This is a genomic window from Micromonospora sp. H33 (assembly GCF_052068455.1).
GTDB lineage: Bacteria > Actinomycetota > Actinomycetes > Mycobacteriales > Micromonosporaceae > Micromonospora.
Map to the genome: position 1 here is coordinate 1 of NZ_JBQHDE010000017.1, position 94,684 is coordinate 94,684.

Annotated in this window: 84 protein-coding genes, 1 tRNA gene, 1 other RNA gene and 1 pseudogene; 53 read left to right on the plus strand and 34 right to left on the minus strand. The window is 72.6% G+C overall.

The genetic code is table 11. The features are described 5' to 3' along the window. A partial coding sequence (locus ACTMS0_RS26215; RefSeq protein WP_441158006.1) for an adenosylhomocysteinase occupies positions 1 to 77 on the plus strand: 77 nt, incomplete at its 5' end. Between the two features lie 78 nt (positions 78 to 155). On the opposite strand, the gene ACTMS0_RS26220 is transcribed toward ACTMS0_RS26215, so the two are convergent. From ACTMS0_RS26220 to ACTMS0_RS26230, 3 genes are all read right to left on the minus strand, one after another. Beyond that, positions 156 to 314, minus strand: coding sequence for a hypothetical protein (locus ACTMS0_RS26220; RefSeq protein ID WP_441157930.1), 159 nt, complete (start codon positions 312 to 314; stop codon positions 156 to 158). Further along, positions 311 to 1,183: a tetratricopeptide repeat protein gene (locus ACTMS0_RS26225; RefSeq protein ID WP_441157931.1), complete on the minus strand. Its 873-nt coding sequence runs from the start codon at positions 1,181 to 1,183 to the stop codon at positions 311 to 313. Before ACTMS0_RS26225 ends, ACTMS0_RS26220 begins: the two co-directional genes overlap by 4 nt. 61 nt (positions 1,184 to 1,244) lie before the next feature. Beyond that, a complete protein-coding gene (locus ACTMS0_RS26230; protein WP_441157932.1) occupies positions 1,245 to 1,688 on the minus strand; it encodes a hypothetical protein in 444 nt (147 codons plus the stop codon). Between the two features lie 245 nt (positions 1,689 to 1,933). Between ACTMS0_RS26230 and mtrA the strand changes: the two genes are divergently transcribed. The 5 genes from mtrA to hpf all read left to right on the plus strand — a co-directional run bounded on the left by mtrA (position 1,934) and on the right by hpf (position 7,941). Next, complete coding sequence (gene mtrA / locus ACTMS0_RS26235) at positions 1,934 to 2,623, plus strand: MtrAB system response regulator MtrA (protein WP_441157933.1); 690 nt, start codon at positions 1,934 to 1,936, stop codon at positions 2,621 to 2,623. Between the two features lie 90 nt (positions 2,624 to 2,713). Then, a complete protein-coding gene (gene mtrB, locus ACTMS0_RS26240) occupies positions 2,714 to 4,390 on the plus strand; it encodes an MtrAB system histidine kinase MtrB (protein ID WP_441158007.1) in 1,677 nt (558 codons plus the stop codon). A gap of 167 nt (positions 4,391 to 4,557) precedes the next feature. Then, positions 4,558 to 6,342, plus strand: a complete 1,785-nt coding sequence (locus tag ACTMS0_RS26245; protein ID WP_441157934.1) for an LpqB family beta-propeller domain-containing protein — start codon at positions 4,558 to 4,560, stop codon at positions 6,340 to 6,342. 47 nt (positions 6,343 to 6,389) lie between these two features. After that, positions 6,390 to 7,052, plus strand: coding sequence for a ComF family protein (locus ACTMS0_RS26250; protein ID WP_441158008.1), 663 nt, complete (start codon positions 6,390 to 6,392; stop codon positions 7,050 to 7,052). A gap of 247 nt (positions 7,053 to 7,299) precedes the next feature. Then, entirely contained in the window at positions 7,300 to 7,941 is a 642-nt protein-coding gene (gene hpf, locus ACTMS0_RS26255; RefSeq protein WP_441157935.1) for a ribosome hibernation-promoting factor, HPF/YfiA family, read from the plus strand. Between the two features lie 55 nt (positions 7,942 to 7,996). Here the strand turns inward: hpf and ACTMS0_RS26260 are convergent, their stop codons facing one another. Both ACTMS0_RS26260 and ACTMS0_RS26265 read right to left on the minus strand, forming a co-directional pair. After that, positions 7,997 to 9,109: a GNAT family N-acetyltransferase gene (locus tag ACTMS0_RS26260; RefSeq protein ID WP_441157936.1), complete on the minus strand. Its 1,113-nt coding sequence runs from the start codon at positions 9,107 to 9,109 to the stop codon at positions 7,997 to 7,999. Beyond that, positions 9,106 to 10,269, minus strand: a complete 1,164-nt coding sequence (locus ACTMS0_RS26265) for a GNAT family N-acetyltransferase (RefSeq protein ID WP_441158009.1) — start codon at positions 10,267 to 10,269, stop codon at positions 9,106 to 9,108. The genes ACTMS0_RS26260 and ACTMS0_RS26265 overlap by 4 nt, the downstream gene beginning before the upstream one ends. A gap of 160 nt (positions 10,270 to 10,429) precedes the next feature. Between ACTMS0_RS26265 and secA the strand changes: the two genes are divergently transcribed. Beyond that, entirely contained in the window at positions 10,430 to 13,342 is a 2,913-nt protein-coding gene (gene secA / locus ACTMS0_RS26270; RefSeq protein WP_441157937.1) for a preprotein translocase subunit SecA, read from the plus strand. A gap of 106 nt (positions 13,343 to 13,448) precedes the next feature. Here the strand turns inward: secA and ACTMS0_RS26275 are convergent, their stop codons facing one another. Together ACTMS0_RS26275 and ACTMS0_RS26280 are read right to left on the minus strand one after the other, a co-directional pair. Continuing rightward, on the minus strand, positions 13,449 to 14,033 hold the full coding sequence (locus ACTMS0_RS26275; protein ID WP_441157938.1) for an Rv3235 family protein: 585 nt from the start codon (positions 14,031 to 14,033) through the stop codon (positions 13,449 to 13,451). 103 nt (positions 14,034 to 14,136) lie between these two features. Continuing rightward, the gene (locus ACTMS0_RS26280; protein ID WP_441157939.1) at positions 14,137 to 14,367 is read right to left on the minus strand and encodes a helix-turn-helix transcriptional regulator; all 231 of its coding nucleotides are present in this window, start codon (positions 14,365 to 14,367) and stop codon (positions 14,137 to 14,139) included. Positions 14,368 to 14,586: 219 nt separating this feature from the next. Between ACTMS0_RS26280 and ACTMS0_RS26285 the strand changes: the two genes are divergently transcribed. Continuing rightward, a complete protein-coding gene (locus ACTMS0_RS26285) occupies positions 14,587 to 15,093 on the plus strand; it encodes a DUF6912 family protein (RefSeq protein WP_441157940.1) in 507 nt (168 codons plus the stop codon). Positions 15,094 to 15,102: 9 nt separating this feature from the next. On the opposite strand, the gene ACTMS0_RS26290 is transcribed toward ACTMS0_RS26285, so the two are convergent. Further along, positions 15,103 to 16,137 (minus strand): hypothetical protein, encoded by a 1,035-nt coding sequence (locus ACTMS0_RS26290; RefSeq protein WP_441158010.1) that lies wholly within the window; start codon positions 16,135 to 16,137, stop codon positions 15,103 to 15,105. 271 nt (positions 16,138 to 16,408) lie between these two features. On the opposite strand from ACTMS0_RS26290, the gene pruA reads away from it, so the two are divergent. From pruA to ACTMS0_RS26335, 9 genes are all read left to right on the plus strand, one after another. Further along, the gene (gene pruA, locus ACTMS0_RS26295; protein ID WP_441157941.1) at positions 16,409 to 18,037 is read left to right on the plus strand and encodes an L-glutamate gamma-semialdehyde dehydrogenase; all 1,629 of its coding nucleotides are present in this window, start codon (positions 16,409 to 16,411) and stop codon (positions 18,035 to 18,037) included. 209 nt (positions 18,038 to 18,246) lie between these two features. Next, positions 18,247 to 18,762 carry a PadR family transcriptional regulator gene (locus ACTMS0_RS26300; RefSeq protein ID WP_441157942.1) on the plus strand — a complete coding sequence of 172 codons (516 nt, stop codon included), beginning with the start codon at positions 18,247 to 18,249 and terminating at the stop codon, positions 18,760 to 18,762. 76 nt (positions 18,763 to 18,838) lie between these two features. Next, positions 18,839 to 19,960, plus strand: coding sequence for a peptide chain release factor 2 (gene prfB / locus ACTMS0_RS26305; protein ID WP_441157943.1), 1,122 nt, complete (start codon positions 18,839 to 18,841; stop codon positions 19,958 to 19,960). 118 nt (positions 19,961 to 20,078) lie between these two features. Then, entirely contained in the window at positions 20,079 to 20,759 is a 681-nt protein-coding gene (ftsE, locus tag ACTMS0_RS26310; protein WP_088977559.1) for a cell division ATP-binding protein FtsE, read from the plus strand. Between the two features lie 61 nt (positions 20,760 to 20,820). Next, positions 20,821 to 21,696, plus strand: coding sequence for a permease-like cell division protein FtsX (ftsX, locus tag ACTMS0_RS26315; RefSeq protein ID WP_441157944.1), 876 nt, complete (start codon positions 20,821 to 20,823; stop codon positions 21,694 to 21,696). 131 nt (positions 21,697 to 21,827) lie between these two features. Beyond that, entirely contained in the window at positions 21,828 to 22,307 is a 480-nt protein-coding gene (smpB, locus tag ACTMS0_RS26320) for an SsrA-binding protein SmpB (RefSeq protein WP_441157945.1), read from the plus strand. Between the two features lie 107 nt (positions 22,308 to 22,414). Further along, positions 22,415 to 22,790, plus strand: a transfer-messenger RNA (tmRNA) gene (gene ssrA, locus ACTMS0_RS26325). A 188-nt stretch (positions 22,791 to 22,978) separates the two neighbouring features. Next, a complete protein-coding gene (locus ACTMS0_RS26330; protein ID WP_441157946.1) occupies positions 22,979 to 23,440 on the plus strand; it encodes a hypothetical protein in 462 nt (153 codons plus the stop codon). A gap of 554 nt (positions 23,441 to 23,994) precedes the next feature. Further along, positions 23,995 to 24,939 (plus strand): hypothetical protein, encoded by a 945-nt coding sequence (locus ACTMS0_RS26335; protein WP_441157947.1) that lies wholly within the window; start codon positions 23,995 to 23,997, stop codon positions 24,937 to 24,939. Positions 24,940 to 25,010: 71 nt separating this feature from the next. On the opposite strand, the gene mdlC is transcribed toward ACTMS0_RS26335, so the two are convergent. Together mdlC and ACTMS0_RS26345 are read right to left on the minus strand one after the other, a co-directional pair. After that, a complete protein-coding gene (gene mdlC, locus ACTMS0_RS26340) occupies positions 25,011 to 26,606 on the minus strand; it encodes a benzoylformate decarboxylase (RefSeq protein ID WP_441157948.1) in 1,596 nt (531 codons plus the stop codon). Between the two features lie 53 nt (positions 26,607 to 26,659). After that, on the minus strand, positions 26,660 to 27,463 hold the full coding sequence (locus ACTMS0_RS26345; RefSeq protein WP_441157949.1) for an S-methyl-5'-thioadenosine phosphorylase: 804 nt from the start codon (positions 27,461 to 27,463) through the stop codon (positions 26,660 to 26,662). A gap of 183 nt (positions 27,464 to 27,646) precedes the next feature. Here ACTMS0_RS26345 and ACTMS0_RS26350 point away from each other — a divergent pair, with 183 nt between their 5' ends. Continuing rightward, on the plus strand, positions 27,647 to 28,237 hold the full coding sequence (locus tag ACTMS0_RS26350; RefSeq protein ID WP_441157950.1) for a YqgE/AlgH family protein: 591 nt from the start codon (positions 27,647 to 27,649) through the stop codon (positions 28,235 to 28,237). An 87-nt stretch (positions 28,238 to 28,324) separates the two neighbouring features. Further along, a tRNA-Ala gene (locus ACTMS0_RS26355) sits at positions 28,325 to 28,397 on the plus strand. A gap of 97 nt (positions 28,398 to 28,494) precedes the next feature. Here the strand turns inward: ACTMS0_RS26355 and ACTMS0_RS26360 are convergent. The 4 genes from ACTMS0_RS26360 to ACTMS0_RS26375 form a co-directional block, all read right to left on the minus strand. Further along, positions 28,495 to 28,590: an integrase gene (locus tag ACTMS0_RS26360; RefSeq protein ID WP_441157951.1), complete on the minus strand. Its 96-nt coding sequence runs from the start codon at positions 28,588 to 28,590 to the stop codon at positions 28,495 to 28,497. Between the two features lie 106 nt (positions 28,591 to 28,696). Then, positions 28,697 to 29,131 (minus strand): VOC family protein, encoded by a 435-nt coding sequence (locus ACTMS0_RS26365; RefSeq protein ID WP_441157952.1) that lies wholly within the window; start codon positions 29,129 to 29,131, stop codon positions 28,697 to 28,699. Positions 29,132 to 29,229: 98 nt separating this feature from the next. Next, positions 29,230 to 30,441 carry a PP2C family protein-serine/threonine phosphatase gene (locus ACTMS0_RS26370; RefSeq protein WP_441157953.1) on the minus strand — a complete coding sequence of 404 codons (1,212 nt, stop codon included), beginning with the start codon at positions 30,439 to 30,441 and terminating at the stop codon, positions 29,230 to 29,232. Positions 30,442 to 30,534: 93 nt separating this feature from the next. Then, entirely contained in the window at positions 30,535 to 31,389 is an 855-nt protein-coding gene (locus tag ACTMS0_RS26375) for a helix-turn-helix transcriptional regulator (RefSeq protein WP_441157954.1), read from the minus strand. Positions 31,390 to 31,489: 100 nt separating this feature from the next. Here ACTMS0_RS26375 and ACTMS0_RS26380 point away from each other — a divergent pair, with 100 nt between their 5' ends. Both ACTMS0_RS26380 and ACTMS0_RS26385 read left to right on the plus strand, forming a co-directional pair. Further along, the gene (locus ACTMS0_RS26380) at positions 31,490 to 32,254 is read left to right on the plus strand and encodes an SDR family oxidoreductase (RefSeq protein ID WP_441157955.1); all 765 of its coding nucleotides are present in this window, start codon (positions 31,490 to 31,492) and stop codon (positions 32,252 to 32,254) included. Positions 32,255 to 32,335: 81 nt separating this feature from the next. Beyond that, positions 32,336 to 33,292: a lytic polysaccharide monooxygenase auxiliary activity family 9 protein gene (locus ACTMS0_RS26385; RefSeq protein ID WP_441157956.1), complete on the plus strand. Its 957-nt coding sequence runs from the start codon at positions 32,336 to 32,338 to the stop codon at positions 33,290 to 33,292. A gap of 6 nt (positions 33,293 to 33,298) precedes the next feature. On the opposite strand, the gene mgrA is transcribed toward ACTMS0_RS26385, so the two are convergent. Continuing rightward, positions 33,299 to 34,294, minus strand: a complete 996-nt coding sequence (gene mgrA, locus ACTMS0_RS26390) for an L-glyceraldehyde 3-phosphate reductase (protein WP_441157957.1) — start codon at positions 34,292 to 34,294, stop codon at positions 33,299 to 33,301. Positions 34,295 to 34,396: 102 nt separating this feature from the next. Here mgrA and ACTMS0_RS26395 point away from each other — a divergent pair, with 102 nt between their 5' ends. The 3 genes from ACTMS0_RS26395 (at position 34,397) to ACTMS0_RS26405 (ending at position 37,458) form a co-directional block, all read left to right on the plus strand. Next, entirely contained in the window at positions 34,397 to 35,641 is a 1,245-nt protein-coding gene (locus ACTMS0_RS26395; protein ID WP_441157958.1) for a sensor histidine kinase, read from the plus strand. After that, entirely contained in the window at positions 35,638 to 36,303 is a 666-nt protein-coding gene (locus ACTMS0_RS26400; protein ID WP_441157959.1) for a response regulator transcription factor, read from the plus strand. The genes ACTMS0_RS26395 and ACTMS0_RS26400 overlap by 4 nt, the downstream gene beginning before the upstream one ends. A gap of 78 nt (positions 36,304 to 36,381) precedes the next feature. Further along, positions 36,382 to 37,458, plus strand: coding sequence for a hypothetical protein (locus ACTMS0_RS26405; RefSeq protein ID WP_441157960.1), 1,077 nt, complete (start codon positions 36,382 to 36,384; stop codon positions 37,456 to 37,458). A gap of 67 nt (positions 37,459 to 37,525) precedes the next feature. Here ACTMS0_RS26405 and ACTMS0_RS26410 read toward each other — a convergent pair whose 3' ends face one another. Beyond that, complete coding sequence (locus ACTMS0_RS26410; protein WP_441157961.1) at positions 37,526 to 37,990, minus strand: GNAT family N-acetyltransferase; 465 nt, start codon at positions 37,988 to 37,990, stop codon at positions 37,526 to 37,528. 76 nt (positions 37,991 to 38,066) lie between these two features. Between ACTMS0_RS26410 and ACTMS0_RS26415 the strand changes: the two genes are divergently transcribed. From ACTMS0_RS26415 to ACTMS0_RS26430, 4 genes are all read left to right on the plus strand, one after another. Then, positions 38,067 to 38,660 (plus strand): TetR/AcrR family transcriptional regulator, encoded by a 594-nt coding sequence (locus ACTMS0_RS26415; RefSeq protein WP_441157962.1) that lies wholly within the window; start codon positions 38,067 to 38,069, stop codon positions 38,658 to 38,660. 54 nt (positions 38,661 to 38,714) lie between these two features. Next, a complete protein-coding gene (locus ACTMS0_RS26420; protein WP_441158011.1) occupies positions 38,715 to 40,178 on the plus strand; it encodes a magnesium chelatase in 1,464 nt (487 codons plus the stop codon). Positions 40,179 to 40,180: 2 nt separating this feature from the next. Next, positions 40,181 to 42,133: a VWA domain-containing protein gene (locus tag ACTMS0_RS26425; RefSeq protein ID WP_441157963.1), complete on the plus strand. Its 1,953-nt coding sequence runs from the start codon at positions 40,181 to 40,183 to the stop codon at positions 42,131 to 42,133. A gap of 317 nt (positions 42,134 to 42,450) precedes the next feature. Continuing rightward, the gene (locus tag ACTMS0_RS26430) at positions 42,451 to 42,918 is read left to right on the plus strand and encodes a hypothetical protein (protein ID WP_441157964.1); all 468 of its coding nucleotides are present in this window, start codon (positions 42,451 to 42,453) and stop codon (positions 42,916 to 42,918) included. Between the two features lie 13 nt (positions 42,919 to 42,931). Here the strand turns inward: ACTMS0_RS26430 and ACTMS0_RS26435 are convergent, their stop codons facing one another. Continuing rightward, entirely contained in the window at positions 42,932 to 43,903 is a 972-nt protein-coding gene (locus ACTMS0_RS26435; protein ID WP_441157965.1) for a GlxA family transcriptional regulator, read from the minus strand. Between the two features lie 143 nt (positions 43,904 to 44,046). Here ACTMS0_RS26435 and ACTMS0_RS26440 point away from each other — a divergent pair, with 143 nt between their 5' ends. Beyond that, positions 44,047 to 45,321 carry an MFS transporter gene (locus ACTMS0_RS26440; protein WP_441158012.1) on the plus strand — a complete coding sequence of 425 codons (1,275 nt, stop codon included), beginning with the start codon at positions 44,047 to 44,049 and terminating at the stop codon, positions 45,319 to 45,321. Positions 45,322 to 45,328: 7 nt separating this feature from the next. On the opposite strand, the gene ACTMS0_RS26445 is transcribed toward ACTMS0_RS26440, so the two are convergent. The 4 genes and pseudogenes from ACTMS0_RS26445 to ACTMS0_RS26460 form a co-directional block, all read right to left on the minus strand. After that, positions 45,329 to 46,051, minus strand: coding sequence for an RICIN domain-containing protein (locus ACTMS0_RS26445; RefSeq protein ID WP_441157966.1), 723 nt, complete (start codon positions 46,049 to 46,051; stop codon positions 45,329 to 45,331). 58 nt (positions 46,052 to 46,109) lie between these two features. Then, positions 46,110 to 46,226: pseudogene (locus ACTMS0_RS26450) on the minus strand (DUF427 domain-containing protein); the annotation flags it as partial. Next, on the minus strand, positions 46,225 to 47,622 hold the full coding sequence (gene tnpB / locus ACTMS0_RS26455; protein WP_441157967.1) for an IS607 family element RNA-guided endonuclease TnpB: 1,398 nt from the start codon (positions 47,620 to 47,622) through the stop codon (positions 46,225 to 46,227). The pseudogene ACTMS0_RS26450 and the gene tnpB, both read right to left, overlap by 2 nt. A gap of 101 nt (positions 47,623 to 47,723) precedes the next feature. Continuing rightward, positions 47,724 to 48,194, minus strand: a complete 471-nt coding sequence (locus ACTMS0_RS26460) for an aminoacyl-tRNA deacylase (protein ID WP_441157968.1) — start codon at positions 48,192 to 48,194, stop codon at positions 47,724 to 47,726. A 94-nt stretch (positions 48,195 to 48,288) separates the two neighbouring features. Here ACTMS0_RS26460 and ACTMS0_RS26465 point away from each other — a divergent pair, with 94 nt between their 5' ends. The 8 genes from ACTMS0_RS26465 (at position 48,289) to ACTMS0_RS26500 (ending at position 56,668) form a co-directional block, all read left to right on the plus strand. Continuing rightward, the gene (locus ACTMS0_RS26465; RefSeq protein ID WP_441157969.1) at positions 48,289 to 49,671 is read left to right on the plus strand and encodes an FAD-binding oxidoreductase; all 1,383 of its coding nucleotides are present in this window, start codon (positions 48,289 to 48,291) and stop codon (positions 49,669 to 49,671) included. Then, a complete protein-coding gene (locus ACTMS0_RS26470; RefSeq protein WP_441157970.1) occupies positions 49,668 to 51,011 on the plus strand; it encodes a class I SAM-dependent methyltransferase in 1,344 nt (447 codons plus the stop codon). The genes ACTMS0_RS26465 and ACTMS0_RS26470 overlap by 4 nt, the downstream gene beginning before the upstream one ends. A gap of 90 nt (positions 51,012 to 51,101) precedes the next feature. Then, on the plus strand, positions 51,102 to 51,659 hold the full coding sequence (locus tag ACTMS0_RS26475) for a helix-turn-helix domain-containing protein (RefSeq protein ID WP_441157971.1): 558 nt from the start codon (positions 51,102 to 51,104) through the stop codon (positions 51,657 to 51,659). Then, positions 51,652 to 52,524, plus strand: coding sequence for an SRPBCC family protein (locus tag ACTMS0_RS26480; protein ID WP_441157972.1), 873 nt, complete (start codon positions 51,652 to 51,654; stop codon positions 52,522 to 52,524). Before ACTMS0_RS26475 ends, ACTMS0_RS26480 begins: the two co-directional genes overlap by 8 nt. 296 nt (positions 52,525 to 52,820) lie before the next feature. After that, positions 52,821 to 53,717: a CHRD domain-containing protein gene (locus ACTMS0_RS26485; protein ID WP_441157973.1), complete on the plus strand. Its 897-nt coding sequence runs from the start codon at positions 52,821 to 52,823 to the stop codon at positions 53,715 to 53,717. Between the two features lie 185 nt (positions 53,718 to 53,902). Continuing rightward, positions 53,903 to 54,136, plus strand: coding sequence for a zinc-ribbon domain-containing protein (locus tag ACTMS0_RS26490; RefSeq protein ID WP_441157974.1), 234 nt, complete (start codon positions 53,903 to 53,905; stop codon positions 54,134 to 54,136). A 281-nt stretch (positions 54,137 to 54,417) separates the two neighbouring features. Beyond that, a complete protein-coding gene (locus tag ACTMS0_RS26495; RefSeq protein WP_441157975.1) occupies positions 54,418 to 55,812 on the plus strand; it encodes an MFS transporter in 1,395 nt (464 codons plus the stop codon). A 97-nt stretch (positions 55,813 to 55,909) separates the two neighbouring features. Beyond that, a complete protein-coding gene (locus ACTMS0_RS26500) occupies positions 55,910 to 56,668 on the plus strand; it encodes a MerR family transcriptional regulator (RefSeq protein ID WP_441157976.1) in 759 nt (252 codons plus the stop codon). 48 nt (positions 56,669 to 56,716) lie between these two features. On the opposite strand, the gene ACTMS0_RS26505 is transcribed toward ACTMS0_RS26500, so the two are convergent. Continuing rightward, entirely contained in the window at positions 56,717 to 58,990 is a 2,274-nt protein-coding gene (locus tag ACTMS0_RS26505; RefSeq protein ID WP_441157977.1) for a WD40/YVTN/BNR-like repeat-containing protein, read from the minus strand. Between the two features lie 180 nt (positions 58,991 to 59,170). Between ACTMS0_RS26505 and ACTMS0_RS26510 the strand changes: the two genes are divergently transcribed. Then, positions 59,171 to 59,455, plus strand: a complete 285-nt coding sequence (locus ACTMS0_RS26510; RefSeq protein WP_441157978.1) for a putative quinol monooxygenase — start codon at positions 59,171 to 59,173, stop codon at positions 59,453 to 59,455. A gap of 4 nt (positions 59,456 to 59,459) precedes the next feature. On the opposite strand, the gene ACTMS0_RS26515 is transcribed toward ACTMS0_RS26510, so the two are convergent. Both ACTMS0_RS26515 and ACTMS0_RS26520 read right to left on the minus strand, forming a co-directional pair. Beyond that, positions 59,460 to 60,725: a serine hydrolase gene (locus ACTMS0_RS26515; RefSeq protein WP_441157979.1), complete on the minus strand. Its 1,266-nt coding sequence runs from the start codon at positions 60,723 to 60,725 to the stop codon at positions 59,460 to 59,462. Positions 60,726 to 60,801: 76 nt separating this feature from the next. Next, positions 60,802 to 62,349: a gluconokinase gene (locus tag ACTMS0_RS26520; protein WP_441157980.1), complete on the minus strand. Its 1,548-nt coding sequence runs from the start codon at positions 62,347 to 62,349 to the stop codon at positions 60,802 to 60,804. A 349-nt stretch (positions 62,350 to 62,698) separates the two neighbouring features. Here ACTMS0_RS26520 and ACTMS0_RS26525 point away from each other — a divergent pair, with 349 nt between their 5' ends. Further along, a complete protein-coding gene (locus ACTMS0_RS26525; RefSeq protein ID WP_441158013.1) occupies positions 62,699 to 63,853 on the plus strand; it encodes a hypothetical protein in 1,155 nt (384 codons plus the stop codon). A gap of 97 nt (positions 63,854 to 63,950) precedes the next feature. Then, positions 63,951 to 65,366, plus strand: coding sequence for a hypothetical protein (locus ACTMS0_RS26530; protein ID WP_441157981.1), 1,416 nt, complete (start codon positions 63,951 to 63,953; stop codon positions 65,364 to 65,366). Positions 65,367 to 65,482: 116 nt separating this feature from the next. Here the strand turns inward: ACTMS0_RS26530 and ACTMS0_RS26535 are convergent, their stop codons facing one another. Together ACTMS0_RS26535 and ACTMS0_RS26540 are read right to left on the minus strand one after the other, a co-directional pair. Further along, positions 65,483 to 65,851, minus strand: a complete 369-nt coding sequence (locus ACTMS0_RS26535) for a VOC family protein (protein WP_441157982.1) — start codon at positions 65,849 to 65,851, stop codon at positions 65,483 to 65,485. A gap of 40 nt (positions 65,852 to 65,891) precedes the next feature. Beyond that, positions 65,892 to 67,418, minus strand: coding sequence for a diguanylate cyclase domain-containing protein (locus tag ACTMS0_RS26540; protein ID WP_441157983.1), 1,527 nt, complete (start codon positions 67,416 to 67,418; stop codon positions 65,892 to 65,894). A 215-nt stretch (positions 67,419 to 67,633) separates the two neighbouring features. On the opposite strand from ACTMS0_RS26540, the gene ACTMS0_RS26545 reads away from it, so the two are divergent. From ACTMS0_RS26545 to ACTMS0_RS26560, 4 genes are all read left to right on the plus strand, one after another. After that, a complete protein-coding gene (locus ACTMS0_RS26545; protein WP_441157984.1) occupies positions 67,634 to 68,152 on the plus strand; it encodes a hypothetical protein in 519 nt (172 codons plus the stop codon). Between the two features lie 122 nt (positions 68,153 to 68,274). Continuing rightward, complete coding sequence (locus tag ACTMS0_RS26550) at positions 68,275 to 68,688, plus strand: GntR family transcriptional regulator (protein ID WP_441157985.1); 414 nt, start codon at positions 68,275 to 68,277, stop codon at positions 68,686 to 68,688. An 11-nt stretch (positions 68,689 to 68,699) separates the two neighbouring features. Next, positions 68,700 to 69,590 (plus strand): ABC transporter ATP-binding protein, encoded by an 891-nt coding sequence (locus ACTMS0_RS26555; protein WP_441157986.1) that lies wholly within the window; start codon positions 68,700 to 68,702, stop codon positions 69,588 to 69,590. Further along, positions 69,587 to 70,576, plus strand: a complete 990-nt coding sequence (locus ACTMS0_RS26560; RefSeq protein ID WP_441157987.1) for an ABC transporter permease — start codon at positions 69,587 to 69,589, stop codon at positions 70,574 to 70,576. The genes ACTMS0_RS26555 and ACTMS0_RS26560 overlap by 4 nt, the downstream gene beginning before the upstream one ends. Before the next feature lie 74 nt (positions 70,577 to 70,650). Here ACTMS0_RS26560 and ACTMS0_RS26565 read toward each other — a convergent pair whose 3' ends face one another. Beyond that, on the minus strand, positions 70,651 to 71,322 hold the full coding sequence (locus tag ACTMS0_RS26565; RefSeq protein ID WP_441157988.1) for a hypothetical protein: 672 nt from the start codon (positions 71,320 to 71,322) through the stop codon (positions 70,651 to 70,653). 183 nt (positions 71,323 to 71,505) lie between these two features. Between ACTMS0_RS26565 and ACTMS0_RS26570 the strand changes: the two genes are divergently transcribed. Both ACTMS0_RS26570 and ACTMS0_RS26575 read left to right on the plus strand, forming a co-directional pair. Next, the gene (locus ACTMS0_RS26570) at positions 71,506 to 72,753 is read left to right on the plus strand and encodes an RNA polymerase sigma factor (protein ID WP_441157989.1); all 1,248 of its coding nucleotides are present in this window, start codon (positions 71,506 to 71,508) and stop codon (positions 72,751 to 72,753) included. Between the two features lie 95 nt (positions 72,754 to 72,848). After that, positions 72,849 to 73,214 (plus strand): YciI family protein, encoded by a 366-nt coding sequence (locus tag ACTMS0_RS26575; protein ID WP_441157990.1) that lies wholly within the window; start codon positions 72,849 to 72,851, stop codon positions 73,212 to 73,214. 85 nt (positions 73,215 to 73,299) lie between these two features. Here the strand turns inward: ACTMS0_RS26575 and ACTMS0_RS26580 are convergent, their stop codons facing one another. Both ACTMS0_RS26580 and ACTMS0_RS26585 read right to left on the minus strand, forming a co-directional pair. Further along, entirely contained in the window at positions 73,300 to 76,872 is a 3,573-nt protein-coding gene (locus ACTMS0_RS26580; protein WP_441157991.1) for a S8 family serine peptidase, read from the minus strand. Positions 76,873 to 77,069: 197 nt separating this feature from the next. Further along, positions 77,070 to 78,734, minus strand: coding sequence for a CocE/NonD family hydrolase (locus ACTMS0_RS26585; protein WP_441157992.1), 1,665 nt, complete (start codon positions 78,732 to 78,734; stop codon positions 77,070 to 77,072). 311 nt (positions 78,735 to 79,045) lie between these two features. Here ACTMS0_RS26585 and ACTMS0_RS26590 point away from each other — a divergent pair, with 311 nt between their 5' ends. Together ACTMS0_RS26590 and ACTMS0_RS26595 are read left to right on the plus strand one after the other, a co-directional pair. Continuing rightward, the gene (locus tag ACTMS0_RS26590) at positions 79,046 to 79,861 is read left to right on the plus strand and encodes a PPOX class F420-dependent oxidoreductase (RefSeq protein ID WP_441157993.1); all 816 of its coding nucleotides are present in this window, start codon (positions 79,046 to 79,048) and stop codon (positions 79,859 to 79,861) included. Positions 79,862 to 80,187: 326 nt separating this feature from the next. Next, on the plus strand, positions 80,188 to 80,487 hold the full coding sequence (locus tag ACTMS0_RS26595) for a helix-turn-helix domain-containing protein (RefSeq protein WP_441157994.1): 300 nt from the start codon (positions 80,188 to 80,190) through the stop codon (positions 80,485 to 80,487). A 103-nt stretch (positions 80,488 to 80,590) separates the two neighbouring features. On the opposite strand, the gene ACTMS0_RS26600 is transcribed toward ACTMS0_RS26595, so the two are convergent. Next, positions 80,591 to 82,720 carry an MMPL family transporter gene (locus tag ACTMS0_RS26600; RefSeq protein WP_441157995.1) on the minus strand — a complete coding sequence of 710 codons (2,130 nt, stop codon included), beginning with the start codon at positions 82,718 to 82,720 and terminating at the stop codon, positions 80,591 to 80,593. 101 nt (positions 82,721 to 82,821) lie between these two features. Between ACTMS0_RS26600 and ACTMS0_RS26605 the strand changes: the two genes are divergently transcribed. From ACTMS0_RS26605 to ACTMS0_RS26625, 5 genes are all read left to right on the plus strand, one after another. Continuing rightward, entirely contained in the window at positions 82,822 to 84,135 is a 1,314-nt protein-coding gene (locus ACTMS0_RS26605; protein WP_441157996.1) for a histidine kinase, read from the plus strand. Continuing rightward, positions 84,087 to 84,731: a LuxR C-terminal-related transcriptional regulator gene (locus ACTMS0_RS26610; RefSeq protein WP_441157997.1), complete on the plus strand. Its 645-nt coding sequence runs from the start codon at positions 84,087 to 84,089 to the stop codon at positions 84,729 to 84,731. Before ACTMS0_RS26605 ends, ACTMS0_RS26610 begins: the two co-directional genes overlap by 49 nt. A gap of 48 nt (positions 84,732 to 84,779) precedes the next feature. Then, complete coding sequence (locus tag ACTMS0_RS26615; protein ID WP_441157998.1) at positions 84,780 to 85,880, plus strand: hypothetical protein; 1,101 nt, start codon at positions 84,780 to 84,782, stop codon at positions 85,878 to 85,880. A gap of 108 nt (positions 85,881 to 85,988) precedes the next feature. Continuing rightward, positions 85,989 to 86,606: a hypothetical protein gene (locus ACTMS0_RS26620; protein ID WP_441158000.1), complete on the plus strand. Its 618-nt coding sequence runs from the start codon at positions 85,989 to 85,991 to the stop codon at positions 86,604 to 86,606. Positions 86,607 to 86,710: 104 nt separating this feature from the next. Beyond that, complete coding sequence (locus ACTMS0_RS26625; protein ID WP_441158001.1) at positions 86,711 to 87,949, plus strand: aromatic ring-hydroxylating oxygenase subunit alpha; 1,239 nt, start codon at positions 86,711 to 86,713, stop codon at positions 87,947 to 87,949. Here the strand turns inward: ACTMS0_RS26625 and ACTMS0_RS26630 are convergent. The 4 genes from ACTMS0_RS26630 to ACTMS0_RS26645 all read right to left on the minus strand — a co-directional run bounded on the left by ACTMS0_RS26630 (position 87,887) and on the right by ACTMS0_RS26645 (position 94,598). Continuing rightward, on the minus strand, positions 87,887 to 89,422 hold the full coding sequence (locus tag ACTMS0_RS26630) for a SagB family peptide dehydrogenase (protein WP_441158002.1): 1,536 nt from the start codon (positions 89,420 to 89,422) through the stop codon (positions 87,887 to 87,889). The two genes, ACTMS0_RS26625 and ACTMS0_RS26630, sit on opposite strands and share 63 nt — an antisense overlap. Before the next feature lie 95 nt (positions 89,423 to 89,517). Beyond that, a complete protein-coding gene (locus ACTMS0_RS26635) occupies positions 89,518 to 90,963 on the minus strand; it encodes a hypothetical protein (RefSeq protein ID WP_441158003.1) in 1,446 nt (481 codons plus the stop codon). Positions 90,964 to 91,082: 119 nt separating this feature from the next. Next, the gene (locus ACTMS0_RS26640; RefSeq protein ID WP_441158004.1) at positions 91,083 to 91,217 is read right to left on the minus strand and encodes a hypothetical protein; all 135 of its coding nucleotides are present in this window, start codon (positions 91,215 to 91,217) and stop codon (positions 91,083 to 91,085) included. Positions 91,218 to 91,523: 306 nt separating this feature from the next. Beyond that, the gene (locus ACTMS0_RS26645) at positions 91,524 to 94,598 is read right to left on the minus strand and encodes a DUF3427 domain-containing protein (RefSeq protein WP_441158005.1); all 3,075 of its coding nucleotides are present in this window, start codon (positions 94,596 to 94,598) and stop codon (positions 91,524 to 91,526) included. Positions 94,599 to 94,684 lie beyond the last annotated feature (86 nt).

Genomic DNA, 94,684 nt, shown 5'->3' on the forward strand with positions numbered 1-94,684 from the left:
CCCTGACCAAGGAACAAGCCGCCTACCTCGGTATCTCCCAGGAAGGCCCGTTCAAGCCCGACCACTACCGCTACTGAGCCACGAACGGCCGGGCCGTCGCTGACCACCAGCGGCGGCCCGGCCGTTCTGCGTCTCAGCGGCGCAGCGGGCGGTTCTCAGTCCGGCCGGCGGCGGCGCCGGGCGGGGCGGACCCACGTCCAGACGCACCAGACCAGCCAGCCGATCGAGACCGCCGCGGCGAGGGTCCGCAACCGCAGCGCGGTGAGCAGCAGCACCACCGCCAGCACGGCCAGCCAGGGCCCGAACCCCTTCACGGACGCCACCGACGGCGCACCAGCCGGCGTACGAGCGGCGGGGCGGCCCACGACCACACGCAGTAGAAGACCCAGAGCAGCGCGAACAGTGCGGCGAGCAGGTCGAGCCCCACGATGTTGAGCACCGCTATCACGCCCACCGCGATCAGCCACGTGCGGAGAATCCCGAGCCGGTAGAGCGGCCGCAGCGGGCGCAGCAGCGGGTGGGCGTACACCCGGGACTCCCAGGCGGCGTCGGCGAAGCCGGCGTCCGTCGGGTCGTGGGCCACCGCCTGGCCGAACGAGCGGTGCGCGGCGTCGACCCGGCCCCGGGCCGAGGCGGCGTGGCCGTGCAGGGCCAGCGCCGCCGGGTGGGCCGGCCAGGCGGCGAGGAACTCCTGCGCGACCCGCTCCGCAGCCCGGTCGTCACCCCGCGCGTACGCGAGTTGGAAGCGGGAGGCGAAGACCGTCGGGGCGGCCGGGGCGATCGCGGCGGCGCGGGCGACCAGGCGATCGGCCTTGTCGGTCTGCCCGACCGCCGAGCAGAGGTCGGCGTACTGGCAGAGCAGCCATGGACTCTCGGGCGCGATGGCGAGCCCGTCGAGCAGCGCCCGCTCGGCGGAGGTGAACTCCCGCTGGTGGCGCAGCGCGAGGCCGAGCCGGCCGAGCAGTTCCGCGTCCGGGCCGGTCTCGGCCAGACCTTGCCGGGCGACCGTGACGACCTCGTCCCAGCGGTCCAGGTCGGTGAGCGCGGCGGCCCGCAGCTGGAAGGCGGCGACGCCGGTGGCCGCGTCGGCCGGGAGTCGACCCAGCTCGTCGAGAGCCTGCTCGGCCCGGCCCACCTCGAGCAGGTGGGCGACCCGGGCGAGCTGGTCGTGCGACGTACTCATGCCACCGCCCTCCGGTGACCGGCGCGGGCCCGGAACGCGCGGCGCCTGTCGGGTCGCAGCCTCACGAGGCCACCGCCAGGATCAGCGCCGCCTCGGCGAAGCCGCACACCAGGACGGCAGCGAGGCCCGGCCCCCACAGCGACGCCGGTTCGCCACCGCGCAGCTCGTACGCCCGGAACCGGGGCTTCTGGACGGCGGCGACGGCGAGCCACGCCAGGGCCCCGGCGAGCGCGCCGATGAACCGCCCGGGCCGTTCCGTCCCCTCGGCGGACAACCAGAGGGTCACCGCGACCCGGGCGGCCAGGGCCGCCAGGCCGGCACCCGCGACCGCCATCGCGGCGCGCCGGGACACGCCCAGGCGGGCGCCGTTGATGAGACCGAGCACGGTGACGGCGGTCGGGCCGCCGAACACCGCCGGATAGAGCAGGGACTGGGGTCGCCACGGGGTGCCGCGTACCTCGTACGGCTCCGAGGCGACGGTGGGGGTGAAGAGGTCGTCGGCCACGTGCGTCCTGTCGTGCGGGGGAAGCCCGGATCCTGTCACACTCCTGCGGGCCGGTGTGATCGGTGTGGCGGGGGTGGTGGCGCTGGCCGGCGCACGCAGGGATCATGGTGAGCGGGATCCGATCGGACCCCGTGGGCCCGCCCGCGACGTCGCGGGCGGGGGTTGCTGGGCGACGGCGGCCGACGGCAGTACCGTGCCGGAGGACGCGGATCCCACCGAAGGAATGGGGATGGAAAATTAATCCCATGAGAGCCCGGGTACTGGTGGTCGACGACGACCCCGCGCTCGCGGAGATGCTCGGCATCGTTCTGCGCAGTGAGGGGTTCCTGCCCTCGTTCGTGGCCGACGGGGAACGCGCCCTGGCCGCGTTCCGGGACAACCGGCCGGACATCGTCCTGCTCGACCTCATGCTGCCCGGCATGAGCGGCATCGACGTGGCGCGGTCGATCCGGGCCGAGTCGGGCGTGCCGATCGTGATGCTGACCGCCAAGAGCGACACCGTGGACGTGGTGCTGGGGCTGGAGTCCGGGGCCGACGACTACGTGGTCAAGCCGTTCAAGCCGAAGGAGCTGGTGGCCCGGATGCGGGCCCGGCTGCGGCGCGGTGAGGACGTGGCCCCTGAGCTGCTCACCATCGGTCCGCCCGGTAACCAGATCACCATCGACGTGCCCGCGCACACCGTCAGCCGCAACGGCGAGGAGGTGAAGCTGACGCCGCTGGAGTTCGACCTGCTGGTCGCGCTCGCCCGCAAGCCGCGTCAGGTCTTCACCCGGGAGGTGCTGCTGGAGCAGGTCTGGGGTTACCGGCACGCCGCCGACACCCGGCTGGTCAACGTGCACGTGCAACGGCTGCGGGCCAAGATCGAGCCGGATCCCGAGCGGCCGGAAATCATCCTCACCGTGCGGGGCGTGGGCTACAAGGCGGGCACCGGATAACCTGGTCACACTGTGGCCACCTCCCCGATTCCCGACCTCGCGACGACAGGTTCCCAACGGCGTGGCGCCGCCTGGGAGCTGTGGCGTGCGCTGAACGGGCGGGGTGCGCGGCTGCTGGCGGGGCTGCACCAGACCTGGCGGCGCTCGTTGCAAGTGCGTGTGGTGACCATCACGCTCCTGGCGTCCAGCCTGCTGGTCGGGGGCTTCGCCTACCTGATCGCCGACAAGATCACCAACATCCTGCTGGAGAACGCCCAGTCCGACGTGCAGGCCCGCCTGAACAGCGGCGCGGCGTACGCGGGCAAGCAGTTCGGCCTCTACAACCAGCCGCAGGAGGCGCAGTTCCAGGAGACCGTCGACGGGACGGTGAACTACCTGGCCGGCGGTGACCCGCAGCAGACGACCGGCGTGGTGGTGGCCCTCACCGCCGACAACTTCAGCGGTGTCATCCAGCCGCGGACGTCCCCGGCGGTCGGCAACCTCAACTCGGTGGTCAGCCCCGAGCTGCGCGCCACCGTCGCCGGGGGCAACGTCGCCAGCCAGATCCGCACCGGTCGGCTGGGCGAGGAGCGCACGAAGTACCTGGTCTACGGCTCGCCGGTGCCCACCCGGTTCGGCCAGGTGGAGCTGTACTACCTCGTCCCGCTGACCCGGCAGGACACCGCGGCCGCCGCCGCCCGGGCCACCGTGGTCGCCACCGGCGCCGCCCTGGTGCTGCTGCTCGGTCTGCTGGCCGCGCTGGTCACGCGCCTGGTGGTGACACCGGTACGGGTGGCCGCCCGTACGGCCCAGCGCCTCTCCGCCGGCCTGCTCGACCAGCGGATGGTGGTCAACGGGGAGGACGATCTGGCGCTGCTCGCCGCCTCCTTCAACCAGATGGCGACGAACCTCCAACGGCAGATCCTCCGGCTGGAGGAGATGTCCCGCCTGCAACGACGATTCACCTCGGACGTCTCGCACGAGCTGCGGACGCCGCTGACCACGGTCCGGATGGCCGCCGACCTGATCTTCGCCGAGCGGGACGGGTTCGATCCGGCGGTCGCCCGCAGCGCCGAGCTGCTCCAGGCCGAGCTGGACCGGTTCGAGGAACTGCTGACCGACCTGCTGGAGATCAGCCGCTTCGACGCCGGCTTCGCCGCGCTCGACGCCGAGCCGACCGACCTGGTGCCGGTGGTGCACCGGGTCGCCGACCGGCTGACCTGTCTCGCCGAGCGGGTCGGGGTCACGATCGAACTGGATGTGCCGGGCGCGCCCGTCATCGCCGAGATCGACCCGCGACGCGTCGAACGGGTGCTGCGCAACCTGGTCGGCAACGCCGTGGAGCACGGCGAGGGCAAGCCGGTACGGATCACCCTCGGCGTCGACGACACCGCCGTGGCGGTCACCGTGCGCGACCACGGGGTCGGCCTCAAGCCGGGCGAGGAGAAGCTGGTCTTCAACCGGTTCTGGCGGGCCGACCCGTCCCGAGCCCGGCAGACCGGCGGCACCGGCCTGGGCTTGTCGATCAGCCTGGAGGACGCGAAGCTGCACGGCGGGTGGCTGGAGGCGTGGGGGGCACCGGGCCAGGGCGCGCAGTTCCGGCTCACCCTGCCGGCCCGCGCCGGCGACCGCCTGACCACCTCGCCGCTCCGGCTGGTCCCCGCCGACGCCACGCTGCCCTTCGGCGGCCCCCGCGCCGGCGGCCTGCTCGCGATCGGCCCGGGCACCGGGGGCGCGCTGGCGGTCGGCCCGGCGCCGACGGGGGACCACGCGGAGGCGCGGCCGTGAAGCGGCGGGCGGCCCTCGGGCCTGTGTCAAAGCCCCTGGCCGGCCTAGGGCGGGCCCAGGCGACGACCGGCGGCGTTGGAGCTTCGTCCGGATACAACACCGGTATCCGGCCGAAGCTCCGCCTTGCCGGACGCCGCCTGGACTCCGCCTCGGCTCGACCGAGGACTTTGGCACAGGCCCTGGGCGGTCTGCTCGCCGCGCTGCTGCTCGGCACGGCCGGTTGCGGCATCCCGGAGAACACCGAGGTCAGCGTCGAGGGGTCGGGCCCGGCGGCGGAAGCGGGCGCCACCAGCGGCGGCCGGGTCGAGCCGCCCACCCGGACCGCCAGCGACAGCCCGGAGGAGTTCGTCCTCAACTTCCTCTCCGCGGCGGCCGGCGAGCCGGACGGGGCGTACGGCCGGGTCCGCCAGTTCGTCGACACCGCCGACCGCCCCCGCCTCCAGGAGAAGCAGGGCAGCGCGGTCGCGCTGACCGTGGTCCGTCTGATCGGGCCCCCGCGGATCGTCACCTCGCCCGACCAGAGCCGGGTCACCCTGCGGGTGCAGCAGGTCGGGCAGTTGCGGGCCGACGGCGTCCTGGAGCCGCCGGAGGCGACCGCGCCGTCGTACGAGTTCGGGCTGCGCCCGACCGTGCAGGAGTCCGGCGTCGAGACCGACTGGTACGTGGTCGATCCACCGGCCGTGCTCCTGCTCAGCGTCGAGGCGCTGGCGCGCTTCTACACGCCCCGGCCGGTCTACTTCTGGAGCTCGGACCGCAGCCGCCTGGTGCCCGACCAGCGCTACCTGCCGCTCGCCGTGCCGAAGGACCGGCAGGTCAGCGAGGTGGTGCGGTGGCTCACCGGCGGCCCATCGGACTGGCTGCGCAAGGGCGTCAGCCCACTGCCGGACCGCACCGAGCTCATCAACAACGCCACCCGGACGGACGACCGCTGGGAGGTCAACCTGAACATGTCCGGTGCCGACCGCAGCCAGCTGGATCAGCTGGGCACGCAGCTCGCGTGGTCGTTGCCGGAGCTGAACGGCCAGCTCGAGCTGAAGATCAACAACCAGTCCCGGCTGACCATCGACGACGTCGCGCAGCGCCGCCAGGCGTACCCGGCCTACTCCGTCGACGACGCCCCGCGGCGGTTCTGCGTCTACGAGGGGGCCGTCCACTCCCTCGAATACCCGGGTGAGCCGAAAGGCCCGGTGCCGGTGGCCGCGACGGCGAACACCAACGTGGTCTCGGCCGGGTTCAGCCGCTACGAGCGGGGCATCCTCGCCGCGCTGGTGGTGACGAGCCAGAACGGCCGGCAGCACCTCTCGGTGGGCGTCGGCGCCGACCCGGTGACGGCCTTCACCCGTAGTCAGGGCTTCGGCGCGATGGGGCGACCGGTCTGGCTGCGCTCGGCCAGCTCGTCGGCGCCGGCCGGCCTGGTCGTCGCCGACCGGAAGCTGTACCGCTTCGACGCTCAGGCCAAGCTGAGCCAGGTGGCGCTGGGTACGGCGGGGGACGTGACGGCGGTGGCCGCCTCTCCCGACGGCCACCGGCTCGCGATGATCGTGGGCGGGGCCCTGTACGTGCTGGCGGTGAACCACGGCACCGGTGTGCTCGACACCGGGTCCCCCCGCCGGCTGTACACCTCGCTCACCAACCTCTCCGCCGTCGACTGGTCCGGCGAGAACACCTTGGTGGTGGCCGGGTCGGCGGGCCAGCCGGCGATCTACGAGATCAGCGTGGACGGCGCCCGGGAGACCGCATTGCAGGACACCGGGGCGGCCGTGGCGCACCTGTCGGCGTACCCGGCGAACCCGGCGGCCCAGCTCAGCGGCAAGGTGATGTACGAGGCCAACGGTGTGGCCTACCGGGGCGTCCCCTTCGAGCAGATCCATCGGGACCAGGTGCAGGACGTCACCCCGCCGCCGGCCGGTGTCCGGGCCGGTAACCCGACCGCCCCCTTCTTCCTGTACTGATCGCCGTGCGGGACGTCGGCCGGCTCCTCGCCGACCTCGGCGACCTGGTGCTGCCGGTGGAGTGCGCCGGATGCCGGGAACGCCGGCCGGGGCTTCGGCACGGCGTCTGCGTCGACTGCGTCGCCGCGCTCGACGGCCTGCGTCCCCGCCCGGTGCGCCCGGCGCCCGCGCCGCCCGGCCTGCCACCCTGTGTCGCTCTCGGCCCGTACGCCGGCCCGCTGCGGGAGATGCTGCTGGCGTACAAGGACCACGGCCGGCACGCGTTGGCCCGGCCGCTCGGCGCGCTGCTCGCCGAGGTGGTGGCCGTCGCGGTCGGCACCGTACGCCCGGTGCTGCTGGTGCCGGTGCCGGACACCGCGGCGGCGGCCCGCGCGCGGTACGGGGACCACCTGGGCCGGTTGGCCCGGCACTGCGCGGGCCGGCTGCGTCGGGCCGGCTGGCCGGTCGAGGTGCGCCGGGCGGTGCGGGCCCTGCCCCGCCCGGACTCGGTGACGCTGGACAGCGCCGGCCGTGCCGCGGCGGCCGAGACGGCGTTCCGGGTGCGGGACCGGTGGGCGCCGGTTCCGGCGGGTGCGGCCGTGGTCGTGCTGGACGACATCGTCACGACCGGGGCGACCCTCGCCGCCGTCAGCCGCGCGCTGACCGCGATCGACAGGTCACCGACGGTCGCGGCGGTGCTCGCCGCTACGGAGAAACGCATTCGGCGGTAACCGTTCGTGTTTCCGTTTCACCCGTTGGTGTACGAGCTGTGAAAATTCCTGAGCGGCCTCGGCAACCAGGGGTGACTGCCGGACGAACAGGAGTTAGCGTTTTGCTGTCGGGGGTAGGAGGTCTTCCCACCCGCCCCAGACGGTGAAAGGAGGCGTAGCCGCACTGACCGGTCGACGCCGAGTGGGACCGCCCCGAGGACGCGCGACCGGGTACGCATCGAACGACCGTCCGAACGAGGGAGGTCACGTGGACATCGTGGTCAAGGGCCGAAACGTCGAAGTGCCGGACCATTACCGGGTGCACGTAGCGGAGAAACTCGCGAAGATCGAACGCTACGACCACAAAATTATTCGTGTCGATGTCGAGCTGTTCCACGAGCGCAATCCGCGCCAGTCGGACCACTGCCAGCGGGTGGAGATCACCTGCGTTTCCCGAGGCCCGGTGATCCGGGCCGAGGCCTGCACGAACGACTTCTACAGCGCGCTCGACGCGGCCATCGCCAAGCTCGACACCCGGCTACGCCGGGCAGCCGACCGCCGCCGGGTCCACCGCGGCCGGCACGCACCCATCTCCGTCGCGGCCGCCACCGCCGGCCTGCCAGTCACCGATCTCGTCGCGCCCCCGCTCACCGCGTCCAACGACGGCGTGTCCGCGGGTACGGCCACGGCCGTCGCGGAACGGGTCGAGGAGGAGTACGACGACCAGCCCTGGCACATCGCGCGGGAGAAGGTGCACCCCGCCGAGCCGATGACCATCGACGACGCCCTGTTCCAGATGGAACTGGTCGGGCACGACTTCTACCTGTTCCAGGACAAGGAGTCCGGCCGGCCCAGCGTCGTCTACCGGCGTCACGCCTACGACTACGGGATCATCTCCCTGGCCATCTGACGGGCTGTCGGGGTCGGGTCGGCGCGCCCGACCCGACCCCCGCACACCGTCGGCGTCAGTCCGTCAGCTCGTCGGGCAACAGCCCGAAGAGCAGATCGTCGGTGCGGGTGCCGTCGAGCCCCGGCACCGCCCCGCGTACCAGGCCCTCGCGGCGGAAGCCCGCTTTCTCCAGCACGCGGTGCGACGCGGTGTTGTCCGGCAGGGTCACCGCCGCGAGGCGGGCGATTCCGACGGTCCCGAACGCCCAGCGGGCCATGAGCCGGACCGCCCGGGCGGCGTACTCGCGTCCGCGCCACGCCGGCAGCAGCGCGTACCCGATGGTGCCCTCCCCGGCCGCCGGCTCGTCGTAGGACAGCCCGCAGCTGCCGGCCGGCTCGCCCGTGGCGGTGTCGAGGATCAGCAGTCGGGCGATGCTGCCGGTCAGCCAGGCGCTCCCCGCGACCGCACAGCGCCGGTCGATCGCCGCGCGGGTGGGCGGCACCGGAGGTGCCTGGTTCGCCACCACCTCGGGGCGGGTGTGCAGGGCGTACATCAGGTCCGCGTCGTCCGGGCCGAGCGGGCGCAGGGTCACCACGCCGTCGGTGAGCCGGCCGTCGGGCAGGTCGGGCAGCAGCCGCCGAGTGGGGCCCGCCGGGTCGCCGGCGAGGCGTACCCAGGCGAGCAGGTCGTGGCGCCCGCCGCCGCGGGTCGGGTTCGCGTCCCGGCGTACGCCCTCGTGCTGGAAGCCGGCCGCGAGCGCCACCCGCTGGCTGGCGGTGTTCTCCGCGCTGGTGAGCAGTTCCAGCCGGACGGTCCCGGTGGCGAACGCCCGGTCGGCGAGCGCGCGGGTCGCGGCCGTGGCGACCCCGCGCCCGCGTGCCCACGGCGCGACCCAGTAGCCGATCTCCGCCTGGTTCCGGGTCGGGACCGGGTTGCTCAACCCGATGCCACCGAGCAGCCGGTCGGTGGTCCGGTCCGCGATCGCGTACGCGGCGCCGCCGGTGGCCCAGGCCGCGGGCGCGCCCTCGGTGATCCACCAGCGGGCGTCCTCCTCGGTGTACGGCGAGGGCAGGCCCGAGATGAACCGTTGGGTCTGCGGGTCGGCGCAGGCGGCGGCGGTGTCGGCGGCGTCCTCGGGGCGGAAGAGGCGCAGCCCGATCCCGTACGCCTCGATGGTCTCCGGCGTCATGCCAGGTCCTCCGCGAGCAGCGCGCCGACCCAGGCGTCGGTCCGGGTGCCACGGTGGTTCAGCGCAGCGCGGGCCGTGCCCTCGAACCTGAAGCCGGCCTTCTCGGCCGCCCGCCGGGACGCGGTGTTGCCGACGTTGGCCCGCCACTCGGTCCGGGCCAGGCCCAGCGTGGTGAAACCCCAGGTCGCCAGCGCGGTCAGCGCGGCGGGCATGTGTCCCCGGCCCCGGGCATGCGGGGCGGTCATGAAGCCGACGCTGGCCTGGAGCGGATCGGCGGCGGAGAGCCGCAGGTCGATCGCGCCCGCGAACCGGTCGTCGGCGCCGGCGATCACGTAACAGGCGCTCGTGCCGGCCGCCCACGCGTCCCGGACGTAGGCCAGGTACGCCTCGGCGTCCGGGCGGTCGTAGGGGTGCGGGACGCTGGTCCAGCGGATCGTGTCGGCATCGCGGCAGGTGACCAGGATGCCGTCGAGATCCCGTTCCTCCATCGGGCGCAGCCGCACCTCGCCGGTGCCGGCGGTGGCGAAGAGGGTGGGCTGGGGGCGGCCGAAGACGGCGGCCCGGCGGGCCTCCAGCGTGCCCGGGCCGCCCGGCCCGGGTTCGTCCTCGTCGCGCAACTCGCCGGGCAGCAGCGAGCCGATCCAGGCGTCGCGGCCGCCCTCCGGGTGCGGCTCGGCGAGTCGGAGTCGGCCCTCGATCCGGAAGCCGGTGCGGAGCGCGACCAGGCGGGACACGTGGTTGCCGACCTCGGCCTGCCACGTCAGCCGGCGCAGCTCCAGGTCGTCGAACGCCCAGCGGGCCACCGCCCGGGCGGCCCGGACGGTGACGCCGTGGCCGCGCGCCCAGGGTGCCGTCCAGTAGCCGATCTCGCCGGAGCCGCGACGGGCGTCGACCGAGACCAGGCCGCAGGAGCCGAGCAGCTCGCCGGAGGCGGCGTCGCAGACCGCGAACGGCGCACCGACACCTTCCTTCCACTGGCGGTCGGAGAACTCGCTGACGAACCAGCGCGCGTGCTCCGGGAGGTACGGGCGGGGAACGGTCGTCCAGCGCTGGATGTCCGGGTCCTGGCAGGCCCGGTGCACGGCGTCGGCGTCGGTGGCCCGCCACGGTCGCAGCAGCAGGCCGGCCTCGGTGATCTCGACTGGCTCCACCCGTGCCATCGTGCCGGATCGTTCGCCCACGGCGTAACCGGATAACGCGGCACCCTCAACCCGTGCGAGTGTTATGTCGGTTTCGCCCGTTCGGACCCCCGCCACCAGTGACCATCGCGCCGATGGAGCGCCTACGATGGTTCGAGACTGTCTAGGGGAGCGTTGATCCGTGTCGATTCTGGAAAGGGTCCTCCGCGCTGGCGAGGGCCGCATGGTGCGCCGGCTGAAGGCCATCGCGGCCGCCGTCAACTCGATCGAGGACGACTACGTCAACCTCACCGACGACGAGCTGCGGGGGATGACCGAGCAGTTCAAGGAGCGGCTGGCCGACGGCGAGACCCTCGACGACCTGCTGCCCGAGGCGTTCGCGGTGTGCCGGGAGGCGGCCGCCCGCGTGCTCGGCCAGCGCCCGTACGACGTCCAGGTGATGGGCGGCGCGGCGCTGCACTTCGGCAACATCGCCGAGATGAAGACCGGTGAGGGCAAGACCCTGACCTCGGTCATGCCGGTGTACCTCAACGCGCTCGCCGGCAAGGGCGTGCACGTGATCACCGTCAACGACTACCTGGCCCAGCGCGACGCCGCCTGGATGGGCCGGGTGCACGAGTTCCTCGGCCTCACCGTCGGCGTGGTGCTGCCCAACCGGCCGGCCGCCGAACACCGGGCCGCGTACGAGTGCGACATCACCTACGGCACCAACAACGAGTTCGGCTTCGACTACCTGCGCGACAACATGGCCTGGTCGAAGGACGAGCTGGTCCAGCGCGGCCACAACTTCGCCGTGGTCGACGAGGTCGACTCGATCCTCATCGACGAGGCGCGCACCCCGCTGATCATCTCCGGCCCGGCCGAGCACTCCGCCCGGTGGTACGGCGAGTTCGCCGCCGTGGTCGCCCGCCTCCAGCCCGGCAAGGACGGCGAGGGCGACTACGAGGTCGACTACGCCAAGCGCACCATCGCGGTGACCGAGCGGGGCGTGGCCAAGGTCGAGGACCGGCTGGGCATCGACAACCTGTACGAGTCGGTCAACACCCCGCTCGTCGGTTACCTGAACAACGCGATCAAGGCCAAGGAGCTCTACAAGCGCGACAAGGACTACATCGTCAGCGACGGCGAGGTCCTGATCGTCGACGAGTTCACCGGCCGCATCCTGCACGGGCGCCGTTACAACGAGGGCATGCACCAGGCGATCGAGGCCAAGGAGGGGGTGGAGATCAAGCAGGAGAACCAGACCCTCGCGACGATCACCCTCCAGAACTACTTCCGCCTGTACGAGAAGCTCTCCGGCATGACCGGCACCGCCCAGACCGAGGCGGGCGAGTTCAACAAGGTCTACAAGGTCGGCGTCGTGACCATCCCGACGCACCGGCCGATGGTCCGGCAGGACCGCCCCGACGTCATCTACAAGACCGAGAAGGCCAAGTTCAACGCGGTCGTGGAGGATATCGCCGAGCGGCACCACGCCGGCCAGCCGGTGCTCGTCGGCACGGTCTCGGTGGAGAATTCCGAGATCCTCTCCCAGCTCCTGCGCCGCCGGGGCATCCCGCACTCGGTGCTGAACGCGAAGTTCCACGCCCGCGAGGCGGAGATCGTCGCCCAGGCCGGCCGCAAGGGCGCGGTCACCGTCGCCACCAACATGGCCGGCCGTGGCACCGACATCCTCCTCGGCGGCAACCCCGAGTTCCTCGCCGCGAACGAGCTGCGCCAGCGCGGGCTCGACCCGATCGAGCACGAGGAGGAGTACGCCAAGGCGCTGGAGGAGGTCCTGCCCCAGTGGAAGCAGGCCTGTGACGCCGAGGCGGAGGAGGTCGCCGCCGCCGGCGGTCTGTACGTGCTGGGCACCGAGCGGCACGAGTCCCGGCGCATCGACAACCAGCTGCGCGGCCGGTCGGGCCGGCAGGGCGACCCGGGTGAGTCCCGCTTCTACCTCTCGCTGCAGGACGAGCTGATGAAGCGCTTCCGCTCCGGTGCGGTCGAGGCCGTCATGGAGCGCTTCAACATCCCGGAGGACGTGCCCATCGAGTCGAAGATGGTCACCCGCCAGATCAAGAGCGCCCAGGCGCAGATCGAGGCCCAGAACGCCGAGATCCGCAAGAACGTCCTCAAGTACGACGAGGTGCTCAACAAGCAGCGCCAGGTGATCTACGCCGAGCGGCTGCGCGTACTCAACGGTGAGGACCTGTCCGACCAGGTCCGCAACATGATCGACGACGTCGTCGAGGCGTACGTGCGGGGTGCCACCGCCGACGGGTACGCGGAGGACTGGGACCTGGAGCAGCTCTGGTCCAACCTCAAGCAGCTCTACCCGGTGGGGATCACCATCGACGAGATGGAGGAGGAGGCGGGCGGCTCGCGGGCCAGCATCGACGCCGACTTCCTGGTCAGCCGCCTCAAGGAGGACGCGCACGCCGCGTACGACCGGCGCGAGGAGCAGCTCGGCGAGGAGGGTACGCGTCAGCTGGAGCGCATGGTCCTGCTCCAGGTGATCGACCGCAAGTGGCGCGAGCACCTCTACGAGATGGACTACCTCCAGGAGGGCATCAGCCTCCGGGCGTACGCCCAGCGCGACCCGGTGGTGGAGTACCAGCGCGAGGGCTTCGACATGTTCGCCACCATGATGGACGGCATCAAGGAGGAGACGGTCGGCTTCCTCTACAACGTGGAGGTGCAGGTCCAGGAGCCCGAGCCGGCCGCCGACGAGGTGCAGCTGCTGGAGAAGCCGGTCGAGATCCGGGCGAAGGGCCTGGGCCGCGCGCCGCAGCAGCAGGGCCTTCAGTACTCGGCGCCGACCATCGACGGTGAGGCGGGCGCCGGCGCCGTGGCGGTCGAGACTCCCGAGGAGGCCGCGCCGATGGTGGGCCGGCCCGCTCCGGCCGCTCCGGCGGCCCCCGGGCGGACCGCCCCGACCGCTCCGCAGCGGCCGGCGAGCGGGCTGCGCGGCCCGGTCGTCCCGGCCGGCACCGCCCGCCGGGCACCCGGGCAGGCGGAGGCCGGCAACGGTCCGTCCCGCAACGCCCCGTGCCCGTGCGGCTCCGGCCGCAAGTACAAGCGCTGCCACGGCGCCCCCAACGGCGGCGCCTGACCGACCCGGCGGGCTCGCCCGCCGGCAGGCTTGATCGGGCCGCGGTCCCTCCCGAGGGATCGCGGCCCGTCCGTTCCCAACCCGGGCCTGTCCGGCCGGCCGGCGGTCAGAGGACCTGGAGGGCGGTGCAGAGCCAGGTGCCGCGACGGTGTTCGAGGCGGAACGCCATCGCCCACACCCGGTCCGTCGGCCCGGTCAGCACCGCGGCCGCCTCGACCGCCGCGCTCCGCGGCTCGCACACCCGCAGCCGGCGCAGGTGCACGGCGGGGCGGGTGGACCGGCGGCGCGCCGGACCGGAGCGGCTCGTCGCCCGGCCCAGCTCCGGCAGCAGGTCGGTCGCCCGGGCCGGATCGAGCAACGGCCGGAGCTGGCCGGGTGGCCGGTAGCCGTTGACCACCTCCAGGCAGGTGGCGACGAAGCGGTGGGCGGCCCGGGTCGCCTCGGGAGTGGCGGTGAGCAGGGCGCCGGACGGCACCGGACGGCCCGGCCGTCCGGGCGCGGGGCCCGGGCGGCGACGCCGGTCCGGCGGGCGGGCGGCCCCGCGCCGGGCCGCCTCGAACAGGTCGAGCGCGAGTTGGCCGTGGGTCGGCCAGCCGGCCGGGTCGTCCTCGACGCACGGCGGGTCGAAGGAGGGAGCCGGGCGGAGCCGGACGGGAGGTCGGACCGGACCGGGGCGGCGCGAGTCGGTCATCCTGACCCTCCATGATTCTTGCGTTTGCCTTCGTTTGCCTCCGACTGAATCAATTCTCGGGTACGGCAGAGCCCAGGGTCAATGCCTCAGGGCGTTCTGCGGATCACTCCGGGTCACGGTCGGCGAGCGGGTTGCCGCGCACCCACTCGGCGGTCTCCGCGTACTTGCGCTCGATGTACTCCTCGAGCCGCGCGCGCTCGACGCGCCACTGACCGCGCCCACCGATCTTGATCGCGGGCAGTTCGCCGCTGCGCACCATGTGGTAGACCTGCGAATCCGACACGTTCAGCTCGATGGCCACGTCGGACAGGAGCAGGAACCTGGGCTCCGCCACGGAGACTCCCTGGGTTGACGGCGTTTGGTTCAGTTTGCCACCACCGGGTGACCCCGCCCAGGGACGGATCCCCGGGCGCTCGCGGCTCCACCGGACGACACTCCGGGGGAGAACTTCGACGTTCGCGGGTGCGAGGTGTATGACGGTCACGGCGTACGGCATGATCGGCGCCCGGGACCGGCACCCGCCGGTGGAGGACCTGAGCAGGGGAGACGACCCGTGACCGACGAGCTTGTCCGGGTGTACGTGCCGGCGACCGTCCCGATGCTGACCCTGCTGCGCGGCGACGGCCTGCCGGCGGCGTCCGCGCACGCGGTCACCCCGGCGCTGCGGGAGTGGTACGCGGAGGGCGACGAGGAGGAGCTGGAGTACGTCGCCTTCACCCGCGCCGCCCAGGACGCGTTGCAGCTCCTGCGGGCGGACCCGGCCGCCCCCCGCCGCCGCGTCGTCGTGTCGGCGGACCTGCCGGCCACGCTGGTCGGGCGGGGTGACGGGGACCTCGGCTCCAGCACCGTGGAGCTGACCCGGGCGGTGCCGGTGACGGCGGTGGCCGCGATCCACGTCGACGGGATGGACGCGGTCGAGCACGTCGCCGCGGCGGCCGAGGTGGTGACCGAGGCGCTCGCCGGCGACCCCGACGCCCAGTTCACGGTCGACAGTGCCGAGGACCACGAGCTGGAGTGGTACGACGTCTCCGAGCTGGACCAGCTCCTCGACGCCGGCTGACGCCGGGCGTCAGCCGGCCGGCTCGGCCTCGGCCTCGTCGCGCGGCGCGGGCCCGAGGGTGCGGCCGAAGGCGATCATCGCGGTCAGCGCGCCCACGAAGAGCACCCAGATGGCGTTGTCCACGCGCGAGGTGCCGAGCGACGTCTGCGCCACCGCGTCCGCCTCGCTCAGCGCGCTCGCGAGGTCGAGCAGCTTCCGCCCGCCGGTGCGGAGGACCACCTCGGCGACGAGCAGCAGCAGGCCGGGACCGGCCCCGGCGAGAAGGTACGCCGGCCAGCGCAGGGCTGGTGCGGCCGGATCCCGCCGGGCGGCACGGCGCCGGGCCCAGGTGAGGTAGCCGAAGGCGAGCAGCCCGGCCACCAGGCCGGCGAGCAGGGACTCGGTCCGCGAGACCCACTTCGCCGCGCTGAGCAGGGACTCCTGCGTCTCACCCGCGCCGAAGAGGTCGAACAGCGGGTCCCGGGCCCGGCTGAACGCCACCACGAAGACCAGCGTGCCGAGCGCGGCGGCCGCGACGGCACCGACCACCGGCGCGGTGCGGGCGCCGGCGGCCGCACCGCCGATGATCGCGGCGGCGGCGGTCGTGCCGGCGATCACGTTGGTGGTGGCGTTGTCGGCGTACGTCAGGTTGACGGCGAACGCGGCGGCGAGCCCGACCAGCAGGCCGGTGGCGACCGCCGCCACGAAGCGGAGGGTGGCCCGCTCCCGGCCCCGGCGGGCGAGCAGGTCCACGCCGAACAGCGCGAAGGCGGCCCCGGCGACGAGCGCGGCCGAGATCACGCCGGGCAGCGCGAACGCGGAGAGGCTGATCGCGGTGATCCCGGCGGCCGCGGAGTTGATCGCCTCGCGGGTCGACCAGAGCATCGCGACCAGCCAGCCGAGCGCCAGCAGCGCGAGCACCGGCGCCCCGGGAGCGAGCGACGGCCCGGAGGATCCGTCGCCGGGAGCCGTCTCCGGCCGCTCCGCTGTCACGGGTGCCTCGTCGGTGACCGGGCTCGGCTGCTCCGACTCCGCGGCGGAGGAGCCGCCGGGCTGCTTGGTCATCGTCTTCCCTTCGACGGACACCCGGCCTCCAGCGGGGCCGGCGTTCACCGGTCACCCAGGGTACGCGCCCGCCGTCGACGGCTCGGAGGGCGCGTCGACCAGCACCGGCGGGCCGGGCGGTGGTGGTGGGGTGGGGTGCCGGTCGTGGGAGAATCGGCCGAGGTCCCGCCGCCGTGACCGGCTCTGCCGGTTGGCGCCCGGCACCGGTCGTCCGGCCGGTGCCTGCGGGTCCGATTTCGCCACCGATGTCGAGATCGCACAGGAGCCTGTGATGGACGCCGTGTTCTCCGTACCCGAGCCGCGCAACGAGCCGGTACGCACCTACGAGCCGGGGAGCGCCGACCGGGAGCGGCTCCAGCAGCGGCTGGCCGAGCTGGCCGCCGCGCGGATCGACCTGCCGATGACCATCGCCGGCGAGCAGCGCATGCCCGGCGGCGAGGCGATCAACGTGGTCCAGCCGCACAAGCACGCGCACGTGCTGGGCGTCACCGGGCACGCCACCCACGACGACGCCCGCTCCGCGGTCAAGGCGGCCAAGGACGCCGCCCCGATGTGGCGGGCGCTGCCGTTCGAGGAGCGCGCCGCGATCTTCCTGCGCGCCGCCGAACTGCTCTCCGGCCCCTGGCGGGACACGCTGAACGCGGCCACCATGCTCGGCCAGTCCAAGACCGCCGTCCAGGCCGAGATCGACTCGGCCTGCGAGTTCATCGACTTCCTCCGGTTCAACGTGCACTTCGCCCGCAAGCTGCTGGCGGAGCAGCCGATGTCCTCGCCGGGCGTGTGGAACCGGTTCGACCACCGTCCCCTCGAGGGCTTCGTCTACGCGATCACCCCGTTCAACTTCACCGCCATCGCCGGCAACCTGCCCTCCGCGCCGGCCCTGCTCGGCAACACCGTGGTCTGGAAGCCGGGCCCGACCCAGCAGTTCGCCGCGCACTTCACCATGCGACTGTTCGAGGCGGCCGGCCTGCCGCCCGGCGTGATCAACATGGTCACCGGGCGTGGCGAGGCGGTCTCCGACGTGGTGCTCGCCGACCCGGACCTGGCCGGCATCCACTTCACCGGCTCCACCAAGGTCTTCCAGCACCTGTGGCGGACGGTCGGCGAGAACATCGCCGGCTACCGGGGCTACCCGCGCCTCGTCGGCGAGACCGGCGGCAAGGACTTCGTGGTCGCCCACTCCAGCGCCGACGTGGACGCCCTGCACACCGCGCTCATCCGCGGCGCCTACGAGTACCAGGGCCAGAAGTGCTCCGCGGCGTCCCGGGCGTACATCCCGCGGTCCATCTGGGAGGGGGGCCTGCGCGACCGGCTGGCCGCCACCACCGACTCGCTGACGTACGGCGACGTGACCGACTTCAGCAACTTCGGGGGCGCGGTGATCGACGAAAAGGCCTTCTCCCGGCACACCGCCGCGCTGGAGCTGATCAGTGACGACGACACCTGCCGGATCCTGGCCGGCGGCACCGCCGACGACTCGGTCGGCTACTTCGTGCGGCCGACCCTGTTCGAGTGCACCGACCCGGCCCACGAGACGTTCACCACCGAGTACTTCGGCCCGATCCTCGGCGTGCACGTCTTCGACGACGCCCGGTTCGACGAGGTGGTCCACCAGGCCGAGTCGATCGCGCCGTACGCGCTGACCGGCTCGATCTTCGCGACGGACCGTCAGGTGGTCGACGCGGTGGCGGAGAAGATGCGGTACGCGGCCGGCAACTTCTACATCAACGACAAGCCGACCGGTGCCGTGGTCGGGCAGCAGCCCTTCGGCGGCGCCCGGGCCAGCGGCACCAACGACAAGGCCGGCTCCTGGCACAACCTCATCCGGTGGATGTCCCCGCGGACCATCAAGGAGACGTTCGTCCCGCCGACCGACCACACCTACCCCCACATGGGCTGAGGTGTAAGGAGGGGCCCCTTCTCAACGCCTGGCGTAGCGAAGGGGCCCCTTATTAACACCCGATGCTGGCGCGACAGTTGGTACGCCCGAGTCGCGGGAGCCCGGCCTTGTGCACTGTCGCCGGCCGACAGTGCACATAGGAAGCCCCAACGGGTGGCGAAACTGTGAAATCCTGGACGCCGCGTCGGCAAAGTGGCAGCGTGAGGGGCATGGCGGATTCCGGAGTCAACCCCACGGCGGCGGCCCTGCTCGGGCTGCTCCATGAGGGCCCCATGACAGGTGGCCAGTTGATGGCCGCCGCCGAGCGCCGGCTGGCGCCGTACTGGTCGATGACCCGCAGCCAGGTCTACCGCGAACTGCCCGTCCTGGCCGAGAAGGGGCTGGTCCGGCTGGGCAAGCCGGGGCCGCGGATGAGTCAGCCGTACGCGATCACGGCGGCCGGGAAACGGACGTTCTCCAAGTGGCTGGCGGAGGACCCGGGCCGGGACACCATCCGCAACCCGATCGCCCTGCGGATCGCCTTCGGTGACCTGCACTCGGCCAGCCAGCTCAAGAACCTCCAAGCCGCCGCCAACGAGTACCACACCGAAGCCCTGGCGCGGGTCCGCGAGCAGGTCAAGAACGCGAAGAAGGAGGGCGACCCGTACGACGCCAGCGCGCTGGAGTTCGCCGTCGCCTACCACAAGGCCGCGCTCTCCTGGCTGAAGTCGGCCCCGGTCGGCTGACCCGCCCTAGATCCTTCTCGCGCGACCTGCGGGGCTCGCAAGCTCACTCCTCGCCCGCGCAGTAGGCTTGTCTGTCGTGACCGCTGCCGACTTCGCCGAACAGCTCAAGAACCTCGACGCCACCCTGCGCAACATCGAGTCGGTACTCGACATCGACACGCTGCGGGCGGACAAGGCACGCCTGGAAGAGGAGGCCTCCGCCCCCGACCTGTGGGACGACCAGGCCAAGGCGCAGCAGGTCACCTCCCAGTTGTCGTACGTCAACGGCGAGATCAGCAAGCTCTCCGGCCTCCGGTCCCGCCTCGACGACGCGCAGGTGCTGCTGGAACTGGCCGAGGCCGAGTCCGACCCGGGCGTCCTCACCGAGGTCGAGTCGGAGATCACCGGGCTGACCAAGGCCATCGAGGAGATGGAGGTCCGCACCCTGCTCTCCGGCGAGTACGACTCCCGGGAAGCGCTGGTCGCCATCCGGGCCGGCGCCGGCGGTGTGGACGCGGCGGACTTCGCCGAGATGCTGCTCCGGATGTACCTGCGCTGGGCCGAGCGGCACGGCTACCCGACCGAGGTCTACGAGACCTCGTACGCCGAGGAGGCGGGCCTCAAGTCGGCCACCTTCACCGTGAAGGTGCCGTACGCGTACGGGACGCTCAGCGTGGAGTCGGGCACCCACCGGCTGGTCCGGATCAGCCCCTTCGACAACCAGGGCCGCCGGCAGACCAGCTTCGCCGGCGTCGAGGTGCTGCCGGTGGTGGAGCAGACCGACCACATCGACATCCCCGAGAACGAGATGCGGATCGACGTGTACCGGTCGTCCGGCCCGGGCGGGCAGAGCGTCAACACGACCGACTCGGCGGTCCGGATCACGCACCTCCCGACCGGCATCGTGGTCACCTGCCAGAACGAGAAGTCCCAGCTTCAGAACAAGGCGTCCGCGTTGCGCGTCCTCCAGGCCCGGTTGCTGGAGCGCAAGCGCCAGGAGGAGCAGGCCAAGCTCCAGGGCCTGAAGACGGACGCCGCCGGTTCCTGGGGCGACCAGATGCGCTCGTACGTCCTGCACCCGTATCAGATGGTGAAGGATCTCCGGACCGAGCAGGAGACCGGCAATCCGTCGTCGGTCTTCGACGGCGAACTGGACGCCTTCATCGAGGCGGGCATCCGCTGGCGCAAGCAGCAGCAGCTCGCGGGCGACAGCGCGTGATCGATCGTGGGCGCAGCGCGTCGTCGATCTTCACGATCCCCAGCAAATAGATGACTCGTCTCGCAACCGTGGGGCGTGGGACTTGGCTCTCCGGTTACACCGCGTAGACTCACCACCCGTGATTCAGCTTGAGCAAGTGACGAAGACGTACCCGAAGGCGTCCCGGCCTTCGCTCGACAACGTGTCCGTCTCTATCGAGAAGGGCGAGTTCGTCTTCTTCATCGGCCCATCCGGCTCCGGCAAGTCCACGATCATCAAGATGCTGCTCCACGAGGTCAGCCCCAACAAGGGTCGCGTCATCGTGAACGGCAAGGACGTGACGTCGATGCGCTCCTGGAAGCGACCGCACTTCCGGCGCTCGATCGGCTGCGTCTTCCAGGACTTCCGTCTCCTGCCGAACCGCACCGCGTACGAGAACGTGGCGTTCGCCCTCGAGGTGATCGGCAAGACCAAGGCGGTCGCCCGCCGGGTCGTGCCCGAGGTGCTGGAGCTGGTCGGGCTCGGTGGCAAGGAGCACCGGTACCCGCACGAGCTCTCCGGTGGTGAGCAGCAGCGGGTGGCCGTCGCCCGGGCGTTCGTGAACCGTCCGCTGATCCTGCTGGCGGACGAGCCGACGGGGAACCTCGACCCCGACACCTCGATCGAGATCATGCGCCTGCTGGACCGGATCAACCGCACCGGCACGACCGTGGTGATGGTCACCCACGACTCCAACATCGTGAACCAGATGCGCCGCCGGGTCGTGGAGATCGAGAGCGGCCGGATCGTGCGCGACCAGGCCCGCGGCGTCTACGGGTGAGCCGGCGCTCCACCCCGCCTGACGACGAACATCTCATGCCGGAGAGCCGGAGGAATCCCCGATGCGCGTGAAATACGTCCTGTCCGAGGTACTGGTCGGACTGTGGCGCAACGTGACCATGACCGTCGCGATGATCATCACGATGGCGGTCTCGCTGACCATGCTCGGTGCCAGCGGTCTGATCTACACCAAGGTCGCCGACATGAAGGAGCTGTACTTCGAGAACATCGAGGTCTCCATCTTCCTCGACAACGAGGTAAACGATCAGCAGAAGGCGGCCATCCAGGCCAAGCTCGACGCCGACCCGCTGGTCGAGAGCGCCACGCTCGTCACCAAGGACGAGGCGTACAAGCGCTTCCAGGAGATGTTCCGGGACTCGCCCGACCTGCTGAGCGCCGTCAAGCCGGACGTGCTGCCCGAGTCGTACCGGCTCAAGCTGGTGGACCCGCAGCAGTACAAGGCGATCAACGAGCAGTACACGAACGTCGAGGGCGTCGACCAGGTGGTCGACCAGAGCCGTGTGCTGGACAAGATCTTCAACCTGTTCACCGCCGGCCAGAACATCGCCCTCGTCGCCGCGATCGCGATGGCCGTCGCCGCCCTACTCCTGGTCGCCAACACGATCCAGGTCGCCGCGTACAGCAAGCGGCGTGAGGTCGCGGTCATGAAGCTCGTCGGCGCCTCGAACTGGTTCATCCAGGCGCCGTTCGTCCTGGAGGCCGTTGTCGCGGGTCTGATCGGCTCGGTGATCGGCCTCGGCGCCCTCATCGGCCTGAAAGTCTTCCTGTTCGACGGCGCGCTCAGCGCGCTCCAGGGTCTCTTCGCGCCGGTCAGCTGGGGCGAGGTCTTCCTGACCTTCCCGGCGATGGCCGCCGTCGGTGGTCTGATCAGCGCGGTCACCGCCTGGGTCACCCTCCGCTTCTACCTGCGGGTCTAGTCACCGTACGGGTGTCTGCGAGGGCCCTTCCGCGTCCGGAATAAACGGCGCGGGAGGGCCCTTGTCATTCGGGTAGCATGATCTCCGCTCTCCGGCCGACCGGGGAGCGACCAGGAAGGGAGGTGGCGCCGATGCCACGGGAAAAGGGACGCAAGGTCGTCGCCTCCAACCGCAAGGCCCGGCACGACTACTCGATCCTCGACACCTACGAGGCGGGGATGGCGCTGACCGGCACCGAGGTCAAGTCGCTGCGGGCCGGGCGGGCGTCGCTGGTCGACGCGTTCGCTCAGGAGCGCAACGGCGAGCTGTACCTGCACGGGATGCACATCCCGGAGTACACCCAGGGCACGTGGACCAACCACGAGCCCCGGCGCACCCGCAAGCTGCTGCTCAAGCGTCTGGAGATCGACCGGCTGATCGGCAAGACCCGGGAGAGCGGGCTCACCATGGTGCCGTTGCAGGTCTACTTCTCCGACGGCTGGGCCAAGGTCGAGATCGGCCTGGCCAAGGGCAAGAAGTCGTACGACAAGCGGCAGGACCTCGCCAAGCGGGACGCGGACCGGGAGATCGCCCGGGTCGCCGGCCGGCGCGGCAAGGGGATGGATGAGTGATTTGTCCGCCTGATCCGGGTCGGCGCGCCGGCCCCAGGGGCTCGGGATGAAACCCGTTGCGGCAGGCGTTAGGCTTGATGGTGCCGCCGAAAGGGGCGGCCTGTCGAGGGGGTGACTGGTTTCGACTTCGTACGTTGCGGCAGGGGAAGCGAGCCGAGGAAGCCGACGTCGTCTCGAGAATCGTTCGTCGGAAACCAATAAGCGCCAAGAACAATCGCGCTGACTTCGCTCTCGCCGCCTGAGGCGAGTAGCGAGTCTGTCGGCCTGGGAGCGCCTTCGACCCAGTTAGCCGGCATCAGCTAGAAGGCTGGCCAACCGGACCCGGTCGCGGGGTCCGTGCGGCGAGATCAATCAGCGACTGGGCCCGTCACACCGACTCGCTCGCGTGATCGGAGGGGCCGAGTAGAGGCACAGCGAGCTGCGCTCGGAGAAGCCCTGACAAGGCGGCGAAGGACCCGGGTTCGATTCCCGGCACCTCCACCACCTGACCTGTGCGCCCCGGTCCACCCGGACCGGGGCGCACAGTCGTCTCCGGGGCCCTCCCCTGGGACGTCTGTGACCAGCGGTGCCATTGGTGGCGATGGGGTGATTGTGGCGGCCGCCGGCCCTGGACAGGCCGGCCGGTGAGGTTCACCATCGGCGTACGCGGTCAGCAGCGCGGGGAGGTGCCCATGGTCACCGGTCCGATCCAGCAACCGTCCGCCGCCCCCACGTCGGCCCGGCCCACACTGGCGCGCCGACCCCGGGCCAACCTGCTCGCCGGCCCCCACGCGCTGAGCCGGGCGCTCTACACCGAGCCGTACTGGCGGGAGCGGCTCCTGCGCCGCCTCGGGCCGGTGCATCAGGAGTTCGCCGAGCACGTCCGGCTCACCGAGGGCCCCGCCGGCAGGTACGCGGAACTTCTCCACCACGCACCTCGGCTCCAGCACAGCGTGGCGCGCCTGGTGCAGGAGCACAGCGTCATCGTCGCCGCCCTCGACGCGCTGCGGCAGGCCGCTGAGCGTCCGGGCGTTGCCGCCGAGGAGCTCCGCCGGGCCACCGAGCACCTCGTGTGGGCGCTCGCGCAGCACCGGCAGCGTGGCGCGGACCTGCTCTGGGAGGCGTACCAGACGGATCTCGGCGGCGAGGACTGACCTCCCGCCGCGCCCGTCCGCGTTCCGGGCCCGGCTCGGGCGCGGCGTGCGCGCCCGGTGCCTACCCCGCTGACGGCCTGCGCTCGCAAGTCGTTGGCGGTACGGCCGGGTGGGCTGTCGGTGGTTCGTTGGCGGGCCGGGCCGGGAGCAGCCCGGTCCCCGTTCGGGGGAGGCGCAGCCCGCGCAGCAGCGGCGGCTTCGCCCGTGCATCTCGGCCACAAGCATCGCCACGCGGCCCGTGCCGGTCGGCGCGCGCCGCCCCAGTCCGTGAGCGCGACCTGTCCCCTGCCGGGGACAGGTGGTCCGGGCGGCGCTGTCGAGCTGCCCCGTCTGTGCGACCGGCCGCTCTGCCCCGTTCACGAGGGCAGCTCGACAGCGTGCGTGCGAGCGGGTGGGCCGGTGGCCCGCCCTCTCGAGCTGAGCCGGTGGTGATGTCACGACGGCGGCGGTCCTGCGGGCCTGCGGACCTGTGGGCCTGCGGGCCACGGACCGACGGCGGACCGGCGGACGGGTGCCGACGGAACCGGTGCGTGCCGGGCCGCGTCCAACCGGGTATGCGTCGAGTGGTCGCCGTTCTGAGCCTGTCCCTGCTGGCCGCCGTGGGCTGCGCGCCCGCCGGCTCCGAGCCGAACGTCGGCCCACCCTCGCACCGGTCGTGGCCGGCGTTCGACGAGCGGGCCGCCGCGGTCGCCGAGGCGTGGCGCCCCGACCCGCGGTGGAACAGCGGTTACGTGCCGCTGCAGGAGCCGACCGTACTGGTCGGGAACCCCGGGTTCAGCCCCGACACCGAGGCCGCCTTCCGGGCGGGCTGGTACCGGGAGCAGATCCCGCTGCCGGCCGCCCGGCCCGCCGACGGCACGGTCCGGTTCCCGGACGGCACGCTCACCGTGCCGCTGGTCGGCGCCGCCGAGGCGTACCGACAGCTCGACCAGGGGGACCCGCCGCCGTGCGGCGGGCGTCCGAAGGATCCCGGCACCCCGCCCCCGGCCGGGTCGGGTGGGCCCGACGACCCGGTGAGCAGCGCCCCGCAGACGGCCTGCATCCCGCTGACCGTGACCGGAGTCGAGCTGGGCACCGTGCCGGTCCGCACCAGCCGTGGCGAGGCACAGGTGCCGGCGTGGCTGTTCACCGTCGACGAGTTGACCGCCCGGGTGGCCCGGCTCGCGGTCGCCCCGGCCGCCGTCGGCGCGGTGCCGGAGCCGAGCGTCCCCGCGGCGCCGCCGCCGGACGGCGTGGTCGGTGCGCAAGACCTGCGCGCCGTGGACGGCGCGACGCTGACCGTGCGGCTGGGTATCGGCGCCTGCGACACCGGCACCACCCCGCTGGTGCTCGAGCGCGACGACGTCGTGGTGGTCGGCGGCGGGGTGATCCGGTCCACCGGCGTGTGCACGGATCAGCTTCTGCTGGAGCCGGTGACCGTACGGCTGGCCGCGCCGCTGGGGGAACGGCCGGTGCTCGACGTGCTCACCGGCACGCCGCTGCGGCTCACCACCGGCTGACCCGCCGCGCGCCCCCGGCTCCCCGAACCAACCGACCGGATCGCCGTCCCCCAGAGCCCGGGTGGGGCGGCTCAGAGCAGCCCGGGTACATCGGTGCGGATCGGCACCGGCAGCACGGTGGGGCGGTCCGCGCGCAGGCCGGCGCCCAGCGCCTCGCCGAACTGCTCCGGCGTCTCGACCGTCGCCGTCGCGCAGCCGTAGCCACGGGCCAGGGCGGCGATGTCCAGGCCGGGCAGGTCGAGACCGGGCACCCCGGGCGTCTGCTTGAAGTCGGCGAACGCCTTGAGGATCGCGTACTGCTGGTTGACCGGGACCACGACGACCAGCGGCAGGCGCAACTGCGCGGCGGTCCACAGCGCCTGCACCGAGTAGTGGAACGACCCGTCGCCGATCACCGCGACCACCGGGCGGCCCCGGCCGGTGTCCCGCTGCGCCAGGGCGACCCCCACCGCCGCCGGCAGCCCGTAACCGAGTCCGCCGCTGGCCATGGTGAAGTACGACCCGGGCCGGGTGATCCGCAGCCGGCGGCGCAGCGCCGACAGGTTCGACGGCGACTCCTGCACCAGGACCCCGTCGGCCGGCCAGTACCGGGCCAGCGCGGCGAACAGCGCGTCGGGGCTGAGTGGCGTTCCGTCCTCGGGCGGTGCCGGCGTGGGCCGGGCCGGTGGCGGCGGGCGGTTCCCCGCCGGGAGCAGGTCCAGCAGGTCGGCCAGGGTCAGGCCGGCGTCGCCCAGCAGGCTGTCGCCGACCGGGGCGCGGGCGGCCTCGTCCGGGTCGTCGGTGACGTGCAGCAGACGGACGCCGTGGGGCAGGTGGTCGCCGGGGACGTACGGGTAATAGCGGAACACCGGGGCACCCACCACGAGCACCGTGTCGCACCCGCGCAGCTTCTCCGCCAGCGGCGCGATCGCGAACGGCAGGACGCCCTGGAAGTGCGGGTGGTCCTCGGGGAAGGTGGCCCGTTCCGGGGCGGGCGCCGTCCACACCGGGGCGCCGAGCCGCTCGGCGAGCGCGACGGCGGCCGGCCAGGCGTCGGCCCGGTCCACCCCCGCCCCGAGCACGAGCGCCGGCGCGCGGCTGGCGGCCAGGACCGCGGCGAACTCGCCCAGCCGGTACGGGTCCGGCGCGATGCGGGTGGACACCGTGCGCGGCGGCCGGTACGGGTCGGCGGGCCGACCCCAGTCGTCCAGCGGCAGCGACAGGAACACCGGCCCGGCCGGGGGCTGCACGGCGGTGGCGTACGCCCGCATGAGCGCCGCCGGGACGTCCTGCGCCCGCACCGGCTCGTGGCTCCACTTCACGTACGGCTGGGGCAGCTCGGTGGCGCGGCGGCTGGTCAGCCGGGGTTCGATGAGCATCATCTCCCGGGTCTGCTGGCCGGCGGTGACGATCAGCGGGGCGCGGTTGTGCCAGGCGGTCACGAGATTGCCCATGGCGTTGCCGGTCCCCGGGGCGGTGTGCAGGTTGACGTGCGCCGGGCGGCCGGTGACCTGCGCGTACCCGTCGGCCATGCCGACCGCCGAGGCCTCCTGCAGCGCGAGGACGTAGTGGAAGTCCTCCGGGAAGGCGGCGAGGAACGGCTCCTCGGTCGAACCGGGGTTGCCGAAGACGGTCGTCATGCCGAGGTCGCGCAGCAGGTCGTACGTGGTGTCGCGGACCGTGGCCATCGCCCATAACGTATCGGGGCGGGCCGGGTGGGACCGGGTGTTTCGGTCAGCCGCTACGGCAGCGCGAACGGCAGCTTGATGCCGTCCAGCGCCCGGCCGCAGTCGCAGTCCCGCTCGGCCGGCAGGGTCCGCACCGCCTCGAGCAGCAACCCGCGCAGCCGGTCGGTGTTCTCGCCGAAGACGCGGAACACCTCCTCCTGCGTCACCGAGCCGCCGTCGGGCACACCCGCGTCGTGGTCGGTCACCAGCGCGATCGACGAGTAGCAGAGGGCCAGCTCCCGGGCGAGCACCGCCTCCGGGTGGCCGGTCATGTTGACCACCGTCCCGCCCATCGAGGTGAACCAGCGCGACTCGGCGCGGGTGGAGAAGCGCGGACCCTCGACCACCACCACCGTCCCGCCGTCCACCGCCGGCACGTCCCGCCGCGCCGCCGCCGCGAGCAGCGTACGGCGGCCGACCGGGCAGTACGGATCGGCGAACGACACGTGCACGGCACCCCGGTCGTAGTAGGTGTGCGCCCGCCCGCTGGTGCGGTCGATGAGCTGGTCCGGCACGACGAACGTGCCCGGACCCAGCTCGGGGAGCAGGCCGCCGACCGCGCACGGGGCGAGCACCTGGCGGACGCCGAGCGAGCGCAGCGCCCACAGGTTGGCCCGGTAGGGGATCTTGTGCGGTGGGTGCCGGTGGTCGCGGCCGTGCCGGGGCAGGAACGCCACCCGCCGGCCGCCCAGGTCGGCGATGGTGACCGCGTCCGACGGCGGCCCGTACGGGGTGTCGACCTGGTGCTCGGTCGCGCCGTCGAGCAGGGCGTAGAGGCCCGAGCCGCCGATCACCGCCAGTTCCGCAGTGGGACCCATCGGTCCTCCCTCGTGTCTGTCGATCACCCGACCGTCAGACCTTAGCCACCGGCGCGGGCGCAGGCTATGGTGCCAGGCATGGTGTTCGGGCGTGCATCAGGAGCGCTGGCCGGCCTGCGGCCGGCCCGGCTGACACCGGTGCCTCCGACGGTCCCGGCGCGGTCGGTGTGACGGGTGTCCGGCATGCAGGGAGAGGGGCAGGCGATCGGCGGGCGGGCGACGGAGTCGATGGCCGGGCGGCTGCTGGTCGCGACACCGACGTTGAAGGATCCCAACTTCGACCGTACGGTCGTGCTGCTGGTCGCCCACGAGCCCGGCGGTGCTCTGGGAGTCGTCCTCAACCGGGCCACCGAGGTGCCGGTGGCGGACGTGCTGGGTGACTGGGGCGACCTGGCCCGGCACCCGGCCGTGCTCTTCGAGGGCGGTCCCGTGCAGCCGGATTCGGCGATCTGCCTCGCCCGGATGCGCCACCCGGTCAAGCGGGTCAAGGGCTTCCACCAGGTCTCCGGCGCGGTCGGCACCCTCGACCTGTCGGTCGACCCGGAGCGGCTGCGGGAGAGCATCGGCGGGATCCGGGTCTTCGCCGGCTACTCCGGCTGGGGCTCCGGGCAGCTGGAGCAGGAGATCGAGGAGGGCTCCTGGTTCGTGCTGGACGCGCTGCCCGGCGACGCCTTCGTCGACCGCCCCGACGACCTGTGGCCGATGGTGCTGCGCCGGCAGGGCGGCATGATGGCGGCGGTGGCCCACTTCCCGCCGGACGTGGCGCTCAACTGACCCCTGCGCGGCGGGACCCCGCGATGTGACCATGCCGGATGGCGTGTGTATAGTTCTCCCGTGCCCGGGCGACCGGGACGACACCACGGGGCCGTGGCGCAGCTGGTAGCGCACCACACTGGCAGTGTGGGGGTCAGGGGTTCGAGTCCCCTCGGCTCCACCCAAACAAAACGCCCTGGTGAGGGACCAAATCCCCCACCAGGGCGTTTGTCGTTTTCTGATCTTCTCAGGCCGCTGTATGCCAGATCCGTGCAAGATCAGGCGCTGATCTTGCCTCTCGCCTCTTCGGTCAGGGTGTCCAGCGCGGCGGCGATGGCGTGATCGCGGTCACGGGTCGCGTGCTGGTAGATCATGGCGGCGCGGGTGCTGGATCAGGACCGTTGGTGCGCCGCGGGACGGCGACCCTCGTGATGGCGAACTGCACCAGTCGACTCGCGAAGGTGCCACGTTCGCGGCCACTCAGTCGAGACAGAACTCGTTGCCCTCGATGTCCTGCATCACGAGGCACGACTCGTTGTCGCCATCGGCACGCAGTAGTCGCACGCGTACCGCGCCGAGCGCGACCAGTCGTGCGCATTCGGCCTCAAGTGCGGCCAGGCGCTCTTCACCCACGAGTCCGGTGCCGACCCGCACGTCAAGATGCAGCCGATTCTTGACGACCTTGCCTTCGGGAACCCGCTGGAAGAACAGTCGCGGGCCCACACCTGAGGGATCAAGGCAGGCGAACGCTGAACCCTGATGCTCAGGCGGCAGCGCGCGATCGAAATCGTCCCAAGTAGCAAACCCCTCCGGTGGAGGCGGTACGACGTACCCCAACACCTCGCACCAGAAACGAGCGACGCGCTCAGGTTCTGCACAGTCGAAGGTGACTTGGAACTGCTTGACCGACGCCATCGGCCCACCATAGAGGCGGGGTCTTTCGTCGTCTCCACGGGCCCGCCCCTGGCGGCCGGGCAGGCAGGCTCACCGCCGTCGCTCCACCGAGCGTCCGCTCAACCGACCCGGCGGAGCGCCAGGAGAGCGATGTCGTCGGCGGGGTGCTCGGCGTCGAGGGTCGCCATGACGGTCGCGGCCACGGTGTCGACGGGGGCCAGCGGTACGGCTGCCGTCAGGCGGGCGAGCCCGATATCGAACAGCTCTCCGCGGCGCTCGATGAGCCCGTCGGTGTAGGAGAGCAGGACCGCGCCGGGTGGGAACCCGAACGTGGTGGTGTGCCGCTGCGGGCGCCGGCGGCCGGTGCCGAGCGGCGGGTCGACGCGCGCGGGTAGGACGATGTTCGGCCGGTCGGGAACGGCCAGCACCGGGCAGGGGTGCCCGGCCAGCGACAGGTGCAGCGTGCCGTTGTCCGGGGAGATCATCGCGTACAGCGCGGTGGTGAGGCTGCCGGCCTCGAAGTGGACCACCTTGCGGTCGAGGAGGGTCAGTGCCTCCGCCGGGTCGTCGCAGATCAGGGCGTACGCGCGCAGCGCACTGCGGACCCGGCCCATGACCACCGCGGACTGCAGTCCGTGCCCCGACACGTCCCCGACGACCACGCCCAGCCAGCCGGAGGGAAGGGTGAAGACGTCGTACCAGTCCCCGCCCACGCCCGAAGCGTGGCCGGGGACGTACCGGCCGGTCATCTCCAGCCCCGGCACGTCCGGCAGCTCGGTGGGAATGAGGCTCCGTTGCAGAGCGAGGGCGGCCGCCTGATCCAGGGTGTTCGCGCGGGCCCGGCTGGCCAGGCTGACCCGGTCGGCGACAAGTTCCAGCAGGCGGACGTCGTCAGCGGTGAACCGGCGGGGCGTGAGTGTGCCGACGTGCAGGACACCGACCAGTTCTCCGCCCGCCATGATCGGTACGCCCAGCAGGGATCGGATGCCGGTCTGCAACAGGACCGGGTTGACCACCTTCTCCGAGGTCACGTTCTCGACGATCACGGGCCGCTTGGTGAGGGCGACCTGGCCGGCGAACCCTCGACCGACCGAAACCCGGAAACCCTGGCGAACCTCCTCCTCCAGCCCCCTCGCCGCGGTGGCGATGAGCTGCTGGGCGCGTACGTCGAGAAGGAGGATGGCGGCCGTGTCCACCCCGAGCAGATCGCGCACCCGATCGAGCAACTCGTCGAAGAGGTCGGCGACGTCGAGCCGGGACAGGGTGGCATCGGTCACCGCCTCGATACGGCGTAACCGCTGCTCATCTCCCAGCACCTCAACCGGAACCACCCCAGGATCCTAGTTGTGCCCGAGCAACTTTTGCTCATGGCAGAACCCGGGATATCGCCAGGCAGCGGCTTTCCTGTGCACCAGGGCCGGAACCTAGCCGAGCTGTGCGTCGGTCGGGAAGCGCTCCTGCCCCAGCACACCGAGCAGCCGCAGCTTCTCGTACCCCTCGGACCGAGGAGGAGCGGTGAGCACGAGCAGCGCCTGGGACTGGTCCTCGGTGAACAGCGCCTGGCAGTCGAGCTCGATCGGGCCGAGCTGGGGGTGGATGAGGGTCTTGTGGTCCGCGAACCGCTTGCCGACCTCGTGCCGGTCCCACAGCTCGGCGAACTCGGTGCTCGCCTTCTGCAACGCGCGGACCAGCTCACCGGCCCGCGACCGGGGACCCATCGACCCGTAGGCGGCGCGCAGGTTCGCCACCTGGGCGCGGCTCTGCCGGTCCCGGTCGCCCTCCGGGTAGCGCAGCCGCTCGTCCGGCATGGTGAACCAGCGGTAGATCTCGCTGCGCGCGAGGCCCGTGTAGCCGGACTTGTCGCCCAACAGCGCCTCCGCCAGGCGATTCTGCACGAGAGTTTCCCCGACGTTGGACAGGATCAGGGCCGGAGTGTCGTCGAGGCGGTCCAGCACCCGCAGCAACGCGGGAGAGACGTGCGTGGTGGCCGACACGGATGAGGGAGCGTTTCGCCCGGCCACCTGGAACAGGTAGTCGCGCTCGCCGTCCGTCAGTCGCAGCGCCCGGGCGAGCGACCCGAGCATCTGCTCGCTCGGCTGCGGGCCGCGCTCCTGCTCCAGACGGGTGTAGTAGTCGGTCGACATGGCGGCGAGGGCGGCGACCTCCTCCCGCCGGAGCCCCGCCGCCCGGCGGCGAGCGCCCACGGGCAGCCCGACGTCCTCCGGCTGCAACGCCTCCCGCCGCCGGCGCAGGAACGACGCCAGTGCTGCCCGATCCATGATCCCAGTATCCGCGCGCTCCCCGCCCGAACCAGGGACCGCCGATCCCCCGACAACCGTTCCCTGCACCCCGGGCCTGGCCACCGGCCAGACTCCACCCATGAACATCTCCGGGAACACCATCTTCATCCCCGGCTCCACCAGCGGTATCGGGCTCGCCCTCGCCGTCGCGCTGCACGCCCGGGGGAACACCGTGATCATCGGGGGCCGGCGGGCCGACCTGCTCGAGCAGATCGCCGCTGAGCACCCCAGCCTCGACACCGTTCAGATCGACACGACGGAACCCGCGAGCATCGAGTCCGCCGCCCGGGAGGTGCTCGCGAAGCACCCGGACCTGAACGTCCTCGTCACGATGGCCGGCATCATGCGCGTCGAGGACTGGCACCAGCCGGAGTCCTTCCTCGCCTCAGCCGAGGCGGTTCTGACGACGAACGTGCTCGGCCCGATCCGCCTCATCGCCGCGTTCATCGAGCACCTGCGGACGCAGCCGGACGCCACGATCATGACCGTCTCCTCGGGCCTGGCGTTCGCGCCCCTCAGGGTCACGCCGAGCTACAACGCGTCGAAGGCGGCGATCCACATGCTCAGCGAGTCCATCCGGCTCCAGCTCGCCGACACGACCGTCAAGGTCGTGGAACTGGAGCCGCCGGCCGTGCGTACCTCGCTCCTGCCCGGGCAGGAGAGCAGCGACTTCGCGATGCCGCTCGACGAGTTCGTGGCGGAGGCCGTCGACCTGATCGAGGCGCAGCCCGACGCGACGGAGATCCAGGTCGAGCGGGTCAAGTTCCTGCGGTACGGCGAGGCGCGCGGCGACTACGACAAGGTCGTCGCGACGCTCAACGCCGCCGACCCGCACGGAAACTAGGCTCGGATCTGGGCCGGACAGGGGTGATCCGTCGAACTCTTCGGCGGTCGCGCCCGTACCAGTGTGCGGGAGGTGGACGCCATGCCCGTACGCCAAGTCGTCGTCGCGGCGCTGGTCGCGGTGGCCGCCGTACCGGTCGTCGGGACGCCGGCCCACGCCCACGGAGCGCCGACCAGCCCGGTGAGCCGCGCGGCGGCCTGCGGCCCCGAGGGTGGGCAGGCGGGCAACCCCGCCTGCCAGGCGGCGATCGCGTCCGGCGCGGCGCTGCGGGAGTGGGACAACATCCGGGTCTTCGGAGTCGACGGGAAGGACCGGGAGCGGATCCCGGACGGGGAGCTGTGCAGCGGTGGGCTGTCCGCGTACCGGGGACTGGACCTGGCCCGGGACGACTGGCCGGCGACGGAGCTGACCGGCGGCACGCGGTTCACCTTCCGCTACCGGGCGACGATCCCGCACGAGGGCACCTTCCGGCTCTACCTGACGCGGGCGGACTACGACCCGTCGAAGCGGCTGCGCTGGGCGGATCTGGAGCGGGCGCCGTTCATCCGGGTGACCGACCCGCCGCTGCGCGACGGGGCGTACCAGTTCGCGGGGCGGTTGCCGGAGCGGACCGGGCGGCACCTGATCTACACGGTGTGGCAGAACTCCGACTCGCGGGACACCTACTACTCCTGCTCGGACGTCGTGTTCATGGAGCCCGCCGGGAGAGCCGGCCTGGGCGGGCCCGGCCGGTCGCCGGCGCCGGCCGCCGAGGTTCCGGTGGAGGAGGGCACCACGAAGGCGAGCCCGGTAGCCGCCGAAGGCGGGGGAAGCGCCGGTGCGCGTACCTCATCGGAGAGCGTGACCGACGGCGTGCCGGTGGCGACGGTGACGGACCTGGACCGCGCCGGCTGGCCGGTGGTCGGCGGTGCCGGCGCGGCCCTGACGCTGCTGCTCGCCGTGGTGGTCGCGGCGCGCCTGCGCCGCGCGGGCAGCGTCCCGGTCGGCCGGCCCTGCGAGGTACGGAACCACCGGGCCGGCCGACAACGGGAGTGGTGAGCCCGCCTAGGCGAGGTGGCCTTCGATCTCGGCCAGTTCCTCCGGGGTGAAGTCGAGGTTGTCCAGGGCGGCGATGTTCGCCTCCAGTTGCGGGACGCTGCTCGCGCCGATGATGAGGCTGGTCATGCGCGGGTCGCGCAGGGCCCAGGCGAGGGCGAGCTGCGCGAGGGACTGGCCGCGCCGATCGGCGATCGCCACGAGGGCCCGGACCGTCGCCAGGTGCCGCTCGCTCACGTCGCTCTCGTCCAGGAAGATGCTGGTCCGGACGCGGGAGTCCTCCGGGATGCCGCCCAGGTAGCGGTCGGTGAGCAGGCCCTGTGCGAGCGGGCTGTAGGCGATGCAGCCAGCACCGACCCGCTCCAGGGTGTCCAGCAGGCCGTCGGCCTCGGTCCAGCGGTTGAGCATCGAGTACGACGGCTGGTTGATCAGCAGGGGCGTGCCGAGGTCCCGCAGGATCGTGGCCGCCCGCTCGGTCTGCTCCGAGTCGTAGTTGGAGATGCCGACGTAGAGCGCCTTGCCGGAGCGCACGATGGCGTCGAGCGCACCCATCGTCTCCTCGAGCGGCGTGTCCGGGTCGAAGCGGTGCGAGTAGAAGATGTCCACGTAGTCGAGGCCGAGCCGGCGCAGCGACTGGTCCAGCGACGAGATCAGGTACTTCCGGGAGCCCCACTCGCCGTACGGGCCGGGCCACATCAGGTACCCCGCCTTGCTGGAGATGACCAGTTCGTCCCGGTACGGCTTCAGGTCGGTGGCGAGCATCCGGCCGAAGCTCTCCTCGGCCGCGCCCGGCGGCGGGCCGTAGTTGTTCGCCAGGTCGAAATGGGTCACGCCCAGGTCGAAGGCGCGCCGGACGATGTCCCGCTGCCGGTCGTACGGCCGGTCCGGGCCGAAGTTGTGCCACAGGCCGAGCGAGATCGCGGGGAGCCGCAGCCCGCTGCGTCCGCTGCGCCGGTAGGTCATCCTGTCGTAGCGCTCATCGGCGGCGAGGTAGGTCACGATCATGAGCCTACTCGCGCCGCCGGCCGTCGGGACGGTCGTGCCCGCGCCCCCATCTCCCCGACGTGGGGGAGTCGGGGCGGGCCCGGTCGGCGGCAGAATGGGCCGGTGAAAGCCCGCTCGGTCCTCGCCCCCCTGGTGACCGCCAGCACCTGGCGGCGCGGCGTGTTCCTACTGCTCGGCGGGGTGCTCGCGCTGCCGTACGCGCTGCTGGTGGTGACGTTCGCGCAGATGTTCCGGCAGGACGAGGTCTCCCGGGCGCTGGTGCTGGCCCTGCTGGCGGTGGCGGCCGGTGTCGCCGCCGTGCCGGTCTTCCTCGACGGGCCGCGGGCGCTGGAGATCGCCGCGGCCCGGTCCCTGCTCGGTGTCGACCTGCCGGATCCCGCGCCGGGGCACACCGCCGACCGGGAGACCCGGCTGCGCTCCGCCCTCTGGATCGCGCTGCACCTGGTCAGCGGCGGCCTGGTGGTGGCGGCCCTGTTCAGCGCGGTGCCGATGGCCCTGGCGTTCATCGCGCACCAGGTCGGTCTCGACACCGGACTGACCGGCGACGACCGGTTCGGACCGTTCGACGGGCGGGACACCGGGTGGTTGAGCCTCGCCGGAGTCGTCGTGCTGATCGCCCTCGGCTACACGGTGGCCGGGCTGGGGGCGCTGGCCGCCTCGATGGCGCCGGTGCTGCTCGGGCCGGCACAGTCGGAGCGCGTCGCGGCACTGGAGGCGCGAGCGGCCCGGCTGGCCGAACGCAACCGGCTGGCCCGGGAACTGCACGACTCGGTGGGGCACGCGCTGACCGTGGCGACGCTCCAGGCGGGAGCGGCGCGGGAGGTGCTGGACCGGGACCCCGAGTTCGTCCGGCGGGCGCTGACCGCGATCGAGGAGGTGGGGCGGACCGCGATGGACGACCTGGACCACGTGCTGGGGCTGCTCCGGGAGACCGACGGCGGGACGGCGGGGCCGGTGCCGCAGCGTACGCTCGCCGACCTGGACCGGCTCCTCGCCGAGACCCGTGCGGCCGGGCTGCCGGTCCAGGAGCGGCGCAGCGGTGACCTGGTCGGGCTGCCGGCGGTGGTCTCGCGCGAGGGGTACCGGATCGTCCAGGAGGGGCTGACCAACGCGGCGCGGTACGGGCGGGGACCGGTGACCGTGCGCCTCGACGTCGGACCGGACGCCCTGGAGCTGGAACTGGTCAACGCGCTGGGCCGGGTGCGCCGGTCCGATCTCGGCCGGGGCGGCCGGGGGCTGGACGGGATGCGGGAGCGGGTGCTGCTGCTCGGTGGCCGGCTGACCGCCGGGCCGGACGCCGACCGGTGGCGGATCCGGGCCCGACTGCCACTGGAGGAGGCCCGGTGACCGACGGCGGGACGCCGACCGGAGTGCTGATCGTCGACGACGACGAACTGGTCCGCGTCGGCCTGCGGGCGATCATCGACGGGCAGCCCGACCTGCGTGTGGTCGGCGAGGCAGCCGACGGCTCGGCGGTGCCGCCGCTGGTCGCCCGGCTGCGCCCGCAGGTGGTGCTGATGGACGTGCGGATGCCGGAGATCGACGGCATCCAGGCGACGCGGCGGCTGCTGGCCGCCTCCGCCGACCCGCCCCGGGTGCTGGTGATCACCACGTTCGCCAACGACGAGTACGTCTACGACGCGCTGCGCGCCGGGGCGAGCGGCTTCCTGCTCAAGCGCGCCCGACCGGCGGAGGTGGTGGAGGCGGTACGCGTGGTGGCCCGGGGCGAGTCGCTGCTCTTCCCGGCCGCGATCCGCCGGCTCGTGGGTGCGTACGGGGGCCGGGGCGCCGACCGGCTGCGTGCCGCCCGCCTCACCGAGCGGGAGGCGGAGGTGCTGCGGCTGATGGCGGCCGGACTGTCCAACCCGGAGATCGCCGACCGGCTGGTCGTCGGCGTGGAGACGGTGAAGACGCACGTCGGGAACGTGCTGGCCAAGCTCGGGGTGCGGGACCGCACGCAGGCGGTGATCGCCGCGTACGAGTCGGGGTTCGTCACCCCCGCCGGCTGACCGATCTCCCCCGGCCGGGGGAGCCGGTTCCCCCTTCGCCGGGAGGGATCGCGGGGCGGTTCGGCCGAGGCTGGAGACATGACGACGACCGATGTGCACACCCGTTCCCGGACGTCCCGCTGGCCCGACCGGCTCGCCCCGCTCGCCGCCGGTTGGCTCGGACTGTGGGGCGTCCTGGCCCTGCTCGCCACGATCACCGGCGCCGGTTATCCGTTCGGCGCGAACGACCCCCGCGGCGGCGGGGCGAACCTGCTCCGGCTGGTGCCGGTCGACCTCGGGCCGCCGCTCTTCGCCGGCGTACTGCTCACCGCGGCGGTGGCCGCACTCGCCATGGGACCGGCCGCCGTCCAGCCGCCCGGACCGCTGCGGGGAGTGCTGCTGGGCTACGGCTGGGCGGTCGCGTTCGTGCTGGCCGTGGTCGTGCCGGACTACATCGTGCTGGCCACGCTCGGCTACGCGCCGATCCTGCTCGTCGGCGCGCCGTTCGGCTGGCCGCCGGTGGACTACGCCGAGGTCTTCACCTGGGCGCTGTTCGTCAAGTTCGCCGCCATGGCCGGCGGGCTGCTGCTCGCCGGGGCGGTGCTCACCTGGCAGCGGCGTACCGCCGGCGCCTGTGTGACGTGCGGCCGCCGCGACGGCGACCGGGGCTGGACCAGCGCGGCCGCTGCGGCCCGCTGGGGGCGCTGGGCGGCCTGGACGGCCGCGGCCATCCCCTTCGGGTACGCGCTGACCCGGTTCGCCTGGGCCGTCGGCGTCCCGCTCGGCATCGACCCGGGTTTCCTCGACGAGATGCACCGCACGGGGCAGGTCTGGGCGGGCGCCGGCCTGGGCGCGTTCGCCACCGTCGGGGCGGTGCTCACCCTCGGGCTGGTGCAGCGCTGGGGCGAGCGGTTCCCGCGCTGGCTGCCCGGGCTGGCCGGCCGGACGGTACCGGTGAAGCTGGCGGTGGTGCCCGCGACCCTGGTGGCCGTGGCGGTCACCGCCGCCACCCTCGGCCTGTTCACCATCCCGGAGTTCTGGCAGCTCGGCGGTGGCTTCAGCTCCGCGTCCGCGCCGATGCTGCTGTGGCCGCTGTGGGGAGTGGCGCTCGGCGCGGCCACGTACGCGTACTGGCTGCGCCGGCGCGGTGCCTGCCGCCGCTGCGGCCGGGGCTGATCCACCGAAGCGGCCCGGTCCGGTCCGAGTCCCCGTCCCGGCGGGACCGGACCGGGCCGTGCGGCCGTCAGGGCAGGTCGCGGGCGTAGCAGACGGAGAGCGGTTCGCCGTGGTACGGGCCGAAGTTCTCGATGCGCCGGTAGCCCTCGCGCTCGTAGAAGCGCATCGCCTCCGGCTGGGCGGTGCCGGTCTCCAGCAGCAGCGTGCGCACGCCCGCCTCGCGAGCCGCGTCCTCCAGGGCGCGCAGGATGGCGGTCGCCACGCCGGTGCCCCGGGCGGGCGGCTCGACGTACATCCGCTTGATCTCGGCTTCGCGGTCGCCGAGGAACCGCAGGCCGCCGCAGCCCAGCGCCGCGCCGTCGGCGTCCCGGGCCACCAGGAAGACGCTGACCGTCTCGCCGGTCGGCGGCTCGCCCGGCTCGTGGTCGTCGTTGCCGTAGCGGGCGTCCAGCTCGGCGCGCTGGGCGGCGCGCAGCCGCGTGGCGTCGGCCGAATCCCACGGCTCCTGCTCCACCGAGACGGTGCGGATCATGCTGCCCTCGTTTCCGTAACAGACGTTACCGTAACGCATGTTACGGTACGCGGGTGATCGGCGTTAAGGGGGAGCGGTGGCGCGACGGCGGGACCTGACGGGGCAGCGGGAGCGGCTCTCGGCGGCGACCTGGTCGGTGCTGGCCGACCACGGCCTCGCCGGCCTCACCCTGCGGGCGGTCGCCGACCGCGCCGGCTGCACGACAGGCATGGTGCTGCACACCTTCGCCGACAAGCGCGCCCTGCTCGTGCACGCCCGCGAACTGCTGCACCAGCGCACCGGCGAGCGTGCCGACGCCGCCGCGTCCGTGGCCGGGGACCCGCTGGACGCCCTGCGGGCGGTGCTGCTCCAGGCCGCCTCGACGACCGAGGAGAAGCGGGAGGAGGCCCGGGTCTGGGTCGGCTTCCTGGCCGCCGCCCTGGCCGACCCGGCGCTGGCCGAGCTGCACCAGCGCTACAACCGTTCCTTCCTGAACCGGATCCGGCGGCTCGTCGCCGCCGCCCGCCCCGACTGGGACCCGGCGGTCTGCACGGCGACCGCCACCACGCTGATCGCGCTCGTCGAGGGGCTGAACACCCTCGCCGCCGTCGACCCGGACACCTACCACGACGAGGCGCAACGCTCCGCCATCGACGCCGCGCTCGTGCCGGTCCGGCTGAACCCTTCGTGAACGGGACGCCGAAGCTGGTCGTGGAGCCTGCCGTGGTGGGACCGCCGAGATAGCCTGGGTCGGGTGACTGCGCCTTCCCCGGTTACCCCGGTCCCGCCGGCCGACCTGCCCGGCACGCTCGGTGAGCTGCGCGCGGCGGGCCACCGGTACCGCACCGTCAAGCAGGAACTCCGAGACAACCTCCTGGCCCGGCTGCGCTCCGGCGCCGACCGGTTCCCCGGCATCGTCGGGTACGACGACACCGTGCTGCCCGAGGTCGAGCGGGCGCTGCTCGCCGGCCACGACATGGTCCTGCTCGGCGAGCGGGGCCAGGGCAAGACCCGGCTGATCCGGTCGCTGGTCGGGCTCCTCGACGAGTGGACCCCGGTGATCGCCGGCTCGGTGCTCAACGAGCACCCGCTGCACCCGATCACCCCGGCCTCCCGGGCGCTCGTGGTGGAGGCCGGCGACGACCTCCCGGTGGGCTGGCTGCACCGCTCGATGCGGTACGGCGAGAAGCTCGCCACCCCGGACACCAGCGTCGGCGACCTGATCGGCGACGTGGACCCGATCCGGATCGCCCAGGGGCGTACGCTGGGCGACCCGGAGACCATCCACTTCGGACTCGTACCCCGCACCAACCGGGGCGTCTTCGCCGTCAACGAGCTGCCCGACCTGGCCGAGCGGATCCAGGTCGCGCTGCTCAACGTGCTGGAGGAGCGCGACATCCAGGTCCGCGGCTACCAGCTGCGGCTGCCGCTGGACCTGTTCCTCGTGGCCAGCGCCAACCCGGAGGACTACACCAACCGGGGCCGGATCATCACCCCGCTCAAGGACCGGTTCGGCGCCGAGATCCGGACCCACTACCCGCTCGACCTGGACCTTGAGCTGGACCTGATCCGCCAGGAGGCGGACCTGGTCGCCGAGGTGCCCGAGCACGTCCTGGAGGTGCTCGCCCGGTTCGCCCGCGCGGTCCGCGAGTCGCCCTCGGTGGACCCGCGTTCCGGGGTGTCCGCGCGGTTCGCCATCGCCGCCGCCGAGACGGTCGCCGCCGCCGCGCTGCGCCGCGCCGGCCTGCTCGCCGCCGGTTCCGCTCCCGACGGGGTACGCCCCGAGGCGCCGGTGGCGCGGGTGGGTGACGCGGTGTCGGTGACCTCGACCCTGCGGGGCAAGGTCGAGTTCGAGAGCGGCGAGGAGGGGCGCGAGATCGAGATCCTCGGGCACCTGCTGCGGACCGCCACCGCGGAGACGTTCCGCTCCCGGCTGGCCGGGCTGGACCTGTCCGGCTTCACCGCGCTGGTCGACGAGGACCGGGTGATCGAGACCGGCGAGCTGGTCAGCTCGGCGGAGCTGCTCCGGCAGGTCGGCACCGTCCCGGGCCTGGCCAAGGTGCTCGACCGGCTCGGTCTCGGCGACGCGCCCAGCCCCGAGCAGGCCGCCGCCGGCGTCGAGTTCGTCCTCGAGGGGCTGCACCTGACCCGCCGGCTCGGCAAGGACGTCACCGACTCCGGCCGGACCCGCTACGGCGGCCGGGACTGACCATGGCCGGCAACCGGTTCCGGTACGGGCAGTGGCGCGGCGGCCCCGACCCGCTCGCACCCCCGTACGACGTGCGGGCGGCGGTCGACGACGTCGGTGCCGAGGTGCTCGCCGGCGGCAGCCTGCGGGAGTCGCTGCGCAACCTGCTGCGGCGCGGCCCGCAGGGGAGGGGCGGCCTCGACGACCTGGCCGCGCGGGCGCGCCGGCTGCGGCGGGAGGCGCTGCGCCGGGGCGACCTGGACGGGGCGGTGACCCGGGCGCGGGCGCTGCTCGACCAGGCGCTCGCCGCCGAGCGGGACGAGCTTCGCGGTCGCGACGACGAGGGCGCGCGGTTCGCCGAGGCGGTGCTGGACAACCTGCCCCGCTCGACGGCCCGGGCGGTGGAGGAACTGGCCGGCTACGAGTGGGCCAGCGCCGAGGCGCGCGCGACGTACCAGCGGATCCTCGACGGGCTGCGCGACGACGTGCTCGGGCAACGCTTCGCCGGGCTGCGCGACGCCGTACGGGCCTCGGCGGACCCGGCCGCGCAGCAGCGGCTGGCCGAGATGATGCGCGACCTGAACGACCTGCTGGCCCGGCACGCTCGGGCCGAGGACACCACCGACGCGTTCGCCGAGTTCATGCGCCGGCACGGCGAGTTCTTCCCGGAGCAGCCGCGCGACACCGACGAGCTGGTCGACGTCCTGGCCCGCCGGGCGGCGGCCGGTCAGCGACTGATGAACTCGCTGTCCGACCGGCAGCGTGAGGAGCTGGCCGGGCTGATGCGCCAGTCGCTGGGCGACCGGTTGGAAGGCGAGCTGGCCGCGCTCGACGCGAACCTGCGGACGCTGCGGCCCGACCTGCGCTGGGGCCGGGGGGAGCGGGTCCGGGGCGAGCAGCCCCTCGGGTACGCGGACGCGGCCGGCGCGCTCGGGGAGATCGCCGACTTGGACGACCTGCTCGACGCTCTCGAGCAGGAGCATCCGGGCGCCACCCTGGACGACGTCGACGTCGACGCGGTGGCCCGGACGCTCGGGCGGGACGCCGCCGACGACGTACGCCGGCTGCGGGAGCTGGAGCGGGAACTGCGCCGGCAGGGTTGGGTGAACCGGGACGCGGAGGGGCTGACCCTCAGCCCGAAGGCGCTGCGCCGGCTCGGCGGGACCGCGTTGCGGCGGGTCTTCGCCGACCTGACCGCCGGCCCGCGCGGCCAGCACGACCTGCGCTCGGCGGGCGCCGCCGGCGAGGTGAGCGGCGGGTCCCGGCCCTGGGAGTACGGCGACGAGCAGCCGCTGGATGTGGTGCGCACGCTGACCCGGGCGATCCGGCGCTCCGGCACCGGGGTGCCGGTGCAGCTCGCCGTCGAGGACTTCGAGGTGGTGGAGACCGAGCGGCGGGCGTCGGCGGCGGTGGTGCTCTGCGTCGACCTGTCGTACTCGATGATCTCGCAGGGCCGATGGGGCGCGATGAAACAGACGGCGCTGGCGCTGGCGCACCTGATGGCCACCCGCTTCCCGCAGGACGCGCTCCAGATCGTCGGCTTCGGCCGGGAGGCGCTGCCATTGACCCAGCAGGAGCTGGCTGCGGTCGAGCCGGACCTGCAACAGGGCACCAACCTCCAGCACGCGCTGCGGCTGGCCGGCCGGCACCTGCGGCGGCATCCGGACGCGGAGCCGGTGGTCCTGGTGGTGACCGACGGCGAGCCGACCGCCCACCTCGACCCGGACGACGGGGAGGCGCTGTTCCACTGGCCGCCACTGCCGGAGACGATCGAGGCGACGATCCGGGAGGTGGACCGGCTCGCCCGGTACGGCACGATGCTCAACCTGTTCCTGCTCGGCGACGACCCGGGCCTGCGCCGCTTCATGGATGCCGTGGCCCGTCGCTCGAAGGGCCGTCTGTTCACCCCCGACACCGACGACCTCGGCGAGTACGTGGTGTCCGACTACCTCCGTGCCCGCCACGGGCGCCGCTGACCGGGGTCGGTCAGTACCGCGCGTCGCTCCGGCGGGTGCGGATCACGTCCCCGGCCCGAGTGTCCGCGCCGGCAGGGAGGTGCTGCGGAGCCTGTCGAGCTGCCCCATCTGTGCGACCGCCCGGCGTCCGCGGCTGGCGGTCTCATGAACGGGGCAGCTCGACAGCGGCGTGAGGAGCTGACCCGTCCCGCGTGAGGACCTTCCCCCGGGCCCGACCCGTCCCGCGTGAGGAGCTTTCCCCGGGGCCCGACCCGTCCGGGTGAACGCCACGGGGGAACGCCGGGACCCTTCACGGGCGGCGGGGTTGACTGGCAGGCATGGACAGCGGAGCGCTGCGGCGGGCGTACGAGGAGGTGCTCGCCGAGGTCGACGTCGGCGGTTTCGGGGGGCCGCCGGAGGGACAGCTCACTGCCGAGCAGATCGTGGCGCACCTCGCCGCCAACGACGAGCTGATGACCGAGGCGACCGAGGCGGTCCTCGCCGGCACCCCCTACGCGTACTACGACCTGGCCGGCGTGCACCGGCCCGACCTCGACGCGCTGGTCACCCGGTGCGGCGGGCTGGACGGCCTGGCGGTCCTGCTGCGCGCCACGAGCCAGAAGCTGGTGACTCTGGTCGATCGGCTGGGTCCGGCCGCGGACACCCCGGTCGAGACCCACCTGCGCGAGGGCTTCGACCTGATCGTGGACGAGCCCCTGCCCTGGGCCCGGGTGCTCGACCTGCACACCCGCGTCCACCTGCCCAAGCACCTCGCCCAACTGCGGATGCTGCGCGGCACGGGCTGACCCGCCGAGGGTGTCACGTCCCGCGGAAGGTGCGGCGGTACGTCGACGGGGAGACGCCGACGCGGTGGTGCAGGTGCTGGCGGAGGGACGCCGTCGTGGTGAAGCCGCTGCGGCGGGCGATCTGGTCCACCGTCAGGTCCGTCGTCTCCAGTAGCAGGCGGGCGTGGTCGGTGCGCTGCTGGAGCAGCCACTGCGCCGGGCTCAACCCCGTCTCCGAGCGGAACCGGCGGGTGAAGGTCCGCACGCTCATCCGCGCCCGACCGGCCAGGTCGCGCAGGCTGACCGGCTCGTGCAGCCGCTGCCGGGCCCACTCCCGTGCCCCGGCCGTGCTCGCGTCGGCCACCTTCGGCACCGGACGCTCGATGAACTGCGCCTGACCGCCGTCCCGCCAGGGCGGCATCACGCAGCGACGGGCCGCCCGGTTGGCCACCTCGCTGCCGTGGTCGGTGCGGACGACGTGCAGGCACAGGTCGATCCCGGCCGCCACCCCGGCCGAGGTGAGCACCCGGTCGTCGGCGACGAAGAGCACCTCCGGGTCGAGTTCGACGCCGGGGTGCAGGGCACGGAAGCGGTCCGCGTACGCCCAGTGGGTGGTGGCGCGGCGGCCGTCGAGCAGCCCGGCGGCGGCCAGGGCGAACGCGCCGGTGCAGATCGACATGATCCGGGCGCCCCGGTCGTACGCGGCGCGCAGCGCGTCGGCCACCCCGGCGGCGAGGACCCGGTCCGGCATCAGCGCGGCGCCGTGCACCCCGGGCACGATCACCGTGTCGGCGGTCTCCAGCAACTCCAGCCCGTGGTCGGGGAGCACCTGGTAGCCGGCGGTGCTGCGCACCGGCCGCCCGCCGGGGGTGCAGACCTCGACGGTGTAGAGGCGGGTGCCGGCCGGGGTCCGGGCGGCGCCGAAGACCTGAGCCGGGGTGCCGAGGTCGAGGCCCACGACGTCGTCGAGGGCCAGGACCGCGATCCGGTGCGGGGTGGCGGCCATGGCTCGATTATTGCGCAGGATGGCTTTCCGGCCACTCGTCGGCGGTCCCGCCCCGCCGCAGACTCGACACCGTGACCCGGACGACCACGGGCCCGGCCGCGCCGGGCCGTACCCGCCCCGGCCGATCCGGCCGTACCCGTCGCCTGCACCCGGCCTGGACGGTGGCCGCCGTCGCCTTCGTCGCGCTGGTCGGCGCCGCCGGCTTCCGCGCCACCCCGTCGGTGCTGCTGCACCCGCTGCACGCCGAGTTCCGCTGGCCACTGGCCACCATCTCGGCGGCGGTCTCGGTGAACCTGCTGCTCTACGGGCTCACCGCGCCGTTCGCCGCCGCGCTGATGGACCGGTTCGGCATCCGGCGGGTGGTGGCCGCGGCGCTGCTGCTGGTGGCCGCCGGCAGTGGGCTGACGGTGTTCATGACCGCGAGCTGGCAGCTCGTCCTCTGCTGGGGCGTACTGGTCGGGCTGGGCACCGGCTCGATGGCTTTGGCGTTCGTGGCGACCGTCACGGGCCGCTGGTTCGTCCACCGTCGTGGGCTGGTCACCGGTGTGCTCACCGCCGGTGGGGCCGCCGGCCAGCTGGTCTTCCTGCCCCTGATGGCGGTGCTGGTACGGGAACACGGCTGGCGGGTGGCGGCGCTCGTCGTGGCCGGAGCGGCGCTGGCGGTCGTACCCCTGGTGGCCTGGCTGCTGCGCGAGCACCCGGCCGACCTCGGGCTGCCCGCGTACGGCGCGACCGAGGTCGTACCCCCGACGCCGCCGGCTGGCGGCGCGGCGGCGCGCGCCGTCTCGGTGCTCGCCCAGGCGGCGCGGACCCGGCCGTTCTGGCTGCTCGCCGGCGGGTTCGCGATCTGCGGCGCGACCACCAACGGGCTGGTCGGCACGCACTTCGTGCCGGCGGCGCACGACCACGGCATGCCGCAGACCACCGCCGCCGGGCTGCTGGCGCTGGTCGGTCTCTTCGACATCGCCGGCACGATCGCCTCGGGCTGGCTGACCGACCGGGTCGACAGCCGGGTGCTGCTCGGCGTCTACTACGCGCTGCGCGGCGGCTCGCTGCTGGTGCTGCCGGGGCTCTTCGCCGCCACCGCCGAGCCGAGCATGCTGGTGTTCATCGTCTTCTACGGGCTGGACTGGGTCGCCACGGTCCCGCCCACCGTGGCGCTGTGCCGGGAGTACTTCGGCGACTCCGGCGCGGTGGTCTTCGGCTGGGTGTTCGCCGCGCACCAGGTCGGCGCGGCGATCGCCGCCACCGGGGCGGGCCTGGTGCGCGACCAGCTCGGGAGCTACGCGCTGGCCTGGTACGTCGCCGGGACGCTGTCGATCGGCGCCGCGGTGCTGTCGCTGCTGCTGCGCCGCCGGCGGTCGGTGCCGGCGCCGGTCGTCGCGGCCACCCCGCGGGCCTGGAGCTACCGGGGCTGAACGAAGGTCAGCCCAGCACCCACTGCTGCTCGGGGCCGCCCGTGCAGGTGGCCTGCTCGATGTCGGTGCCGGCGTCGCTGCCGCCGTCGTCGACCTGCGCGCACCGGCCGCTGTTCAGGGCGGCGAGCAGCACCCGCCCGCCGCCGGTCGCCACCAGCCGCCACTGCTGGTTGGCCTGGCCGTGGCAGCCGTACTGCTGGAGCTTCGCCCCGTCGTCGCCGCTGCCGCCCTCCACGTCGAGGCACATCCCGGTCGCCGCGTTGGTCAGAGTCACCAGGTCCGCGCCGACCGGATTGGCGACCCACTGCTGCTCCGGGCCGCCGGTGCAGTCGGCCAGCTGGGCGATCGCCTTCTCGCCGCCACCGTCGAGGCCGAGGCAGCGGTTGGAGGCGACGCCGCGGAACACCTTCGGCCCGGTGAGCGGGACCGGCGCGGCGCTCGGGGTGGCGCTCGGAGTGGGGGACGGTGCCGCCGGGGTCGTCGGGGCGGGTTCGCTCGCCGACGGGGTGGGCTCGGTGGCGGCCGAGGGCGTGCCGGCCGCCGCCGGCACGACCGGCGCGTCGTCTCCGCCGCCCAGGACACCGGTGGCGAAGAACGCCCCCAGCAGGACGCCGACGACGCCGACGAGGACCGCCACCCGCAGCAGCGGGTCGCGGGGGAGGCCGGGACGGGCGGCGCGGCGGCCGTAGACCGTGCCGGACGGGTCGGGACGTTCAGCGGGGACGGACATACCGGCATCCTGACCCACCGGCGTGGTTCACGGCCAGCCGGCCCGGCCCGGGGGTGACTCAGTCGACGACCCGGACGTCCTTCCAGAACGCCACCCGGTCGCGGACCATCTCCGCCTCCGGCTTCGGGTCGGGGTAGCACCAGACCGCGTCCGGGCTGGTCTTTCCGTTTCTCTCATGAAGCAGGAGTGAGCTCATGATCGAATGTCCTACCTTGCGGTGGGACGGTCCCGGTCTTGCCCGCGGTGGCGGTGCCGGGTAGACGTTTCACAGCCACCGGCCCCGCGGGCGGGGTCTTACGGTCGGCTCCGCGTCCGTTTAGGGTCTCCGGGCCACTCCCGGCGACGGTGGCCGCGAGGGCGGCCAAATTGCGTGCGGCGTTGACGTCCCGGTCCAGGACGAGGCTGCAGGTGGTGCAGGTGAAGGTGCGTTCGGACAGGGTCAGCTTGGTTCTCACCGTGCCGCAGCCCGAGCACGTTTTGGAGGAGGGGTACCAGCGGTCGGCCACCATCAGGCGACCACCGCACCACTGTGTTTTGTGAGCGAGTTGCCGGCGAACCTCGGCAAAGCCGGCGTCGGCGATGCGCCGCGCCAGCCTGCGGTTGCGCAGCATGCCGGCGACGTTGAGGTCCTCGATCACGACCGTGCCGTAGTCGGTGGCGAGGCGGGTGGTCAGCTTGTGCAGGCCATCGCGGCGCAGGTTCGCCACCCGCGCGTGGACCCGGCCGAGCCGGCCGCGCGCCCGCTGCCACCGTTTCGAGGCATCGCGGCGGGCGCGCCGGTCCGGCGCCACCTTGCGGGACAACCCACGGCTGATCCGGCGAATCTTCCGCAGGGCGGCATCAAGCTGCCGCGGGTTCGGCACCAGGTCGCCGGTGGACAGCACCGCCAGGTGCCTCACCCCAAGGTCAACGCCTACCGTCGCGCAAGGACGGGCGGGGGTGCGTAGCGCACGCTGGACCTCGCAGGTGAACGACACGTACCAGCGGTGACCGTCGCGGCGCACGGTAGCGGACAGGATCCGGGCGGTGCCAGCCTCCAGCCGGCGGGCCAGCTTGCGGGCCGACTCGTGCAACTTCAACCGGCCCAGCCGGGGCAACACCACATGCTTGCGATCCGGCTCCACCCGGATGGCCCCGGTGGTGAACCGCACCGACGGGGTCGACCGGCGGCGCGACTTGAATCGGGGAAAGCCGACCGGCCGTCCGGCCCGCTTACCCGAGCGGGAGTCGGCCCAGTTCTTCAACGCACGCGCCAGCGCATCGAGGCCGGTGTTGTACGCCTCCTTCGAGTAGTCCCGCCACCACGGCGCCACCTCATCCTTCGCCGCGTTCCACGCCCTGCGCAGTGCAGGCAGAGACCAGCCGATCGTGGGGGTGAGATGCTCCTCGGGGATGCCGTAGCTGCGTTCGGCGGCCCGCTGATCCATCACCGCCTTCACCCGGGCCAGCGCCCAGTTGTACGCCGTGCGGGCAGCGCCAGCATGGCCCATCACCGCCCGCTCCTGCGCCGGGGTCAGGTCAAGAGCGAACCGATACGCCTGCACGACGCTCAGCCCATCCCGGTGCCCCACACCTGCCACATTAGCCACCCGGTACGACGCTCACCCCAGTGAACCGCTCTGGGTTCTGTAGAGGTTCCACGCTGGGCCGCCCGGCCGTCGAGGACCAGCGCTCAGCGCGCCGGCTCCGGCTCCGTCACGTCGGCGACGGTGGCGTCGAGCGCCTCCAGCGCCGCCTCGGCGTCCACCGCCACGGAAATCCCGTGCTCACCGGCGCCGAGGGTGATGGTCCGGCCCACCAGCCGGGTGTCGGCGACGACCGGCCAGGCTCTGCGGGAGCCGAACGGGGTGATGGTGCCGCGCTCGTAGCCGGTGGCCGCCTTCGCCGTCGCCGCGTCCGGCATGGAGAGCCGGCTGACGCCGAGCAGGGCCCGCAGCTTCGGCCAGGAGATCACCCGGCCGCCGGGGGTGAGCACGAAGAGGTGATCGTCCTCGCTGCGCCGGACCACGATGGTCTTCACCACGTCCGTGACCTCCACCCCCCGCGCCTGCGCCGCCTCGGCCAGGCTGCTGACGGGGCCGTGCCGGATGACTCGGTACGGCAGGCCGGCGGCGTCGAGGGCGGCGAGAGCGGGCGACGACATGCCGGCCACGGTAACCCCGTCGAGTGCTGCCGGATGCGAAACGGCCATGGTGGACATCCCACCCCACCCGGCGTCGACAGCGTAAGGTGATCTCATGTACGCCGTGCGTGATCATGACCAGGCGGTGGCCCGGCTCCGGCGGTCGTACGCGGCGGTGCCGCCCGGCCAGCCGATCCGCCTCGCCAAACGCACCTCCAACCTGTTCCGCCCGCGCAACGCGCCTCGGATCCCGGGGCTGGACGTGAGCGGCCTCGGCGGGGTCCTGCGTGTCGACCCGACGGCCCGCACCGCCGACGTGCAGGGCATGTGCACGTACGAGGACCTTGTGGACGCGACCCTGCCGCACGGCCTGATGCCGTCGGTGGTGCCGCAACTGCGCACCATCACGCTGGGCGGGGCGGTGACCGGTCTGGGCATCGAGTCCACCTCGTTCCGCAACGGCCTGCCGCACGAGTCGGTGACCGAGCTGGACGTGCTGACCGGGGCGGGCGAGATCGTCACGGCCCGCCCGGAGGGGGAGCACGCCGACCTGTTCGCCGCGTTCCCCAACTCGCTGGGCAGCCTGGGGTACGCGACCCGGCTGCGTATCGAGTTGCAACCGGTCGGCCGGCACGTGGCCCTGCGGAACGTCCGGTTCACGCGGCTGGAGGAGCTGACCGACGCCATCGGGGAGGTGAGCGCCACCCGGTCGTGGGCCGGCGAGACGGTGGACGCGATGGACGGGGTGATGTTCAGCCCCGGCGAGGCGTACCTGGTGCTCGCCACGTTTACCGACGAGGCCGGGCCGGTCAGCGACTACACGGGCCAGGACATCTACTACCGGTCGCTGCGCCGGCGCACCCGCGACGCGCTGACCGCGTACGACTACCTGTGGCGCTGGGACACCGACTGGTTCTGGTGCTCGGCGGCGTTCGGGGTGCAGCACCCGGTGGTGCGGCGGATCTGGCCGGCACGCTGGCGACGCAGCGACGTCTACCACCGGTTGGTCCGCCTGGAGTACCGGCACCAGGTGGCCGCGCGCATCGACCGGTGGCGCGGCCAGCCGGCGCGGGAGCGGGTCGTGCAGGACGTGGAGATCCCGCTGGACCGCACCGCCGAGTTCCTGCGCTGGTTCGCCGCGACCGTGGGGATGACCCCGGTCTGGCTCTGCCCGCTGCGGCTGCGGGAGCCGTCCGGCCCGGGGTCGGCGCGGGCCTGGCCGCTGTATCCGCTGCGGCCGGGGCAGGACTACGTGAACATCGGTTTCTGGGGGAGCGTGCCGATCGTTCCGGGCGCCGCCGACGGCGACGTGAACCGGGCGATCGAGCGCGAGGTGTCGGAGCTGGGCGGGCACAAGTCGCTGTACTCCGACGCGTACTACGACCGGGAGGTGTTCGACCGGCTCTACGGCGGCGACACCTGGCGGGCGGTCAAGGACCGCTACGACCCGGACCACCGGCTCACCGGACTGTACGAGAAGGCGGTAGCACGAGAATGAGCCTCATCGATCGAGACCAGGGAGCGGCGAGCGCTCCCGCGACACCGCCGGCGGGGGGCCGGCGTCCGGGGCCGACCGTGGCCGACGTCGTCCGAGCGTTGACCACGGGGGCCCTGCCGGTGCGGGTCACCGGGTACGACGGCAGCGCCGTCGGCCCGGCCGACGCCGGGATCACCCTCGCCATCCGTTCCGAGCGCGGCCTGTCGTACCTGCTGACGGCCCCGGGGGACCTGGGCATGGCCCGGGCGTACGTGAGCGGCGACCTCGGGTTGGAGGGGGTGCACCCGGGCGACCCGTACGAGGCGCTGCGGGTGCTCAAGGACGAGGTGCGGCTGCGCGTCCCGCCGGTGGCCGAGGCGCTGGCCCTGGCACGGGCGCTCGGCTGGGAGCGGCTGCTGCCGCCCCCGCCCCCGCCGCAGGAGGCGCTGCCCCGCTGGAAGCGGATGGTGAACGGGCTGCGGCACTCCCGTACGCGGGACAGCAGCGCGATCTCGCACCACTACGACGTGTCGAACGCCTTCTACGAGAAGGTGCTCGGCGAGTCCATGACGTACACCTGCGCGGTGTTCCGCTCCCCGGACGACAGCCTGGAGACGGCGCAGGCCGCCAAGTACGACCTGGTCGCGCAGAAGCTCGCGCTCAAGGCGGGCATGCGGCTGCTCGACGTGGGCTGCGGCTGGGGCGGCATGGTCCGGCACGCCGCGCGGGAGTACGGCGTGAAGGCGCTGGGCGTGACCCTGTCGCGGGCCCAGGCGCAGTGGGCGCTGGCCGCGATCGAGCGGGAGGGGCTGACCGGCCTGGCCGAGGTGCGCCACCTCGACTACCGGGACGCCCCGCGCGAGCAGTTCGACGCGGTCTCCTCGATCGGGCTGACCGAGCACATCGGAGTGCGCAACTACCCGGCGTACTTCGGCTTCCTGCGGAACCGGCTGCGTCCCGACGGGCGGCTGCTGAACCACTGCATCACCCGCGCGGACAACCGGGCGCCGCACCGCTCGGGCGCGTTCATCGACCGGTACGTGTTCCCGGACGGCGAGCTGTCCGGTCCGGGCCGGATCATCTCGGAGATCCACGACGCCGGTCTGGAGGTGCACCACGAGGAGAATCTGCGCCTGCACTACGCGCTGACCCTCGCCGCGTGGTGCCGCAACCTCGTGGCGAACTGGGACTTCTGCGTCTCGGAGGTCGGTGCCGGCACCGCCCGGGTGTGGGGCCTCTACATGGCGGGCTCTCGGCTGGCGTTCGAGCGCAACGGCATCCAGTTGCACCAGGTGCTCGCCACCCGGACCGACCCGGCGGGCGAGACGAGCTACCCGCTGCGTCCCGACTGGCTGCCCTGACCGCTGCTTTCGAAGGCCGCGCCGTCGGTCGGCGCGGCCTTCGTCGAAGGGATTGACAAAGAAGTTTTGTACGTACAAACTGATTTTGCCATGAGAGATGTCCTGTACCTGGAGCAGCTTGAGCAGGCCGAGGTCCTGCTCAAGCCGCAGCGTGTCGAGATCCTGCGGCAGCTGGCCGAGCCGCGCACCTGCACCGAGGTGGCCGCGCGGCTCAACCAGACGCCGCAGCGCGTCTACTACCACGTCAAGCAACTCGTCGCCGCCGGCCTGGTGGAGCAGGTCAGCGAGCGCAAGGTGCGGGGCATCAGCGAGGGCATCTACCAGGCCGCCGCCCGGTCGTACTGGCTGTCGCCCCGGCTCGTCGGTCGCATCGGCCTGCGCCGGGCCCGCGACGAACTGAGCCTCGGCTACCTGCTCGACCTCATGGAGGAGGTCCAGGCCGACATCGCCGGGCTGGACCGCACCGCCCCCGAGCTCCCCTCGGTCGGGGTCTCCGGCGAGATCCGCGTGCCCGCGGAGCAACGCCAGCAGTTCCTGCACGACCTGCAGGCGACCCTGCAGGACCTGTTCACGCGCTACGGCGGAGCCGAGGGCGACGCCTTCAAGCTCGCCGTGGCCGTCTACCCGAAGGGAACAGACCGTGAGTGACCCGATGAAGCTGACCGTCCGCCTCGCCGCTCCGGTCGAGGCCGTCCGCCGCGCCCTCACCGACCCCACCGAGCTGCGCGTCTGGCTCACCGAGCAGGCCCGCGTCGAGCTGCCGACGACGTACGAGTTCTGGGGCCGGCACACGCCCGAAGGCGACGCCCCGCACCAGCGGCTGCTGCACGCCGACGACCACAGCCTGCGCTTCGCCTGGCTGCTCGACGGGGTGGAGACCACCACCGAGATCACGCTGCGCCCGGACGGCCCGGACGCCACCGTGCTCATCCTCGCGCAGAGCCACGTCACCTTCGCCGAGGCCATCAGCGGCAGCACCATCCGGGGGGTGCTCCAGACCTGGTGGAGCCTGGCGCTCGCCAACCTCGACGCCCACCTTGCCCGGCAGCCGCTGCTGCCGAAGGTCGACTTCACCTCCGCCGAGATGCGCGGTGAGCTGCTCATCGCCGCGCCGATGGCCAAGGTCTGGGAGTCGCTGACCGACTCCGAGCAGGCGAGCGCCTGGTTCGGGTACCCGATCGGCATCGAGCCCTGGGTCGGCGGCCGCTACGCGATGGGCGGCTTCGAGGCCGGCCACGCCGCCAAGGTGGTCGACGTGGAGCCGGGCCGGAAGATGTCCGTCGACTGGGGGCCCATCGGCGTCACCACCTGGGAGCTGGCCGAGTCGGCGGGCAAGACGAAGCTGACCTTCGTGCAGAGCGGCTTCGACGAGCAGAACCCGCCGTACGGGGCCTGGGCCGGGTCGGTCTCCGGGCTCGCCGAGCTGCGCCGCTACCACGAGATGGCTGACTGGCGGCCGATCTGGCTCTCCGCCGAGGTGCCGGGCATGGAGCCGGCGGCAGCGGCCGGCTGAGCATCCCCGGCACGACGAAAGGAGCCCGACCGCGCTGGTCGGGCTCCTTTCGTGGCGGTTGTCCCCCGATCGCGGTACGTCCGGGAGATCCCCGGAGGCCGAATCAGAAAGCCCCTCACCTTTGCTGGGCCAATGTGTGAGTATTTCACCATAGGCACCCGTTCGGGGTGAGTGGCGTAGATCCTCACACTCCGCTCCTGACTGAACGGTGCCTTCCCGCCTGTGTCCTCAAACGGATGGATGACCGATCCGTCGATGAGTCTGGCCAGGCAAGACCTAGGTGAGGAGCAGCAGTGATGATGGGACGTACCCGACTGTGGGCAGTTGCGCTGGCGGCCGGCGCAGCGGTGGCGGCCACCGCCGCGGGCGGCGCGGCCATGGGCGACGGGAAGGACGACTTCGGCGACCTTCGCGACTGGAGTGACTCCCGGGACTGGGGTGACTCCCACGACTCGAAGGGCGAGCGGTTCGACGTGCGGGCGCACCTCGACGGCTACCAGGAGGACCCGCTCACGATCTCGACCACGGGCAACGGTCGCTTCGAGGCGCACGTCGACGAGCGCAAGAAGGAGATCGAGTTCCGGCTCAGCTACGAGGACCTCGAGGGGAAGGTCAACGCGGCGCACATCCACTTCGGGGGGAGGCACCAGAGTGGGGGGATCATCGCCTTCCTCTGCGGCAGCCCATCGAAGGACGGGAAGGGCGGCGCGCCGAAGGGCACGAAGGAGTGCCCGGCGGCTCCCGCCACGGTCCGGGGAACGATCAAGCCCGAGGACGTCATCGGCCCACAGGAGCAGGGCATCAAGCCCGGCGAGTTCGACGAGGTGGTCGACGCGATCAAGGCCGGCGTCACGTACGCCAACGTCCACACCGACAAGTACCCGAACGGCGAGATCCGCGGTCAGATCAAGAAGGACGACCGGAAGAAGGATGACGACAAGAAGTCGGACTGGGGCTGGAGCAAGGACGACGAGGAGTCGGACTGGGGCTGGAGCAAGGACGACGAGAAGTCGGACTGGGGCGGCAAGGACGACGAGAAGTCGGACTGGGGCGGCAAGGACGACGAGAAGTCGGACTGGGGCGGCAAGGACGACGAGAAGTCGGACCGGGGTGACAAGCACGGCAAGGACGGCAAGGGCGAGCACTCGGACGAGAGCGACCGCGACTGGGGCTCGGAGCACCGCGAAGGCTGACGGAGCTTCCCGTCCGCGCCGGCTGATGCCCTGAGCGCCTTCGAGGCCTGGGGCGGACCGGACCGAAGGGGCACCCCTGACGAGGGGGTGCCCCTTCGGCGTGGGCCGGCATCGACACGGCCGGGCCCGGAAAATCATCGTCGGCCGATGTGATTACGCCGGGTCCCGGTGGGTACTGGCGGGCGATGTTCTTCATCTTCGGCCTCCGCACCAAGGTCAGCCGCTCCGGCGTCGTGCAGCAGGTCTGCCGCCACTGCGGCAACCACGCCGCGCAGGTGATCACCCGCCGGTCGACGAAGTTCACGCTGTTCTTCATCCCGCTCATCCCGATCCGCACCCGCCACGTGCAGCAGTGCACCTTCTGCGGGGCCCAGTACGAGATCTCCCGGTCCGACGCGCAGCGGCTCGCGGTCGGTTGAGACGATGGCCCGCTTCCTCTGCTGGCTGATCGGGCGGGACCCGGTCATGCCCGCACCGGCCCCCGTGCACACCGCCTCCCGGCCGCCCTGCACCCCCGGGCGTCGGCGCCGTCGCCGCGAGCGCCGACCGCTGGCCGGGACCGCCCTGCCCCGCTCGCCCCGGAACCGCTCCGCCGGCCGCTGACCCGGCCTGCGGTCGCCCTGTGATCTCCGCCCCGACCGGGCGACCGGGCCCACGGCGCGATCTAGCCTGGGACGGTCGCGAGGAACGGGGGGAACCTTTGCGTAACCACCCGGCCGTCGTGCTGGTCGCCGTCCTGCTGTCCACCTTCTTGCTGCCGGTCTCGCTGACCGGGGCCTCGGTCGCGCTGCCCGACATCGGGCGGGACCTCGACGCCGGTCTGGCCTCCGTGCAGTGGGTGGTCAACGGTTACAACGCGACCTTCGCGAGCTTCATGCTCGCCACCGGCGCGCTCGCCGACCTCGTCGGCCGGCGGCGCGTCTTCGCCTGCGGGGTGGCGCTGTTCGTGGCGTCCGGCCTGCTCACCGCGGTCGCCGGTGACATCCTGCTGCTGGACGTCGCCCGGGCGGTCGCGGGTGTCGGCGCCGCGGCGGCCGCCACCAGCGCCTCCGCGCTGCTCGCGGGCGCCTTCCAGGGCCCGGCGCGGGCCCGCGCGTTCAGCCTCTTCGGTACGACGATCGGCGCCGGCCTGGCCTTCGGCCCGTCGGTCGCCGGGCTGCTGATCGACACGCTCGGGTGGCGGGCGGTGTTCGCCGTGCCGGCCCTGGCGGGCGTGGTGGTGCTCCTGCTCATCCCGTGGCTGCCGGAGTCGCGCCAGCCGCACGCCGGCCGGATCGACTGGCCGGGGACCGGGTCGTTCACCGCCGCTCTGCTGCTGCTGATCTTCGGTTTCGTGCAGGGCCCCGAGTACGGCTGGGACGACGTGCGGATCGTGAGTGCCTTCGCGACGGCGGTGGCGCTGCTCGTGGTGTTCGTCCGCGTGGAACGGTCCCGCCCCGATCCGATGTTCGACCTGGCCCTGCTGGCGAACCCCCGGTTCGTCGGCATCTGCCTGGCGGCGGCCACCATCGTCGCCGTCATGGTGCCGCTGCTGGTTTACCTGCCGTCGTACTTCACGACCGTGGTCGGGCTGACGCCCGGTGCGGCGGGCGCGACGCTGATCCTGCTCACCGCGCCCACCCTGGTGCTGCCGCTGCTCGCCGGGGCGCTGACCCGGCGGGTGCCGGCTCCGGCGGTGATCGTCGCGTCGGTGGCGGTGGTCGCGGTGGGCGCGGCCTGGGCGACCGTGCTGGCCCCGACGAGCGACGCGGCCGCGCTGGCCGGCCCGCTGCTGACCATGGGCGCCGGGATCGGGCTGTCGATCGGGCTGCTCGACGTGCTGGCGATCGGCAGCGTCGGGCCGCACCGGGCGGCCACCGGGGCTGGCATGATCAACACCGCCCGGCTGGCCAGCGAGACCATCGCCATCGCGGTCGTCGGCGCGGTGCTGGCGAGCACCACCGCGGGGCGGCTCGCCGACCCCGGCTTCACCGGCGGCCTGCGGGCCGTCCTCTGGACGATGGCCGTCCTGGCGGCGGTCGCCGCGCTGGCCGTCGCGACGCTGCTCCGCTCGGGTGCCCGGAGTCGCGAGCCGGTCGCGCAGCCGAGCCCTTGACCGGGGACTCTTCCTCCACCGGAGGAAGGACCGTTCCATTCCCTTGACCCTCACGTTGCGGGAGGCGGGAGCCTGGATCGCGGAAGGGAGGGAGACCATGGCGTACACGGTGGGACAGGTGGCGAAGGCGGCCGGCGTGACCGTCCGGACGCTGCACCACTACGACGAGATCGGTCTGCTGTCGCCGAGCGGTCGCAGCAGCGCCGGTTACCGGCGCTACGACGACGCCGACCTGGAGCGGTTGCAGCTCATCCGCTACTACCGGGAGCTGGGTTTCCCGCTGGAAGAGATCGCCGCGATCCTCGACGACCCGGCGAGCGACCCGGCCGAGCACCTGCGCCGGCAGCACGAGCTGCTGACCGCGCGGATCGGGAAGCTCCAGGAGATGGTCGCGGCGATCGAGTTCGCGATGGAGGCGAAGAAGTTGAACATCCAGTTGACGCCGGAGGAGCGTTTCGAGGTCTTCGGTGACTTCGACCCGGACGTGCACGCCGAGGAGGCGGAGCGGCGGTGGGGCGAGAGCGACGCGTACCGGGAGTCGAACCGGCGTGCCGCGGGCTACTCGAAGGAGGACTGGCTGCGGATCAAGGCCGAGAACGAGGACTGGGGTCGCCGGTTCACCGACGTGATGGCCTCGGGCGCGCCGGCGGACAGCCCGGCGGCGATGGAGCTGGCCGAGGAGCACCGGCAGATCATCAGCCGGTGGTTCTACGACTGCTCGTACGAGATCCACACCGGTCTGGCCGACATGTACGTCGGTGATCCCCGGTTCACCGAGCACTACGAGCGGATCAGGCCGGGGATGGCGGCGTACCTCGCCGAGGCCATCCACGCCAACGCGATCAGCCGGGCGTGACCTCGTCCGTGGCCCTGGCGGACGCCCCGCCAGGGCCACGGACGGCGGTCAGTCGCCGATCGTCGCGTGCAGGATGCCGCGGCCGAACGTCGCCGCGAACAGCGTCTTCGACCCGGCGTGGAAGTGCAGGTCCATCACCGGCACGGCGGGGAACGACGCGCCGACCTTGAGCCAGGTGCGGCCGAGGTTCGGGGTGAAGAAGACACCCATGTCGGTGCCGACGTACAGCCACTGGGGGTGCTTCGGGTGCCGGATCACGTCGTTGATCGGCGCCTGCGGCAGGTTGCCGGAGATGTCCCGCCAGGTCGCCCCGCCGTCGGTCGTCATCAGCACGTGCGGCTGGGTCTCGCTCTCCCAGCGGAAGCCGGAGTACGTGACCCAGGCGGTCCGCGCGTCGGCCGGGTCGACGGTGACCCGGGTGACCCACCGGTCGGGCAGGTCGGGGTCGGTCAGCCGGGTCCAGGCGGCCCCGCCGTCCCGGGTCACCCACAGGTAGCCGTCGTCGGTGCCCACGTACACCACGTCCTTGTCGGTCGGCGCGATGCCGATCGCGGTGATGGTCGCGTACGACGTGGCGTTGCGCGGCGTGGGCCCGCCGGTCAGGTCGGGGCTGACCGCCCGCCAGGTGCGGCCCCGGTCGTCGGAGCGGTTGAGCACGTTGGAGCCGAAGTAGACGGTGTCCGGTGTGCCGGGGGCGATCTCCAGCGGCGACACCCAGTTGAACCGGGTGCCGGCGAACCGGGCGCGGATGGAGGTCATCGTGTCGCCGCCGTTGTCGGAGCGGGCGCACCCGCCGTTCTGCGAGCAGGCGTACACGTTGTTGAGGTCGGTCGGGTTGATGCGGTTCATCATCCCGTCGCCGCCGCGGTACAGGTTCCAGTCGGTCCCGCCCCACGAGCGCAGCGAGCCGTTGTCCTGGGTGCCGCCGGAGACGCGGCGGACGTCCTGCGCGCTCGCGTCCATCGCGTAGAACTGCATGTACGGCTGGACGGACGCGGCGGTCCACGGGCCGACCACATTGCCGCCCTGGTCCGACCAGTAGAGGCCGCCGTCGTTGCCGACGTACACGCGGCCCGGCTTGTGCGGGTCCCAGGCCATCGCGTGCTGGTCGACGTGGATGCCCCGGCCGGTCACCCAGGTGCGCCCGCCGTCGCGCGACTCCATCATCGGCACGCCGGCCGAGAAGACGTGGTTTGCGTCGGCGGGGTCGACCCACAGTCGGCCGAACCACCAGGCGAACCCGCCGTCGGCGGCGTCGAGCGCGGCCTCGCCGGTCATCGGCCGGGTCCAGGTGGCGCCCGCGTCCTCGGAGACGAAGAAGCCGGTCAGGTTGCCGATCCGGTCGTTGGTGATCGCGTACGCGCGGTTCGGGTCGTTCGGTGCGAATGCGACGCCGATGCGGCCGGGATCGCTGGTCGAGGTGGGCAGGGGTGCCCCGATGCGCGTCCAGGTGGCGCCGCCGTCGGCCGAGCGGTGGAGGCCGGAGCCGGGGCCGCCGTACTCGCGTCCGTCGGGGTAGCGCAGCTTGTCCCACATGGCCGCGAGCAGGACGTCCGGGTCGGCCGGGTTGATCGTGACGTCGATCGCGCCGGTGGAGTCGTTGAGGCCGTCGAGCACCTGCTTCCAGGTCTCCCCGCTGTCGGTGGTGAGGTAGACGCCGCGGTCGCCGCCGGTGTCGAAGAGCCGGCCCTGTGCGGCGACGAGGATCCGGCGCGGGTCGGTCGGGTCGATGCGGATGCGCCCGATCGCCCCGGTGTCGGTCAGCCCGAGGCTCTCCCAGGTCGCGCCGCCGTCGGTGGAGCGGTAGACGCCGGTGCCGTAGTACGAGCCGCCGCCGCCGTGGTCGGGCTCGCCGGTGCCCGCGTACAGGGTGCCGTCGGGCGCGACGGCGAGCGCGCCCATGGACTGCGGCAGGTCGTCGGACCAGGCGCTGGTCAACGTGGCGCCGCCGTCGGTGCTCTTCCACACCCCGCCGGTGCCGGCGGCGACGTAGACGGTGCCGGGCGTGGTCGGGTCGATCACCACGTCGATCAGGCGACCGCCGATGTTGGTCGGGCCGAGCAGGTGCCACGTCACGTCGGACAGGTGCGGGGCTCCGCGCCGGGTGGCGTTCTCCAGCGTTCGCGTCTGGGCCAGCGCCTCCTGGTACGCGGTGGCGGGGATCGAGCCGTCCGGGTTGGCCCGCTGCGCCCACATCCACTCTGCCGGCGCGGCCGGATTCTCCTCCTCGGCGAGCGCGACCGGGCGCGGTGGATCACCGGCCAGGTGCACCAGGGTCGTCGCGACCGTGAGCGCGGCGGCCACGGCCCCCGCGCCGATCAACCGGAACCGTGTCCGCCTCGACAGCACCGACCGCATGGGTCACCGGCCCTTCCGCAGCATCGTCGCTGCTCGATGTGGAGGTCAGCGTACGCGGCGATCGACCTTCGTGGAAGATTCCGGTATCGGTCGTACGGCTGTGGGACCGTCGCGACAGGATCGTGCGCATCGGAGGTTGGACACGTGTTCATCGTCGCCGGAAGCCTCTACGTCGACCCGGAGGACCGGGACGACTACCTCGCCGGATGCGTCGAGGTGGTGGAAGCGGCCCGGAAGGCGCCCGGCTGCATCGACTTCGCGATCAGCGGGGACCTGGTCGAGCCGGGCCGGGTCAACGTCTACGAACGGTGGGAGACCGAGGAGGAGCTGCTCGCGTTCCGGGGCTCCGGCCCCACCGAGGAGCAGCAGGTGGCGATCCGCGGCGCGGAGGTCCACCGGTACCTGATCTCCGGCGTCGAGGCCCCCTGACGGGTCACTCCACGACCGCCCCCGGCACCGGCGTGGTCAGGTAGTCGTAGACCACCCGGGCCAGGCGACGCACCACCTCGTCGCCGGTGGCGATCGGGCCGCCGGTGAGGAACGCGACGGCGACCTCGGTTCCGGGGATCAGGTAGTACCCGACGTCGTGCGAGGCGTCCGGCAGGTCGCCGGTCTTGTGGGCGACCGGCACGCCGGGCGGCAGCGCGGCGGGGATCTTGTTGTTCAGGGTCTGCCGGCGCATGAAGTCGATCATCAGGTCGCGGCTGGGCGGCGCCAGGATGTCGGCGTCCCAGACCGCGCCGAGCAGCGAGATCACGTCGTCCGGGCTGGTGTAGTTCTCCTCGCCGCGCCGGGCGGCCTCGGTGTCGAGCAACTTGCGGGCGAGGATGGTCTCGCGCTGGTTCATCGAGTCGATCAGGGCATTGACCGGCGCGAACCCGCCCAGGTAGTCGATCAGCACGTTCGCCGCCGTGTTGTCGCTGTAGATGATCATGTATTCGGCGAGCCGGTACAGCGTGACGACCTGGGGGAACGTCTCGTGCTGCAACTCGCCGGTGCCGCCGACCACGTCGGCCGGCGTGACCAGCACCCCGTCGGTCAGCGACACCTGACCGCAGTCCACCCGGCGCAGCAGCTCGACGAGGATCCACAGCTTGATCACACTGGCCGCCTTCGGGCGGAACGTGCCGTTGACCGCGACCTGCTGGTCGCCGTACCGGCCGGACAGGTCGCGGACCGTCACGCCGGCCGGGTTGGTCGCGGCGGCGTCGTCCACCACCGCCGCGAGCTGCCCGGTGAGCGGCAGAAGCCGCCGCCCGGCGACCGGGTCGGTGGGCGGCATCGGGTCGGTCACCACCGTGCCGAGGTGCCCGTCCGGCGGTCCGGCGGGTGGGAACACCGCGAGGAAGCCGCGGCTGCGGCCGGTCAGCGGGACGTCGTAGGCGTAGGTCGTACCGCCGACGGTGACCCGGCCGCGCGCGATGCCGTCACGGATCCGCATGCCCGGGTCGGCGACGCGGCCGGTGTCGCCGTCGCAGGCCCGGTACCGCACGCTCCGGGCGGCGGCGTCCACCGAGAACGCCCCACCGGCGAAGGCGAGCCAGGCCAGGTCGCCGGCCGGCGGCCGCGCCGGCGCGGACCCGGGTCCGCCGCCGTCGGCGACCGCCGGTTGCGGCACCAGCGCCAGCACCAGAACAACCAGCAGTACACGGACAGCGCCCCACCGCGAAGATGAGCGCTTCTTGTCGGCTTTGCTCACGTTTGCACCATAAGGAGCAGGCGACGCGCCGGGTGGCCCGCCCGACCCGGTCACCCGATGGAGTGGCGGGCCGGGCTCACTTCGGCGGCGCCACCGGCGGGGGCTCCGGCGGCAGACCCGGAGCGAGCCGGCGCAGCGAGGTGAAGGTCGGCACGAGCGCGTCGTACAGCTGGGCGAAGAGCGGCAGCAGCGACGCGTACGTGGCGGCGGCGGCCGGGTCGGGCCGGACGGTCTGCTCGATGTCGACCAGCTCGGCCGCGACGTCGATGGACGCGACCAGGCCCAGCGCCTCCATGCCCAGCAGCGCGGCGCCGAAGGCGGACCCCTCGCGGCCCGCGGGGAAGTGCACCGGCATGCCGAGCGCGTCGGCGAGCATCTGCCGCCACAGCGGGCTGCGGGCGAAGCCGCCGCTGGCCCGGATCTCGTGGATCTCGTTGCCGGCCGCGCGGATCGCGGCGAGCACCAGCGCGAGCTGCTGGCAGACCCCCTCCAGCGCGGCCCGGACCAGGTGCCGGCGGCGGTGTCCGTGGGTCAGCCCCACGTACGCGCCGCGCGGCAGCGCCGACCAGTTCGGGGCCCGCTCGCTGAGCAGGTACGGCAGCATGAGCAGCCCGCCGGAGCCGACCGGCGCCCGGGCGGCCTCGGCGAGCAGTTCCTCCTCGGCGTCGGGGCCCAGCTCGGGAGCGAGCGCATCGCCGGCCCAGTCGAGCGCGATGCCGCCGTTGTTGATCGCACCGCCGACCGCCCAGCGCTGTTCGGTCAACGCGTAGCAGAACACGCCGCCCAGCGGGTCGACGCCGGGCCGTTCGACCATCACCCGCATCGCACCGCTGGCGCCGATCGAGCAGGCCGCCATCCCCGGGGCAACCACGCCGAGACCCAGGTTCGCCAGCGGCCCGTCCCCGGCGCCGACCACCACCGGCGTGTCCCGGGGCAGCCCGGTCGCCGCGGCCGCCTCGGGGCTGAGGCCCGGCAGGACATGCGTGGTGGAGACCAGCTCCGGCAGCTGCCGCGCCGTGATCCCGGCGATACCGAGGGCCTCGGAGTCCCAGGAGAGCTGGTGGATGTCCAGCAGGCCGGTCGCCGAGGCGATCGAGTGGTCGGTGACCAGCGCGTCACAGAGCCGCAGCAGCAGCCAGTCCTTGATGCCCACCCAGTACGCCACCCGGCCGAAGAGTTCCGGCTCCTGCTCGGCGTACCAGAGCAGCTTCGGCAGTGGCGCCATCGGGTGGATCGGGGTGCCGGTGCGCCGGTGCAGGGCCAGCCCGGACGGCACCGCCCGCAGCCGCTCGGCCTGCCGGGCGGATCGGGAGTCGGCCCAGGTGATCGAGGGCGTGATCGGGTCGCCGGAGGGGTCGAGCCCGATCAGGCTGTGCATCACGCTGCAGAGGGAGAGAGCGGTGACCGGTCGGTCGAGCTCGGCCACCGCGCCCCGGATCGCCTCGATCACCGCCGCGTGGATGCGGTGCGGATCCTGCTCGGCGTACCCCGGGTGGGGCTCGTCGAGCGGGTACCCGGCGGAGTGGTGGGCGAGTAGCCGGCCGCGGATGTCGTACGCGAGCGCCTTCGTGCTGGTGGTGCCGACGTCGACGCCGACCACGACGCTCAGGGCCCTGTCGGTCACCGGCCCCACCCCCTCGCCGTGCGCGGCCCCGGCCGCTGACGTTACCGAGCCGAGGGCGGGCGGGACGGCGAATCCGGTCGCGCGCCCGCGGTCCGCCGTGCGGTCGCGCCGCGCGCCGCGTGTCGTGGGGTCGCGCCGCGCGCCGCGTGTCGTGCGGTCCCCGCCGCTCTTCCTCGAGTCGCGACACGCCCGGACGACATGAATCGACTCGGCGAAACCGCCCTATCGTCCGGGTTGCTCCACCGATCGGGCAATTTGCAGCCCGCAACCCGTCCCCGTGCGGGCCCCACCGCGGTTAACAGATGTGACACCCCGGTTGGTGGCCCAGGGCCAAGGAGTCGGCGTGGCAATGACTGTTTCGACGGGTTCGACGTGGCGGTACCGGTGGGCACACCGGCAGAACGAACGCCGGCAGCGGAACTTCCGCGGCGCCGACGAGGCATGGCGACGGCGCGACGAGGAACTGCGCCGCGTGCGTACCCTCGCCGAGGATTTCGAGGGCTCGACCGACGCGGGCGTCGGGCTCCCCCTGGAGCTCGCCCCCGGTGAGGTGGTCTTCTGGGCGTGGCCCGCCGCCCAGCTGGTCGAGGTCCGGCACACTGCGGTGCTGCCCGCGCCCGACCTCACGGTCACGCCGCAGCCCGCGCCGCTGCGCAACCGGCGGCCCGACGGCATCCGGATCGCCGACGCCGGAATGGCGGTGATCACCAACCGCCGGCTGGTGCTGCTCGGCGGACGTGGCCGGCGCGACTGGACGTACGGGAAGATGACCGGCCTGGCCCACGACGCGACCGCGCCGGTCACGCTGATCCAGGTGCTCGACCGGCGCCGCGCCTCCGGGCTGCTGCTCCCGGTCGACGTGGCGGCCGACTTCCGGTTCAAGCTGACGCTGGCGTTCGCCGACGCGATCGAACAGCGCGCGGCGGTCATCGCCCAGCTCGACGAGGCGATCGCCGAGCACGGCCAGCTCAAGCCGTTCCGGCCGGCCATCGCCACGCCCGGGCAGGCGCGCCTGAGCGGGTTCGTGCCCGGCGGCCGGCGGACCGTCGCCATCGCCGCCGGCATCGCGCTGCTGGTGCCGGTGGCGCTGCTGCAGTCCGACCCGTCGGATCCGGGCCGCTCCGAGGTCGCGGTCGCCGCCACGCCGGCACCCACGGAGACCACCGCGGCGCCGGTCAAGGCCGCCGCGTCGCCGAAGCCGCTGGGCGGAGACGGGTCACCCGCGCCCTCGTCGCCCTCGTCGCCCGCGCCCTCGTCGCCGTCGTCGCCGTCTAAGGAGGAGCTGTGCGGGGCGCCGGCCAACCCGATGGGGTACGGCTTCTGCAGCGGCACCCGCATCCGCAGACCCGCGGCCGAGGTGTGCGACTGGTTCGACTGCGTGCCCGAGTTCTGGGCCGGACGCGGGTACCTCGTGCAGTGCCGGGACGGCTCGGTCAGCCTGGCCGGCGGAAGCTCCCGGGCGTGCGGCGCGCACGGCGGCGTCCGCCGTACCTTCCGACGCTGACCCGGTCGGGAGGGTGGCGCGGCTGTCGACCCGCTCCGCTGACCGTCCGATAGAGGCGGGAACGTGTCCACTCGGGATGTGAAACGTTGTACCCTGCGTGACGGCGACTTCACCCCCCGATGCGCCACGGCCGTCGTGGCGTCTGCGGTGGGCTGAGCGGGAGAACGACCGGCGGCGGAGCGCCCACGCCGGTGCCGCCGAGGCGTGGCGTCGCCGTGCGGACGAGCTGACCCGGCTGCGCATCGAGGCGACCTGCTTCCTCGGCTCCAGCCTGCCACCCGACGGGCTCCTCGTGCGCCTGAGCCATGGCGAGGTCCTCTACCGCGTACTCCCGAAGGTGGAGCTGGTCGAGGTCACGGCCCGGCACCTCGCCGACCTGTCCGCGCCCGGCCTGGCCGTGGACCCGGCCGGCACCGACGCGCCGGAGCGCCCGCTGCCGCGCGGCCTCCGCGTGGTCGACGCCGGCACCGCCGTCGTCACCGACCGTCGCGTGGTGTTCCTCGGCCGGCACCGCCAGCGGATCTGGTGGTACGCGGACCTCGCCGGCCCGGCCCACCACCCGCGCGCCCCGCTGACCCTCCTGCACACCACGGACGGGACCCCGCTGGCCGGGCTGCTGGCGCCGCCACCGGCCGCGCTCAACCTCCGCTTCTACCTCACGCTCGCCTTCGCCGACGGCCTCGGCAACCGCGACGCCGTCGCCGCCTGCCTGGACGACCTGGTCGCCGCTCACCAGCGCACCCGACCGGTCGCGCCACCGGTCGCCGCGCCGGCCCAGGCCCCGGTGATCGCCCGGCTGCACGACCGCCGGCTCGCCGGCACCGCGGCGGCGCTGGCCGCGTCGCTCGTCATCGGCGCCACGTTCGCCGTCGGCCAGACGCTCGCCCCGACCGCCCCGGCCGCGACGCCCAGCCCGGTCGTGGTCAGCGACGTGACCGGCCCGGTCGACGGCTCGCCGACGGCCAGCGGGGTGCCGACCACGCTGTCACCCGAGCCGGACGGAGGCTCACCGACGCCCTCGGCCGGCGCGACGTCACCGACCGGTGACGCCCCCGGCGGCCCGGTGCCGCGCAGCCCCGGAGCCGCGGGCGGTCTCCCGCCGGATGGCGGCGCGTCGACGGGCGGGCCGGATGGCGGCGCGCCTGGCGAGGTCCCGCCGGCGGGCGGGCCGGCCCCGGGTGCCCTGCCGCCGGCCGTCGTGCCGGCCACCTCCGCACCTCCGCCGGTGGTGCCACAGCCGGCCCCGTCCCTGCCGGCCACGCCCGCGTCGCCCGCGCCGACCGGGCCGGATTTGTGCGGCGCGCCGGCCAACCCGTACGGCTACAACTACTGCGGTGGTTCCCGCGTCCACGACCCCGTCGCCGACGTGTGCCGCTGGTTCCGTTGTGTCGCCGACTTCGGGCGCGGGAAGGGCCACCTGGTGCGGTGCGAGGACGGGCTGATCGGGTGGGTCGGCGGCCCCGGCGGAACGTGCCCGTCCCACCCCGGCGCGAACCGCCCGGTGTACCGGTAGGTGCGCGGGGGGTCGCGGAGATCTAAGATTTCGGCCCGTCGGAGGGCCACTTTCTTCCACGATCTCCCGGCACCCGCCCGTCCGGCGCGCGGCGGCTGCCGTCCGGCGTCCGGCGGTCACTCCGGCTTGTGGCAGACCGCTTCGACGTTGTTGCCGTCCGGGTCGCGGACGAACGCGCCGAAGTAGGTCGCGTGGTATTCCGGCCAGAGCTTCGGGCCGTGCAGGACCTCGGCGCCGGCCGCCACGGCGGCGTCGTGGAACGCCTGCACCGCCGCCCGGTCCGGCGCGGTGAACGCGATGTGCGACTCGACGCCCTGCGCCTCGCCGCTCAGCGGGCTGAGCCAGAAGTCGGGGGCGCTGCTGCCGTATCCGACCGCCTCGGGGAACTCCATCATGCGGCGGGCCCCGAGCGGGGCCAGGACGGCGTCGTAGAAGGCGAGGCTGGCGGGCAGGTCACGCACCTGGATCCCAAGGTGGTCGAGCATGACGGGCTCCTCGTCGGTGATGGGGTTTGACGGGCGCAGGCTACGGCCGGGGTGTGACACGCTCCGATGTGGCGAGGCAGATCTGCAGGCCGGGGGTGGCGCGCCGGTCCTGCTTCGCCGTGTACATCGCGGCGTCCGCCCTCCGGATCAACCGCTCGCCGTCCTCGGGGCCGTCGTTCCACGCCACGCCGATGCTCGCGCCGAGCCGCACCGGTTCACCGGCGACGACGAACGGCGGGCGGAAGACCCGTTCGATCCGCCGGCACAGCTCCGTCGCGTCGTGCCGCTGCGCGTCCACGCACAGGATGACGAACTCGTCGCCGCCGAACCGGCTCACCGTGTCGCCCGGGCGGGCGCAGCCGCGCAGCCGCCCCGCCAGGTCCGTCAGGACCTGGTCGCCCCTGGCGTGGCCGTACCGGTCGTTGACGCTCTTGAACCCGTCCAGGTCGCAGAACAGCAGCACCACCGGGCGGCCGGCTCCCAGTGCGGCGTCCAGGCGGCGGTGGAACTCCGCACGGTTCGGCAGGTTGGTGACGGGGTCGACGCTCGCCTGGTAGTGCAGGACCCGTACCCGCTCCGACCAAACGTGCCAGATCCGCAGCATGACCAGCGGCGTCACCGCGGCCATGTTGACCGCGAGCAGCGCCATGTCGACGTCCCGGTCGAGCAGTTCGCTGGCGCCGCCCACGGCGGGCATGGCGCACAGCGCCAGCCCGAGGAAGACCAGCCGCTCCTTGCTCAGCTCGTCCGCCGGTGCCGGCCCGGGCTGGAGCAGGCGGACGACCGAGCGGGCGAGCGCGGTCAACCCGACCGCCGTGTACCCCGCCAGGTACGTCATGTCCGTGTACGCCGGCCGGTCGCTCGACCCGGGGACGACAACCAGTGCGACGGTGACCACCCCGACGAGGGAGAAGCCCATCGCGGTGAGCAGGAACCACAGCGCCGGGATGAACTCCCGGGCCGTCAGCAGCAGCCGGACCAGGCACCCGAAGATGCCGGTCAGCATGAAGACCATCACGCACGTCGCGATCTGCGACATGGCCGGGGCGCCGGCCTCCCGCAGGTGCGGCATGAGGACGAAGTTCCAGAGCACGCCGCCGGCCACCATGGACATGATCGTGCTGTCGATCATGCCGCCGACGTCGTCGCGGCCCCGCCGGGCGACGATCGTGATCGCCCCGGCGAACATGAACACCTGGGCCAGCGCCGCGAAGAGTCCCACGGCGGCGCCGTCGCCGCTCGGCAGGTCCATCGCGAAGACGTACCAGTACCAGGCCACGTTGCTGGCGTTGAAGCTGACCAGGGCGGCGAGCATGAACCAGAACGGTTTCCGGTGTCCGGCGGGCGTCCGGTTCAGCCCGATCATCACCGCCGGCACCGTCGCGAAGGACAGGAGCAGGAAGTCCACCATCTTCTGCTCGTCGGACAGGTACGGGTACACCATGATGCCGACACCGCAGAAGATCAGGTAGCCGACGCTCAGGCCCAGCCCGGTCGGTTCCTGGTGCAGGCCGCGGTACCGGCCGACCCGGCGCGCGGTCCAGTCCACGCGGTCGAAGACGCTCACGATCAACACCGTAGGGAGATCGATCGCCGTATGGTAGACGCGGCGCACATGATGGACCGTGACCGTTCGGCCAGCGGGCACCGCCAGAGCGGTGACGGCCGGACCGGCCGTGCCGGGATGGCGAACAGCCGGCACCGTCAATACGGTACGTAGGGGTGAGCGGCCCGACCGGGCCGCCGCCGATGCGCCGGCCGGTCCCCGTGGGGTGAGGACGAGTGACGGGTTCCACCGACGACAGCCGCCCCGGTGGGGGTGGCCGGCCCGGCCGGGACGAGACGGTGGGTCGCGCCGGCCAGTGTCCGGGCTGCGGCCGGTCCACGGCCCACGACGTCTGCCTGCACTGCGCCGCCGAGGACCACTTCCGCAGCGCGTCGCTGGTCCGTGGCTTCGTGGCCTTCCCCGACCGTGAGGCGCCGGTACCGGGCCGGCCGCCGCCCGCCGGACCGGCCCACCGGCCGGCGGATCGGGTACGCGGGGTGCCGGACCGTACCTTTTCCGCCCCCGCCTTCCTGCCGGCGCCGCCGCGGCCCGTGCCCCGAGCCGGGTCCACCGCCCGTACCGGCCATCAGCAGGAGTGCAGCGGCTGGGGGCCGGAGAAGATCCTCCTGAGCGTCGCCATCGGCCTCGGGGCGATCCTGCTCGCGGCGCTGGTCGGCATCGTGGGCGCGGTCATGACCGGTCCGGTGAGCGGCCCGGGCGTGGACGCCACCTCGAGCACCGACCCGCCGGGCTGACGTCCACTCCTGACGGCCGGGCCGGCTGTCGTACCCGCCGAGTCGCTTGACATCGCCCCTCTCCACACCCACCCTGTCCTATAGTCCTACTGTCGTAGGACAACAGGGGAGGGCTACGGCTAGTGATCGAGTTCGTGTTGGACAGCCGGTCGAAGGTGAACACGTACGTGCAGCTGGTCCAGCAGGTCAAGCAGGCCCTCCGGGTGGGCCTGCTGAGCCCGGGTGACCAGCTGCCGAAGGTGCGTGAGGTGGCGCAGTCCCTGGCCATCAACCCGAACACGGTCCTCAAGGCGTACCGCGAACTGGAGATCGAGGGCCTCGCGGAGGGCCGCCCGGGGGTGGGTACCTTCGTCACCCGCAGCCTCGCCGGGGCGTCCCTGCCCAACCAGGCGGAACTACGCGCGGACCTGGTGGCCTGGCTGGACCGGGCACAGGCCGCCGGGCTGACGCCCGAGGACATCACCGCCCTGGTGGAGACGACCCTGCGGGCGTCGCTCCCCACCGAACCACCACAGCAGACCGCGTCGGCACGATGAAAGGACACGCCATGCAGGCAGCGGTGGAGACCGACCAACTCGGCAAACGGTACGGCAGACAGTGGGCGCTGCGGGACTGCTCGCTGCACCTGCCGGTCGGCCGCATCGCCGCCCTGGTCGGGCCCAACGGAGCGGGCAAGAGCACCCTGCTCCACCTGGCGGTCGGGCTGTCCCGGCCGGACGCCGGCGCGGTGCGGATCTTCGGCGAGACCCCGTACCGGAACCCGGCGGCCCTCGCCGGGATCGGCTTCGTCGCGCAGGACACCCCGCTCTACCGGGACTTCACCGCCGCCGAGTTGATCACGATGGGCGGCAAGCTGAACCAGCGGTGGGACGCGGCGCTCGCGCGTACCCGCCTGGCCGATCTCGGCCTCCCGCCGGACAAGCCGGTCGGCAAGCTCTCCGGCGGGCAGCGCGCCCAGGTCGCGCTCGCCCTCGCTTTGGCCAAGCGGCCCCGGCTGCTGCTGCTCGACGAACCGGTGGCCAGCCTGGACCCGCTCGCCCGGCGGGCGTTCCTCCAGACCCTGATGGGCAGCGTCGCCGAGACCGGCACCACCGTGCTGCTGTCCTCGCACCTGCTGGCCGACGTCGAGCGGGTCTGCGACTACGCGATCGTGCTGAACGCGGCCCAGGTCCGGCTCGCCGGCCCGGTCGACGACCTGGTCGCCACGCACCGACGGCTGGTCGGCCCCCGGCACGACGGCACCACGATCCCCGGGGTTGCGGAGATCGTCCGGGCCAGCCACACCGACCGGCAGTCGACCCTGCTGGTCCGCACCGACGGACCGGTCGCCCATCCGCAGTGGACGGAGCACGACGTGGCCCTGGAGGACGTCATCCTGGCCTACCTCGCCGACGGCGACACGCAGGCCAGCCACGAGGCATGGGGGGTTCCGGCATGATGTGGCTGACCTGGCGGCAGCACCGCCGAGAGGCATTCTTCGCGCTGGCCGCGCTCGCGGTCCTCGGCACGCTGATGGCCGCCACCGGGCTGGCCATGCGCAACGCCTTCGACGACTACGGGTTGGCCGAGTGCGTGACCCGCTTCCGTGACGTCGGTGCGGGACCCGGTCTCGGTGAGACCTGCAACCGGGCCTTCAACCAGTTCTACGACCAGTACGACATCCTCAACTTGGTCGGGGTCCTGTTCCTGGCCCTGCCGCTTATCGTCGGCCTGTTCTGGGGCGCCCCGCTGATCGCCCGCGAGGTCGAGCAGGGCACGCACCGGCTGGTCTGGACCCAGGGCGTCAGCCGGCGGCACTGGGTGCTGGTGAAGTTCGGGCTCATCGGCGCCGCGGCGCTGGTCGCGTCCGTCGCGTACGGCCTGGGTGTGTCCTGGTGGATGTCCCCGCTGAACCAGGGCTGGGAGCAGAGCCGGTTCGACGCCTTCTTCTTCGACATGCAGGGCGTGGCGCCGATCGGGTACACGCTCTTCGCGGTCGCGCTGGGCGCCTTCGCCGGGACGGTCTGGCCCCGCATGCTCCCCGCGATGGCCGCGACGCTGGTCGGTTTCGTCGGCGTACGCGTCGCCGTGGCCGTGCTGGCCCGGCCCCGCTACCTGCCCGCCGAGGAACTCACGTACCCGGTGCAGGGCGCCACCGAGCCGAACCGGGTCGGCGGGGACTGGGTCCTGTCCAACGGGGTCCGCGACGCCTCCGGCAAGCTGGTCGCCCCCAACTCCGAGGTGATCTGCCCGCCCGGTGCCACGGGGCCGGACGGCCGGGTCTGCGGCGCGGATCTCGGGATCGGGCCGGGCGCGTACAACTGGCAGCTCTACCAGCCCGGCAGCCGCTACTGGCTGTTCCAGACGATCGAGACCGGCGTCTTTGCCGCTCTCGCGGCGCTGCTGATCGTCCTCGCCGTCCGCCGGATCCGCCGCCTCGCCTGATGACGTCCGGGGTGCGGGCCTCGATGCCCGCACCCCGGACGTCCAGCACCGTCGCAAGCCGGGCTGTCAGCAGCTCACCGCGAGGGTTGGCGCGTCCAGTCCGACGATCCGGCGGGCCGGCCCTCCGATCGGTCAGACACCAGGCTGGCCCAGTCGGTGCGGCCGGCCCAGCCCTGGCCGCCGGCCGCGACCGGCTCCGGCTCCGGTGTTCCGGCGGGCCTGCCCAGGCCGAGACCGTCCACGCCCACCGGGCGGTCCTTCTCCGACACGGCCGGGAGGATCTCGTCCGGGGTCAGCGTCGCGGGTGCGGCGGCGGCCGGCTCCGGCCAGCGCCGCCAGCGGCGGATGCTCACGACCCCGACGAGGAGCAGCGAGCCCACCAGCAGTGCCGTCCCCGTCCGTACGGGAGCCATCAGGTCGACCCGGTAGCCGCCCAGGGTCAGCGTGTGGTCGAACAGGGTTGTCGTCAGGCCCGGGCTGACCAGCAGAACGAGGTAACTGGCCGAGTAGATCAACCCGGCCAGCGCCGCGCCCAGCGGGGAGAACCGGAGCGTGGCGATGAGCCCGAGCAGGATCCCGGCCGCCGCCAGCACCAGCACAGGTCGAAGGAGATCACCGCCGTCCGGCACGCCACCGTCCGGTGCGTTCGCGAAGGCGCGGGTGGACCGGTCCTGGCCGGCGGCGATCAGGATCCAGGCGAGCGGACCCACAATGGCTGCGGCGATCACAGTTCCGAGATGTCGCATCCGGGCAAGGTACCGATCTTCCTCATCGATGGGCAGGCTCGCTAAGGGAAACTTAAATCGCCGTGAGGCAACCATTCCGGTCCTCCCGCCAGCGGCCTGACGGTCCGCTTCCGCGTGATCGCTGACAGCCGACGCGCCGGGGGTCGGTGGCGGCACGGTGGCCGCGACTGCTGTCATGTGCCCATGAGCGAGTCCGAGGTACGGCGCACCGTCGAGGCGGTGTGGCGGCTGGAGGCCGGGCGGGTGGTCGCCGGCATCGCCGCGATCGTCCGCGACGTCGGGCAGGCCGAGGAGCTGGCCCAGGACGCGCTGGTCGCGGCCCTCGAATCGTGGCCGCGCGAGGGCGTACCGGCCAATCCCGGCGCCTGGCTGACCACCGTCGGCAAGCGGCGGGCCATCGACGCCGTACGCCGCCGGCAGACCGGAGAGCGCGTGGTCGCCGCGCTCGGCCGCGACCTCGACGAGCAGATCACCCCCGACTTCGACGCCGCGCTCGAGGACCGCATCGAGGACGACCTGCTCCGGCTGATCTTCGTGGCCTGCCACCCCGTGCTCTCGCCGATCGCCCGCGCCGCGCTCACCCTGCGGCTCGTCGGCGGCCTCACCACCGGCGAGATCGCCCGCGCCTTCCTCACCACCGAGTCCACCGTCGGCCAGCGGATCACCCGCGCCAAGGCCACCCTCGCCGCCGCTCGCGTCCCCTTCGAGGTCCCCGGCCCGGCAGAGCGCGCCGAGCGCCTCGACTCGGTGCTGGAGGTCGTCTACCTGATCTTCAACGAGGGGTACGCGGCCACCGCCGGCGACGACTGGATGCGGCCCACCCTCGTGCAGGAGGCCCTGCGCTTGGCCCGGCAACTCCAGGGGCTGATGCCCGACGAGCCCGAGGTGCACGGCCTCGCCGCGCTGCTGGAGATCCAGGCGTCCCGCATCCACGCCCGCACCGGCCCCGACGGCGAGCCCATCCTCCTCAACGACCAGGACCGCACCCGCTGGGACCAGCTGCTCATCCGGCGCGGCCTGGCCGCCCTCGACCGCGCCCGCGACGGTGTTTCCGGCCCGTACGCGATCCAGGCCGAGATCGCGGCGTGTCACGCGCGGGCGCGTACCCCCGAGGAGACGGACTGGACGCGGATCGCGGCCCTCTACGCGGAGCTGGCCCGGCTCGTGCCCTCGCCCGTCGTGGAGCTGAACCGGGCCGTCGCCGTCGCCCAGGCCGACGGGCCCGCCGCCGGCCTGGAGGTGGCCCGGGCGCTGGCGGACGAGCCGGCGCTGGCGCAGTACCACCTGCTGCCCAGCGTGCTCGGGGACCTGCTCGCCAAGCTGGGGCGGCACGACGAGGCTCGGCGGGAGTTCGAGCGCGCGGCGTCGCTCGCCGGCAACGCCCGGGAGCGGGCGCTGCTGCTCGACCGGGCCGCCGCGTGCGGCTCTTAAAAAATCTTGAAAGAGGATGTCGGATCCGGGTCGGCCCGATCGACGCGCTAGTGAAGGCCCGAGATGGTGTTGCCTACGTGGAAGGAAGTCCTGAGATGCGCTACATGCTGATGCACAAGCTCGACGAGAACCAGCCGCGCGCCTTCGACCCGAGCCCCGAGTTCATCGAGAAGATGGGCGCCTTCATCGAGGAGGCGCAGAAGGCCGGCGTGTTCCTGGCCGGTGAGGGCCTGGAGAAGAGCAGCAAGGAGTCCGGCCGCATCACCGCGGAGAAGGGCAAGGTGACCGTCACCGACGGGCCGTTCACCGAGACCAAGGAGCTGATTGCCGGCTTCGCGCTGATGGAGGTGCGGGACAAGGACGAGGCGATGGAGTGGGGGCGGCGGTTCGTCAACCTCTTCATCGAGGACGGGGTCGACGTCGAGGTCGACGTCCGCCGGGTCTTCGAGTTTCCGGCCTGAGCAGAGGTACGGCTGGGGAGCCGGCGCGGTGGCCGGCTCCCCAGTCCCGTCTGCGGTCGGTTCGCTTGAGGGACGGTGCGTAGGGCTAATGCATCGTGACCCGTACCACGTCCCGTGCCGTCTCGATCCCTCGCTCGACCAAGCGGACCAGGATCATCTTCCGGCCGGAGCCGTACTCGTCGGTGTCCATGCTGAAGGTCCAGTCCGTCAAGCCCGTGGCGGCCCGCCACCCGGCCGGATCGGCCGCGCCGTTGCGGTCCACCACCTGCCACTGCACCACGGCGTTCGGCGTGACCGTGAACGTGCTCGCCGTCACCGCCGACGTGGTGCTGTCCTGGCGTGCCCGCGCGTAGACGGTGTGCTCACCGACCGGCAGCTTGCCGAGCGACACCGACCAGGTGCCGGTCGCCGAGTCGAGTTCCGCCTCCACCGGATTGCCGAACGACGCGTCGTCGACCGATACCTCGACCCGGCGCTGGCTCGGGTGGTCGCCCGCGCCGGTCGGGTCCTCGCCCAGGTCGGGGAACGTGTACCGCCCGCCGGCGCGCACCGTCTCGTCCTCGGACACCGCCGTGCCGTCCGCCGGCGAGTCGATCGTCACCCCGAAGTCCAGCCCGCTCGGCGGCAGCGACGCGGGCGTGATCTGTACGCGGGACGCGTGCTGACCTTCGAACCCGAACGCCCAGGACCGCGCACCGAGCAGTTGCACCTGGAACGTGAGCTGCTCCCCGGTGAACGCCGGCCGGTTGGTGCGGAACGAGTAGGCGTACCGGGTCCAGCAGGTCTCGCCGAGGGTGGCGCACGTTGCGCCGCCCGGCCCGCTGCCGAGCACCGGCTGGGCCAGCCCTTCGCCCGTGCCGATCTCGCGGTCGGTGGCCATCAGTACGCCGACCGGCCGGATCACGGCGGGTGTTTCACCGGCGATGTACAGCTCCACGTTGACCGTCGACTCGGCGGGCAGCGGTGCGTCGAGGGTGTCCGTACTGGCGAAGATGCCCACCGGCCGGAACGCCGCGACCACCGACGTGACCCGGGACTCGAAGCAGGGTTCCAGGTCGCCCGCGCTGTCGGCGCGGTCCATGTACTGCTCGTTGTCCGTCGTCGCGCAGCCGGTCACGCCGGGCTTCGACGCGACACGGCGGTGCAGCCAGTACGACAGGGTGTTGTCACCGAGCGGCTGGAGCGTGGATTGTGCCGCGGGCGACTTGGCCGCCGCGACCTTCTGCAGTACGGCCAGCGCGCCGGCGGACGTGGCCACGTCGGCGAGGTCCACGCCGAGCCCGTTGGCGAGCGCCGAGGAGTCGGTCTTGCCGTCGCCGTCTCGGTCGAAGCCACCCCACAGGGTGTCCCGCACGGCCCGGTCGTACGCGAAGAACTGGTCCTCGAACGGCCGCTCCGGCAGTTGCGCCTCGCCGAGCAGGACGGTGACCGCCCGCTGGGCGGCCTCCGGGGTGGCCGCCCCGTACCCCTCGAAGAGCACGTTCGGCTCGCCCGTGTACGGCGCGGTCAGCGGGTACGCGTACGGCGCTCCCGTCTTGTCCCGCCCGAGCGGCAGGGCGCTCTTGAGTACGGCCTGCCGCAGCTCGTCGCGGGTCAGCTTGCCGTCGGCGAGGTAGCCACTCTCCGCGCGGGGCACGCCGACTGCCACCGCCTGACCGGGGCGCTGCCCCGCGGCGCCGTCGCCGAGAGCGGCCCGCACCTGGCCGAGCACCGTGCCGAATACCCCCGCGGTGTACGGCGTCGCGGCCGAGGTGCCGCCGAAGGCGCACTGGCCCACGGTGCCGGTCCGGCAGGCTGAGGGCAGGTTGCCATCACCCCAGGACGACAGGTGTACCGGGATGCCGTCGCCGACGATCGCCCGCTGGTTGTCGCGCCGGATCGCTCCGACGGTGATGTTCCAGTCCGGTCCGGTCTGGTCGGAGTGCCAGGTGCTCACCGGTACGTCGAACGCGTTGCCGACCCCGTTGCCGGCGGCGAACAGGGTGGTCTGGCCGCGCTCGGCCGCCCGCTTGGTCACGTCCTGCCCGTTCACGATGGGACCGACGGGCGCGCCGCCGACGTAGCCGAACGAGTTGCTGGAGATGTCGACCCAGGGCAGTTTGGCCACGACGGTTTCGTCCAGCGCCTCGACGACGACCAGCAGACAGGTCGGGCAGTAGCCGTACCGGTTGCCGGCGGAGACCGACGCGGATCCCGAGCCGTGCCCGTTGTCGTCCAGGATCGGATGCGGGTCGTCGGATGACGTGACCCCGGTCGAGCCACCGGCGTCCACCGCTCCGATGATCTTCGTGCCCGGGATCCAGTACATCGAGCCCGCCTGGATCGTGGTGTTCCCCGACCAGATCTTGGTGTCCTCCGGCGGGAAGTAGCCCCGGCCGAGCGTGATGTTCAGCGCCTTGGCGTCCTTGGGATAGCCGGGAACGTACTCGCCGGGGTGCCGGGTGAAGTTCCTGGTCAGCGCGAGGACGTCCGGGTCCGGGTAGGTCTGCGCGGAGAACTCGAGGTGATACGGGTTGATGCCGGTGTCGGCGATGCCGATCACGGTCAGCGGCGTGGTCTTCGTGGCGATCACCGCCGGATCGGCCACCAGCACGCTGGTGGTCTCCCGCCGCTCGAGTCCCGCCGCGTCGGTGGCCTTCAGCGTCACCAGGTGCCGCCCCTCGGGCAGGTGCGCGGTCACCGAGGCGCCGGCGGTCTCGAACACCCCGTCGCTGTCGAGGTCCCAGGCCGCGACGACCGGCGCTGCTCCGCCGTTGACCGTGCCGCGCAACGCCTGCTCGGCGCCGGTCGCGAACGCGTACGGCCCGCCGGAGGTCACCTCGGGCCGCGGGTCGGCGGCGCCGGTCTCGCCGGTCACCACGACCCGTACCTGCTCGGGCGGCACGGTGGCGAACTTGACCGCGACCGCCCGCCAGGCACCGGGCGCGGGCGAGGCGACGACCGCCTCCTCCGGCTGGCCGGCCGAGGCGCCGGACGATGCCACCCGGGCACCCGTCGGGTCGTACACCTCCAGGTCATAGTCGTTGACGGGGTTGGTGAAGGAGAGCTTGACGGTGATCCGCCGGGTTCCGGCCGGCACCGCAAAGCCGAACTCCAGCTTCTCCCCGGTCGCCACGGTCCCTGGGGTGAGGTCGCTGGCGGTCCGGTCGAGCAGCGTAGTCTCGCCGGCCTGGTAAACCACGACGCGTACGGTGTCCGACGTGGACTCCCCGGTGGCGTCCCGCACGGTCAGGGTCACCGGGTAGCTGCCGGCGGCCAGGCCGGTGGTGTCCAGCTCCGTGCTGGACGCGTCGGGGCTGATGAGTTTGCCGGCCGGGCTGGACCAGGAGAACTGGTACGGGGCGGTGCCGCCGTACGCCGAGCCGAGCAGGACCGCGCGCTCGCCGGCGGCGACGAACGGACTGTCGCCGGCATCGGCGACCAGCGGCGCCGGCGCGGGCGCGGGGGTCGTGGCTGCGGGATCGGCCGTCCCGGCGACCGGGACCGTACCCGACAACGGTGTCGACACCTTGCCGTTCTTCACGGGCTTGCCATCGACGGTGGCGACCGTGACGGTCGCTGAGGTCGCCGCACCGGCGGTGCCCGGTGGGAGGGCGACGAGCAGGGCGAGTGTCGCGACACCGGCCGCGACAAGGGCGCCTCGTGTCTTTGTGGACACGCGGGTTCCCCTTTCACTGGGAAGGAAGACCGACGGAAGCCTGTCCTACCGATGTATCGCCCAGGCCACCTGCGGCGTAACAGGCGCTCGACGCCGCTGCGCTCGCAACCATCCGCCAGTCGGTCATACCGCCAGTCGCGGACTCGGAATCGGGTAGGGGTCCGGGCGAACCGGACCCCTACCCGCATCACGACAGCTCAAGACCGCTCGAACCGCAGCGAGGTATCGACCGGGAGGGTGAGCCGGGCGTCGGCCAGATCCAGCACGATCGTCGACCCGTCGGCCACCGGTTGCAGGCTCGGCTGATCACCCACGCTGTTACCGGCCGCCACCAGCACGATCCGGCTACCGGCTTGGACGACCGTGTCCTGCGGGAAGAAGTCGACGCTCACCCGCTGCGGCAGACCAGCGACGCTCAACCGGCCGGCCGCCGGATCCGTCACGTGGTTGAGGCTCTGCGCCGCCCAGTTGATCGGGCGCTCGGTGCCGTCGGCCCGCCGTTCGATCAGCGACAGCACCAGGCTGGCCCGGTTGCCGCTGGCGGTGACCGTGGCCTGATACCTGGGCATGCCGGACAGCACCATGTCGCGGTCCAGCGGGGCCGAGGCGAAGAGCACCTTGCCGTCGCCGAGGCCACTGCTGGACTCCTCGGCCTCCGTGGCGAGCCGACCCTGGTAGTCGTAGTAGTGCACCGAGCCGGTGCCTGGTGCGGTGCGGAGGCTGCCATCGGCGCGCGGGTACAGCTCCACTGCGTCCCGGACACCCAGCAGCCAGTCCTTCTCGTGCCGCCACCGCCCGGCGTCGTCCTGAACCTGGACGGCCGGCGCGGCGAGGATGCCGGTGTTGCGTTCCTTCAGGAACTGGTCGAACCAGGCAACCATCACCTGCTCCCACCAGTCGGCGCGTGCCGGCCACGCGTGCGCCCACTGGCCCAGCCATGCCTTGAACGGCACCCCGGTCCGTTGTACATCGGCCAGCCAATCGGCCATGTTGTGCGGCTTCACGTTCCAGTCCTGCAGGCCATGGATGTAGAAGACACTCGCCCGCTGCCGGTTCGGCGTGGCGCGCAACTCGGCACCGAAGTCACGCAACTGCCAGTACCCGTCCTTGTTCCCGTCGACGGTGGAGGTGACGCCGCCCTCCTGGACCCAAACCTGCTCGGAGCAGACCTCGCCGGCGACGGCGCCCGGTACGTGCACCGGATCGCGCAGTTGGGTGCTGCCGGTGTACAGGCCGACCGGACTGAGCCCCACCAGGGTCCAGTAGTAGGTGTTGAACCCGAAACCCTGGATGTTGATCGGCACTCCGTTGACGAAGTTGTACTTGTACAGGTCAGAGATTCCGCTGATCGGCACGATCGTCTTGAGCGACGGTGGCGCTTCCACCCACACGTCCTGTGGTGCGGTGCCGTCGTAGCTGACGCCCATCAGCCCGACCCGCCCGTTCGACCATGGCTGATGGCCGTAGTGTTCGATCACCGCCGCGGTGTCCCGGGCCTCGGTCGGGCCACCGATGGTGAAGCAGCCCTCGGAGTTGCCGGTGCCGCGCAGCGACACGACGCCGTAGGCGTAGCCGCGGGGCACCAGGACATCCGCAGCCCGGCCGAGTAGATGGCGGAGACCGCCCTCCAGCACCGGCGAGCCGCCACCGTAGTACGGCGTCACGTCGAGCACCACCGGGACCGGTTCGCTGACCGGCGGGCGAACGATCCAGCTGTCCACCATCGCGCCGTCGGGTGCGGCAATCCGATGGTGCTCGACGATCGAGCCGGTCACCGTCACCCCGGGGATCGGTTGTGACACATCGTGCAGGTACGCGGTGGTCGGCGGGCTGTCCGACACGGCCGGCGCCGGCGCGACCAACGGGGATTCCCCGGCCGCCGGCGCCGGGGCTGCCGGGATTAGCAGGACCGCAGCCACCCCGGCCGGCAGCCACCAGCGAACGCTCCGTCTGCGAGTAGTCGACGTCATCGCCGCCCCCGTGCGGTCGGCGCAGAAGGTAACCGAACGACGGACACAAGGCCCTCCGAGAGGTGAGAAGGAATCGACGCTTGTGATATCTGCGCAGCTCACCAGAACGCAACAGCTGCGGCAGGTCGACGTCCGTCGGGGTCAGCCAGTGGTGCGTCCGCACCCCTCGGTCACATCCTCGGGGCCTGCCGCGTTGTCCGGGCATGAGAGGGATCGTGCGCGGCCCCGCCGCGCTGCTGGCTGCGCTCGCTGTCGTGGTCGGCGTGTGGGCGTTGGTCGCACCGGACAGGTTCGCCGCGGCGGTCAACTTCCCGGAGCATCGGCACTTCGTCCATGACGTGGGCGCCTTCCAGCTCAGTATCGGGGCTACGCTCCTGCTGGCCCTGATCTGGGCGGACGGGCTCGCGGTCGCTCTTGGCGGGTACCTCGTCGGGGCGGTCGCACACACCGTGTCGCACATCGTCGACCGGAACGAGGGTGGCAGCGATCTGCAGACCTGGTTGATCGCGGTGTCGGCTCTCGTGGCCGCGGCTGCGCTGGTGGCGCGGTGGCGGGAGCTCGGCTGGGTGCTGGGTTTCGTGGCGCCGACTCGTGTGTCATCGCTCGTGCCGTTCGGGCGGCAGAAGACCGTCGCGCTGACCACGTTCCGCCGGGACGGCACGCCGGTCGCGACGCCGGTCAGCATCGCGGTGGCGGGTGATCGGGCGTACGTACGCAGCTTCGAGCGGGCGTGGAAGACGCGGCGGATCGCGCACAATCCTGCGGTGGTGGTGGCGCCGTCGACGGCGCGTGGCGTGGCGACCGGGCCGGGGGTGGCGGCTTTGGCGCGGCGCTTGACGGGTCCGGAGTATGTGGGGGCCGCCCGTGCACTGCGTCGGAAGTATCCGCTGCTGCACGGGGTGCTCGTGCCGCTGGCGCATCGGGTCGGGCGGCGCCGGTTCGGCCGTACGGTTCACTTCGCGCTGGTCCCTGCAGGTGTGGACCGGGCTGAGGTGGCGGCACCCGAGGCGCGGTCCTGAACGTCCGGCAAACGTGCCGAGCGGGACGGAGTGGTGAGGCACGGCCGGTGCGCTGGCGCCTCATCTCATTTCCGGAATCAGCGAGACACGCGGGACGAGGCTCCCCGTGGAGGATCCGTCAGGTTATAGCATCGATGCTATGACCTGGGGTAGCGTTGAGCTGGAACCAGAAGTCCGAGATTGGTTGGAGGGGACTACCGAGCACTGACTTCGCGCGAGCGGCCTTCTATATCGATCTCCTTGCTAGCCGAGGGGTGCACCTCGGCGCGCCGGGCGCTCGACCGATGTGTGGCGGAGCGGCACACCGTGAAGGAGGGGGCAGAGCGATGACCGACCGGGTCGATTGGAATGACCTGCGTGATCGCCGGATGGCGGAGCCGGGGGCTACGGAAGCGTACGAGGCTGCCCGGATCGCCTTCGAACTCGGTGAGGAGGTCCGGCATCTACGGGAGCGCCACGGCTGGAGCCAGGCACAACTCGCCCGAGCTGCCGGCATGACCCAGTCCGCCGTCGCCCGGTTCGAGGCCGGGGGCACTGTCCCTACTCTGCCGGTCCTGGAGCGGCTGGCCCGAGCCTTCGACCTGAAGCTCGACGTGCGTTTCACACCGCCGGCGGACGCTGCCTGATCAGGGCTGTCCGCGATCAGGCGGCGACCGGTGGGCAACGTGCGGCGCCGGCCGTACCGTCGGGGTACGGCCGGCGCCCATGAGTTCTCCCGCAGCCGGGCTCCTACGGCCCCACCGGAATCCGCTCGACCGGCGGGGCGGCGACCGGCCGGAACGCCGGCCGCGCCAGGGCGCTCGGCCACCAGGTGCGGGGGCCGAGGTCCAGCGCCAGCGCCGGGACGAGCAGGCTGCGGATGAGGAACGTGTCCAGTAGCACCCCGACGCCGATGATGACCGCCGTCTGTACGGACGGCACCAGCGGCAGGACGCTCAGCGCGCCGAACGTGGCGGCCAGCACCACGCCCGCGCTGGTGATCACTCCGCCGGTCACGGTCAGCGCGTGCAGCACACCGTGCCGATGCCCGAGCCGCGCCGTCTCCTCCCGCGCCCGCGTGGCGAGGAAGATGGTGTAGTCCACGCCGAGGGCGACGAGGAACAGGAACGTCTGCAACGGGATCCCGACGAACAGCTTCGGGTAGCCCATCGCGTCGAGGACCAGCCCGGCCGCGCCCATCGCGGCGACGTAGGACAGCACCACGCTCGCCAGCAACAGCAGCGGCGCGACCAGTGCCCGCAGCAGCAGCACCAGGATGACGAAGACGACCGCCAGCACCAGCGGCACCACCACCCGATTGTCCCGGCCGACCGTCCGCTCCTCGTCGATCAGGTACGCCGTGTCCCCGCCCACCAGCGCCTGCGCCCCCGGCACGGCGTGCACCGCGGCGCGGAGCCGCTCGACGGTGGCCAGCGCCGCGTCGCTGTCCGGCGTGTGGGCCAGGACCGCGGCAACGCGTACCCACCGGCCGTCCGGAGAGGCTTCCGGCGCGCCGACCTCGGCCACCCCCGGCACGGTACGGGCGGCGGCCACCACCTGGTCGGCCGAATCGGCGGCGGCCAGGATCTCGGCGGGTGACACCGTTCCGCTCGCGTAGTGCGCCTCGATCATCCGCTGGCCGGTCACCGAGCCGACCTCCTTGGTGAAGGACTCGTCGCCCGGCATGCCGATGCTCAGGTTGCCGATGCCGAACGTCAGGGCCACCAGCACCGTCGCCGTTCCCAGCCACACCGGGCGGGGTCGCCGCCCGACGAACCCGGCGATCCGGCGCCACACCCCGTGCTCAGCCGCCACGTCGAGCCCGACCGCGTCGGGCGAGTACTGCGGCACGAACGGCCAGAACAGCCACCGCCCGAAGATGACCAGCACGGCCGGCAGCAGCGTGGTCATGGCGAGGAACGCCGCGGCGATCCCGACCGCGCCGACCGGGCCGAGCCCCCGGGTGGACGGCAGGTCCGCGGCGAGCAGGCACAGCAGGCCGATCGCGACGGTCGCCGCCGAGGCGCCGATCGCGCCGATCGACCGCCGCAGCGCGACGGCCATGGCCGCGTGCCGGTCGGCGTGCCGGCGCAGCTCCTCCCGGTAGCGGGCGATGAGCAGCAGCGCGTAGTCCACGCCGACCCCGAAGACGAGTACGGTCAGGATGCTCTGGCTCTGGAAGTCCACGGCCAGCCCGGCGTGCCGGGCCAGCAGGTACACCACCGCGCTGGCGAGCTGGTTGGCCAGCGCGACCGTGATGAGCGGGATCAACCACAGAGCCGGGCTGCGGTACGTGACGAGCAGCAGCAACGCGACGGTCGCCGCGGTCGCCAGCAGCAGTGTCGTGTCCATGCCGGCGAACGCGTCGAAGACGTCGTCCTCCGCGCCGGCCGGGCCGGTCAGCGCGGTCCGCAGTTCGGTCGGTGCGTTCTCTAGGTGGCCCTTGATGTCCGCCACCGCCTCCGCCCGCTGGTCGGCGTCGCCGGCGACGGGGAAGGAGAGCAGTAGCGCCTGCCCGTCCTCGCTGGGGACCGGCGGGGGCAGCTGGCCGCCGTCGGCGTACCGGGCGAAGGCCGCGCGGTCGGCGTCGACCTTCGCGTGGTCGGCGTCGGTGAGCCCGCTCTCGCGGACGTAGACGGCGACGGCCAGGGGCTTCTGCGAGTCCGGGAACGCCTCCTCCGCACGCTCCACCGCCCGACTGGCCTCGGCGGTGGCGGGCAGCGCGCCGAGGCTGTCGTTGTCCTGCACCTCGGTCAGCTTGATGGCGAGGGGCCCGGCCGCCGCGATGAGGACGAGCCAGAAGACGAGCAGCGCGTACTTGCTGCGGCGGCCGGGCGCGAGGCCGGCCAGTCGGTGCCGGGGTTCGTTGTGACTGGTCATGCCGTTGATCCTTCGGCGGTTCCCGGTCAAAGGCAGGGGTGTCAGGTCCCGAACGGAGGTGGTGGTAGCACCACCGAATCCGGGGTCGGCGGTGGCGGAGAATGGGCGCCGTGGACAGCTCCGTACGTGCCGTGGTGTGGCAGTGGGTCCGGCCCGGTGCGCTCGCCGCCGTGCAGGGCCTGGCCGTGGCGCTGCTGAGCCTCACCACCAACGTGGTGCTGTTCGTACTGTCGGTGGTGTCGCTCGCGCTCATCCCCGTGCTCGGCATCGGGTTCGCGCTCTTCCCGGCGGTGACCGTGCTGGTGCGGCTGTCGGTGGGGCTGCAACGCCGGCTGAGTCGCTGGAGCCGGGCGCCCATCGCGTCGCCGTACCAGCCGGTCCCTGCTGACGCTTCGCTGGGTACCTGGAAGCGGTTCCGATGGGTGGTCTCGGACGCGGCGACGTGGCGGGACTTCGCCTGGCTGGTCCCGGGCGCGCTCACCGGCGGCGCGTGCCTGCTGGCGTTCGTGCTGCCGGTGTACGGCCTCGAGGGCGTCCTGCTGGTGCCGCTGCTGCTGTACCTGACCATCGACTGGTACGGCTACGGCGTCTTCTGGCCGATGGACAACTTCGTCGAGGCGTGGCTGTCCATGCCGCAGGGCTGGCTGCTCCTGTTCGGCGGGCTGGCCGTCGCGCCGTGGCTGGTGTGGCTGCACTTCCGCTTCGCCGGCTTCTTCCTCGCGCCCACGCAGGCGCAGGAGCTGGCGCTGCGCGTACAGCACCTCGCCGCCACCCGCGCCGACACCATCGACACGCAGGCCGCCGAGCTGCGCCGGATCGAACGCGACCTGCACGACGGCGCACAGGCCCGGCTGGTCGCGCTGCGGATGAGCATCGGCCTGGCCGAAGAACTCCTGGCCGACGACCCGGCGAGGGCGGCGCGGCTGCTCAGCGAGGCGCAGGAGGCCAGCGGCCAGGCGCTGGTCGAGCTGCGCGATCTCGTACGCGGTATCTACCCGCCGGTGCTCGCGGAGCGGGGCCTGGACGGCGCGGTGCAGGCCCTCGCCCTCACCGTCTCGCCGCCCGTGGAGGTCGACCTGGACCTGCCCGGCAGCCCGCCGGCTGCGGTCGAATCCGCGGCGTACTTCGCGGTGGCCGAGCTGCTGACGAATGTCAGCAAGCACAGTGCTGCCTCGCGGGCCTGGGTCCGGTTGGGTTATTCGGGCGGTGCGCTGCGCATGGAGGTCGGCGACGACGGGCGCGGCGGCGCTTCGCTGGATGCGGGCACCGGCCTGGCGGGTGTGCGACGCCGGCTGGCAGCGTTCGATGGCACGATGACCGTCACGAGTCCGCCCGGCGGACCGACCGTCGTGACCATGGAGCTGCCGTGCGGGTTGTCATCGCGGAGGATCTCGCCCTCCTCCGGGACGGGCTGACGCGCATCCTCGACGCGTACGGCTTCACGGTGGTCGAGGCGGTCGCCGACGGGCCCTCCGTGCTGCCGGCACTCACCCGACACAGGCCCGACGTCGCCGTGCTCGACGTACGCCTGCCGCCGACCTTCACCGATGAGGGCCTGCAGGCGGCGCTCGCGGCCCGGACGCAGCTGCCCGGCCTGCCGATTCTCGTGCTGTCGCAGCACGTCGAGCAGCTGTATGCGCGGGAGCTGCTCGCGGATCGCGGTGGGGGAGTTGGTTACCTGCTCAAGGACCGGGTGTCGAACGTCGGCCAGTTCATCGACGCGGTGCGCCGGGTTTCTGAAGGCGGCATGGTGATGGATCCGGAGGTGGTGTCTCAGCTGTTGGCGCGGAACGCTGGGGCGCAGCGGTTGGGGGAGTTGACCGCTCGGGAGCGGGAGGTGTTGGGGTTGATGGCGGAGGGGCGGTCGAATGCGGCGATCGCGGGGCGGCTGTTCGTGACGGAGAAGGCGGTCAGCAAGCACATCAACAGCATCTTCAGCAAGCTGGGGATGCCGCCGTCGGACGACGACAACCGGCGGGTGCTGGCGGTGCTCGCGTACCTGAACGGCTGATTCGCCGGGCCAACAGGGTGTATAAGTATTATCTATGGATGCTAGATAATGCTTATATCGACGTCTGTCTGGCGCGCGCTCACCGAAGCCGGTGTCGCGCTCGTCCCACGCGGCGCCGACCGCGTCGAGCTGATCTATGCCGACGCGCGTGCCACGCTGACTGTCGTGGCGTCCCCGACTCCGCTGAGTCCTAGCGACATCGCTGCGTTGACCAGCCGTCATCCAGAACCTTGCCTGATCATCGTTCCGGCGGCTACGCCCGCCGTTCGAGAAGCAGTCGAAGTGGCGGGCTGGTCATGGTTGGTCGAGAGCGGGCAGCAGATTGCCGGTGCGCTGCGCATCGGCGGGGAACGGATCGCACTGCAGCCTCCGGCAGCAGCGGCTAAGCGATCCGCCAGGCCGGGCCCGGTGCCGTGGGGCACGTTCACCCTTGTCCGCCGAATGATCCAGCGTCCGTGTGCCACCCAGCAGGAACTGGCCGTCCTCGTGGGCGTCTCCCAGCCGCGGGTGTCCCAGGCCTTGCGCACGCTTGCCGATCAAGACGTCGTGCAGCGCACGTCGAGCGGGTGGACGGTCCGGAACATCGATGAGGCGGTCCGGTGGTGGCTGGGGAACTACCCGGGACCGGGAGGCATCAGCACGTACTGGTATGGCTTGGCGCCAGCGGTCGAGCAGGCCCGGACGGTCGTCGAGATGGTCGCGGCAGCCGACCCGCATGGCGTCGCGGTCTCCGGAGATGTCGCGGCCGACATCATCGCTCCCTGGCGTGCCCCGACCCGCGCCATCCTCTATGCCACCACCGGCGTGAACCTGGCCGATGCGGGCTTCATCCCCGCCGGCGAGGAGGAGGCAACGCTCGAATTCACCGTGCCGAGGGACCCGGGTCTGTGGCAGCCGTCCGGTGTGGCGGTACCCGCCACGGCCAGTCTTCCCCTTGCCGACCCGCTCCAGATCCTCTGGGATGTGCGGCGTTCGCCGGGCTCCGACAGCGAGGACGCGGCGCGGCGTGTGTGGGACGTGCTGCGCCGCGATCACCGTGATCGGGGGTACGCGGCATGGCAGGGCCGACGCCAGCGAGTCCGGCCCCGGCCGAGCCCCGACCTGTCTCGCTCGTCTCCACCAGCCGGGCCGCAGACGCCGGATTTTTGACGCTTGCCGATCTGGCGCAGATCGCCACCACCCTTGGCCTGGATTAGCGGATCGTCGGTGGGCACATGGTCACCCTGCTCGTCGCGCTGCACGGGGGTCTCTGCGCAGGTGCCACTGCGCGAGACCGCTGATGCCGACTTCGCCGCGTTGCCCACCGTCATCGCGGACCCTCGTCTGCCAGCCGCCCTCATCGAGCGCGGCTACCGGTCTGGGGAGGCAGCCAACCGATTCACGCGCGACACCGACGATCTGCACGGGCAGCTGAGCCTGGTGATCGACATCCTCGCGCCGTCGTACCGGGGCGGGCTGGTGCCCAACCAGCGGCACGGCGATCTGGTGGTTGACGAGGTGCCCGGCCTCGTACTCGCCCTGCACCGGCCCGCCGAGCTGCTGGACGTCCGCGTTCAGCTCACCAACGGCGGGGATCTCAGCCTGCGCCTCGCGCTTGCGGACGTAGCGTCCGCGCTCTGCATGAAGGCGCTTGCCTACCGCGGACGGTTTGCCTCGAAGGACGCGGTTGACCTGTGGCGGCTCATCCACGCGGCTTACGCCGCCGGGCTGCGAGTCGCTGACTGGCCGGTCAGCGTCACGGGGCGCCAGGCCGCGGAGGTACTGCACCGCTTCTTCGGCACACCCGCCGCGGCAGGGCTCCCGCAGATGTCCTCCAGCGCTGCGGACCGGACTCGGATGCAGGCCCTGGTCCGGCAGCTGGTGCCGGTCGGGTAGCTGCTGGGTTCAATCGAGTTCGACGAAGGGGCGGTTGAGCTGCTTGTCGACAAGTCCCTCGGGGCGGTGGTTGGATCGGGAAGGCCCGCAGCGCAGGAGGACCCGTGTCTGTTCGCTTCGATGGCCCGGCCGCACCGTTGGAGGTCGACGACCTGCTCGCGGCGTCGCTGCCGTTCGGCTCGTCACGCACGTTGCCGGCCCGTGCGTACACCTCTCCGGAGGTGCTGGCGTGGGAACGCCGGCACCTCTTCGGCGGAGGATGGGTCTGCGTCGGCCGGCGGTCGGAGCTGGGCGGGGCGGCCAACCAGCGGGCGGTCACGGTGGGCGACACGGGGCTGCTGTTGACCTTTGACGGCGCGACGGTGCGGGCGCTGGCGAACGTGTGCCGGCACCGCGGCCATGAACTGCTGGCCGCGGGCGAGACAGCGAACCGGGCGGCGATCGTGTGCCCGTACCATGGATGGGCGTACCGGCTGGACGGCACCCTCGCCGCGGCGGCCGCCATGAGCGGCGTCGCGGCCTTCGATCCCGCGGACCACGGCCTGATCGAGTTGCCGGTGGCGCAGTGGCAGGGCTGGGTGTTCGTCAACGCGGCGGGCGGGGCGCTCCCGTTCGCCGAGTACCTCGGTGCCCTCGACGAGCTGATCGCGCCGTACCAGCCCGAGCGCCTGCGCCTCGGCGACCGGCACGAGTACGACGTCGCGGCGAACTGGAAAGTGATCGTGGAGAACTACCACGAGTGCTATCACTGCCCACGCATCCACCCGGAGCTCTGCCGGGTCTCGCCGCCGACGTCGGGCGACAACTGGGATCTGCCGGGCGCCTGGATCGGCGGCTCGATGGACCTGCGGGAGCACGCCGAGACCATGTCGTTGGACGGGCGGTCGCGCGGGCGGTTCATCGAGGGGGCTCCTCGCCGCACGGTCCGCTACGTCGGCCTCTTCCCCAACCTGCTGATCTCGGCGCACCCGGACTACGTCATGACGCACCGGATCGAGCCGCTCGCGCCCGACCGGACGCGGGTCGAGTGCAGCTGGTACGTGCCGCAGGACGCGACCGAGGTGGCGTACGCGGTGACGTTCTGGGACATCACCAACCGCCAGGACTGGGCGGCGTGCGAGTCGGTCCAGCGGGGGCTCTCCTCGCCCCACTACCGGCCGGGACCGCTGGCTCCCAACGAGGACGCGGTCCATCAGTGGATGAGCTTCGTCGCCCGGGCGTACCTGGATCCCGTGGCCGCTTTCACCGCCGCGCGCTCACCCGGCACCCAGCGGGACCGGTCAGCGGGCGATCCGCCGGGGCCGGCCGGGCGGGCCGCCGGGCTTCGGCCGGTAGGCGGGTAGCCCGATGGCGATGGCGAGCATGCAGGCCGCACGGGTGTCAAACGCCTCCGAGACGTCCTGGTCGCAGAACGTCAGGCCGGTGCCGCCGTGACCGAGGGTGAAGGCGGCCAGTTGCAGGCGGCCGGCGGCCACCCCCGCCTCGAACTGGGCGACCCGGTACCCGCGCTCGCCGTACCCGTCGAGCACCTGGTCGAGATCGGCGCAGGCGAAGTCGGTGTACGCCGAGTCGCCGCCGAGCGGCTGGTCGAGGCAGAGCCCCTGGCTCAACGTTCGTACCTTGGGCTCCGGCGCCGGCCGGCGCAGCTGCGGCGGGCCGTCGACCTGCTGGTACAGGCCCGGCTCCCTGCCGTGCACCGCGTGGACCGCGACCTCGTGGGAGAGCAGGGTGGTCCCGGTCGGGATTGCGTCGGCGGGGACCGCTCGGGTCGCCGCAGCCATCGCCCAGTGCAGCAGCTCGGCGGGGGCGAGTTGGCGGCGCATGCGCCGGGTGGAGCCGCGGCGCAGGATGACCGACTCGATCGGCTCGCTGCCGGCCGCAACCGGTGCATCGACGGTATCGGTGGCGCGGGGCAGGCCCGCGACGGCGGCCGCCCGCCAGCCGGTCACGTCGTCGCCCGTGGTGAGCTCACCGGCCTGCTGCACCCGGATGACCAGCGGGAAGCCGACCGGCGCGGGGGAGAGCGGCGTCGGCGGGAACTGCGGCGGAGGTAGCTCGACCGGTTCGGCGGCGGCGGCCGCGGTGGGCCGGCCGCAGGTGATCACCGCCACCGGGAACTCCGTCACGCCGTCGACGCCGAGCAGGCGAGACACGGCGGCGTCGACGAAGCCTAGCCGTACCCGCACGGGTAGCCCGTGGCCTTCGGCGACGGCGAGCAGATTCGCCAGCATTGTCCCGGCGTCCCAGTAGACGTGCCGCCAGCCCCGTTCGGCGTACTTCCACGCGGTGCGCCACGGGAGGCCGGTGACGACGAGGGCGAGCGGGCTGACCGCGACGTCTGGATCGGCGGTGGCGTCGGCCAGCGCCCGGCGGTGGTCCCCGGCCGCGAGTGCCTCCAGGCCGAACACCTCCGGCGCGAAGTGGTACAGCCCGGCGTCGAGCCCGGCCACCTCGCTGGCCACCGCGTACACCTCGAGGGGGTGGAGGTTGCCGGCGGAGGGGGCGGCCCGGAACCAGAGGTTGTCTCCGGCCGTTCGGGTGACGCCGGCCGAGTAGAACAGCAGCCGGGCGAGGAGTTCGCCGTCGATGGTCGGGTCGCTCGGCGGTACCCGTCCGGACAGGGTCACCGCGGCCGGCGCCCCGGTCGGCGGCAGGTCGCGGGGGAGGGGGTGCACCGGCGCCCCGAGGTGGCGTTTGAAGGGCTGGGGACGGTTGCTCGGGTCCATCGGGACGAATCCCGGGACACCCGGCGGCCGGCCGCCGCGACACTGGTTCGTCTGGTGGTGGTAGAGCCGGGTCACCTCGCCGGTGCGCATCCGCCGCGCATACCCGCCGGCGCCCGGCGTATGCCGAACGAGCGCGGTGCCGGGCGCGGCAGCCGTCCGCAGCCCGCACTCGCCGCGCAGCCGTCTCAGTTCGGTGCTGCCGCCGGGCGCTGCGGCAGGTACACCTCCCAGCCGGAGGTGGTGAGGTTCGGCACCGGAATCCGGTGCCAGTCCGTGGCCCAGACCGGCGGGGCGGAGTTCTTGACCAGCAGGGCGAAGCGTCCGGTCGCCGCGGCCTGCCGCAGCTGCGCGGTGCTCGCGTTGCGGTTGTATCCCCGGTCTTCCAGCGCCCGGCACCCCGCGTAGTAGGCGATCGGGATGGCCTCGTGGCCGGAGATCACGCATGGCGGTCGCACCCCGTGCGATCGCAGGGTCTGGACGAGACGGGTCCAGTCGCCGCGGCTGCGGACCTGCTCCGCCACGACGTGATGCAGGATGCCGGCCTGGATGGCGAGGTGGCCGGCGAAGCCCAACGCAACCACGGCGGCGACGATCCGCCGCCGCTGACCGACGGCCGTGGAGAACAATGCGGCGAGCCCCGGGATGGTGCAGACCAGGGCAACGGCGTAGGTCGGCAGCAGGAACCGGGGCGCGGAGTATCCGATCAGGAACAGGTAGGGGAAGGCCATGGCGGCGGCGATCACGAATGGCAGCCATGCCGTCCGTGCCATGCCCGCCCGGTGGGCCGCCCGGACAGCCAATGGCACCAGCACCGCCAGCGCCAGCCACCACAGCACCGCCGGCCACCTCACGGGGCTGCCGCACGGGCGGCACAGGATCGGCCCGTCCAGGGTGCTGATCACGTGCCCGAGGGAGAACTGCAGCTTCGTGCCGCCCTGCACGTGACCGGCCTGACGGATGCGCTCCAGGAGCCCGCCGTAGCGCAGCTCGGCCTCGACCGCCCACGGTGCGCCGCCGAGCACGAGGCCTGCGACCACGGCCGCGGTCAGCCGCCACCGCCGGAACGCGGGCACCGCGACGGTGGCGGCGAGCAGCGGGAGCCCGAGCCAGAAGGCGTCGGCCGGCCGCATCAGGGCGGCCACGGCGAGGGCGGCGATGAGCCCGAGGTACGCCCCGGGCCGGGCTGGCTCGGCCACGGCCAGCAGGAAACACCCGACCGCTGCCACCGCCGCCATCGCCGTGTAGTGGTTGGGCATTGCGGCGTTCGCGTAGAACAGGGCGGTCCAGAGGCTCGCGTACAGCCCGGCGGCGATCGCGGCGGTGCCGGGCCGCCGGGACACCCGCGACCACACCCAGAACGCCAGCCCGAGCGACGCCGCCGCGGTGACGGTGAGGAACAGCCGGAGGGCGACGGTGGAATCGAGCCAGGACGCTACGGGCCACACCAGCAGGGTCACGCCCCGGGCGCGCGGTGCGCTCATGAACGCCGGCGGCGCATGGTTGCCGTGCTGGCTCACATAGACGACCTCGTCCCAGCCGAGGTCGAGACTGGCCGGCACCGCGACCAGCGACGCGGCGGCGAAGATCACGCACACCGCGACCAGGGGTCGCGCGCCGGACCGGGATGTCACCCACGAGGAGAGCACCAACACCTCACTCGACGAGTCACGCCAGGCCGCGCCCAGCGAGGAGGGTGGGATTGTCCGAGCAGTCCTCACTTTAGTGGGAAACGGGATCTACCGGGTCTTCTTCACGAATCCTGGTTCTTCTCCGCGAATCGACCATCGGTCAGACCTTGATCGGTCCGTAACCCGGTGATCTGCTCGGGGAAGCCGATGCCGAGCGGCGCACGGCCGCTCAACTTCGCCGCCACGCTGGGCGCCACGGTCTATCTCTTCCAAGGGTTGCAGGACCCGGAGCTGGCGAGCGTGGCGTAGGCGTAGCAGCCGCGCCGCTTCTACACGAGCGGCATTGCGAGCAACCGTTCATCCTGCGTCTGCATGAAGGTCGTGCTGGGCAGGTCATAGCGCTCGCCGTCCCAGTCCAGCCCGTAGCTACGGCCAGCGGAGCCCCCACCTCAGGTGAGCTGCCCGAGCGCCAGCAGCACCAGCAGCGGCTCGTGCGGCGCGAGGCGGCGTTCTGCTGGTGCAGGCGTAGCGAGGTCAGCCGGTCCAACACTCCTGGCGGGTGCTCATGCGGCGATCGCCCGGGCTGCGGCGAACATGTCGGCGGGGAGCGGATGCTGCAGCCGCCAGAGGATGCGCATCGGCCGGTCGCCGCTGTGCTCCTGGTACGTCATTGGCCCCGCGTATAGGTATGGCGGCGCGCCCAGGTCGCGGTCGGCGACCTTGGTCTCCCGGACGAACAGGTGCACCGTCGACCCGCGCTCGGCGTGGTGGATGTAGCGCTGCCCCGTCGCGGAGGCCGACGACGTGGTGCTCTGGGACTCCCACTGGAACAGGCTGTCGGTGATGGCCCGGTCGGCGTACATCGTCGTGGGGGAGTAGCCCTCCTCGGACTTGACCAGGGTGACGAAGAAGAGGTCAGCCCTCTCGTCCGGCAGCCACTTCACCCCCTCGCGCAGCGACCCCGGATTCGCCATCCCGAAGGCCGCGCATGCCTCGTTGCGGCTGTAGCGGGCGTGCACCCGCAGTGGCACCCGGTCCGACGGCGGCGCCACCGTCACCCGGTGGATTCGGTCCCGCAGCACCTCGGCGAGCTGCCGCAGTTCGGCACAACGCGCCGGCTCAGCCCAGAGCCGCTTCAGCCGGGCGTCGCGCTCGGTGAGCGGCACCGACGGCCCCCACAGGCCGAAGTGCAGCATGTCCAGCAGCCGTCCGCCTCCGGGGTGCTTACCGCCGGCGACCCGAGCCAGCAGGTCCAGACGGCCGACGTCGTCGATGTGCAGCATCCTCCCAATGGCCCGGCCGAGCTCGCGGTCGTCCGGCCCGGCGATCGAGGTGTCGATGCCCGCCAGGCGCCGCAGCCCGGTCCACCCGCCGATGCTCGCCGAGCGGTAGATGTCTTCGATCTCCACGCCGGCCTCGCGCAGGAACTCGCTCAGGCTTACGTCTCCGAGCAGCCGCAGCTCTGCTACGAGGCCGGGCTTCGACGTGGGCAGCGCCGAGCGCAGGTTGCGTAGCACGATGTCCTTCGCCACCCGGTCAAGCTGGATGTGGCAGCCGCTCGGCAGGGACGGGAAGTCATCGCGTACCGCTTCGGTGATCGCCCGCCGGCTCACCCCGGTCAGGGCCCGCCAGCGCAGGTCGAAGCGGAAGTTTGCGTGCTGCCCGCCGATGAAGTCGAGCACGGTCAGGCAGGGCTTGTCGTCGTCCAGGCGGAGGCCGCGGCCGAGCTGCTGCAGGAAGATCGTGGCGCTCTCGGTTGGCCGCAACATCAGGATCGTGTCGACCATCGGCAGGTCAACACCCTCGTTGAACAGGTCGACGGTGAAGAGCACCCGCAGCGCGCCGTCTCTGAAGTCCTTGATGAGGGCCTGCCGCCCGGCGGGGTCGACTCGAGACGTGATCGCCGCCGACGGCACGCCGTGCTTGGTGAACCAGTCCGCCATGAACTCGGCGTGCCCGATGCTCACGCAGAATCCCAGCGTCCGCATCCGCGCCACGTCGACCGTGTCCCGTACGGCCCGCAACACCATCCGCGCCCGCGCGTGATTGCCGGTGTAGACGCCGTCCAGCTCTGCCGGGTCGTACCCCTGCCCACGCTTCCACCGCAGCTGTGACAGGTCGACGTCGTCGTGCAGCCCGAAGTACTGGAACGGCGCCAGCAACTGCCGCTCTAGGGCCTCCCACAGGTGCAGCTCAACGGCAGCGCGGCCGCCGAACCACCGCCGCACATCGCCGCCGTCGCTGCGGTCGGGGGTCGCGGTCAACCCCAGGAGTACGCGCGGCCGCAGCCGCTCGAGGAGTCGCGCGTACGTCGGCGCCTCCGCATGGTGGAACTCGTCGACGATCACCATGTCGTACGCCTCGGGGTCGATCTCCCGCCGGTGCAGCGACTGGATGGAGGCGAAGACGTGCCGCCAGTGCTGCGGCTCCTTGCCACCGACGAGCGTCTCACCGAAGCTGCCGTCCCCCATCACCTGCCGGAACGTCGACAGGCTCTGCCGCAGGATCTGCTCCTGATGGGCGACGAAGAGCAGCGAGTCGACCTCTCCCGCCTTGTGGAGCCGGCGGTAGTCGAGCGCCGCGACCACCGTCTTGCCGGTGCCCGTGGCCATCACCACCAGGTTGCGGTGCCGGCCGTGTACTTTGCGTTCGGCATCCAGGTCGGCCAGGATTTCCGCCTGATACGGGTACGGCCGCACGTCCAGGTTGGCGATCTCGGTCGGCGACTCGTCGGGGCGCTCTCCGCGCAGTGCATGCCGCAGCCGCTCGCCGTCCTTCGCCGGGTCGTACGCCTCGAACGCCGGGTCGTGCCAGTAGTCCTCGAACGTCGCGGTGAAGGTGTCGATGATGTGCGGCTGCTCCAGATTGGAGATCCGTACGTTCCACTCCACGCCGTCGACCAGCGCGGCCTTGGACAGGTTCGACGAGCCGACGTACGCGGTCGTGGTGCCATTGCGGCGGCGGAACAGCCACGCCTTGGCGTGCAGGCGGGTGGTGCGGGTCTCGTAGGAGACCTTGATGGCGGCGCCGAGTTCGGCGAGTCGGTTGAGGGCCCGCTGGTCGGTCGCGCCCAGGTATGTCGTGGTGATGACCCGCAGCCGGCCGCCGCGGGCGATCAGGTCGCGGATCGCAGGCTCGACGATGCGCAGGCCGTGCCACTTGATGAACGCGCAGAGCAGGTCGATCTGGTCGGCGGAGGCCATCTCGTGGGTGATCTCGTGGCCGATACGCGGCTGGTGACGGCCGTTGACCAGCAGGGCACCGGTGGAGAGTGGGGTGGTCGGGCGCGGCGGGAAGGTGGGCTGCGCGGGCGGGGTCGGCGGGGCGGCGATGGCGTGCAGGAGGTGCTTGGCGTCGGTCACCTGGTCATGTGCTGTTGCCGCCTGGGGGCTCATGGTGGCGATGGCGTCGGCGATGCGGTTGGCCAGCTCGACCTGGCGGGCGAGCTTGTCGTCGCCGCCAGGGACGGCGTGCAGGGCGCGACGGGCCAGGGTGGCGATGTGGCGGGCGATAGTCTCGTGAGCGTCGGCCGGGTCGAGCTTCTCGCGCTGGATAAGGGCGGGGTCAACATGCTGCAGTCGCTCGGCGACGTCGCGCGTGATCAGGTGCTCATAGATGCCCCGCTCAAGATCCGTCACCCCGGCAACCTAGTGCTGTGACCACGAACGTTTGCGGTGTTGGGTGACACGCCGTCCGGCTTGCCTGCCAGGCGGCGTCGTGGCGG

What these genes read in the sequence shown, in the direction of transcription:
- ACTMS0_RS26225 (WP_441157931.1), bottom strand. Translation starts at nt 1,183, where the DNA reads ATGAGTACGTCGCACGACCAGCTCGCCCGGGTCGCCCACCTGCTCGAG.
- mtrA (WP_441157933.1), top strand. Translation starts at nt 1,934, where the DNA reads ATGAGAGCCCGGGTACTGGTGGTCGACGACGACCCCGCGCTCGCGGAG.
- ACTMS0_RS26260 (WP_441157936.1), bottom strand. Translation starts at nt 9,109, where the DNA reads ATGACGCCGGAGACCATCGAGGCGTACGGGATCGGGCTGCGCCTCTTC.
- ACTMS0_RS26265 (WP_441158009.1), bottom strand. Translation starts at nt 10,269, where the DNA reads ATGGCACGGGTGGAGCCAGTCGAGATCACCGAGGCCGGCCTGCTGCTG.
- ACTMS0_RS26275 (WP_441157938.1), bottom strand. Translation starts at nt 14,033, where the DNA reads ATGACCGACTCGCGCCGCCCCGGTCCGGTCCGACCTCCCGTCCGGCTC.
- ACTMS0_RS26290 (WP_441158010.1), bottom strand. Translation starts at nt 16,137, where the DNA reads ATGACCAAGCAGCCCGGCGGCTCCTCCGCCGCGGAGTCGGAGCAGCCG.
- pruA (WP_441157941.1), top strand. Translation starts at nt 16,409, where the DNA reads ATGGACGCCGTGTTCTCCGTACCCGAGCCGCGCAACGAGCCGGTACGC.
- ACTMS0_RS26300 (WP_441157942.1), top strand. Translation starts at nt 18,247, where the DNA reads ATGGCGGATTCCGGAGTCAACCCCACGGCGGCGGCCCTGCTCGGGCTG.
- ftsX (WP_441157944.1), top strand. Translation starts at nt 20,821, where the DNA reads ATGCGCGTGAAATACGTCCTGTCCGAGGTACTGGTCGGACTGTGGCGC.
- smpB (WP_441157945.1), top strand. Translation starts at nt 21,828, where the DNA reads ATGCCACGGGAAAAGGGACGCAAGGTCGTCGCCTCCAACCGCAAGGCC.
- ACTMS0_RS26330 (WP_441157946.1), top strand. Translation starts at nt 22,979, where the DNA reads ATGGTCACCGGTCCGATCCAGCAACCGTCCGCCGCCCCCACGTCGGCC.
- ACTMS0_RS26335 (WP_441157947.1), top strand. Translation starts at nt 23,995, where the DNA reads ATGCGTCGAGTGGTCGCCGTTCTGAGCCTGTCCCTGCTGGCCGCCGTG.
- mdlC (WP_441157948.1), bottom strand. Translation starts at nt 26,606, where the DNA reads ATGGCCACGGTCCGCGACACCACGTACGACCTGCTGCGCGACCTCGGC.
- ACTMS0_RS26345 (WP_441157949.1), bottom strand. Translation starts at nt 27,463, where the DNA reads ATGGGTCCCACTGCGGAACTGGCGGTGATCGGCGGCTCGGGCCTCTAC.
- ACTMS0_RS26350 (WP_441157950.1), top strand. Translation starts at nt 27,647, where the DNA reads ATGCAGGGAGAGGGGCAGGCGATCGGCGGGCGGGCGACGGAGTCGATG.
- ACTMS0_RS26360 (WP_441157951.1), bottom strand. Translation starts at nt 28,590, where the DNA reads ATGATCTACCAGCACGCGACCCGTGACCGCGATCACGCCATCGCCGCC.
- ACTMS0_RS26365 (WP_441157952.1), bottom strand. Translation starts at nt 29,131, where the DNA reads ATGGCGTCGGTCAAGCAGTTCCAAGTCACCTTCGACTGTGCAGAACCT.
- ACTMS0_RS26375 (WP_441157954.1), bottom strand. Translation starts at nt 31,389, where the DNA reads ATGGATCGGGCAGCACTGGCGTCGTTCCTGCGCCGGCGGCGGGAGGCG.
- ACTMS0_RS26380 (WP_441157955.1), top strand. Translation starts at nt 31,490, where the DNA reads ATGAACATCTCCGGGAACACCATCTTCATCCCCGGCTCCACCAGCGGT.
- ACTMS0_RS26385 (WP_441157956.1), top strand. Translation starts at nt 32,336, where the DNA reads ATGCCCGTACGCCAAGTCGTCGTCGCGGCGCTGGTCGCGGTGGCCGCC.
- mgrA (WP_441157957.1), bottom strand. Translation starts at nt 34,294, where the DNA reads ATGATCGTGACCTACCTCGCCGCCGATGAGCGCTACGACAGGATGACC.
- ACTMS0_RS26405 (WP_441157960.1), top strand. Translation starts at nt 36,382, where the DNA reads ATGACGACGACCGATGTGCACACCCGTTCCCGGACGTCCCGCTGGCCC.
- ACTMS0_RS26410 (WP_441157961.1), bottom strand. Translation starts at nt 37,990, where the DNA reads ATGATCCGCACCGTCTCGGTGGAGCAGGAGCCGTGGGATTCGGCCGAC.
- ACTMS0_RS26425 (WP_441157963.1), top strand. Translation starts at nt 40,181, where the DNA reads ATGGCCGGCAACCGGTTCCGGTACGGGCAGTGGCGCGGCGGCCCCGAC.
- ACTMS0_RS26430 (WP_441157964.1), top strand. Translation starts at nt 42,451, where the DNA reads ATGGACAGCGGAGCGCTGCGGCGGGCGTACGAGGAGGTGCTCGCCGAG.
- ACTMS0_RS26435 (WP_441157965.1), bottom strand. Translation starts at nt 43,903, where the DNA reads ATGGCCGCCACCCCGCACCGGATCGCGGTCCTGGCCCTCGACGACGTC.
- ACTMS0_RS26445 (WP_441157966.1), bottom strand. Translation starts at nt 46,051, where the DNA reads ATGTCCGTCCCCGCTGAACGTCCCGACCCGTCCGGCACGGTCTACGGC.
- ACTMS0_RS26460 (WP_441157968.1), bottom strand. Translation starts at nt 48,194, where the DNA reads ATGTCGTCGCCCGCTCTCGCCGCCCTCGACGCCGCCGGCCTGCCGTAC.
- ACTMS0_RS26465 (WP_441157969.1), top strand. Translation starts at nt 48,289, where the DNA reads ATGTACGCCGTGCGTGATCATGACCAGGCGGTGGCCCGGCTCCGGCGG.
- ACTMS0_RS26470 (WP_441157970.1), top strand. Translation starts at nt 49,668, where the DNA reads ATGAGCCTCATCGATCGAGACCAGGGAGCGGCGAGCGCTCCCGCGACA.
- ACTMS0_RS26475 (WP_441157971.1), top strand. Translation starts at nt 51,102, where the DNA reads ATGAGAGATGTCCTGTACCTGGAGCAGCTTGAGCAGGCCGAGGTCCTG.
- ACTMS0_RS26485 (WP_441157973.1), top strand. Translation starts at nt 52,821, where the DNA reads ATGATGGGACGTACCCGACTGTGGGCAGTTGCGCTGGCGGCCGGCGCA.
- ACTMS0_RS26490 (WP_441157974.1), top strand. Translation starts at nt 53,903, where the DNA reads ATGTTCTTCATCTTCGGCCTCCGCACCAAGGTCAGCCGCTCCGGCGTC.
- ACTMS0_RS26500 (WP_441157976.1), top strand. Translation starts at nt 55,910, where the DNA reads ATGGCGTACACGGTGGGACAGGTGGCGAAGGCGGCCGGCGTGACCGTC.
- ACTMS0_RS26525 (WP_441158013.1), top strand. Translation starts at nt 62,699, where the DNA reads ATGACTGTTTCGACGGGTTCGACGTGGCGGTACCGGTGGGCACACCGG.
- ACTMS0_RS26535 (WP_441157982.1), bottom strand. Translation starts at nt 65,851, where the DNA reads ATGCTCGACCACCTTGGGATCCAGGTGCGTGACCTGCCCGCCAGCCTC.
- ACTMS0_RS26555 (WP_441157986.1), top strand. Translation starts at nt 68,700, where the DNA reads ATGCAGGCAGCGGTGGAGACCGACCAACTCGGCAAACGGTACGGCAGA.
- ACTMS0_RS26560 (WP_441157987.1), top strand. Translation starts at nt 69,587, where the DNA reads ATGATGTGGCTGACCTGGCGGCAGCACCGCCGAGAGGCATTCTTCGCG.
- ACTMS0_RS26565 (WP_441157988.1), bottom strand. Translation starts at nt 71,322, where the DNA reads ATGCGACATCTCGGAACTGTGATCGCCGCAGCCATTGTGGGTCCGCTC.
- ACTMS0_RS26570 (WP_441157989.1), top strand. Translation starts at nt 71,506, where the DNA reads ATGAGCGAGTCCGAGGTACGGCGCACCGTCGAGGCGGTGTGGCGGCTG.
- ACTMS0_RS26575 (WP_441157990.1), top strand. Translation starts at nt 72,849, where the DNA reads ATGCGCTACATGCTGATGCACAAGCTCGACGAGAACCAGCCGCGCGCC.
- ACTMS0_RS26590 (WP_441157993.1), top strand. Translation starts at nt 79,046, where the DNA reads ATGAGAGGGATCGTGCGCGGCCCCGCCGCGCTGCTGGCTGCGCTCGCT.
- ACTMS0_RS26595 (WP_441157994.1), top strand. Translation starts at nt 80,188, where the DNA reads ATGACCGACCGGGTCGATTGGAATGACCTGCGTGATCGCCGGATGGCG.
- ACTMS0_RS26600 (WP_441157995.1), bottom strand. Translation starts at nt 82,720, where the DNA reads ATGACCAGTCACAACGAACCCCGGCACCGACTGGCCGGCCTCGCGCCC.
- ACTMS0_RS26605 (WP_441157996.1), top strand. Translation starts at nt 82,822, where the DNA reads ATGGGCGCCGTGGACAGCTCCGTACGTGCCGTGGTGTGGCAGTGGGTC.
- ACTMS0_RS26615 (WP_441157998.1), top strand. Translation starts at nt 84,780, where the DNA reads ATGCTTATATCGACGTCTGTCTGGCGCGCGCTCACCGAAGCCGGTGTC.
- ACTMS0_RS26630 (WP_441158002.1), bottom strand. Translation starts at nt 89,422, where the DNA reads ATGCGCACCGGCGAGGTGACCCGGCTCTACCACCACCAGACGAACCAG.